The 113186-nt window shown below is 71.0% G+C and carries 102 protein-coding genes, 1 pseudogene and 4 riboswitches (2 of these 107 cut by a window edge); of the genes and pseudogenes, 58 read left to right on the top strand and 45 right to left on the bottom strand.

What is annotated here, in order from left to right; all coding sequences use genetic code 11:
- The 6 genes from OG984_RS28475 to OG984_RS28450 form a co-directional block, all read left to right on the top strand.
- Positions 1-1194: the 3' portion of a WXG100 family type VII secretion target gene (locus OG984_RS28475; protein ID WP_328529446.1), read on the top strand. It extends 1152 nt beyond the left edge of the window; the window shows 1194 of its 2346 coding nt (coding positions 1153-2346); the start codon falls outside the window, past its left edge; its stop codon occupies positions 1192-1194.
- Positions 1195-1261: 67 nt separating this feature from the next.
- Positions 1262-1777: a hypothetical protein gene (locus OG984_RS28470; protein WP_328529445.1), complete on the top strand. Its 516-nt coding sequence runs from the start codon at positions 1262-1264 to the stop codon at positions 1775-1777.
- A 161-nt stretch (positions 1778-1938) separates the two neighbouring features.
- Positions 1939-2268 (top strand): PadR family transcriptional regulator, encoded by a 330-nt coding sequence (locus OG984_RS28465; RefSeq protein WP_328529444.1) that lies wholly within the window; start codon positions 1939-1941, stop codon positions 2266-2268.
- Positions 2269-2271: 3 nt separating this feature from the next.
- Complete coding sequence (locus OG984_RS28460) at positions 2272-2670, top strand: DUF1048 domain-containing protein (RefSeq protein WP_328529443.1); 399 nt, start codon at positions 2272-2274, stop codon at positions 2668-2670.
- Positions 2667-3440 carry an ABC transporter ATP-binding protein gene (locus OG984_RS28455; RefSeq protein WP_328529442.1) on the top strand — a complete coding sequence of 258 codons (774 nt, stop codon included), beginning with the start codon at positions 2667-2669 and terminating at the stop codon, positions 3438-3440. Before OG984_RS28460 ends, OG984_RS28455 begins: the two co-directional genes overlap by 4 nt.
- The gene (locus OG984_RS28450) at positions 3437-4198 is read left to right on the top strand and encodes an ABC transporter permease (protein ID WP_328529441.1); all 762 of its coding nucleotides are present in this window, start codon (positions 3437-3439) and stop codon (positions 4196-4198) included. The genes OG984_RS28455 and OG984_RS28450 overlap by 4 nt, the downstream gene beginning before the upstream one ends.
- A gap of 27 nt (positions 4199-4225) precedes the next feature.
- On the opposite strand, the gene OG984_RS28445 is transcribed toward OG984_RS28450, so the two are convergent.
- Positions 4226-5014: a metallophosphoesterase family protein gene (locus tag OG984_RS28445; protein ID WP_328529440.1), complete on the bottom strand. Its 789-nt coding sequence runs from the start codon at positions 5012-5014 to the stop codon at positions 4226-4228.
- A 36-nt stretch (positions 5015-5050) separates the two neighbouring features.
- Here OG984_RS28445 and cobU point away from each other — a divergent pair, with 36 nt between their 5' ends.
- Positions 5051-5590: a bifunctional adenosylcobinamide kinase/adenosylcobinamide-phosphate guanylyltransferase gene (gene cobU / locus OG984_RS28440; protein ID WP_328529439.1), complete on the top strand. Its 540-nt coding sequence runs from the start codon at positions 5051-5053 to the stop codon at positions 5588-5590.
- Here the strand turns inward: cobU and OG984_RS28435 are convergent.
- The 3 genes from OG984_RS28435 to OG984_RS28425 all read right to left on the bottom strand — a co-directional run bounded on the left by OG984_RS28435 (position 5587) and on the right by OG984_RS28425 (position 8285).
- A complete protein-coding gene (locus tag OG984_RS28435) occupies positions 5587-6360 on the bottom strand; it encodes an adenosylcobinamide-GDP ribazoletransferase (RefSeq protein WP_328529438.1) in 774 nt (257 codons plus the stop codon). The two genes, cobU and OG984_RS28435, sit on opposite strands and share 4 nt — an antisense overlap.
- Complete coding sequence (cobT, locus tag OG984_RS28430) at positions 6360-7409, bottom strand: nicotinate-nucleotide--dimethylbenzimidazole phosphoribosyltransferase (RefSeq protein WP_328529437.1); 1050 nt, start codon at positions 7407-7409, stop codon at positions 6360-6362. The genes OG984_RS28435 and cobT overlap by 1 nt, the downstream gene beginning before the upstream one ends.
- A gap of 132 nt (positions 7410-7541) precedes the next feature.
- Positions 7542-8285: an IclR family transcriptional regulator gene (locus tag OG984_RS28425; protein WP_328529436.1), complete on the bottom strand. Its 744-nt coding sequence runs from the start codon at positions 8283-8285 to the stop codon at positions 7542-7544.
- Positions 8286-8355: 70 nt separating this feature from the next.
- On the opposite strand from OG984_RS28425, the gene pcaH reads away from it, so the two are divergent.
- The 11 genes from pcaH (at position 8356) to OG984_RS28370 (ending at position 21711) form a co-directional block, all read left to right on the top strand.
- Complete coding sequence (pcaH, locus tag OG984_RS28420) at positions 8356-9147, top strand: protocatechuate 3,4-dioxygenase subunit beta (RefSeq protein ID WP_328529435.1); 792 nt, start codon at positions 8356-8358, stop codon at positions 9145-9147.
- A complete protein-coding gene (pcaG, locus tag OG984_RS28415; RefSeq protein ID WP_328529434.1) occupies positions 9144-9689 on the top strand; it encodes a protocatechuate 3,4-dioxygenase subunit alpha in 546 nt (181 codons plus the stop codon). Before pcaH ends, pcaG begins: the two co-directional genes overlap by 4 nt.
- Positions 9690-9697: 8 nt before the next feature.
- Positions 9698-10957 carry a lyase family protein gene (locus OG984_RS28410; RefSeq protein ID WP_328529433.1) on the top strand — a complete coding sequence of 420 codons (1260 nt, stop codon included), beginning with the start codon at positions 9698-9700 and terminating at the stop codon, positions 10955-10957.
- Positions 10958-11087: 130 nt separating this feature from the next.
- Positions 11088-12239 (top strand): bifunctional 3-oxoadipate enol-lactonase/4-carboxymuconolactone decarboxylase PcaDC, encoded by a 1152-nt coding sequence (gene pcaDC / locus OG984_RS28405; RefSeq protein ID WP_328529432.1) that lies wholly within the window; start codon positions 11088-11090, stop codon positions 12237-12239.
- A gap of 10 nt (positions 12240-12249) precedes the next feature.
- A complete protein-coding gene (locus OG984_RS28400) occupies positions 12250-13698 on the top strand; it encodes a phytoene desaturase family protein (protein ID WP_328529431.1) in 1449 nt (482 codons plus the stop codon).
- A 10-nt stretch (positions 13699-13708) separates the two neighbouring features.
- A complete protein-coding gene (locus tag OG984_RS28395; protein ID WP_328529430.1) occupies positions 13709-14272 on the top strand; it encodes a GNAT family N-acetyltransferase in 564 nt (187 codons plus the stop codon).
- Positions 14272-14394, top strand: a riboswitch (cobalamin riboswitch). Its footprint overlaps the gene before it by 1 nt.
- A gap of 34 nt (positions 14395-14428) precedes the next feature.
- A complete protein-coding gene (locus OG984_RS28390; protein ID WP_328529429.1) occupies positions 14429-18034 on the top strand; it encodes a cobaltochelatase subunit CobN in 3606 nt (1201 codons plus the stop codon).
- Complete coding sequence (cobF, locus tag OG984_RS28385) at positions 18034-18825, top strand: precorrin-6A synthase (deacetylating) (RefSeq protein ID WP_328529428.1); 792 nt, start codon at positions 18034-18036, stop codon at positions 18823-18825. The genes OG984_RS28390 and cobF overlap by 1 nt, the downstream gene beginning before the upstream one ends.
- Entirely contained in the window at positions 18822-20321 is a 1500-nt protein-coding gene (locus tag OG984_RS28380; RefSeq protein ID WP_328529427.1) for a cobyric acid synthase, read from the top strand. Before cobF ends, OG984_RS28380 begins: the two co-directional genes overlap by 4 nt.
- A complete protein-coding gene (locus OG984_RS28375; RefSeq protein ID WP_328529426.1) occupies positions 20318-21043 on the top strand; it encodes a cobalt-precorrin-6A reductase in 726 nt (241 codons plus the stop codon). Before OG984_RS28380 ends, OG984_RS28375 begins: the two co-directional genes overlap by 4 nt.
- Positions 21040-21711: a (2Fe-2S) ferredoxin domain-containing protein gene (locus OG984_RS28370; RefSeq protein WP_328529425.1), complete on the top strand. Its 672-nt coding sequence runs from the start codon at positions 21040-21042 to the stop codon at positions 21709-21711. Before OG984_RS28375 ends, OG984_RS28370 begins: the two co-directional genes overlap by 4 nt.
- A gap of 1 nt (position 21712) precedes the next feature.
- Here the strand turns inward: OG984_RS28370 and OG984_RS28365 are convergent, their stop codons facing one another.
- Entirely contained in the window at positions 21713-22489 is a 777-nt protein-coding gene (locus OG984_RS28365) for a CbtA family protein (RefSeq protein ID WP_328529424.1), read from the bottom strand.
- Positions 22489-22704: a CbtB domain-containing protein gene (locus OG984_RS28360; RefSeq protein WP_008362319.1), complete on the bottom strand. Its 216-nt coding sequence runs from the start codon at positions 22702-22704 to the stop codon at positions 22489-22491. The genes OG984_RS28365 and OG984_RS28360 overlap by 1 nt, the downstream gene beginning before the upstream one ends.
- A gap of 233 nt (positions 22705-22937) precedes the next feature.
- A riboswitch (cobalamin riboswitch) is annotated at positions 22938-23155 on the top strand.
- A 121-nt stretch (positions 23156-23276) separates the two neighbouring features.
- Here OG984_RS28360 and OG984_RS28355 point away from each other — a divergent pair.
- From OG984_RS28355 to OG984_RS28345, 3 genes are all read left to right on the top strand, one after another.
- On the top strand, positions 23277-24281 hold the full coding sequence (locus OG984_RS28355; RefSeq protein WP_196873267.1) for a ribonucleotide-diphosphate reductase subunit beta: 1005 nt from the start codon (positions 23277-23279) through the stop codon (positions 24279-24281).
- Positions 24281-25996 (top strand): ribonucleotide reductase N-terminal alpha domain-containing protein, encoded by a 1716-nt coding sequence (locus OG984_RS28350; RefSeq protein ID WP_328529423.1) that lies wholly within the window; start codon positions 24281-24283, stop codon positions 25994-25996. The genes OG984_RS28355 and OG984_RS28350 overlap by 1 nt, the downstream gene beginning before the upstream one ends.
- Before the next feature lie 115 nt (positions 25997-26111).
- Positions 26112-26468: a (2Fe-2S) ferredoxin domain-containing protein gene (locus tag OG984_RS28345; protein WP_328529422.1), complete on the top strand. Its 357-nt coding sequence runs from the start codon at positions 26112-26114 to the stop codon at positions 26466-26468.
- Here the strand turns inward: OG984_RS28345 and OG984_RS28340 are convergent.
- Genes OG984_RS28340 through OG984_RS28325 form a run of 4 tightly spaced genes read right to left on the bottom strand, consistent with a single transcriptional unit; the run spans position 26456 to position 32584 of the window.
- Positions 26456-27382, bottom strand: a complete 927-nt coding sequence (locus OG984_RS28340) for a cobalamin biosynthesis protein (protein WP_328529421.1) — start codon at positions 27380-27382, stop codon at positions 26456-26458. The two genes, OG984_RS28345 and OG984_RS28340, sit on opposite strands and share 13 nt — an antisense overlap.
- The gene (locus OG984_RS28335; RefSeq protein WP_328529420.1) at positions 27379-29862 is read right to left on the bottom strand and encodes a cobyrinate a,c-diamide synthase; all 2484 of its coding nucleotides are present in this window, start codon (positions 29860-29862) and stop codon (positions 27379-27381) included. The genes OG984_RS28340 and OG984_RS28335 overlap by 4 nt, the downstream gene beginning before the upstream one ends.
- Positions 29856-30470, bottom strand: a complete 615-nt coding sequence (cobO, locus tag OG984_RS28330) for a cob(I)yrinic acid a,c-diamide adenosyltransferase (RefSeq protein WP_328529419.1) — start codon at positions 30468-30470, stop codon at positions 29856-29858. Before cobO ends, OG984_RS28335 begins: the two co-directional genes overlap by 7 nt.
- Positions 30470-32584 carry a VWA domain-containing protein gene (locus OG984_RS28325; RefSeq protein WP_328529418.1) on the bottom strand — a complete coding sequence of 705 codons (2115 nt, stop codon included), beginning with the start codon at positions 32582-32584 and terminating at the stop codon, positions 30470-30472. The genes cobO and OG984_RS28325 overlap by 1 nt, the downstream gene beginning before the upstream one ends.
- Before the next feature lie 25 nt (positions 32585-32609).
- Positions 32610-32749, bottom strand: a riboswitch (cobalamin riboswitch).
- A gap of 50 nt (positions 32750-32799) precedes the next feature.
- Between OG984_RS28325 and cbiE the strand changes: the two genes are divergently transcribed.
- Positions 32800-33999, top strand: a complete 1200-nt coding sequence (cbiE, locus tag OG984_RS28320; protein ID WP_328529417.1) for a precorrin-6y C5,15-methyltransferase (decarboxylating) subunit CbiE — start codon at positions 32800-32802, stop codon at positions 33997-33999.
- A gap of 214 nt (positions 34000-34213) precedes the next feature.
- Positions 34214-34954 (top strand): hypothetical protein, encoded by a 741-nt coding sequence (locus OG984_RS28315; RefSeq protein WP_328529416.1) that lies wholly within the window; start codon positions 34214-34216, stop codon positions 34952-34954.
- On the opposite strand, the gene bluB is transcribed toward OG984_RS28315, so the two are convergent.
- From bluB to OG984_RS28290, 5 genes and pseudogenes are all read right to left on the bottom strand, one after another.
- Positions 34916-35530 carry a 5,6-dimethylbenzimidazole synthase gene (gene bluB, locus OG984_RS28310; RefSeq protein ID WP_328529415.1) on the bottom strand — a complete coding sequence of 205 codons (615 nt, stop codon included), beginning with the start codon at positions 35528-35530 and terminating at the stop codon, positions 34916-34918. The two genes, OG984_RS28315 and bluB, sit on opposite strands and share 39 nt — an antisense overlap.
- On the bottom strand, positions 35530-36315 hold the full coding sequence (gene cobM / locus OG984_RS28305) for a precorrin-4 C(11)-methyltransferase (protein ID WP_328529414.1): 786 nt from the start codon (positions 36313-36315) through the stop codon (positions 35530-35532). The genes bluB and cobM overlap by 1 nt, the downstream gene beginning before the upstream one ends.
- On the bottom strand, positions 36312-37853 hold the full coding sequence (gene cobJ / locus OG984_RS28300) for a precorrin-3B C(17)-methyltransferase (protein ID WP_328529413.1): 1542 nt from the start codon (positions 37851-37853) through the stop codon (positions 36312-36314). Before cobJ ends, cobM begins: the two co-directional genes overlap by 4 nt.
- The gene (locus OG984_RS28295) at positions 37850-38458 is read right to left on the bottom strand and encodes a precorrin-8X methylmutase (protein WP_328532396.1); all 609 of its coding nucleotides are present in this window, start codon (positions 38456-38458) and stop codon (positions 37850-37852) included. The genes cobJ and OG984_RS28295 overlap by 4 nt, the downstream gene beginning before the upstream one ends.
- A 687-nt stretch (positions 38459-39145) precedes the next feature.
- Positions 39146-39337, bottom strand: a pseudogene (locus OG984_RS28290) (nitrite reductase); the annotation flags it as partial.
- A gap of 55 nt (positions 39338-39392) precedes the next feature.
- Positions 39393-39596, bottom strand: a riboswitch (cobalamin riboswitch).
- Positions 39597-39700: 104 nt separating this feature from the next.
- On the opposite strand from OG984_RS28290, the gene OG984_RS28285 reads away from it, so the two are divergent.
- Positions 39701-40867: an ABC transporter substrate-binding protein gene (locus OG984_RS28285; protein WP_328529412.1), complete on the top strand. Its 1167-nt coding sequence runs from the start codon at positions 39701-39703 to the stop codon at positions 40865-40867.
- Between the two features lie 13 nt (positions 40868-40880).
- Here OG984_RS28285 and OG984_RS28280 read toward each other — a convergent pair whose 3' ends face one another.
- The 8 genes from OG984_RS28280 to kdgD form a co-directional block, all read right to left on the bottom strand.
- Entirely contained in the window at positions 40881-42407 is a 1527-nt protein-coding gene (locus OG984_RS28280) for a tripartite tricarboxylate transporter permease (RefSeq protein WP_328529411.1), read from the bottom strand.
- Positions 42400-42927, bottom strand: coding sequence for a tripartite tricarboxylate transporter TctB family protein (locus OG984_RS28275; protein ID WP_328529410.1), 528 nt, complete (start codon positions 42925-42927; stop codon positions 42400-42402). Before OG984_RS28275 ends, OG984_RS28280 begins: the two co-directional genes overlap by 8 nt.
- Positions 42924-43931 (bottom strand): Bug family tripartite tricarboxylate transporter substrate binding protein, encoded by a 1008-nt coding sequence (locus OG984_RS28270; protein ID WP_328529409.1) that lies wholly within the window; start codon positions 43929-43931, stop codon positions 42924-42926. Before OG984_RS28270 ends, OG984_RS28275 begins: the two co-directional genes overlap by 4 nt.
- Positions 43932-44071: 140 nt before the next feature.
- Entirely contained in the window at positions 44072-44896 is an 825-nt protein-coding gene (locus OG984_RS28265; RefSeq protein WP_328529408.1) for an ion transporter, read from the bottom strand.
- A 52-nt stretch (positions 44897-44948) separates the two neighbouring features.
- Complete coding sequence (locus OG984_RS28260; protein ID WP_328529407.1) at positions 44949-45737, bottom strand: sulfite exporter TauE/SafE family protein; 789 nt, start codon at positions 45735-45737, stop codon at positions 44949-44951.
- A complete protein-coding gene (locus OG984_RS28255) occupies positions 45727-47061 on the bottom strand; it encodes an enolase C-terminal domain-like protein (protein ID WP_328529406.1) in 1335 nt (444 codons plus the stop codon). The genes OG984_RS28260 and OG984_RS28255 overlap by 11 nt, the downstream gene beginning before the upstream one ends.
- Positions 47058-48551: an aldehyde dehydrogenase (NADP(+)) gene (locus OG984_RS28250; RefSeq protein WP_328529405.1), complete on the bottom strand. Its 1494-nt coding sequence runs from the start codon at positions 48549-48551 to the stop codon at positions 47058-47060. Before OG984_RS28250 ends, OG984_RS28255 begins: the two co-directional genes overlap by 4 nt.
- Positions 48552-48601: 50 nt before the next feature.
- Entirely contained in the window at positions 48602-49516 is a 915-nt protein-coding gene (gene kdgD / locus OG984_RS28245) for a 5-dehydro-4-deoxyglucarate dehydratase (RefSeq protein WP_328529404.1), read from the bottom strand.
- A 713-nt stretch (positions 49517-50229) separates the two neighbouring features.
- Between kdgD and OG984_RS28240 the strand changes: the two genes are divergently transcribed.
- Positions 50230-51492, top strand: coding sequence for an HNH endonuclease signature motif containing protein (locus OG984_RS28240; RefSeq protein WP_328529403.1), 1263 nt, complete (start codon positions 50230-50232; stop codon positions 51490-51492).
- A 334-nt stretch (positions 51493-51826) separates the two neighbouring features.
- Here the strand turns inward: OG984_RS28240 and OG984_RS28235 are convergent, their stop codons facing one another.
- Positions 51827-52738: a LysR family transcriptional regulator gene (locus OG984_RS28235; RefSeq protein ID WP_328529402.1), complete on the bottom strand. Its 912-nt coding sequence runs from the start codon at positions 52736-52738 to the stop codon at positions 51827-51829.
- A 115-nt stretch (positions 52739-52853) separates the two neighbouring features.
- Here OG984_RS28235 and OG984_RS28230 point away from each other — a divergent pair, with 115 nt between their 5' ends.
- From OG984_RS28230 to OG984_RS28185, 10 genes are all read left to right on the top strand, one after another.
- Positions 52854-53849: a tripartite tricarboxylate transporter substrate binding protein gene (locus tag OG984_RS28230; RefSeq protein WP_328529401.1), complete on the top strand. Its 996-nt coding sequence runs from the start codon at positions 52854-52856 to the stop codon at positions 53847-53849.
- Positions 53850-53878: 29 nt separating this feature from the next.
- Complete coding sequence (locus OG984_RS28225; protein ID WP_328529400.1) at positions 53879-54409, top strand: tripartite tricarboxylate transporter TctB family protein; 531 nt, start codon at positions 53879-53881, stop codon at positions 54407-54409.
- Positions 54410-54421: 12 nt separating this feature from the next.
- On the top strand, positions 54422-55957 hold the full coding sequence (locus OG984_RS28220) for a tripartite tricarboxylate transporter permease (RefSeq protein ID WP_328529399.1): 1536 nt from the start codon (positions 54422-54424) through the stop codon (positions 55955-55957).
- A gap of 26 nt (positions 55958-55983) precedes the next feature.
- Positions 55984-56379 carry a universal stress protein gene (locus tag OG984_RS28215; protein ID WP_328529398.1) on the top strand — a complete coding sequence of 132 codons (396 nt, stop codon included), beginning with the start codon at positions 55984-55986 and terminating at the stop codon, positions 56377-56379.
- Positions 56376-57665 carry a glucarate dehydratase family protein gene (locus OG984_RS28210; protein WP_328529397.1) on the top strand — a complete coding sequence of 430 codons (1290 nt, stop codon included), beginning with the start codon at positions 56376-56378 and terminating at the stop codon, positions 57663-57665. The genes OG984_RS28215 and OG984_RS28210 overlap by 4 nt, the downstream gene beginning before the upstream one ends.
- 137 nt (positions 57666-57802) lie before the next feature.
- Positions 57803-59017 (top strand): hypothetical protein, encoded by a 1215-nt coding sequence (locus tag OG984_RS28205; RefSeq protein WP_328529396.1) that lies wholly within the window; start codon positions 57803-57805, stop codon positions 59015-59017.
- On the top strand, positions 59014-59538 hold the full coding sequence (locus OG984_RS28200) for a TRAP transporter small permease (RefSeq protein WP_328529395.1): 525 nt from the start codon (positions 59014-59016) through the stop codon (positions 59536-59538). Before OG984_RS28205 ends, OG984_RS28200 begins: the two co-directional genes overlap by 4 nt.
- Positions 59539-59564: 26 nt before the next feature.
- Positions 59565-60860, top strand: a complete 1296-nt coding sequence (locus tag OG984_RS28195; protein WP_328529394.1) for a TRAP transporter large permease — start codon at positions 59565-59567, stop codon at positions 60858-60860.
- 36 nt (positions 60861-60896) lie between these two features.
- The gene (locus OG984_RS28190) at positions 60897-61946 is read left to right on the top strand and encodes a TRAP transporter substrate-binding protein (protein WP_328529393.1); all 1050 of its coding nucleotides are present in this window, start codon (positions 60897-60899) and stop codon (positions 61944-61946) included.
- Entirely contained in the window at positions 61943-62764 is an 822-nt protein-coding gene (locus OG984_RS28185; protein ID WP_328529392.1) for an NAD-dependent epimerase/dehydratase family protein, read from the top strand. Before OG984_RS28190 ends, OG984_RS28185 begins: the two co-directional genes overlap by 4 nt.
- 105 nt (positions 62765-62869) lie before the next feature.
- Here OG984_RS28185 and OG984_RS28180 read toward each other — a convergent pair whose 3' ends face one another.
- Positions 62870-63556: a FadR/GntR family transcriptional regulator gene (locus OG984_RS28180; RefSeq protein WP_328529391.1), complete on the bottom strand. Its 687-nt coding sequence runs from the start codon at positions 63554-63556 to the stop codon at positions 62870-62872.
- A gap of 76 nt (positions 63557-63632) precedes the next feature.
- Complete coding sequence (locus OG984_RS28175; protein ID WP_328529390.1) at positions 63633-64754, bottom strand: L-talarate/galactarate dehydratase; 1122 nt, start codon at positions 64752-64754, stop codon at positions 63633-63635.
- Between the two features lie 76 nt (positions 64755-64830).
- Here OG984_RS28175 and OG984_RS28170 point away from each other — a divergent pair, with 76 nt between their 5' ends.
- The 3 genes from OG984_RS28170 to OG984_RS28160 are packed head-to-tail and all read left to right on the top strand — an operon-like array spanning position 64831 to position 68179.
- On the top strand, positions 64831-66066 hold the full coding sequence (locus tag OG984_RS28170) for an alpha-hydroxy acid oxidase (protein WP_328529389.1): 1236 nt from the start codon (positions 64831-64833) through the stop codon (positions 66064-66066).
- Positions 66067-66098: 32 nt separating this feature from the next.
- The gene (locus OG984_RS28165; RefSeq protein ID WP_328529388.1) at positions 66099-67499 is read left to right on the top strand and encodes an FAD-binding oxidoreductase; all 1401 of its coding nucleotides are present in this window, start codon (positions 66099-66101) and stop codon (positions 67497-67499) included.
- Positions 67500-67528: 29 nt separating this feature from the next.
- Positions 67529-68179 (top strand): hypothetical protein, encoded by a 651-nt coding sequence (locus OG984_RS28160; RefSeq protein WP_328529387.1) that lies wholly within the window; start codon positions 67529-67531, stop codon positions 68177-68179.
- 115 nt (positions 68180-68294) lie between these two features.
- On the opposite strand, the gene araA is transcribed toward OG984_RS28160, so the two are convergent.
- The 5 genes from araA to OG984_RS28135 all read right to left on the bottom strand — a co-directional run bounded on the left by araA (position 68295) and on the right by OG984_RS28135 (position 74129).
- Positions 68295-69821, bottom strand: a complete 1527-nt coding sequence (araA, locus tag OG984_RS28155) for an L-arabinose isomerase (RefSeq protein WP_328529386.1) — start codon at positions 69819-69821, stop codon at positions 68295-68297.
- Between the two features lie 52 nt (positions 69822-69873).
- Complete coding sequence (locus OG984_RS28150) at positions 69874-70563, bottom strand: L-ribulose-5-phosphate 4-epimerase (protein WP_328529385.1); 690 nt, start codon at positions 70561-70563, stop codon at positions 69874-69876.
- The gene (locus tag OG984_RS28145; RefSeq protein WP_328529384.1) at positions 70563-72194 is read right to left on the bottom strand and encodes a xylulokinase; all 1632 of its coding nucleotides are present in this window, start codon (positions 72192-72194) and stop codon (positions 70563-70565) included. The genes OG984_RS28150 and OG984_RS28145 overlap by 1 nt, the downstream gene beginning before the upstream one ends.
- Positions 72195-72433: 239 nt before the next feature.
- Positions 72434-73450 carry a LacI family DNA-binding transcriptional regulator gene (locus tag OG984_RS28140; RefSeq protein WP_328529383.1) on the bottom strand — a complete coding sequence of 339 codons (1017 nt, stop codon included), beginning with the start codon at positions 73448-73450 and terminating at the stop codon, positions 72434-72436.
- Positions 73451-73493: 43 nt separating this feature from the next.
- Complete coding sequence (locus OG984_RS28135) at positions 73494-74129, bottom strand: endonuclease (RefSeq protein WP_328529382.1); 636 nt, start codon at positions 74127-74129, stop codon at positions 73494-73496.
- A gap of 132 nt (positions 74130-74261) precedes the next feature.
- Here OG984_RS28135 and OG984_RS28130 point away from each other — a divergent pair, with 132 nt between their 5' ends.
- Both OG984_RS28130 and OG984_RS28125 read left to right on the top strand, forming a co-directional pair.
- Positions 74262-75206 (top strand): SDR family oxidoreductase, encoded by a 945-nt coding sequence (locus tag OG984_RS28130; RefSeq protein WP_328529381.1) that lies wholly within the window; start codon positions 74262-74264, stop codon positions 75204-75206.
- Between the two features lie 68 nt (positions 75207-75274).
- On the top strand, positions 75275-76399 hold the full coding sequence (locus tag OG984_RS28125; RefSeq protein WP_328529380.1) for a glycosyltransferase: 1125 nt from the start codon (positions 75275-75277) through the stop codon (positions 76397-76399).
- Between the two features lie 3 nt (positions 76400-76402).
- On the opposite strand, the gene OG984_RS28120 is transcribed toward OG984_RS28125, so the two are convergent.
- The 4 genes from OG984_RS28120 to OG984_RS28105 are packed head-to-tail and all read right to left on the bottom strand — an operon-like array spanning position 76403 to position 80941.
- On the bottom strand, positions 76403-77722 hold the full coding sequence (locus tag OG984_RS28120) for a TIGR01777 family oxidoreductase (protein ID WP_328529379.1): 1320 nt from the start codon (positions 77720-77722) through the stop codon (positions 76403-76405).
- Between the two features lie 44 nt (positions 77723-77766).
- Positions 77767-78543, bottom strand: a complete 777-nt coding sequence (locus OG984_RS28115; RefSeq protein ID WP_328529378.1) for an enoyl-CoA hydratase/isomerase family protein — start codon at positions 78541-78543, stop codon at positions 77767-77769.
- Positions 78540-79688, bottom strand: a complete 1149-nt coding sequence (locus tag OG984_RS28110; protein ID WP_328529377.1) for an acyl-CoA dehydrogenase family protein — start codon at positions 79686-79688, stop codon at positions 78540-78542. Before OG984_RS28110 ends, OG984_RS28115 begins: the two co-directional genes overlap by 4 nt.
- Before the next feature lie 20 nt (positions 79689-79708).
- Positions 79709-80941: a CaiB/BaiF CoA transferase family protein gene (locus OG984_RS28105; RefSeq protein WP_328529376.1), complete on the bottom strand. Its 1233-nt coding sequence runs from the start codon at positions 80939-80941 to the stop codon at positions 79709-79711.
- 84 nt (positions 80942-81025) lie between these two features.
- Between OG984_RS28105 and OG984_RS28100 the strand changes: the two genes are divergently transcribed.
- Positions 81026-81964: a LysR family transcriptional regulator gene (locus OG984_RS28100; protein WP_328529375.1), complete on the top strand. Its 939-nt coding sequence runs from the start codon at positions 81026-81028 to the stop codon at positions 81962-81964.
- On the opposite strand, the gene OG984_RS28095 is transcribed toward OG984_RS28100, so the two are convergent.
- The gene (locus tag OG984_RS28095) at positions 81942-82859 is read right to left on the bottom strand and encodes an acyl-CoA thioesterase (protein WP_328529374.1); all 918 of its coding nucleotides are present in this window, start codon (positions 82857-82859) and stop codon (positions 81942-81944) included. The two genes, OG984_RS28100 and OG984_RS28095, sit on opposite strands and share 23 nt — an antisense overlap.
- 153 nt (positions 82860-83012) lie before the next feature.
- On the opposite strand from OG984_RS28095, the gene OG984_RS28090 reads away from it, so the two are divergent.
- The 14 genes from OG984_RS28090 (at position 83013) to OG984_RS28025 (ending at position 98292) form a co-directional block, all read left to right on the top strand.
- The gene (locus tag OG984_RS28090; RefSeq protein WP_328529373.1) at positions 83013-83957 is read left to right on the top strand and encodes a CoA transferase subunit A; all 945 of its coding nucleotides are present in this window, start codon (positions 83013-83015) and stop codon (positions 83955-83957) included.
- A complete protein-coding gene (locus tag OG984_RS28085) occupies positions 83954-84739 on the top strand; it encodes a CoA-transferase subunit beta (protein ID WP_328529372.1) in 786 nt (261 codons plus the stop codon). The genes OG984_RS28090 and OG984_RS28085 overlap by 4 nt, the downstream gene beginning before the upstream one ends.
- On the top strand, positions 84736-86115 hold the full coding sequence (locus tag OG984_RS28080; RefSeq protein WP_328529371.1) for an MFS transporter: 1380 nt from the start codon (positions 84736-84738) through the stop codon (positions 86113-86115). Before OG984_RS28085 ends, OG984_RS28080 begins: the two co-directional genes overlap by 4 nt.
- Positions 86102-87370: a CoA transferase gene (locus OG984_RS28075; protein ID WP_328529370.1), complete on the top strand. Its 1269-nt coding sequence runs from the start codon at positions 86102-86104 to the stop codon at positions 87368-87370. The genes OG984_RS28080 and OG984_RS28075 overlap by 14 nt, the downstream gene beginning before the upstream one ends.
- Positions 87367-88200, top strand: coding sequence for an HpcH/HpaI aldolase/citrate lyase family protein (locus tag OG984_RS28070; RefSeq protein WP_328529369.1), 834 nt, complete (start codon positions 87367-87369; stop codon positions 88198-88200). The genes OG984_RS28075 and OG984_RS28070 overlap by 4 nt, the downstream gene beginning before the upstream one ends.
- A complete protein-coding gene (locus OG984_RS28065; protein WP_328529368.1) occupies positions 88197-89357 on the top strand; it encodes an acyl-CoA dehydrogenase family protein in 1161 nt (386 codons plus the stop codon). Before OG984_RS28070 ends, OG984_RS28065 begins: the two co-directional genes overlap by 4 nt.
- A gap of 1 nt (position 89358) precedes the next feature.
- Positions 89359-90096, top strand: a complete 738-nt coding sequence (gene fabG / locus OG984_RS28060; RefSeq protein WP_328529367.1) for a 3-oxoacyl-ACP reductase FabG — start codon at positions 89359-89361, stop codon at positions 90094-90096.
- A gap of 17 nt (positions 90097-90113) precedes the next feature.
- Positions 90114-90977, top strand: a complete 864-nt coding sequence (locus OG984_RS28055; protein WP_328529366.1) for an FAS1-like dehydratase domain-containing protein — start codon at positions 90114-90116, stop codon at positions 90975-90977.
- Positions 90974-92197 carry an acetyl-CoA C-acetyltransferase gene (locus OG984_RS28050; RefSeq protein ID WP_328529365.1) on the top strand — a complete coding sequence of 408 codons (1224 nt, stop codon included), beginning with the start codon at positions 90974-90976 and terminating at the stop codon, positions 92195-92197. The genes OG984_RS28055 and OG984_RS28050 overlap by 4 nt, the downstream gene beginning before the upstream one ends.
- Positions 92197-92649 carry a MaoC family dehydratase gene (locus OG984_RS28045; RefSeq protein WP_328529364.1) on the top strand — a complete coding sequence of 151 codons (453 nt, stop codon included), beginning with the start codon at positions 92197-92199 and terminating at the stop codon, positions 92647-92649. The genes OG984_RS28050 and OG984_RS28045 overlap by 1 nt, the downstream gene beginning before the upstream one ends.
- A 197-nt stretch (positions 92650-92846) precedes the next feature.
- Positions 92847-94172, top strand: a complete 1326-nt coding sequence (locus tag OG984_RS28040; RefSeq protein WP_328529363.1) for an MFS transporter — start codon at positions 92847-92849, stop codon at positions 94170-94172.
- Positions 94173-94503: 331 nt separating this feature from the next.
- Positions 94504-96195, top strand: coding sequence for an MSCRAMM family protein (locus tag OG984_RS28035; RefSeq protein ID WP_328529362.1), 1692 nt, complete (start codon positions 94504-94506; stop codon positions 96193-96195).
- A 113-nt stretch (positions 96196-96308) separates the two neighbouring features.
- Positions 96309-97250, top strand: a complete 942-nt coding sequence (locus OG984_RS28030) for an alpha/beta fold hydrolase (protein WP_328529361.1) — start codon at positions 96309-96311, stop codon at positions 97248-97250.
- Positions 97251-97317: 67 nt separating this feature from the next.
- Positions 97318-98292 carry a 2-hydroxyacid dehydrogenase gene (locus tag OG984_RS28025; RefSeq protein ID WP_328529360.1) on the top strand — a complete coding sequence of 325 codons (975 nt, stop codon included), beginning with the start codon at positions 97318-97320 and terminating at the stop codon, positions 98290-98292.
- Here the strand turns inward: OG984_RS28025 and OG984_RS28020 are convergent.
- The 4 genes from OG984_RS28020 to OG984_RS28005 form a co-directional block, all read right to left on the bottom strand.
- Positions 98243-99535: a hemolysin family protein gene (locus OG984_RS28020; RefSeq protein ID WP_328529359.1), complete on the bottom strand. Its 1293-nt coding sequence runs from the start codon at positions 99533-99535 to the stop codon at positions 98243-98245. The two genes, OG984_RS28025 and OG984_RS28020, sit on opposite strands and share 50 nt — an antisense overlap.
- A 90-nt stretch (positions 99536-99625) precedes the next feature.
- Entirely contained in the window at positions 99626-101935 is a 2310-nt protein-coding gene (locus OG984_RS28015) for an FdhF/YdeP family oxidoreductase (RefSeq protein WP_328529358.1), read from the bottom strand.
- Between the two features lie 26 nt (positions 101936-101961).
- The gene (locus OG984_RS28010) at positions 101962-103791 is read right to left on the bottom strand and encodes a BCCT family transporter (protein WP_328529357.1); all 1830 of its coding nucleotides are present in this window, start codon (positions 103789-103791) and stop codon (positions 101962-101964) included.
- A 145-nt stretch (positions 103792-103936) separates the two neighbouring features.
- Entirely contained in the window at positions 103937-104395 is a 459-nt protein-coding gene (locus OG984_RS28005; RefSeq protein WP_328529356.1) for a RidA family protein, read from the bottom strand.
- 121 nt (positions 104396-104516) lie between these two features.
- On the opposite strand from OG984_RS28005, the gene OG984_RS28000 reads away from it, so the two are divergent.
- Both OG984_RS28000 and OG984_RS27995 read left to right on the top strand, forming a co-directional pair.
- Positions 104517-105830 (top strand): anthranilate synthase component I family protein, encoded by a 1314-nt coding sequence (locus OG984_RS28000; protein WP_328529355.1) that lies wholly within the window; start codon positions 104517-104519, stop codon positions 105828-105830.
- Positions 105831-105890: 60 nt separating this feature from the next.
- Positions 105891-106565: a GntR family transcriptional regulator gene (locus OG984_RS27995; RefSeq protein ID WP_328529354.1), complete on the top strand. Its 675-nt coding sequence runs from the start codon at positions 105891-105893 to the stop codon at positions 106563-106565.
- 58 nt (positions 106566-106623) lie between these two features.
- On the opposite strand, the gene OG984_RS27990 is transcribed toward OG984_RS27995, so the two are convergent.
- The 3 genes from OG984_RS27990 to OG984_RS27980 form a co-directional block, all read right to left on the bottom strand.
- Entirely contained in the window at positions 106624-107790 is a 1167-nt protein-coding gene (locus tag OG984_RS27990) for a hybrid-cluster NAD(P)-dependent oxidoreductase (protein ID WP_328529353.1), read from the bottom strand.
- A 19-nt stretch (positions 107791-107809) separates the two neighbouring features.
- Positions 107810-109060, bottom strand: coding sequence for an aromatic ring-hydroxylating oxygenase subunit alpha (locus tag OG984_RS27985; RefSeq protein WP_328529352.1), 1251 nt, complete (start codon positions 109058-109060; stop codon positions 107810-107812).
- 267 nt (positions 109061-109327) lie between these two features.
- A complete protein-coding gene (locus OG984_RS27980) occupies positions 109328-110110 on the bottom strand; it encodes an IclR family transcriptional regulator (RefSeq protein ID WP_328529351.1) in 783 nt (260 codons plus the stop codon).
- Between the two features lie 239 nt (positions 110111-110349).
- On the opposite strand from OG984_RS27980, the gene fdhA reads away from it, so the two are divergent.
- The gene (gene fdhA / locus OG984_RS27975) at positions 110350-111561 is read left to right on the top strand and encodes a formaldehyde dehydrogenase, glutathione-independent (protein WP_328529350.1); all 1212 of its coding nucleotides are present in this window, start codon (positions 110350-110352) and stop codon (positions 111559-111561) included.
- An 89-nt stretch (positions 111562-111650) separates the two neighbouring features.
- Here the strand turns inward: fdhA and OG984_RS27970 are convergent, their stop codons facing one another.
- Together OG984_RS27970 and OG984_RS27965 are read right to left on the bottom strand one after the other, a co-directional pair.
- Positions 111651-112976: a bifunctional folylpolyglutamate synthase/dihydrofolate synthase gene (locus OG984_RS27970; RefSeq protein WP_328529349.1), complete on the bottom strand. Its 1326-nt coding sequence runs from the start codon at positions 112974-112976 to the stop codon at positions 111651-111653.
- Positions 112973-113186: the end of a methylenetetrahydrofolate reductase gene (locus tag OG984_RS27965; protein WP_328529348.1), read on the bottom strand. The gene runs 641 nt beyond the window's last position; the window shows 214 of its 855 coding nt (coding positions 642-855); its start codon lies beyond the right edge, outside the window; the stop codon is at positions 112973-112975. The genes OG984_RS27970 and OG984_RS27965 overlap by 4 nt, the downstream gene beginning before the upstream one ends.

Here is a 113186-nt window from a genome sequence, read left to right as displayed (position 1 = left end):
AACGCTCAGTACTGGTACGGGCACACCGGCCACAGCCCCCTCGACACCGGTAACGACGGTGGCTGGGGCGACGACCCGATGGCCGCCATCATGGGCAATCTCGGCGACCACCCCAAGCAGGGTCTGGAGTTCTTCACAGGCGAGCACGGATCCGAGCGCCAGGACTTCTACTTCGACAAGCGCACCTGGCAGGCCGACGGCTACGCCGGTATCTCGGAGCTGGCTGAGGGCATCGGCACGAACCAGGAGCTCCTCAAGGAGCACCCGAGGGAGACGACCGACCTCGTGTCGAAGTTCTTCCACGACGTCACCGACAATGAGGGCTTCAACGCCGAAGACGCGAAGGCTGCGTCACCTCATGTCGCGGAGCTGATGAAGTTCTACACTCCGGGCATCGATGCGGCGCTGCACAACAAGGACGAGTCCGGAGAACCCGGTTCGGAGCCTTTCTCGCTCGACCACTTCGGCAAGATGGACCCGTACCCGAAGTTCTACGCTGGCGATCTGGAGAACATGATGAAGGTCTCCATGAGCACGCAGGACGGGATGACCAGCATCGCCGAGGGCGTCGGGACCTTCCAACAGACGCAGATCAACAACATCGCCGCCGAGTTGGCACAGAACCCGAACGATCCCGGCCTGCGCACGGAGCTGCGCGACGTCCTCGAGCGTGGCGGCTACCTCCAGGGTTTCGCTGAACGCGCCGTTGGCGAGGTCGAGATCGATGGGGCGAAGGATCGCGATGCTCAGCGCCAGGCGTTCATCGACCTGACGAGCGAGGTGGCTGGGATGGTGCCCCTGCCCGGCGCCGAGCAGGTCGGCGAACTCGGCAGCAAGGTGATCGAGTACGGAGTCGGGCAGGCGATCGACCTCGGGACAGACGCGGCTGGCGAGAAGTTCGCGAACGAGGCTGCCGCGGCGACCGATAACGCTGAAACTCGCGCTTCTGAGGGTGTCAACCGAGTCGAACTCAACGCGCTCTTCGCGTTGGAACGCGCTGGCGTGATTGACATACCGGCGTCGGACGAAACCTTCCTGAAGGACGGGAAGGTGATCAACATGTCCGATGTGCCGCCGGACGACGTGGATCGCTACGCTCACGAGGCGATGAACTACCTGAACGAGTACGTGACGAGCGGCGACTTCGAAGGGACCTACAAGAATGCCTTCTTGGACTACTACCAGAAGGACTAAGGCCCGCACCGCAATGGCCCTCTGCGTAGCGCCACTGTTGTTGACCGCCTGTGGCTCTGATTCGACGTTGCTCGACACTGACGACCTTCCCGCGATCGAGAAGACATTCGCCGATAGCGGGGCACCTGGAGGCGGATGGTGTGATGAGCTCGCCTACCTTGAGTCCAGCAAGTTGTCGAACGCAGCAGAAGGCACGCACGGCGAGCAGTACCAGTTGAAGAACGGCGATCTTGTAGGCGCGGCCGTGTTTGCAACCGGTGGCTCGTACCCTGACGCCGCGTCGATGCTCACGGCAATCGATGAGGCAGTGGCGGAATGCACCGCCGATGCAGCCAACGGCGACTATGGAGAAGCGACGTCTGAGCCGTTGACCGGCCTACCTGACGGAGCAGTGGGTTTTACTTTCACGAGTTCGTCTTCGAATCCGCGGGAGACGGGCAAGACGGCCTACGTGGAGACGGCAGATGGAAATCTTCTCGCAGTTGGCGTGACGCATTACGGCGATGGTGAACCGTCCGTGGACATTACCTCGCTGTTGTCCACGGCGCTCGAGCGAGCCCCCGACGTGGACGCCAAGAGCTAGCACACGGCAGGACACTGACCAGCGGCGCTGGCATGACGGTTGATCCGTCGTGCCAGCGCCGCTGGCATTCCCGCCGGAGATAAGGACTTGACCTTTCGTCACTACTCAGCGCTACTATGTACCAGTAGTCAGCAACACTGAGTAGTTGAAGGGGGTGCCCGATGGGCAAGCAGATGACCGAGATGCTCAAGGGGACGCTGGAGGGGATCGTGCTGGCGTTCCTGACCGGCAACCCGGCGTACGGATACGAGATCACGACCTGGCTGCGGAGCCAGGGGTTCACCGAGATCGCCGAGGGCACGGTCTATGCGCTGCTGGTCCGGATCGAGAAGAACGGGCTGGTGGACGTGGAGAAGCGGCCGTCGGAGAAGGGGCCGCCGCGGAAGGTCTACTCGCTCAACACAGATGGCGAGAAGTACCTCGAAGAGTTCTGGACCACCTGGGGGTTCCTGGCCGAGCGGCTGGAGAGCCTCCGTACCGAAGGGAAGTAGGACATGTCTATCCGATCGATGTTCGAGACCGTCGTCGGCGAGCTCGAGCTGAAGAAGCGCTGGCGGCAGCTCAAGGCCCGCAAGCAGCAGCTCCCCGAGAACCACCGCAAGGCGCACGACGCGATCGAGCGCTACCTGATGTACTCCGCCGGCATCGCCGACGGCGCGATCCTGACGGCGATGGCCGAGGACCTGCTCGAGCTCTTCGAGCAGAGCGCCGCCGACGGCACCCCGGTCAGCGCGATCGTCGGCGACAACCCGGTCGAGTTCGCCGAGGAGTTCGGCAGGAACTACGCCGAGGGCGCCTGGATCAAGAAGGAGCGCGCCCGGCTCACCGAGGCCATCGAGGCCATCACGGACGGTGATCTCGACAAGCTCGATCACCGGAAGGAGGAGTCATGAGCGCGACAGCCGCCATCTCCGTACGGGGACTGGAGAAGTCCTACAAGGACAACCAGGTGCTGCGGGGCGTGGACTTCGAGGTGGCGCGAGGCTCGATCTTCGCGCTGCTCGGGTCCAACGGAGCCGGAAAGACCACGGCCGTACGCATCCTCTCGACGCTCCTGAAACCCGATGCCGGCGCGGCGCTGGTCGAGGGTGCCTCGGTTGTGGAGGAGGCACAGCGGGTGCGCGAGGCGATCTCGCTGACCGGGCAGTTCGCGGCGGTCGACGAGATCCTGACCGGCCGGGAGAACCTGGTCCTGGTCGCGAAGCTGCGCCACCTCCCCTCCCCCGGCGACATCGCCGACGGCCTCCTCGAGCGCTTCGACCTGGTCGAGGCGGGCGCACGGAAGGTCGCGACGTACTCCGGCGGTATGCGCAGGCGGCTCGACATCGCGATGTCGCTGATCGGATCGCCGTCGGTGATCTTCCTCGACGAGCCGACCACCGGGCTGGACCCGGAGGCGCGGCTGGAGGTGTGGAAGGTCGTCAAGGAGCTGACCGAGCAGGGCACCACCGTCCTGCTCACCACGCAGTACCTCGAGGAGGCCGAGCAGCTGGCCGACCGGATCGCCATCCTCCACGGCGGGACGATCATCGCCAACGGCACCCTCGCCGAGCTCAAGGCGATGTTGCCGCCCGCGAAGGTCGAGTACGTCGAGAAGCAGCCGTCGTTGGAAGAGATCTTTCTTTCGCTCACCGGCTCCACCAAGCAAGGAGACCCCTCATGACCAAGCACGCACTCGCCGACGCCGGCACTCTGCTGGCGCGCTCGCTGCGGCACATCACCCGCAGCCCGGACACGATCATCACCACCGCGCTCACCCCGATCGCGATGATGCTGCTCTTCGTCTACGTCCTGGGCGGCGCGATCCGCACCGGCACCGACAACTACGTCAACTACGTCCTCCCCGGGATCATGGTGATGGCGATCGCCTCGGGCATCGCCTACACCGCGCTCCGGCTCTTCACCGACATGAAGAGCGGGATCTTCGAGCGGTTCCAGTCCATGCCGATCGCCCGGTCGGCGGTGCTGTGGGCGCATGTCGGCACCTCGATGGTGGCCAACATGCTCACCCTGGTGATCATCCTCGGCGTCGCGTTCGTGATGGGGTTCCGCACCTCGGCGGGGCTGGGCGCCTGGCTCGCGGTGGCCGGCATCCTGGCGCTGCTCACCCTGGCGCTGACCTGGCTCGCCGTCATCCCCGGGCTGGCCGCACAGACCATGGAGGGAGCCACCGGGTTCTCCTACCCGCTGATCTTCCTGCCGTTCATCAGCTCGGCGTTCGCGCCGACGGAGACGATGCCCGGTCCGGTGCGCGCCTTCGCCGAGAACCAGCCGGTGACCTCGATCGTCAACACCATCCAGGCGCTCTTCGCCGGGCAGCCGGTCGGTGACGACATCTGGGTGGCGCTGGCCTGGTGCGTGGGCATCCTGGTGGTCTCGTACGCCTTCGCCATGGCTGCCTACCGGCGCAAGATCAGTTGATCGCCTCGGGAGCGACGAAGAGCCGATCTACCGCCTCCGGTGGTAGGTCGGCTGCTCGCCGTCCCTGAGGTTGCCCCGGTAGAAGCCCGTCCGCAGCTCGTAGGTGTACGCCTCCAGCTCGGGCATGCCGACCTCGGCCGCGTACGCGATCTCGGCCTCGGCGTCGTAGGGGACCCGGACCCACTGGATGCCGAACGGCGCCTCCTGGTCGCTGTCCATGACGCCCTCGAGGATGACGTAGACCGGGGTCGGGTCGCTCATGCAGTTGCCGACGCTGCCGGTGTTGAAGACGGTGCGCCGGTTGCGGTCGGTCTCGTAGTAGGGGTCGTGGGTGTCGGCGTAGCCGACGATGTCGGGCTCCGGGCCGTCGAAGCCGGTCGCCTCGGTGTTCTGGAACAGGCCCAGGAACTCCTGCTCGTCGTGGTCGAACCTGACCCGGCGGTGGACGGTCTCCTCGGAGGCGTGGAAGAGCCTGACCCTTCGTCCGCTGATCCAGAAGTCGTGGCTGAACGGGAGCGTACGCAGCCACTCGGCCTGCTCCCAGGCCTGCAGCCGCCACCACATCAGCCCGACCGACTCGCGGCCGAAGTCGGGCTCGGGGGTGAGCAGGAAGTCCTCCCAGTTGCCAAGGATGTTGACCTCGCACCGCTCCCGGCAGAGCTCGGCGACCTCGCGTCCTCGCGGTCCCTTGCCGACGTAGTCGCCGAGGTTGAAGATCCTGGTGATTCCGCGCGCCTCGATGTCCGCGAGCACGGCTTCGAGGGCGGTGAGGTTGCCGTGCACGTCCGAGATCAGCGCGATGCGCTCTGGGGTCATGGGCGCAGGCTATGCGATGGCTGGGAGACTGGCCTGGTGAGGATTCTGGTGACGGGCGGGGTGCGGTCGGGGAAGTCGCGGCACGCCGAGTCGCTGCTCGCTGCCGCTCCGTCGGTGGCGTACGTCGCGCCGGGGCCGACGCTCGAGGAGGAACCGGATCCCGACTGGGCCGCGCGGCTGGCTTCGCATCGAGCCCGGCGGCCGGAGCGGTGGCGCACGGTCGAGTCGCGGGATCTCGCCGGGGCACTGACCGAGGGGCTGGCCGCGGGTGACGCGGTGATGGTCGACTGCCTGGGCACCTGGCTCACCGCCGTCATGGACTCGCGAGGTCTGTGGGAGGCCACCTCGGAGGAGGCGACGGCGGCCGTCTCGGCGCTCGTCGATGACGCGGCAGCGGTGCTGGAACAGCAGAACGGCGACGTGGTCCTGGTGACCAACGAGGTCGGCCTCGGGGTCGTCCCGGCCCACCGCTCGGGCCGCCTCTTCCGCGACCTGCTCGGGCTGGTCAACCAGCGCCTGGCCGCGGCCTGCGACGAGGTGCACCTGGTCATCGCCGGACGGGTGCTGAAGATCTAGCCGGCGCTCAGGGTGACGAGCAACGCAGCGAGCGCGGCCTCGACGGCAGCACCGAAGACGTCACCGGTCACTCCCCCGAACCGCTTGACCGCTCGCAGGAGGATCGCACCGACGACGACCGCGGCGACGGCGACCGCGAGGGCTCCTCGCCACCACGGCAGGCCGGCCCACGCACCGACGCCGGCGAGCGCGGCGGCGAGGACGGTCCAGACGAGGACGGTGACGACGGGCGGCAGGGTCTGGGTGAACGTACGCCCCAGCCCGTCCTCCCGGGCCGACCTGATGCCACGGGTGCAGCACAGGGCGAGGGCTGCGCGCGAGGCGCAGACGGCGACCGCGGCCAGGACCGCCGGCCGCCAACCATCACCGTCCAACAGCGAGCCGAGCGCCGCCACCTGGAGGCCGAGGACGAGGACGATCGCGGTGACCCCGGCCGGGCCTGAGGTACCGGTCTTCATCACCGCCAGCGACCGCTCGCGGTCGTAGGAGGCGGCCATGCCGTCGACCGTGTCGGCGAGACCGTCGAGGTGGAGCGCCCGGTTGCCGGCGACCACGGCGCCGATCGCGAGCAGGGCGGTGACCAGGTGCGGTAGCCCGGCGAGCTGTCCCAGCAGTGCGATAGCGCCGGCACCCAGTGCCAGCGGCATAGCGGCCAGCGGCGCAACCGCCATCGCCACCGCGGCGCGTCGGCGGTCGACGAGCTCGGGAGGAGGCACGGGCATCGCGGTCAGGGTGCCGACCGCGAGACGCCAGGCGTCCCGCACGAGCATCAGGCAGGCTCTCCCGGAGCGAGCTCGGAGAGCAGGGCCACGTCGCGGAGCAGGGCGACGGCGCTGCGTACGACCGGCACCGCGGCGACGGCGCCGGAGCCCTCGCCGAGCCGCAGGTCGAGGTCGAGCAGCGGCACCAGGCCGAGCTTCTCCAGGGCCATCGACTGGGCGGGCTCGGTGGAGCGGTGGCCGGCGGCGAACCAGGCGGCGGCGCCGGGCTCGATCCGGTCGGCGGTGAGGGCGCAGGCGACGCTCATCAGGCCGTCGAGGAGGACCGGGACGCCCTGACGGGCGGCCTCGAGGAGGTAACCGGTGGTCGCGGCGAGGTCGGCGCTGCCGAGGGCGGCGAGGGTCTGGATGGGATCCGCGGCGCGCTCGCCGGCACGCGTGAGGGCCGCGGTGATGACGTCGGTCTTGGTGCGCAGCGCCTCGTCGTCGATGCCGGTGCCGCGACCGGTGACCTCGCTCGCGGGCAGGCCGAGCCCGGCCGCGACCATCGCCGCGGCGGGGGTGGTGTTGCCGATGCCCATGTCACCGCTGATCAGCAGCTGCGCACCGGCCGCGATCTCCTCGCGGGCGACGGCGGCGCCGGCCTCCAGCGCGGCGCTGGTCTCCTCGGCGGTCAGCGCGTCCTCGAGATGGATCGCGCCGCTCCCCCGCCGGATCTTGTGCGCGGTCAGCGTCTCCCGGGTCGCGACGTCGAGGTCCTCGAACCCCTCGTCGACACCGAGGTCGAGCACCCGGACCTGGACACCGTGCGCCTTGGCGAGCGCGCTGACCCCGGCCCGGCCGCCCAGGAACGTACGCACCATCGCGCCGGTGATCGCCGGTGGGAACGCGGAGACGCCGTGCTGGGCGACGCCGTGGTCGCCGGCGAAGATCACCAGGCGTACGTTGTCGACCGGTCGCGGCGGCACCTCTCCCTGGCACGCGGCCACCCAGACCGCCAGCTCGCCCAGGCGGCCAAGGGCACCGGGAGGTGTGGCCAGGGCGCCCAGCCGCTCGGCGGCGGCGCGGCGTACGTCTTCGTTCGGCGTCTGGATCGTCACCAGCGCAAGGTACCCCACCCGCCGAGAAGGTGGTTATGGCGGCCGAGAAGTGAGTTGTGGGCGACGAGTGTCTACTTTCGTCGCCCAAAACTGCAGTCTCGGCCCGCCACAAGTGCAGATTCGGCGAGGCGGCTACGGGAGGGCGCGGGAGACGCCCTGGGCGGCGACCTTGAGGGCGGAGACGAGGCGGAGGCGGTTGCGGCGGAGGTCGGAGACGACGATGCCGAGGGAGCCGACGACTCCGGACGAGGTGGTGATCGGGACCGCGACCGAGCAGGCACCGAGAGTCATCTCCTCGGCGGTGGTGGCATAGCCCTCGGTGAGCACCCGGTCGAGCTGGCGGCGCAGCAGGCCGGGCGTGGTGATGGTGTGCCGGGTGAACGGCTTGAGCGGGGCGGACAGCACCCGGTTGCGTACGTCCTCGGGCGCGTGGGCCAGGAGCACCTTGCCGACGCCGGTGGAGTACATCGGCAGGCGCGAGCCGACGGAGGAGACGATGGGTACGTTACGGGTGCCGCGCAGCGTCTCGAGATAGAGGACGTGGTCGTCCTCGCGCACGGCCAGGTGGACCGTCTCCAGCGTCGCCCCGTAGAGGTCGTGGAGGAACGGCGCCGCGACCGAGCGCAGGTCGGTGGCGACGGGGGCGAGCAGGCCGGCGTCCCACAGCCGCCGGCCGACCGCGTAGGTCCCGTCCTCGTCCCGCACCAGGGCACCCCACTCGACCAGCTCGGCGACGAGGCGGTGGGCGGTCGGGAGCGAGACCTCCGCGCGGGCCGCGAGCTCGCTCAGCGTGAGCCGGCGGTGGGACGCGTCGAAGGCGCCGATGAGGCCGAGGACGCGCGAGGCGACCGTGCGGCCTCCGCTGCCACCTGCCATTCGATGCCTTCTTTCGCTCAGCGGAAGTTCACGCTTTCATCGTACGCCTCTCGCACCTAGCGTTCGGAAGGTGACAGCGCCCACCAAGAAACCACCCGTCGAGACCCAGGCGGACCTCTCGGCCGAGATCGCCAAGATCGAGGCGGACTCCGAGGGCCGCGCCCGAGAAGGTGAGCCCAGCCGTCAGCCGCTGCTGGACTACCCGCCCTACCGGTCCAGCATCCTGCGCCACCCCACCAAGGACCCGCGCCACGCCGACCCCGAGACCATCGAGCTGTGGGCCCCGTGCTTCGGGCACACCGACGTGGACCCGCTCGAGGCCGATCTGACCATCGCCGGAAGCAACGAGCCGATCGGCGAGCGGATCACGGTCAGCGGCCGCGTCCTGGACGGCGAGGGCCGCCCCGTACGGAACCAGCTGGTCGAGATCTGGCAGGCCAACTCCGCCGGCCGCTACATCCACAAGCACGAGCAGCACCCGGCGCCGCTCGACCCCAACTTCACCGGCGTCGGCCGCTGCATCACCGACTCCGAGGGGCGCTACCGGTTCCAGACGATCAAGCCCGGCCCATACCCGTGGGGCAACCACATCAACGCCTGGCGTCCGGCGCACATCCACTTCTCGCTCTTCGGCCGCGCCTTCACGCAGCGGCTGATCACGCAGATGTACTTCCCCAGCGACCCGCTCTTCGCGCTCGACCCGATCTACCAGTCGATCACCTCGCAGAAGGACCGGGACGCGCTCGTGGCGAGGTACGACCACGACCTCTCCACCCCCGAGTACTCGATGGGCTACAGCTGGGACATCGTCCTGACCGGCCCGAGCCGCACCTGGACCGAGCCCGAGGAGGGCGACCTGTGAGCACCATCCCCACGCCCGGCCAGACGATCGGCCCGTTCTTCGGCTACGCCCTCCCCTACGAGGGCGACGCCGACCTGGTCCCGCCGAGCAGCCCGGGCTCGATCCGGCTGCACGGCTGGGTCTACGACGGCGCCGGCAACCCGATCCCCGACGCGCTCCTCGAGATCTGGCAGACCGACGCCGAGGGCAACGTCCCGCAGGCCGAGGGGTCGCTGCACCGCGACGGCTGGACCTTCACCGGCTGGGGCCGCGCCGACACGGACCTGAACGGCCACTACACCTTCTCGACGGTGCTTCCGGGTGCCGCCGCGGAGGGCAGGGCACCGTTCTTCGCGCTCACCGTCTTCGCCCGTGGTCTGCTCGACAAGCTGCAGACCCGGGTCTACCTGCCCGAGCACCCCGCCAACGCCGGCGACCCCCTGCTGGTGTCGCTGTCCGAGGACGAGCGTGCGACGCTGGTGGCCACTGCGGACGCAACCGGGTTGCGATTCGACATCCACCTGCAGGGCGACCGCGAGACCACCTTTCTCAACTACGGCTGAGGAGTCGAATGTCGCTGCTGTGGCCAGGCGAGGAGCGCGCCGGGGACCTCTTCTCCGAGGCGGCCTATCTCGCCGCGATGGTGCGGGTCGAGGAGGCCTGGCTGGCCGCGACCGCTTCCTCGGGGATAGCCCCCGAGGAAGCGCGTACGCCACTGGCCGTCCTGGTCTCCGAGGCCGACGTCCCGGGGCTGGCTGAGGGTGCCGAGGCTGGGGGCAACCCGGTCATCGGCCTGGTGAAGCTCCTACGCGGCCGGCTCGAGGGCGAGGCCGCCCGGTGGCTCCACAAGGGCCTGACCAGCCAGGACGTGGTCGACACCGCGCTCGTGCTCTGCCTGCGCGATGTGCTCGACCGGGTCGAGGACGAGCTCGCCGCCCAGGCCGCCTCCCTGGTGGGTCTCGCGCGGGGGCACCGGGCCACGGTGATGTCGGGCCGCACGCTGACCCAGCACGCGGTGCCGGTCACCTTCGGCCTCAAGGCCGCGACCTGGCTCTCCGGGCTGACCGATGCCGCCGAGGCGCTCCGGCGCGCGCGGACGTCGCTACCCGCCCAGATCGGCGGCGCGGCCGGCACCCTGGCCGCGGTCGTGGGACTGGCCCGGCTCCGTGGCCTCGCCGACCCGGTCGGCGCGGCGCGCACGGCGGCCGAGACCACGGCGACCGCCCTCGGCCTCACCCCCCGAAGGCCCTGGCACACCACCCGCACCCCGCTGACCGCAGCCGGCGACGCGCTGGTGACCGCGGCCGACGCCTGGGGCCGGATCGCCACGGACATCACGCTGCTCACGCGCCCCGAGATCGGCGAGCTCGCCGAGCCGGCGGGCGAGGGGCGCGGCGGCTCCTCGACGATGCCGCACAAGTCCAACCCGGTGCTCTCGGTCCTCATCCGCCGCCACGCCCTCGCCGCTCCCCCGCTGGCCGCGACGCTCCACACCGCCGCGGCGAGCTACGTCGACGAACGCCCCGACGGCGCCTGGCACGTCGAGTGGGAGACCCTGCAGACCCTGGCCCGCCGCAGCGTCGTCGCCGGCTCGCAGACCACCGAGCTGCTCGCCGGGCTCCGCGTCGACGCGGCCCGGATGCGCGCCACCGCCGAGGCCGCGGGTGCGGACCTGCTGGCCGAGCAGCGGTCGCTGACCGGGTTCGTGGGTGGCGAGATCCTGGCCGGTTCCGAGGCCGCCGCAGGGCTGGACGACTACCTCGGCGCAACCGGGGCGCTCATCGACTCCGCGATCGCCCGCGCCATCGAGACATGGAAGCATCTCGCCTGATGGGCATACCGGACGTACTGGACGGGCAGTTCGTGGGGTTGACGGGTGTTTCAGTGCCCGTCAACCCCAGGGGTACCCGGTCGACCGGGTATCCCGCACCCACCCCCGCCGGAATCTGGAAGGACCTGTCATGACGCCGAGGATCACCCCTGTCGAGCTGGCCGGAGACCCGAGCAAGCCGGTCCTGGTCGTCGGCCCGTCCCTGGGCACCTCGGTCACCGCGCTCTGGGCCGCCACGGCCGAGCTGCTCGCGGACAGCTTCCACGTCATCGGCTGGGAGCTCCCGGGCCACGGCCACGGCGCGCCGACCACCGACGCGTTCTCGATGGCCGATCTCGCCGCGGGCGTGCTCGCCTGCGTCGACCGGGTCCTCACCGACCGCGGTGAGCGCCACGGCGCGTTCGCCTATGCCGGCGACTCGGTCGGCGGCGCGGTCGGCCTCCAGCTGCTGCTCGACGCACCAACCCGGGTGAGCGCCGCGGTGCTCACCAACACCGGGGCCAAGATCGGCGAGCCCGACGGCTGGAACGACCGTGCCACGACCGTACGCGGCGCCGGCACCGCCTCCCAGATCGCCGGCTCCACCCAGCGCTGGTTCTCCCCCGGCTTCCTCGAGCGCGAGCCCGCGCGGGGCGGTGCCCTGCTCCACTCGCTGCGCGACGCCGACGCGGAGAGCTACGCGCTGGTGTGCGAGGCGCTGGCGGCGTACGACGTACGCGGGCGGCTCGCCGAGATCGCCGCGCCGGTCCTGGCGATCGGGGGTGTCGACGACGCCCCGACCCCACCCGCCTCGCTGGAGGAGATCGCCGTCGGTGTGCGCAACGGGCGGCTCGTCACCCTCGACGCCGTCGGCCACCTCGCCCCCGCCGAGGCGCCGCACGCCGTCTCCAGCCTGATCACCGCCCACGTGACCGCGGCCGACCCGGCCTATGCGGCCGGGATGAACGTACGCCGCCAGGTGCTCGGCGATGCCCACGTCGACCGGGCCACCGCCGCGATCACCGACGTCAACCGCGACTACCAGGACCTGATCACCCGCTATGCCTGGGGCACGATCTGGACCCGCCCCGGGCTCGCCCGCCGGGACCGCTCGATCGGCGTCCTCACCGCCCTGGTCGCGGGGCGCCACTTCGAGGAGCTCGAGTTCCACCTCCGCGCCGCGCTCACCAACGGGCTGACCCGCGAGGAGATCGTCGAGGTGCTCCTGCAGACCTCGATCTACGTCGGCGTACCCGCCGCCAACACCGCGTTTGCCGTCGCCAACCGGGTGCTGAACGAATAGCTTGGCGGGCATGACCATCACCGCGACCGTCGTCGGCGCCGGACCCAACGGCCTCGCGGCCGCGATCGTGCTCGCGCAGCACGGCGTGAGGGTCACCGTCCTCGAGGCCGCGGAGACCGTCGGTGGGGGCACCCGCACCGCCGAGCTGACCGTCCCCGGGCTGCGGCACGACATCTGCTCGGCGATCCACCCGCTCGGGGTGGCCTCACCGCTCCTGCGCGAGCTGGAGCTGGACAGATACGGGCTGCGCTGGCGCTACCCCGAGGTCGAGCTCGCCCATCCGCTCGACGGGGGCGAGGCCGCGCTGCTGCATCGCTCCGTCGAGGAGACCGCCGCGGGGCTGGGTGCTGACGAGCAGCGTTGGCAGCAGGTGTTCGGCCCGGTCGTACGCGGCTTCGACGCCATCACCGACCACATCCTCGGCCCGATCCTGCGCCCGCCGCGGCACCCGTTCCGGATGGCAGGCTTCGGCCTGCGGGCCGCTCCGCCGGCGACCGTGCTCGCCCGGGCGTTCCACGAGGAGCGGGCGAAGGCGCTCTTCGCCGGGTGCGCCGGACATGCGTTCCGTCCCCTGGGCAGCCCCGGCACGGCCGCCGTGGGCACCATGCTCATCGTCAGTGGCCACCGGCACGGATGGCCGGTCGCCGAAGGCGGCTCGCAGGCGATCACCCTCGCGATGGCGGGGCTGCTGGAGGATCTGGGCGGCAACATCGTCACCGGCACCACCGTCCGCAGCCTCGCCGACCTGCCCGACGCCGACGCCACCCTGTTCGACACCAGCCCGGGAGGCTTCGCCGACATCGTCGGCGAGGCCCTTCCCCGACGGCAGCGCCGGGCGATGCGGCGATGGCAGCACGGGCCCTCGGCGTACAAGGTCGATCTCGCCGTCCGTGGCCCGATCCCCTGGCGTGACCCGGAGATCGGCCGCGCCGGGACCGTCCACCTGGGCGGCACGATCGAGGAGGTGACGGCGAGCGAGCGGGAGATCGCGGCCGGCCGGATGCCGGAGCGCCCGTTCGTGCTGCTCGGCCAGCAGTACGTCGCCGACCCGTCCCGCTCGGCAGCAGACCTCAACCCGGTCTGGGCCTACGCCCAGGTCCCGCACGCCTACGAGGGCGACGCCACCGCCGCGGTGCTGGCCCAGATCGAGCGCTTCGCCCCGGGCTTCGGCGAGCAGGTCGTGGCCACGCACGTGACCACGCCGGCCGACTACGCGACGTACAACCTCAACTACGTCGGTGGCGACATCTCCACCGGCGCCAACACCCTGCGTCAGCTCGTCGTCCGCCCCACCCTCGCGGCCTATGACACCGGCATCTCGGGGATGTTCCTCTGCTCCGCGGCCACCCCGCCGGGGGCCGGCGTCCACGGCATGTGCGGCTACCACGCCGCCCGCCGGGCGCTGCACCACCTCGGCGCGGCCGAGAAACCAGGTGCCAGCGGCGTACGTCCTGGCTAACGTCTCGCCCATGCCGCAAGCCCGCCTGCGCACCGAGCGCCTCGAACTGGTCCCGCTGAGCGAGGAGCACCTGCCCTTCCTGGTCGACCTCAACTCGGATCCGGAGGTGCTGCGCTTCCTGTTCACCCGTGCGCTGACGCCGGCGGAGACCGAGGAGCGGATGCACAAGTGGCTCCGCTCGGCGCGGGAGACGGATGCGCTGGGCAAGTGGGTCGGGTATTCGGCGGCGGGTGAGGCCGTCGGGCTCTACATGTTCGAGCTGCCCGACAACCCGCCGCGCACCGATGCGGCCGAGCTCGGCTACCGGCTCCCCCAGCGGAACTGGCGGCAGGGCTACGCGAAGGAGGGCTCGCTCGAGCTGCTCCGGCACGGGTTCGAGGACCTCGGCATCGACCGGGTGATCGCGCAGACGATGGCCGTCAACGAGGCTTCCCGCGCGACGATGGTCTCGGTCGGGATGAGCTTCGTGCGTGGCTTCCAGCAGGACTGGGAGGAGCCGCTCCTCGGACATGCCGACGGCGAGGTCGAGTACGAGATCACCCGCGAGGCCTGGCTGGCGCGTCAGGCGGGGTAGGCTGCGAGCACGCTCGTGGCGCAGGAACCCGGTGAGAGTCCGGGGCGGTTCCGCCACTGTGACGTCCGTACAGCTTCTGGGCACGGACACAGCCAGACACTGGCCACGGGCTATCCGACCGATCGACGGGGCGAGAACCCCTAGGAGGACCCCGGCATGGCCGACCCTGCACGCGTACGCATCGCCCTTCTGTCCACCTCGGACACCGACCTGCTCTCGGCCCGTGCCAGCGGAGCCGACTACGCCTGGGCGAACCCGTCGCGGGCGACGGACCTCGAGGCCGTGGTCGCCGAGGCCGACCTGGTGGTCTTCCGGCTGCTCGGCTCCCCCACCGACCTGTGGGACGGCCTGAGCGCCGTCAAGGAGCGCGGCACCCCGGTGGTGGTCCTCGGCGGCGAGCAGCAGCCGAGCGCCGAGCTGATGGAGCACTCCACGGTGCCGATGGGCGTAGCCGCGGAGGCCCACCGCTACCTCGCCGAGGGTGGGCCGGCCAACCTCGCTCAGCTGCACGCGTTCCTCTCCGACACGGTCCTGCTGACCGGGTTCGGGTTCGAGCCGCCGGCGGAGGTGCCGGCCTGGGGGTTCGCGGAGCGCCCTGCGCCCGCCAACGACACCCTCCCCCGGATCGGCATCCTCTACTACCGCGCCCACGAGACCAGCGGCAACACCGCGTTCGCGCACGCGCTGGCCGACGCCATCGACGCGACCGGGGCCGCCACCGGCGTACCCGTCTTCGCGGGGTCGCTGCGCTCGGCGCCCGACGACCTCTACGAGGCGCTCGGCACCCTCGACGCGCTCATCGTGACCGTGCTCGCGGCGGGCGGGTCCGTGCCCGCGTCCGCCTCCGCCGGTGGCGAGGACGAGGCCTGGGACGTGGAGCGGATGGCGGCGCTGGACATCCCGGTGCTCCAAGGCCTCTGCCTGACCAGCTCGCGCGCGGAGTGGGAGGCCTCCGACGACGGCGTGACGCCGCTCGACTCGGCCAACCAGATCGCGATCCCCGAGTTCGACGGCCGGATCATCACCGCCCCGTTCTCGTTCAAGGAGCTCGACGAGCAGGGTCTCCCCCACTACGTCGCCGACCCCGAGCGGGCCGCGCGGGTGGCCCGGATCGCGGTCAACCACGCCCGGCTCCGCCACACACCCAACCCCGAGAAGCGTCTCGCGCTCGTCCTCTCCGCCTACCCCACCAAGCACGCCCGCATCGGCAACGCGGTCGGCCTGGACACCCCGGTCTCCGCGATCCGGATGCTGCGCCGGCTCCGCGAGGAGGGCTACGACCTGGGGACCGACAACGAGGTCGTACGCATCCTCGACTCCGTCGCCGCGGAGGAGGGCGACACCGCAGCCGGTGACGCGCTGATCCACGCGCTGATCGCCGCCGGCGGCCAGGACGAGGAGTGGCTGACCAACGCCCAGCTCACCGACGCCCACGTCCGGATCTCCAAGGCCGACTACGACGAGTGGACCGCGGATCTCCCCGCTGAGCTGCGCGAGCAGATGGTCGAGACCTGGGGGCCGACGCCGGGCGAGCTCTTCGTCAACGACAACAACGAGCTGGTGCTGGCCACGCTTCAGGCCGGCAACATCGTCATCCTGATCCAGCCGCCGCGCGGGTTCGGCGAGAACCCGGTCGCGATCTACCACGACCCCGACCTGCCGCCCTCGCACCACTACCTGGGCGCCTACCGCTGGCTCGAGCACGGCTTCGGTGCCGACGCCGTCGTCCACCTCGGCAAGCACGGCTCGATGGAGTGGCTGCCGGGCAAGAACGCAGCGCTGTCGGCGTCATGCGGCCCGGATGCGGCCATCGGCAACATGCCGCTGATCTACCCGTTCCTGGTCAACGACCCCGGCGAGGGCGCCCAGGCCAAGCGTCGCGCGCACGCCACGATCGTCGACCACCTGGTGCCGCCGATGGCCCGCGCGGAGTCCTACGGCGACATCGCGCGGCTGGAGTCGCTGATGGAGGAGTACGACCGGATCTCCTCCATGGACCCCGCCAAGCTGCCCGCCATCCGCGGCGAGATCTGGCAGCTGATGAAGGCCGCCGAGCTCCACCGCGACCTCGGCATGGAGGAGCGTCCCGAGGACGACGACTTCGACGACTTCATGCTCCACATCGACGGCTGGCTCTGCGAGATCAAGGACGCCCAGATCCGCGACGGCCTGCACGTGCTCGGCGGCGCCCCCGAGGGTGAGGCACGGATCAACCTGGTCCTCTCGATCCTGCGCGCCGCGCAGGTGTGGGGCGGCGTCGGCGGCGCCGTGCCCGGTCTGCGGGCGGCGCTCGGCCTCAAGGAGGGCGCCGACACCCGGGCCGTCGACGAGATCGAGACCCAGGCGCGCGACCTGGTGGAGCGGATGGACGCGGCCGGCTGGGACCCGGCCGCCGCCGAGACGCTCCACGACGACCCGGCGGTTCAGCAGGTTCTCGCCTTCGCCGCGACCGAGGTCGTGCCCCGGCTGGCGAGGACCACCGACGAGCTGGGAGCCGTGCTGCACGCGCTGGACGGTGGCTTCGTCCCCGCGGGGCCGTCGGGCTCGCCGCTGCGGGGGCTCGTCAACGTACTTCCGACGGGGCGCAACTTCTACACCGTCGACCCGCGCGCGGTGCCCTCCCGACTGGCGTGGCAGACCGGGCAGGCGATGGCCGACTCGCTGCTGCAGCGCTACCTCGACGAGACCGGCGACTACCCGACCTCGGTCGGGCTCTCCGTGTGGGGCACGAGCGCGATGCGTACGTCGGGCGACGACGTCGCCGAGGTGCTCGCGCTGCTCGGCGTGGCACCTGCGTGGGACGAGGCCTCGCGCCGCATCACCCACCTCGACGTCATCTCGCTGGAGGAGCTGGGCAGGCCGCGCATCGACGTGACCGTACGCATCTCCGGGTTCTTCCGCGACGCCTTCCCGCACGTCGTCTCGATGCTCGACGACGCGGTCCGGATGGTCGCCGACCTGGACGAGCCCGCCGAGAAGAACTTCGTCCGCGCGCACACGCTGGAGGACCTGGAGGCACACGGTGACCAGCGCCGCGCGACGTCCCGGATCTTCGGCTCCAAGCCCGGGTCGTACGGCGCCGGGATCCTGCAGGTGATCGAGGCCGGCAACTGGCGCTCCGACCAGGACCTCGCCGACGTGTACGCAGCCTGGGGCGGCTTCGCCTACGGCCGCGACCTCGACGGCGCCCCGGCGGCGGACGACATGCGCGCCAACTACCGCCGGATCAAGGTCGCCGCCAAGAACGTCGACTCCGCCGAGCACGACATCGCCGACTCCGACGACTACTTCCAGTACCACGGCGGCATGGTCGCCACCGTCCGCGCGCTGACCGGGTCGGATCCGAAGGCGTACGTCGGCGACTCCACCTCCCCCGACGCCGTGAAGACCCGCACGTTGCAGGAGGAGACCAACCGCGTCTTCCGGGCCCGCGTGGTCAACCCGCGCTGGATCTCGGCGATGCAGCGCCACGGCTACAAGGGCGCCTTCGAGCTGGCCGCGACCGTCGACTACCTCTTCGGCTTCGACGCGACCGCCGGCGTGGTGCAGGACTGGATGTACGAGAAGCTCGCCCGCGAGTACGTTCTGGACGAGACCAACCAGGAGTTCATGCGATCCTCGAACCCGTGGGCGCTGCGCGGCATCGTCGAGCGGCTGCACGAGGCGGCCGAGCGGGGGCTGTGGGAGGAACCCGACCCCGAGCTCGTCGCGCAGATGCAGGAGATCTACCTCGACATCGAAGGTGACCTGGAGGAGGAGTGATGACTTCTTCTGGCAAGCGTCGGATCAAGATCATCGGCGTCGGTCCCGGCGACCCCGACCAGGTCACGCTCGAGGCCGTGGCCGCGATGCGGTCGGTCGACTACTTCCTGGTCACCGACAAGTCGGGCACGGTCAAGAAGGGCATGCCCGACCCGCTGGTGCGGGCCCGCGAGGAACTGCTCGACCGGCATCTGTCCGCGCCCGCGCGGGTGGTGAAGGTCGCCGACGCACCCCGCGAGCGACGCGAGGAGTTCACCGGGACCGACGCGGAGTACCGGACGGCGGTCGCCGACTGGCACCGCGCCCGGGTCGAGCGCTACCTCGCCGTGCTCGCCGAGCACCCCGGTGACGTCGGCTTCCTGGTCTGGGGCGACCCGGCCTTCTACGACTCCACGATCCGCGTCGTCGACCAGATCGCCGAACAGCTCGACGTCGAGGTCGACGTCATCCCCGGGATCTCCTCGGTGCAGCTGCTCGCCGCCCGTCACCGGCTGGTGCTCCACGACGTCGGGCGACCGCTCTACGTCACCACCGGCCGCGCGGTGCTCGAGGCCGTCGAGGCCGGGCACGACAACCTCGTGGTGATGCTCAACCGCGTCGTCGAGCTTCCTGGGCTCGAGGACTGGCGGATCTGGTGGGGCGGCAACCTCGGCACGCGCGAGGAGGAACTCGTCGCCGGCACCGTCGGCGAGGTCCTTCCGGCGATCGAGGAGGCGCGCGCCCGGCTGCGGGACACGTCCGGCTGGGTGATGGACATCTACCTCCTGCGGGCTCCGCGGACGACCCGATGAGCGGGCTGCTGGTCGCCGGGACCACCTCGGACGCCGGCAAGTCGGTCGTGACGACCGGGCTGTGCCGGGCGTTCGCCCGCCGCGGTGTGAAGGTGGCGCCCTACAAGGCGCAGAACATGTCCAACAACTCGATGGTGGTCTCGACAAGCTCGACCACCGGTGAAGGCTCGACCACCGGAACCGGCGGGACGACCGCCGAGATCGGCCGGGCGCAGTGGGTCCAGGCGCTGGCGGCACGGGTCACCCCGGAACCGGCGATGAACCCGGTGCTGCTCAAGCCCGGCTCGGACCGCCGCAGCCACGTGGTGCTGATGGGGCATCCCGCCGGTGAGGTGTCCTCACACGACTGGGAGGCGGGGCGCCGGCATCTGGCGACCGCGGCCCATGCTGCGTACGACGATCTCGCCTCTCGTTTCGACGTGATCGTCGCCGAGGGTGCCGGCAGCCCGGCGGAGATCAACCTGCGGGCCGGCGACTACGTCAACATGGGGTTGGCCCGGCATGCCGGGCTGCCGACCGTGGTCGTGGGCGACATCGACCGGGGTGGGGTCTTCGCGGCGATGTACGGCACCCTGGCCCTCCTCGAGCCCGAGGACCAGGCCCTGATCAGCGGTTTTGTCATCAACAAGTTCCGCGGCGACGCCGGGCTGCTGAAGCCCGGGCTCGACTCGCTGGAGTCGCTCACCGAGCGCCGGGTCTTCGGGGTGCTGCCCTGGGAGCCGTCGCTGTGGCTCGACTCCGAGGACGCGCTCGACCTGGAGGGGCGGCGCGCGGAAGCCGGTGCCACCCGCAAGGTCGCAGTCGTACGCCTCCCCCGCATCTCGAACTTCACCGACGTCGACGCGCTCGGCCTGGAGCCGGACCTCGACGTCGTCTTCGCCTCCTCCCCTGCCGACGTCGCCGACGCCGACCTGGTCGTGCTGCCCGGCACCCGGTCCACGATCAGCGATCTGGCCTGGCTGCGCTCGCGCGGTCTCGACGTGGCCCTGATCGAGCACGTACGCCGCGGCCGCCCGCTCCTCGGGATCTGCGGCGGCTTCCAGATGCTCGGCGGTGTGATCGCCGACCCTGACGGGGTCGAGGGGTCGGTCGCCGAGGTCGAGGGGCTGGGGCTCCTCGATGTGCGCACCGACTTCGCCCCCGCCAAGAACCTCCGCCTGCCCACCGGGTCGGCGCTCGGGGTCGAGGCGAGCGGCTACGAGATCCACCACGGCCGGATCACCCGCGGCGACGGGGTCACCGAGTTCCTCGGTGGCGCGCAGGCCGGCAACGTCTTCGGGACGATGTGGCACGGCTCCTTGGAGGGCGACGCTCTCCGCGGCGCGTTCCTCGGGGCCACGCTGGGCCGCGAGCCGTCCTCGGTCTCCTTCCCTGCCGCCCGTGAGCGCCGCCTGGACCTGATCGGCGACCTCGTCGAGGAGCACCTCGACGTCGACGCGCTGCTCGACCTCGCGACCGCCGGTCGCGCCGCGAGCGCCGGTGAGGGGATCCGATGAGACTGCTGATCCTCGGCGGGACCGGGGAGGCCCGGGACCTGGCGGCGCGCCTGCTCGAGGAGGGCGTGGACGTCACCTCGTCGCTGGCAGGCCGGGTGGCTCGGCCCCGGCTGCCGGTGGGCGCGGTGCGGATCGGCGGGTTCGGAGGGGTCGAGGGCTTGAGGGGGGCTCTCGACCACTTCGACGCCGTCGTCGATGCGACGCATCCGTTCGCGCGTGGCATCTCGGCCAACGCGGCGGCGGCCTGCGCGCAGACCGGCCATCCGCTGCTCCGCCTGGAGCGGCCGGGCTGGCCGGCGGACCCGTCCTGGGCCTACGTCGACACCCACGACCAAGCCGCAGCGGTCGCCGCCGATCTCGGGCAGCGTCCGTTCATCACGGTCGGGCGCCAGGAGCTCGCCCGGTTCGTCCCGGCGCTGGCCGGCCACGCGGCTCTCGCCCGCGTGGTCGACCGCCCCGACCTCGACCTGCCCGAACCCTGGACACTGCTGACCAGCCGTGGCCCCTACGAGATCGAGGGCGAGCTCGCGCTGATGAGCGAGCACCGGACCGACGTGCTCGTCACCAAGGACTCCGGCGGCACCTTCACCTGGCCGAAGATGGCCGCGGCGGCCGAGCTCGGCGTGCCGGTGGTGGTCGTGCGCCGCCCGGCTGGCGCCGACGGCGTCCGCATCGTCGATGACGTCGCCGACGCGGTCGCCTGGGTCCGGAGCCTCGGATGAGGGTGGTCGTCGGGATGTCGGTGACCGACGTCGACCGGCGCCAGGACCTGCTCGACTGGGCCGGCGAGCTCGACGCGAGCGTGGCCTTCCTGCAGATGGGCGGGCCTTCGCTCTCCGCCGAGCTGACCCGGCTCGCCGACGCCGGCGTGGAGACCATCACCCTGGCCGGGGTCAGCCTCGGTCCGCTCGCCCCGGGCCACTCCTGGCTGCGCCGGATCGCGGCCCACTGGTGGCGCGAACGCAGCGGACGACGCCCGGAGATCCGGGTGGCGACCATGCTGGCGACCACGCGTGACGAGCTCGCCGAGGTGCTGGCCGAGACCAGGCCGATCACCGGCACCGAGCCCGGGCTCACCTCGCCCGCGTGGGAGCGGGTCCCCGGCCACGTACGTCAGGTGCTGATCTGCCGCGGCCCGCGCTGCACCGCGAAGGGCTCGGAGGAGACCGCCAGGGCGGTCATCCTGGGCGCGATGGAGGCCGGTCTCGGCGACGACGACCTGCTGATCACCCACACCGGCTGCCAGTTCCCGTGCAACCAGGCGCCGGTGCTCAGCGTGCAGCCCGACGACGTCTGGTACGGCAACGTGGAAGCGGCCGCCGCCCGGGTGATCGTGCGTGATCACCTGGACGGCGGCCGTCCTGTGGAGGCCTACCGCCTCCCCCGCTAGCTCACAGGCTGGCGGCGAGGGCCTTACGCTCCGCGACAGCGCGCTCTGCCGCGTACAGACGAATGACCAGCCCGGTCAGCGCCACTCCGAGCACGCCCCACATCGTGGCGAGCGTGATCAGCGAGGCCCTGCGGAAGAACCACAGCGTGTCGGCCGGGAAGTCCCCGACCTCGTTGACCGTCGTGAACAGCTCTCCGGCGACAACCATCACGGCCAGGTAGGCCGCGATCGCGCCGACGACGGAGAGGTAGGTGCCGAACCGGCCGCGCAGCCGCACCGCGGCGTACGTCACGACCACCGCCGCCACGACCGAGAGGGCCTGGAAGGCGAAGTAGACCGCGGTGCGTACGCCGATGGTGTCGCCGCTGCCGACCGCCGGCGGGGTCGCCGGGTACTTGAGGAACGGCACCAGGGCGACCGCGACGAACCCGATCAGGGTGACGAGCGCCGTCGACTGGCCCGGGGTGAGCCGTCCCAGACGACCCAGCGTGGCCGCGGCGACGAGCCCGACGATGCCGCCGAGCGCGACGCCGACCGCGAGGGTGCCGGTCAGCAGCCCCCACGTGCTCTGGTTGGTGCGGGAGACCTCGGCGGCCTCCTCCTCACCCTCAGCACCTTCGGTGGCATGCGAGTGCGAGTGTCCGTCGGCGCCGGCCTCCTCCAGTGCGATGGCAGCACCGACCTGCGGCTCACCGACGGCGTACGCCACCAGGAAGGTGGCGACCCCGGCGAGGAGGCCGGCTAGCAGGCCGCGTACGAGAAAGGCACGCGGGCTCATCAGTGGCAGGGGTAGCCGAGCAGGTGACGACCGTCGTGGACCCACTCGTGGATCAGGGTGCCCGACGGGATCGAGACGGCGCCCTGGTCGGCGCTGATGAAGAAGAGCGCCAGGAGCCCGAGCAGACCGAAGAAGAGCGCCCAGGGGGCGAGCTCACGGAGCGGGATGGTGGGCAGATCTGCGCCGGCGACCGGCGCCACAGCGTGCTGCGACATATGTCCTCCTCAGGGATACCTGCGTCCCTGTTCGTTGGGGTTGGACGGACACTCGGGTCTGACTCCACCGCCGCGAGGCGGTGTCACAGTAGCGCGACTGTGCCGGAGTTCCACCGGCTTCCTCATGTCCGTTGGCGGCATCATGCCACGTCGGGGCTCCGGCCGCACCCACAGCGTTCCATGGAGTCGACGAAACACAAGATCTAGGAAGTTGCATTGGTGTAATTCCCGCATATAGTGGTGCCCGCAGCTGGTTCTTCCACCTCGGTGACGAGGCGGAAGAGGCAAGAGGGAACCCGGTGTGAGTCCGGGACTGCCCCGCAGCGGTGAGTGGGAACGACCGCCGTCACGAAGCACTGGGAGCAAGCCGGCTCCTGGGAAGCGACGGCCACTAGGACCGAGCACGATCACGCCCACGAGTCCGAAGACCTGCCAGTGCCCACCTCATGGTGGGGTCCGCGACCTCGAGGGAAGGTCAGGGGATCGAGCGCGTACGACGCCGTCCTCTCCTGCCCCGGCACGGATGCACGAGACATCCAGCGGGCCGCGGGGCCTGCGTGAACAAGGGGGGCATGGGCTTGATCGACACCGAGGGTCTACCGATCCGCACCGAGAAGTCGGCGTACGTCTTCGACTATCCGATGGCCGAGGACCTGGCCAAGAAGCAGCGGAGCATCTTCTGGACCGCCGAGGAGATCCCGGTCGAGAACGACAAGCAGGACTTCCTGGTCAACATGACCGACGCCGAGCAGGCCGCGGTCAAGACGACGCTGAAGCTGTTCACCATCTACGAGCTGATCCTCGGCGGCGAGGTGTGGGGCGACCGGCTCTTCCACGCGTTCCCGCGGCCCGAGATCCAGATGATGACCAACGCCTTCTCGTTCGCCGAGCTGAACATGCACGCGCCGTTCTACGCGAAGCTCAACAAGACCCTGATGATCGACACCGAGGAGTTCTACGACTCCTACAAGAACGACCCGGTGCTGGCCGAGCGGATCGCCTTCGTGTGGGACGCCATCGCCGACGAGGACCTGCTCTACGCGCTGAGCGTCTTCACACTGATGGAGAACTGCGTCCTCTACTCCAACTTCGCCTTCCTCAAGCACTTCCAGTCCGGCGGGAAGAACCTGCTGCAGAACGTGATCAGCGGCATCAACTTCTCCGCCCGCGACGAGAACCTGCACGCCACCGGCGGTGCCTGGCTGTTCAACACGACGCTGGACGAGTACGCCGCGACCGTCCCGGCCGACAAGTTCGAGGCCGAGCGCGACGACCTCTTCGCCCGCGTCCGCGGCGTCGCCGAGCACCTCTACGCCCACGAGGCCCGGATCGTGGAGATGCTCTTCGCCCACGGGCCGATCACCGGCATCGAGCAGGCCGATCTGGAGGCCTTCGTGCGCTCCCGCATCGACATGACCCTGGAGAACATGCGGATGGAGCCGCTGTTCGGGGTCGAGACCAACCCGGTCGCCGAGTGGTTCTACGCCGGCATCAACGGCACCCAGTTCCACGACTTCTTCCAGGTCACCGGCAACGAATACAACCGCAACATCGGCGAGACGGAGTTTGAGTTCTGATGGGCAGCACCAGCTGGGAGGCGCTCTCCGCCGAGCGCAAGGCACTGCAGGACGAGGGCACCGTGCCGGCCTTCATGACCACCGCGGGCTACGCGATGTTCAAGGCCAAGTACACCGTCGCGGACCAGAGCGTCCGCGAGCGCTACGAGACCATCGCGGCCACCGCCGGCGAGCTGGCCGACGAGATGTACGCCCGCGAGGACGGCGTCTCCTGGACGGAGCCGTTCTTCGAGGCGATCTGGAACGGCTGGCTCTCCCCCTCGACGCCGGTGCTGTCCAACCTCGGCACCGACCGCGGCCTGCCGGTCTCGTGCGAGGGCTCCTACGTCGAGGACTCGGTCTGGGGCTTCTACGAGACCCTCAAGGAGGCCGCGATCCTGTCCCAGAACGGGTTCGGCACCTCGGCGTACCTCGGTGACGTCCGGCCGCGCGGCGCGAAGTTCAGCGACAACGGCAAGGCCAACGGCGTGGTCCCGGTCTTCTGCAACTTCGTGGAGATGACCAACCAGATCAGCCAGGGCGCCACCCGCCGCGGCTCCTGGGCGGGCTACCTGCCCGTGGACCACCCGGACTTCTACGAGCTCGCCGACCTGATCTTCCGCGAGCCGGCCAACAAGAACGTCGGCTGGATCTTCAGCCAGGCCTTCATCGACCGGATGCTGGCCGGGGATCGCGATGCGCTCGAGCGCTACCAGCGGGTGCTGAAGATCCGGGTGGTGCTCGGCAAGGGCTACATCTGGAAGGTCGACACCGTCAACGCCGCCCAGACCGAGTCCTACCAGGCCAACGGGCTGGCCAACAAGGCCTCCAACCTGTGCTCGGAGATCACCCTCTTCAGCGACGAGGACCACTCCTACACCTGTGTGCTCTCCTCGCTGAACCTGTCGACCTACGACGAGTGGAAGGACCAGGACACCGCGTACGTCGCCACCGTCTTCCTCGACGCGGTCGCCGAGGCGTTCCTGCGCAAGGCTCGCACCATCCGCGGTCTGGAGCGGGCGGTGCGCTACACCGAGAAGGCCCGCAGCCTGGGCCTCGGCGTGATGGGCTACCACGACTACCTGCAGAAGCAGCGGGTGCCGTTCGAGTCGGACAAGGCGGCAGCGCTGAACAAGGACATCTTCGAGCGGATCTCGTCGCGTGCCGACGCCGCGTCGCGGTGGATGGGCTCGGTCGCGGGCATCCCGGAGTGGTGCGTCGGCCGTCGTAACTCCCACCTGATGGCGATCGCGCCGACGATGAGCACCGCGGTGATCGTCGGCGGCACCAGCCAGGGCATCGAGCCGTACGTCGCCAACGTCTGGAACCAGACCACCTCGGCCGGCGAGATGCCGCGGGCCAACCAGAACCTCGTCGAGGTGATGAAGGAGCGTGGCGTCTACGACCAGGCGCACATCTCCGACATCATCGACCACGGCGGCTCCGTGCAGCACGTCTCGTGGCTCGATGACCACGAGAAGGAGGTCTTCCGGACCGGCTACGAGATCGACCAGGAGATCCTGCTCGCCCGGGCCTCCGACCGGCAGGTCTACATCGACCAGGCCCAGTCGCTCAACCTGTTCTTCCAGGCCGACGCGACGCCGCAGTACATCAGCAAGATCCACAAGCTCGCGCTGCTCGACCCGAACATCAAGAGCCTGTACTACCTGCGCTCGCGTGCCGGCATCCAGGCCAGCAAGCAGTCCTCTTCGACCACTTCGACCACAGGAGCATGACCATGAACGAGAACCCGACCACCACCGACGCCATCGACGACCTGAGCTGGGACGACTGGAGCGACGCCGCGGTCTGTGCCATCGAGAACGGCCCGGACTGCGAGGCCTGCGAAGGATGAGCGCCCCCGCCGGGCGGCCGACGCTGACGGTCTGCCGCGGCTGCTGCTGCGGCACCGAGCGGAAGTCGCCCGGGGTGGACCACGCGGCCGTGCTCACGACACTGAACGCGGCGGCCGGGGAGTCGGCGACCGTACGTGTCGCCGACTGCCTCGGCCCGTGCGAACGTGCCGACGTCGTGGTCGTCGGCCCCTCACCCGAGGGGCGGCAGCGTGGGGCCCGGCCGGTCTGGGTCGCCCGGGCCGGCTCGGAGCGGGTCGCCGGCGCGTTGGCCGAGTGGACCCGCGCCGGCGGGCCGGGCATCGCCGACGCGCCGCCCGCGGTCATGGCCCGGGCGTTTCGTCACGGCCGCTGAGCGACCGCCGCGTACGCCGCCGCAGCCACGGCCGCGCCGGTGCCGACCCTGCGGGCCAGGGTGGTGGCGCTGACGACGTCGGCGGGGGTCGCGGCACGGCCGTCACCCATCACCGCGCGATGCTCGACCCGGTTGCCGTAATAGCGGTTGGTGCCGCCGAGGCGGACGTCGAGGGCGCCGGCGAAGGAGGCCTCGACGACACCGGCGTTCGGGCTCGGGTGCTGCGCGGCGTCGCGGCGCCAGGCCTGCCAGGCCTGTTTCGCCCGGGACGGAGCCGCGGCCAGGGTGAGCAGGCCGGACAGGCGCGAGCCGGGGAGGTTGAGCAGGTCGTCGAGGCGGGCGCTGGCCCAGCCGAAGTGCTCGTAGCGCTCGTTGTGGTGGCCGACCATCGCGTCCAGGGTGTTGGCGGCGCGGTAGCCGAGGAGTCCGGGTACGCCGGCGACGGCTCCCCACACCAGCGGCGCGACCACCGCGTCGGAGGTGTTCTCCGCGACGCTCTCGACCACGGCCCGGGAGACCTCGGAGGCGTCGAGCTCGGCGGTGTCGCGGCCGACGAGGTGGGTGAGCCGCTGCCGCGCGGCGGGAAGGTCGTCGCGGTCGAGATGCTCGTGGACCGCCAACGCCTCCCGCTCCAGCGAGCGGCCGCCGAGGACCGCCCAGGTCGCGGCCGCGGTGATCAGGGTCCTCCCGCCCCGGCCGGGTGCGGCGCGCTCAGCAGCTGCTCCTAGGACCACCGCTCCCCCGACGAGAGCGGCCGTGTGAAGCACGCCTCGGGCGCGGTCGTCCGCGTACCAGGCCCGTTCGGCCCGCATCGCCACGGTGCCGAAGCCTGCGACCGGGTGGTAGCGCCGCGGGTCGCCGAGGAGACGGTCGAGCGCGAAGCCGGCCAGCAGCCCGATCGCCCGCGGGCTCACCGGTCTGCCCTGGTCCGGCGCAGGGCGGCCAGGAGCCGGTCTGTCGGCTCCTCGGGGCGCACCGCGATCCGCACCCAGTCCGGGCCGAGCCCGGGGAAGGTGTCGGCGCGGCGTACGGCGATCCCCTGGTCGCGCAGGGTCTCCCGGACTCCGACGCCGGGGCGGGCCAGGACGAAGGAGGCGGCCGAGGGGACGTACTCGATCTCCAGCTCGCGCAGGCCCGCCTCGAGATGGTCGCGCCAGGTGGCGATCCGCTCGGCGCGCTCGCGGGCCTCGGCGCTCGCGCGCTCGGTGGCGCAGGCGAGCATCGCGGCGGCGGCGGTGGCCGAGACCGACCACGGGGTACGTACGGCCTCGAGGTCGCCGATCGCGGCGGGGTCGCCGACGACGTAGCCCGCGCGTACGCCCGGGATGGACCAGTGCTTCGTCAGGCTCCGGATCACCAGCAGGCCCTCGGTCCGCTCACCGGTGAGCGTCTCGGGTTCGCCGGGAACCGCGTCCATGAACGCCTCGTCGACCACGACCAGGCGCCCGGGGCGAAGGAGCTCGCGGAGGGTGTCGGTGGGATGGAGTACGCCGGTGGGGTTGGTCGGGTTGCCGACGACGACCAGGTCCGCGTCGCCGGGCACCGTCGCCGGGTCCAGCGCGAACCCGTCCTCGGCGCGGAGGCGGACCTCGGTGACCGTGCGGCCGGCCTGCTCCAGCGCCGCGTGGGGCTCTGTGAACTGCGGATGGACCACGACGGGCTTCCGCCACTTCCTCGCTCTCGCGACCAGCGTGAATGCTTCTGCCGCCCCTGCCGTCGGGAGCACCTCGGCACGCTCACGGCCATGATGCTTGGCCAGCGCCGCCCGCGCCGGCTCCTCGTCGGGGTAGGCGGCCGGTGCGAGCGAGTCGTGGAGTGCCTGGTCCAGCCACTCCGGTCGCGGGTCCGGGTAGACGTTCACCGCGAAGTCGAGCAGCCCGTCGCCCACCTCGACGTCGCCGTGGTGCCGCAGCGGGTCCGCAACCTTGCCGTCCCAGCCGCTGGTCGCGCCTGTGTTGGTCTCGACACGACGTCGTTCGTCCCTCACGACGTCGGCTCGACCAGCGGGGTCGGCTCGGCCAGTCACCGAACGAGCGGCGAAGGCACGCGATGCTTCGGCGAAGCGGCGGGCGAGGTGCGGATGGCCGGCCCAGTGCACGTGGAGGTAGGACGCGTGGACGGTGTCGCTGCTGAAGCCGGTCGGCGCGCCGTCGACGGTCCACGCCGCCTGGGTCCCGGCCGGGGGCGAGGTGGTGGTGCGGTGGAACTCGTGGCCGGTGACCTGCTCGCCGGCCCGGGTGAGCAGGGAGTCGGAGGCGGCGACCGCGACCGGGTAGCGCAGGGTGAGCCGTTCGCTCATCGCGGCGTGGGCGGGGATGGCGCCGGCCATCGGGACCTCGTCGAGCGACTCGGCCAGGTAGAGGAGTCCGGCGCACTCGGCGACGGTCGGGATCCCGGCCTGGACGGCGGCCTTCAGGTCTCGGAGCAGGCTCGTGTTCGCGGCCAGCTCGGCGGCGTACACCTCCGGGAACCCGCCGCCGAGGTAGATCCCCCTGGTGTCCTCGGGGAGCGCGGGATCGGTGAGCGGGTCGAAGGGGCGTACGTCGCAGCCTGCCGCCTCCAGGAGCTCCTCGGTCTCGGGGTAGCGGAACGTGAACGCCCTGCCGCCCGCGACGGCCACCACCGGGCGATCACTCTGGTCCTCGACTGTGTCGTCTCCGCGCAGCTCCTCCAGCGGATCCCAGGGATCATCGTCGAGGTCCGGCGCTGAGCGAGCGACGTCCAGGAGCGCCGAGAGGTCGAGGTGAGCGGCCACCTGCTCCCCCAGCCGCTCGATCAGCGCGACCGACTCGTCCCGCTCGGCGACGGGGACGAGACCCAGGTGACGCGACGGGGAGGCGAGCGACTCGTCCCGCGGGAGCATGCCGAGCACCGGCAGGCCGACCTGGTCCAGCGCTCGCCGGATCTCATCGGCGTTGCGCCCGGGAGAGCATCGGTTGAGGACGACTCCCCCGATGCGTACGGACGGGTCGAAGGCCGCCATGCCCGCCGCGATCGCGGCAGCGGACCGGGACATCCGGGCGACGTCGAGGACCAGGACGACGGGCGAGGAGGTCAGGCCGGCGACGTGCGCGGTGGAGGCGAAGCCGTCGGTGCCGAGGCGGCCGTCGTAGAGGCCCATGACGCCCTCGATGACCGCGACGTCCGCCCCGGCGGCGCCGTGGAGCAGCAGCGGTACGACCCGCTCGACGCCGACGAGGTGTGGGTCGAGGTTGCGGCCTGGGCGTCCGGTGGCGAGCGCGTGGTAGCCCGGGTCGATGTAGTCAGGGCCGACCTTGTGACCGCTCACGGCGGTCCCGGAGGCACGCAGCGCCGCCATCAGCCCGGTTGCGATCGTCGTCTTCCCCGAGCCCGTCGAGGGAGCCGCGACCACCAGCCTGGGCAGGGTCACCATTCGATGCCCTTCTGGCCCTTCTGGCCGGCGTCCATGGGGTGCTTGATCTTGGTCATCTCGGTAACCAGGTCGGCGACCTCGAGCACGGCGGGATCGGCGTCACGGCCGGTGATCACGACGTGCTGGCGCCCGGGGCGCTCGGAGAGCACCGACGCCACCTCCTCGGCGGAGACCCAACCCCACTTGATCGGGTAGGTGAACTCGTCGAGGACGAGGAGGTCGTAGCGCTCCTCGGCCAGGCACCGCTTGATCTCGGCCCAGCCCTCGGCGGCGGCCGCAGCGTGGTCCTCGGCCTCACCCTGCTTGCGCGACCAGGACCAGCCGGAGCCCATCTTGTGCCAGTCGACCGGTCCACCCTCGCCGGTCTCCTCGTGCAGCTTGCCGAGGCGCTCGAGCACGGTCTGCTCGCCGATGCGCCACTTGGCCGACTTCACGAACTGGAAGACCCCGATCCGCCAGCCCTGGTTCCAGCCGCGCAGTGCGAGTCCGAAGGCGGCGGTCGACTTGCCCTTGCCGGGACCGGTGTGGACCATCACCAGCGGCCGGTTGCGGCGCTGGCGGGTGGTGAGCCCGTCGTCGGGTACGTTCAGCGGCTGTCCCTTCGGCATCAGGCAGCGCCCCTTCCCATGGTGGATCCGGTGAACCCGTGGACGGCCGACGTCAGCGCCTCGGCGCTCACCTCGGCGACCGGGACGTGCTCGGCACCGAGGTGCTCGGCCAGCCGGCGAGCCAGCCCGAGCCGCATCGGCCCGCTCTCGGAGTCAATGACGACGGTGGTGACGCCCAGACCGGCGACGTACGCGGCGGCCTGCTGCGAGCGCCGCACGGCGTCCTTGCCGTGGGTCTGCGCAGCTTTTCGGGACGAGTTGGCGCGACCGTCGGTGACGACCACGAGCAGCGGCCGCAGATCGGGGTCACGCAGATGCTCGCGCTGCAGCACCCGGGCGGCCTCGAGGAGGCCTTCGGCCAGCGGCGTACGTCCTCCGGCGGGCACCTCGTCCAGACGTGCCGCCGCGAGGTCGACCGACCCGGTCGGCGGGAGCACGAGCTCGGCACCCTCGCCGCGGAAGGTGATCATCCCGACCTTGTCGCGGCGCCGGTAGGCGTCGAGGAGCAGGGAGAGGACCGCCGCCTTCACCTGCGCCATCCGCTTGCGCGCGGCCATCGACCCGGACGCGTCCACGCAGAAGAGCACCAGGTTGGCCTCGCGGCCCTCGCGGACCGCGGTGCGGAGGTCCTCGAGCCGGAGCTCGACCTTGGCCGAGGTGCGCGGCCGGGCGGCCTGCTTGCCCGCGGCGGCCTTGAGCGTCTCGACGAGGTGGAGCGAGCCGCGGGTGCTGGTGTTCGCGCCGATCCGGCGGCCGCTGCTGCCGATCGCCTTGCTCCGGCCGCCGGTGCGGCCGGTGCCCAGGCCGGTGACGGTCAGCAGGCGGGGGCGGTAGGCCGGGGCGGCCGCGGTGACCGACTCGGGTGCGGGAGCGGAGGGCGTGGGCGGCGCCTCGGGGTGGTCGTCCGCGGAATCGGCTGTGTTGGTCTCGGCACCGTCTCGCTGGCGCTCGTCGGGTTCGACCGACGGGGGTTCCGCGTCGGTCGAACCGTCGCCGCTGGGCGGAGCCGGATCGTGCCCGTCCTCCGGCCCGTTCTGAGGCCCGTCCTCGGGCCCGCCCTCCGGAGGCTCCGGCGGCAGCTCCTCGTCGCCGAGGATGCGGTCGAGGAGGTCCTCGTCGAGGCCGGGAGCGTCGAAGGGGTTGCGACGGCGGCGATGCGGGAGAGCCAGGAGCGCGGCCCGGCGGATGTCTTCGCGGGTGACCTCGGAGCGCCCGGCCCAGGCCGCGTGCGCGACGGCGGTGCGGGCGGTGACGATGTCGGCGCGCAGCCCGTCGACCTCGAAGGCCGCGCAGACCTCGGCGATCTTGAGCAGCCCCGGCGCGGTGAGCCGGACCTTCCCGACCAGCGCGCGGGCGGCCGAGATCCGGGCGGTCAGGTCGCGCTCGGCGGCGACATAGCGCTCGACGAACGCGGGAGAGTCCATGTCGAAGGCCATCCGGCGGCGTACGACCTCGGCGCGGAGCGCGGGGTCCCGGGGCGCGGCGACCTCGACGGTGAGCCCGAAGCGGTCCAGCAGCTGCGGACGCAGCTCGCCCTCCTCGGGGTTCATCGTGCCGATCAGCACGAACCGCGCGGCGTGCTCGACCGAGACCCCGTCACGCTCGACCGAGACCCGGCCCATCGCGGCCGCGTCCAGCAGCAGGTCGACCAGGTGGTCGTGGAGCAGGTTGACCTCGTCGACGTACAGCAGGCCGCGGTGGGCCCGGGCGAGCAGCCCGGGCTCGAACTCGACCGCACCGCGCGACAGCGCGCTCTCCAGGTGGAGCGAGCCGACGACCCGGTCCTCGGTGGCGCCCACCGGAAGCTCGACCAGCCGCACCGGCCGGCTCTCCACGACGGCAGCGGACCCGAACGGCCCGTCCGGCGACTCCGCGGACGGGTCGGCGGGGTCGATCGAGAACCGGTCCCCGGCGTAGACCGAGATCGAGGGCAGCACGGCCGCCAGGCCGCGTACGGCCGTCGACTTCGCGGTCCCCTTCTCGCCACGGACCAGCACCCCGCCGATCTCCGGGGAGATCGTGGTGAGCACGAGCGCGAGGCCCATGTCGTCGAGCCCTGTGGCTGAGTCGGCCTGACAGCCGAGAACGGCAGAAAATGGGTAGTGCACCGGCATGAGAGGCTCCCGCTCCCTATCGCGTTGGATGGATGGACGCGGGGCCGGTCTTCGGACTTGCCGAGTCCCCCGTGTGGGGCTCGGTTCACCGCAGCGGGCCTGTGCCGGAATCTCACCGGCTTCCCAGATTCTCCCGTCCCACCGTCCCCACCGTCTCCGGTGGCTGGGCAGTCGGGGCACCTCGCGCCTGTGCGGTCACTGTAGCGTCTGGCCTCATGATCGTCGTGGTGGGCATCGGTGCCGGAGGTTGGGACGAGATCCCCGTACGTCACCAGCAGCTGATCCGGGAGGCCGCGACCCTCCTCGGCGGCAAGCGTCATCTCGACCTCGTCCCTGACGTCCCCGGCCAACGGCGCGAGCCCTGGCCCTCGCCGCTTCGCGATGGCCTTCCGGCGCTGCTCGAGTCGCTCCCGGCGGACGCGCCCGTCGTCGCGCTGGCCTCCGGCGATCCGCTGGTCTCCGGCATCGGGACGACCCTGATCGACCTGCTCGGCACAGCGAACGTACGGATCGAGCCGGCCGTCTCCTCCGTCGCCCTCGCCCGCGCCCGGATGGGCTGGCCGGCGGAGTCGTGCGTGGCGGTGAGCCTGGTCGGCCGCGACGTGTCGCTGCTCGCCCGCGAGCTCGCTCCCGGCCGCCGGATCCTGGCGCTGTCCTCCGACGAATCGACCCCTGCCTCGATCGCGAACCTCCTGGTCAAGAGCGGCTTCGGAGGGTCTGCGCTGACCGTGCTGGGCGAGCTCGGGGCGGAGACCGAGAGCGCGCGGGCCGGGACGGCCTCGACCTGGACGGGCGAGTCGCCACGGCTCAACATCGTGGCGATCGAGTGCGTCGGGGCGCCGCTGTTCGGCTGGGCGGCCGGTCTACCCGACGACGCCTTCGAGAACGACGGCCAGCTGACCAAGCGCGACCTGCGCGCCTCCGCCCTGGCTCGCCTGGCACCGACCCCCGGCGAGCACCTGTGGGACGTCGGCGCCGGTGCCGGATCGGTCGGGATCGAGTGGATGCGGGCACACCCTTCCTGCGCCACGACGGCCGTCGAGGCCAGCCCCGAGCGGGCCGCCCGGATCGCCCGCAACGCGGCCCGTCTCGGCGTGCCGGGCCTCGCCGTCATCGAGGGCCGCGCCCCCGACGCCCTGGCCGGCCTCCGCTCCCCCGACGCGATCTTCATCGGCGGCGGCGCGACCCGCCCCGGCGTCCTCGACACCTGCCTCGCCGCCCTCCGCCCCGGCGGGCGCATCGTGGTCCACGGGGTCACCCTGGAGACCGAGCAGCTCCTCGCAGGGCTCTACAAAGATCGCGGCGGCGAACTCACCCGCATCGCCGTCGAGACCACCGCCCCGATCGGGTCCTTCACCGGCTGGGCGCCTGCGCGCACCGTCACGCAATGGGCCTACACGGCCAACACATCCTGATCCCTCGCCCGGCCCCCGCTCGGCCCCTCGCCGGTCCTGGTGAACAGGTGCTGCCACCGTGCTTTTGATAGAGGAAACTGGCTTGTGAATCGTTCACAAGCCAGTTTCCTCTATCAAAAGCACGAGCCGACCACTGTCGCTGCCGCTGCCCGACCGGTATGCACCTGACTGGTATGCGATGGACGCCCCCGTGGTCCCGACCTAGCGTCGTCGCATGCTGATCACCACGCAGCAAGCTTGTGAGCGCCTCGCGAAAGTCCATCTCCTCGGCCGCAACCAGGCGCTGCGCATCCTGCAGTCAGGACTCGCCGGCCCACGCACGCGAGTCGGCTCGGCATACCGATACGACAGCGACGCGATCGAGCGGCTCCTCGCCCGGCCGCGCAGCACCGACGAGGCTCTCGACCGGCATCGGCCGTTCATCGCGCGCATCGGCCGCGCCAGACACTTCGATCCCGACGCCACGTGGGAGGAACAGCGCGCGGATGTCGCGACGGGGTGGTACCTGCCCTCGCTCGCCTACCAACAGATGCGCCCACGACTCCCGGTACCGTTCCTGGCGACGCTCGGCGCCTGGGTGGTCTTCGGCGCGGAGATCACCGGCTATGAGAGGTCGCTTCACCCCGCCGTCGAACCACGCGAGCAGCCACCTGATCAGCCGCAATCCAAGCGCCCACAGAACCGGCGCCTCCCACCGGCCAGCCTTGTCCTCGGCCGTCCGGGCGACTGGTTCTCGGAGTTCGAGGACACCTGGCTGCCGATCGAGAACGGCGCTACCTGGACTCTGTGGGGTGCCCTCAACTCGACCCCGCCACGCGCCGACCCCCGCAGCATGTACTACCAGGACCAACTGGAGGAGGAGCGCTTCCTCAAGCGCCTCTACTCGACCGGTCGACACCGGGCCCTCGCCCGCACCCTAGAAGGTCTCGTCGTGGACGACCGTGGAGAGCGGTGAGCGGTGGCGCCAGCCGAAGCGCTCCAGGTCGGGGACGTCGGGGAGGTCGGCGACGGTGCCGACGCAGAGCCAGGCGACCGGACGTACGCCCGCGGGCATCCCGACCAGGTCGCGCAGGAACTCCTCGCGGTAGAAGCTGACCCAGCCGACGCCGAGGCCCTCGGCGGTGGCGGCGAGCCAGAGGTTCTGGATGGCGCAGACGACCGAGTAGAGGCCGGCGTCGGCGATGGCGTGGCGGCCGAGGACGTTGGGGCCGCCGCGGCTCGGGTCGTAGCCGACCACGATGCCCAGACCGGACTCGCGGATGCCCTCGATCTTGATCCGGGAGAAGGTCTCGGCCCGCTCGCCGGACAGGGTGGCGGCGAAGGTATCCCGCTCGGTCGCGACGTGGGAGTGGAAGCGCTCGAGGCGGTCGGCGTCGCGTACGAGCACGAAGTCCCACGGCTGCGACATCCCGACGCTCGGGGCGGCGTGGGCGGCGGACAGGACGCGCTCGAGGACATCCGGAGACACCGGCTCGCCGGTGAACTCCGCACGGGTGTCCCGACGACGGTTGATGGCGTCGTAGAGGTCCATCAGGCACCCCCCGACCCGGTGGTCGAGCTTGTCGAGACCCGCGGGCGAGCCGCGTCGTAGAGGAACGACTCTCCGCCGTCGCGGGCCAGCGCGGGTCCGGCGAGGATGACGGCGGCCTGGCGCAGGCCCGCGTCCTCGACCGCGTCGGCGATCGTCGACACGGTCCCCCGCAGCACCTTCTCCTCGGGCTGGCTGGCGCGGTAGACCACCACGACCGGACACTCGGGGCCGTAGTACGGCAGCAGCTCGGCCATCAGCTCGCGGGTACGCCGGATCGCCAGGTGGAGCACCAGGGTGGCGCCGGTGGCGGCGTACGCAGCCAGCGACTCCCCCTCCGGCATCGCGGTCGATCGGGCCCGGGTGCGGGTGAGGACCACCGACTGGGCCACCAGCGGCACGGTGAGCTCGCGGCCGACCAGCGCCGCCGCCGCGGCGTAGGCCGGTACGCCGGGCGTCACGTCCCACGGCACTGCGGCCTCGTCGAGCCGCCGGGTCTGCTCAGCGACCGCCGAGTAGACCGACGGGTCGCCGGAGACGAGGCGTACGACCTGCTTGCCGTCACGATGAGCGGTGACGATCGCCTCGACGATCTGGTCCAGATCGAGCTTCTGGGTGTCGACCAGCTCGGCCTCGGGACTGCAGTGGGCCAACACCTCGGGATCCAGATAGGTGCCGGGATAGAGCACCACCTCGGCGGCCTCGAGCAGCCTCGTCGCGCGCACGGTCAGCAGGTCGGCCGCACCGGGGCCGGCACCGACGAAGTGGACGGTCATCGGATCGGTCATCGGACATACCTCGGCGTCCAGACCTGTCCGGACGCGGTCACCTGTGTCGAGCTCGCCCCCACGATGACCAGGCACTTCATGTCGATCGATGCGGGATCCAGGTCACCGAGGGTGGTCACCGTCAGCGACTCCTCGGCCCGCCCGACGTCGCGGCCGACGATGACGACGGTGTCGGGCTTGCGCTGCTCGAGGAGTACGTCGCGCGCCAGCCCGATCTGCTCGGTGCGCGAGCGCGAGGCGGGGTTGTAGATCGCCAGCACCAGGTCGGCCGCGGCGACCGCGCGCAGCCGCTCCTCGATGACCGGCCACGGCTTGAGGCGGTCCGAGAGCGACATCACCGCGAAGTCCGCACCGACCGGAGCGCCTGCCCGGGCGGCCACGGCCTGGACCGCGCTGACACCGGGCAGCACCCGGACACGTACGCCGGCATAGGCCGGATCCGAAGCCGCCTCGAACACGGCGGACGCCATCCCGAAGACACCGGCGTCACCGCCGGAGACGACGGCGACCCGCTCCCCCGCGAGCGCCAGGTCCAGCGCGTGCCGGGCACGGTCGACCTCGACCGTGTTGCCCGAGGCGTGCCGCTGCAGCCCAGCACGTTGCGGCACCCGGTTGACGTAGGGCGCGTAGCCGACGACGTGACCCACCTCGGCCAACGCGGCCGACACCTCGGGCGTCAGCCACCCGTCCGGCCCTGGCCCCAACCCGACCACGAGCACCTCCCCGCGCTCCGCACCCTCGACCGGCTCGGCCACGGAAGCCTCCGCCGAGCTCGTCTGCCGCATGCGGCCTGCCGAGGCGGAGGCGGGAGCGGTGTCCCCGGGAACCACGATGAGCGAGAAGTACGGCACCGACTCCGGATCCACGTCCGCCACCGGCAGCCAGCGCTCCTCGGGCTGCGAGGCACGCTCGACGTACCAGGCACCCTCGAGCCGCCCGGCCGCAGCCAGCGCGGCGCGAACCGCCGGGAAGGTCCGGCCGAGCTTCATGATGATGGCGGCCTCGGTGTCGGCCAGGCGCCGGGCGAGCTCGGCCTCGGGCAGGGTTCCGGGCAGCACGGTGAGGACGTCGGTCTGGCGCACCAGCGGCGTCGAGACGGCAGCGGTGGCGGCCGCGAAGGCCGGGACGCCCGGCACGACGGAGGTCTCGTAGACCTCCTTGAACCGGTCGTGGAGATACATCGAGGAGCCGTAGAAGAGCGGGTCGCCCTCGGCGAGCAGGACCACGTCGCGCCCGGCGTCGAGATGGGCCGAGAGCCGGACCGCGCAGGACTCGTAGAACTCGGCCATCGCCCCGACGTAGCCACCCGGGTGCGAGGTGGTGCCGGTGGTGACCGGGTAGCGCAGCTCCTCCTCCACCGCACCGGCCGGGATCAGCGATGAGGCGATCCGGCGGGCGTGGGACTGCTTGCGCACCCCGGCGTGGTAGGCGATCACCGGCGCCGCACCGATCAGCCGGGCGGCCTTGAGAGTGATCAGCTCGGGATCGCCCGGACCGATGCCGACGACGGTGAACCGGCCTGGGGTCACGCTGCTCATTCCTGCTCCTGGGCGAGTGCGTTGAGTGCGGACGAGGTCATCGCGGAGCCGCCACGACGGCCTCGCACGGTGACGTAGGGGATGTCGATCCCGTGGTCGTCGGCGAAGGCGGCGAGCGCCTCCTTGGACTCGGCGGCGCCGATGAAGCCGACCGGGCAGCCGACGATCGCGGCCGGCCGCGGACCACCGTCGAGGATCATCTCGAGCAGGTGGAAGAGCGCCGTGGGGGCGTTGCCGATGGCGACGACGGAGCCCTCCAGGTAGGGCTCCCACAGCGACAGCGCGGCCGCGGTGCGGGTCGTGCCCCAGGCCCGGGCCAGCGCCGGGACGCGGTCGTCACCGAGCATGCAGAGCACCTCGTTGTCGCGCGGCAGCCGGCTGCGGGTGACCCCGGTCGCGACCATCGTCGCGTCGCACAGGATCGGTGCCCCGGCCTCGAGCGCGCCGCGCGCGGCCTTCACCAGGCCGGGGTGGATGACCAGGTCGGCGGCGAGATCGACCTGTCCGCTGCCGTGGATCATCCGGACGGCGAGCCGCTCGGCGTCGGCGGGCACCGCGGAGAGGTCGGCCTCGCGCCGGATGGTCGCGAAGGAGTCGACGTAGATCGCGGGTCCCTGGTCGATGTAGTCGTAGCGCCGGGTCGGGCGCGCCTGCGGCGCAGGCACGAGTACGCCGCGCCACGGTGTCACCACGACCGCCGGCGCCCGCTCGACCAGCGCCTCGACGGCGGCGCGGTCCAGAGCCCCGTCGGCGGCGGCGACGTGCTCGCCGCCGGGCACCTCGCCGAACCCGAGCTCCTCGGCCGCGGCCGGCACCCGAGCATCGGCCGGGACCGGCTCGACCAGCGGGCCATCGAGCTCCGAGACGTGCCAGGCCGCAGACGGCCCCTCGCCGCGTACGTCCAGGAAGCGTGCGGCGAGCGCGACCAGGCGGGACGCGGCCTCGGCGAGCGGCACGACCGGCCCCCATGAGTCGCCGACGCGCAGCTGACCCTCAGCACCCGAGAGCGCCACCAGACCGAGATCGCACTCCCGCGAGACCAGGTCGCCGCGACCGTCGTCGAGCACGAAGAGAAACCGTCCCGGGAGCGCCGCCAGCCGGGGCGAGGCGCACAGCAGGCGGTCCAGCGACGCGGCGACGCCACGCAGGTCGGCCCGTCCGCCGGCGAGCCCGGTCTGCGGGGAGACCATCACGTTGCGTACGAGCTCATGGGTCTGCGCCGGCACCAGACCGGTCGCCTTCAGCGCGGTGAGCACCTCGCCGGGCAGCGCGCCGTCGACAGCGGGCAGGCCGCGCACCTGCAGGTTGGCGCGCCCGGTGAGATAGACGCGGCCGTCGCCGTAGGTCTCGGCGACGGAGATCAGCGACAGCAGCGAGGCGGAGGAGACGGACCCGCCGATCAGGCGCAGCCGCACCAGCAGGCCGTCCTCGGCCGGCCACGGACGGCCGACTCCTGGGCACCGGTCGGTTCGGACTCGGGACATCGCCACACCTGCTCTGGTCAGGTGCCCTTCCGCGGGGCACGTGGTGACCTGGCGGCGGGCGCCGCCAGAGCCAGCAGGTCTTCGGACTCGGAATCGATCGGTGCGGGACGCCTTCCCGGAGCCAGGCTCCAGTGGCTGCCCCTCCCGGAGGAGGTGCGTGCCCCGCCCGTCATCCTCACCGCTGCGCGTCAGTCCCGGACTCTCACCGGGTTCCCTGACCCCATCAGGCATGGAGTACGACTGGCAGGGCGAGACTACCCACTTGCGGACACGGCGCCGAATTGCTCGCGGCCCGGCCGCTGTTTGTGCCAGTGTTCGGCTACTCGGAAACTTCCACACGTCTTCGCACAGATGGAGTCCCCCGTGACCGGATCGGCTCGTCGGAAGCTGTTCGTTCTCGCGCCCGTCTCGGCGCTCGCGCTCGGTCTCACCGGATGCGCCACCACCTCGGAGTCGAAGGTCGCGATCGGTCTCGTGGTCCCGACCTCCGGCGCCCACAAGTCGATCGGCACCGACATGTCCCGCGGCTTCGACCTCTACCTCGACCAGCACGGCGGCAAGCTCGGTGGCCGGCTGGTCGACGTCATCGAGGCCGACGAGGGCGACCGGGTGAGCACCGGCGTGGCCGCGGTGTCCAGGCTGATCGAGGACGAGGAGGTCCAGGCGGTCGTCGGGCTGGTGGGCTCGGAGACGGCGCTCGCGGCCAAGGACGTCGCGGACAGCAGGGAGACCCCGCTGATCGTCACCGGCGCCGGGGCCGACCAGTTCGCCGACGGCTCTGACTACCTGTGGCGCACGTCCACGACCAACGCAGATCTGGGCGGCTCGCTCGGGAATGCGGTCGCCCAGGAGACCGACCGCGGCTCGGCCTACGTCGTCGCCTCCGACGACGCCGCCGGTCACGAGTTCTCCGACAGCTTCATGATCGCCTTCGAGGCGTCCGGCGGCGGCGTCGCGGGGCAGAGCTACACGCCGGCCGCCGTGACCGAGGACTGGTCGGGGCTCTTCGAGAAGGTGAAGAAGTCACGTGCGGACGCGATCTACGCCGCGTACACCGGGAAGGAGGCGGAGGCGTTCGTCCAGCAGTATCGCGACTCCGGCCTGGCCCGGAGCACCCCGCTCTACGGCCCCGGCTTCCTGACCGAGGGCGACGTGCTGTCCACCCTGGGCGGCGACGCGACCGGGGTACGGACGGTGCTGCACTACAGCGACGCCATGGACTCGCTGATGAACGACGCCTTCGTGAAGGACTACCGCAAGGCCTACGACGCGACCCCGACGGCCTACTCGGTGCAGGCCTACGACGCCGCGGCCGCGCTCGACAAGGCGCTCGGCCTCTCCGACGACGTCGACCGCAACGAGATCGCGGACTCCCTGGGGTCCGTCGGCACGATCGTCAGTCCCCGCGGGAACTGGACCTTCGACCCCAACCACAACCCCGACCAGTCCTACTTCCTGCGGGTGGTCAGGGGCACTGCCGACGGCCCCCGCAACGTCGTGCTGGAGGAGATCGCCTCAACGGGCAGCTGAGGCGATCTCCAGCTCAGCGATCCGCCTCGACCAGCTCGTGCTCCAGGTCCTCCTCCTTGCGGCGGAGCACGATCGACCCGGCGAGCGCGAGCAGCAGCGCGACGTACACGACGATCGCGAACGGCGACTGCACCAGCGTCAGCCAGTCTCCCTGGGCGATCTGCAGGGCCGAGCGCAGCTGCCGCTCGAAGATCGGCCCGAGGATCAGCCCGACCACCATCGGCGCCACGGGATAGCCGTAGCGGCGCATGAAGAAGCCCAGGATGCCGAGCACCAGGAGGACCATGACGTCCTGCGGGCTGAAGTGCACCGCGAAGGCGCCCAGGGCTGCGAACAGCAGGATGCCGGCGTAGAGATAGTGCCGCGGGATCTGGAGCACCTTCACCCACAGCCCGACCAGCGGGAGGTTGAGCACCAGCAGCAGCACGTTGCCGATGTAGAGGCTCGCCACCAGCGGCCAGACCAGGTCGCCGTGGTCCTTGAACAGCAGCGGCCCCGGCTGGATGTTGTAGTGCTGCAGCGCCACCAGGATCACCGCGGCCGTGGCCGAGGTCGGGATGCCGAGGGTCAGCAGCGGCACCAACACACCGGCCGCCGAGGCGTTGTTGGCCGCCTCGGGCCCGGCGACGCCCTCGATGGCACCGTGGCCGAACTCCTCCTTCGCCTTCCCGCGAGCGAGCTTGCGCTCGGCGGAGTACGACAGGAACGTGCCGACCTCGGCCCCACCGGCCGGCAGGGTGCCGATCGGGAAGCCGATCGCGGTGCCGCGCAGCCACGGCTTCCAGGAACGCCGCCAGTCCTCACGCGTCATCCAGGTGCGCCAGCCCCGGGTGACCGGGACGAGCTGCTGGGGTCCGCGGCGCAGCTGCGCACCCACGTACAGCGCCTCGCCGACCGCGAAGAGCGCGACCGCGACGACCACGACGTCGATGCCGTCGTTGAGCACGGGTACGCCGAAGGTGAACCGCATCTGCCCCGACATGCCGTCGACACCCATGAGCCCGATGAACATCCCGACGCCGAGAGCCGCCAGCCCGCGGGACACCGAACGGCCCAGCAGCGCCCCGACGGTGGTGAAGGCGAGCACCATCAGGGCCACCTTCTCGACGGGACCGAGCTTGACCGCGAGGTCCGCGGCCAGAGGCGCCAGGAAGGTGAGCGCGACCGTGGCGAGCGTGCCCGCCACGAACGACCCGATGGCGGCGGTGGCGAGCGCCGCGGCGCCCTTGCCGCGCTTGGCCATCTTGTTGCCCTCGAGCGCGGTGATCATCGAGGACGCCTCGCCGGGCGTGTTGAGCAGGATCGAGGTCGTCGACCCGCCGTACATGCCGCCGTAGTAGATGCCGGCGAAGGTGATCAGCGCGGCCGTCGGGTCCAGCGCGTACGTCAGCGGCAGCAGCAGCGCGACGGTCATCGAGGGCCCGATGCCGGGCAGGACGCCGACCGCGGTGCCGAGGATGACGCCGATGAAGGCGAAGGCGAGGTATTCGGGGTGCGCGGCGGTGGCGAACCCCTCCAGGAGCAGGGTCAGGTTATCCATGGAGGAACGCCACCCCTTCCAGGAACGGGCCCGGCGGCAGCGAGACGCCGAGGCCGCCGGCGAAGACGATCTGGATCGCGAACGCCATCACCAGCCCGATCAGCAGGGAGCGCCACCAGGGGCGGGCCCCCAGGATGACCGCGCCGGCGGTGAACAGCGCGGTGCCGGCCAGCGGCCAGCCGACCAGGCCGATCAGGAGGGCGTGGCCCAGGACGGCCGCGGCCAGCAGGCCGGCGGTGAGCCAGTCGGTGCCGCCGGAGAGGTCGACGTCCTCGCCGCCCTCGGCCTCGCCGCGCTCACCGCGCAGGACACGCACCAGGGTGATGCCACCGGTCACGACCAGCAGGCCGCCGACCAGGTAGGGCATCGTCCGCGGCCCGATCGCGCCGGCGGCGGTGACCGGTTCGGCGATGCTTCCCGCACGGACCAGCGCGAACACACCGAGGGCGAGGATGCCCCCGGCCATGGCCGGCTCCCCGAAGGAGAGCCGGCCAGGCTGGGTGGGGGTCTGCGTGGTCACTGGACGAGACCGATTTCCTCGAGCGTGGTCTGTGCGGAGGCGACCTCCTCGTCGACGTACGTCTCGAACTCCTCGCCCGCCATGAACGCGTCGTCCCAGTCGTTGGTCTCGAGGACCTTGCCCCAGGCGTCGGACTCGGCCGCCTCGGTGACCAGGTCGGTCAGGGCCTCGCGCTCGGAGTCGTCGAGGTCGCCGGGGGCGACGATTCCGCGCCAGTTGGTGAGCACCAGGTCGATGCCCTCGTCGGTCAGGGTCGGCACGTCCGGGAGCAGGCCGGAGGGCTCCTCGCCGGAGACGGCCAGCGCCCGGAGCTTGCCGGCCTTGATCTGCTCGGCGTACTCACCGACGCCGGAGATCCCGGCGTCGACCTTGCCGCCGAGCAGCGCGGTCACCGACTCGGCGCCACCGTCGAAGGGCACGTAGTTGAGGCTCTTCGCGATGTCACCCGAGGCCACGCCGCTGGCCTTGAGCAGCTGGCCGGCGAGGATCTGGTCGGTGCCGCCCGCGGAGCCGCCGGCGATCGCGACGTCCTGCCCGTTGGCCTTGATGTCGTCGACCAGGTCGTTGATGGTCTGGTACTTCGAGTCGGCCGGTACGACGACGACCTCCTGCTCCTCGGTCAGCTTCGCGATCGGGGTGGTGTCGGCGAGCTTGGTGGCCGACTTGTTCGTCTCGATCGCGCCGACCATGACCAGGCCCATCACCATGAGGGTGTTGGGGTCGGTCTCGTTGGCGAGCTGGGCCAGACCGACGGTGCCGCCGGCCCCGGGAACGTTGGACACCGAGGCGGTCTCGAGGATTTTCTCGCCGGTCAGCACCTCGGAGAAGGCGCGGCCGGTCTGGTCCCAGCCGCCGCCCGGGTCGGCGGGGACGACGATGTTCACGCTCGTCGGCGCCTCCTCGGCGGACGAGCCCGAGCTGTTGACCGAGCTGCACGCGGTGAGGGAGGTGCCGGCCAGGGCGGTGGCGACGGCGATCGCGGCGGTACGGATGAGGGGGTTCATGGGATCTCCTTCGAAAGTGACGCTCGTCACTTCATGGCCGCGAAGTTATGGGCGGCGAGGAGATGCCAGGAAGCATCTGGACGTATTGGATCTTTTGGTCGTTGTGGTCACGGTGCGACGGGCCTGTGCCCGACCCGCGCTCAGACCTCCGTGCGGCTGCTCTGCAGCTCGGCCCGGGTGGTGGCCAGCTCCTCGCGTACGGCGGTGAGGTCCTCGCGCAGCGAGGTCAGCACGGCCATCATCTCGGCGTCGGACTCCTCCTCGTGCCGAGCCAGGCTCTCGACGCTCTCCATGCCGGAGACGACGACGGCGAGGAAGAGGTTGAGGACGGCGAAGGTCATCACCAGGATGAAGACGACGAAGAAGATCCACGCCGAGGGATCCTCGGCCATCACCTCGCGGGCGATGTCGGGCCAGGCCTCGCCGGTCATGGTCTGGAAGAGCGTGAACGCGCTGGTGCCGAGATCGCCGAAGTACTCCGGCGCGATCTCCCCGTAGAGGTTGGTCGAGATGACCACCGCGACGTACATCATCAGCCCCAGCAGCCCCGCGACCGCGCCCATCCCCGGCACCGCGTTGATCAGGCCGTCGACGACGCGGCGCATCGACGGGACCGAGTTGACCAGGCGCAGCACCCGCAGGATCCGCAGCGCCCGCAGCACCGACATCGGACCGGTGGCGGGCACCAGCGCGATCGCCACGATCGCGGTGTCGAAGATGTTCCACGGGTCGAGGAAGAACCTCGGGCCGTACGCCACCAGCCGCAGCACCAGCTCGACGACGAAGACACCGAGCAGCACGCTGTCGAGCATCGCCAGCTCGTGGGCGAGGTGCTCGGGCACCATCGTCTCGACACCGAGGACCACCGCATTGAGGATGATCACGCCGATGATGATCTTCTGGAACGTGTCGTTGTCGACCAGCGCACGCGCCCGGCCGCGTGCCGCGGTGATGCTCGAACCCATGTTCGCTTCGTCCTTCTGTTGACCCGTGACAACGGCCGGAGCCTACCGGGGGTCAGGTGGTGGCGAGATGCACGGCCAGCCCGAGCCCGGCGAGACCCACGAGCCAGCGCAGCGGCCGCTCGGGCGCGACCCGGACGATCGCTGGCCCGAGGAAGCCGCCGAGCACGGCCCCGACCCCGAGGGCGACCGCGGCAGGCCAGTCGACAGGAGCGAAGAAGACGTACGCGATCGCGGCGGTGCCGTTGGCGACGCCGGTCGCGACGTTCTTGACCGCGTTGGTGACCGCGAGCGCCTCGGTCCGCTCGAGCACGAGGACCGCGAGCGCGATGATGCCGACGCCCGCGCCGAAGTAGCCGCCGTAGATGCCGAGCACGAACACGGCCACGCCCCAGGCGAACCCGCGGGCGACCGTACGCCGCTCCCCGTGGTCGAGCGGATCCTGCCGTGGCGTTCTCGTGGTGGCGAGCGCCGCCCAGATGCGGATCCGGTCGCGGAGCAGCAGCAGGATCGCGCCGGCCCCGACGAGCCAGGGCACGACCGCCTCGAACGCCTCGGCCGGCGTGGTGAGCAGCAGGGCCGCGCCGACCGCGCCGCCCAGGAAGGAGGCCAGCGCCAGCCAGGCGATCCTCCTGCCCTGACCTCGGAGCTCGCGCCGTGAGCCGGCGACGGTGCCGCCGGTGACGCCGAACATGGCCACCGTGTTGGTGACGTTGGCGACGACCGGCGGCAGCCCCGCGGCCAGCAGGGAGGGGTAGCTGACCAGCGAGGCCAGGCCGGCCACCGAGCCGGTCAGTCCCGCGCCGATGCCGGCGAGCAGGAGCCAGACGAGCTCAGCGGACAAGGCACGGGCGCTTGGGGTCGAAGGCCCACCCCGGCACCAGGTACTGCATGGCGACGCCGTCGTCGCGTAGGCCGAGGCCGTGCTCGAGGTAGAGCTCGTGCGCGGCCGCGACCCGGTCGCGGTCGAGCCGGATCCCGAGTCCCGGGGCGGTCGGCACTGCGACCGCGCCGTCGCGGATCTCCAGCGGCGACTCGGTCAGCCCCTGGCCGTCCTGCCAGATCCAGTGGGTGTCCAGCGCGGTGATCTCCCCCGGTGCGGCGGCGCCGACGTGGGTGAACATGGCCAGCGAGATGTCGAAGTGGTTGTTGGAGTGGGAGCCCCAGGTCAGCCCGAACTCGTGGCACAGCTGGGCGACGCGGACCGAGCCGGACATGGTCCAGAAGTGCGGGTCGGCCAGCGGGATGTCGACGGCGTTGGTGCGGATCGCGTGGGACATCTGGCGCCAGTCGGTGGCGATCATGTTGGTCGCCGTACGCAGCCCGGTCGCGCGCTTGAACTCGGCCATGATCTCGCGCCCGGAGTAGCCGCCCTCGGCGCCGCAGGGGTCCTCGGCGTACGCGAGCACGTCGTCCTTGCCCTTCAGCAGCCGGACCGCGTCGGCGAGCAGCCAGCCGCCGTTGGGGTCGAGGGTGATCCGGGCGTCCGGGAACCGCTCGTGGAGCGCGGTCACCGCGGCGACCTCCTCCTCGCCGGCGAGGACGCCGCCCTTGAGCTTGAAGTCGGCGAAGCCGTAGCGGGCCTGGGCGGCCTCGGCGAGACGTACGACCGCCTCGGGGGTCAGCGCGACCTCCCTGCGGAGGCGGCTCCACTCGTCGCCGGCGTCCGGCTCTCGCAGGTAGGGCAGGTCGGTCTCGTCGGGGTCACCGACGTAGAAGAGGTAGCCGAGCATCGGCACCGAGTCGCGCTGCTGGCCGTCGCCGAGAAGCTCGGCGACCGGCACACCCTGGGCCTGACCTGCGAGGTCGAGGAGCGCGGACTCCAGCGCGGTGACGGCGTGGACGGTCGTACGCAGGTCGAAGGTCTGGGCGCCGCGGCCGCCGGCGTCGCGGTCGGCGAACGTGTTCGAGACCTGGCGCAGGAGGCTGCGGTAGCGGGTGACGGGCTGCCCCACGAGCAGGTCGGCGGCCTCCCCGATGGTGCGGCGGATCGGCTCGCCGCCGGGGACCTCGCCGACCCCCTCGCGACCCTCGGAGTCGGTGAGGATCGCGATGTTGCGGGTGAAGAACGGCGCGTGCGCGCCGCTGAGGTTGAGCAGCATCGAGTCGTGGCCGGCGACCGGGACGACCTCGAGCTTGGCGATGGTGGGCACAGAGGTGGTGCTCATGGCAGCTGCAGCTCCCCGTCGATGCGGCGGGCGAGGTGCCACGGGTTGTCGTCGCGTACGGCTTCAGGGAGGAGCGCCGCGGGGACGTCCTGGTAGGCGACCGGACGCTGGAAACGCTCAATCGCGAGGCTGCCGACCGAGGTGGTGCGGGAGTCGGAGGTGGCCGGGAACGGACCGCCGTGGACCATCGCGTGGCCGACCTCGACGCCCGTGGGCCAGCCGTTGAAGAGGATCCGGCCCGCCTTGAGCTCGAGCCCGGAGACGACCTGGGCGGCGGCCTCGTGGTCGGCGTCGGTGGCGTGGACGGTCGCGGTGAGCTGGCCCTCGAGGGAGTCCAGGCTGGGGAGCAGGTCCTCGACCGTGTCGAAGCGGACCACGACGCCGGAGGCGCCGAAGACCTCGTCGGTCACGCCGGCGAGACGGGCGGCCTCGACGATCTGCGGCGCGGGGGCGTCGGTGTCGCCCGCGGTGCCCTCACCGATCACGGTGACGCCGTCGGTGGCACGGAGCTTCTCGATGCCTGCCTCGTAGGCCTGGGCGATCCCGGGGGTCAGCATGGTGCCGCCGACGGCCTCGGCTGTGGCGCGGCCGGCGGCGGCGAGGAAGGCGTCGCCCGCCTCGCCCCGCGGGAGGAAGAGCAGACCGGGGTTGGTGCAGAACTGGCCGGAGCCGAGGGTCAGGGAGCCGACGTAGGCCGTGGCGAGCGCGTTCGTGTCGCCGGTCAGCGCCCCCGGCAGGATGACGACCGGGTTGATCGAGGACATCTCGGCGTAGACCGGGATCGGCTCGGGCCGGGCGGCCGCCGCCGCGGCGATCGCGAGCCCGCCACCGCGGGAGCCGGTGAACCCGACGGCCTTGATCCGCGGGTCGACGACCAGGGCCTGGCCGAGCTCGATGCCGCCCTTGAAGTCGGTGTCGAGGAGGAAGGAGAAGGTGCCGGCGGGCAGGCCGGCCTTCTCGACCGCGCGGGTGATCGCCTGGGCGACCAGGTAGCCGGTGAGCGGGTGCGCCGGGTGGCCCTTGACGATCACCGGGCAGCCGGCGGCGAGCGCGGAGGCGGTGTCGCCGCCCGCGGTGGAGAACGCCAGCGGGAAGTTGCTGGCGCCGAAGACGGCCACCGGGCCCAGCGGGATCTGGCGCTGACGGATGTCGGCCCGTGGGAGCGGGGTCCGGTCCGGGAGGGCCGGGTCGATGCGTACGCCGAGATGGTCACCGCGGCGCACCACGCCGGCGAACATCCGGAGCTGGCCGGTGGTGCGGCCGACCTCGCCGCTGATCCGGCCCTCGGGCAGGTGCGACTCCGCGACGGCGGCCTCGACGATCTCGGCGCGCGACGCCTCGATCTCGGCGGCGACGGCGTCGAGGAAGTCCGCCCGGGCCGCGGGGGAGGTGGCCCGGTAGTCGGCGAACGCCTCGGCGGCGGCGCTGGTGGCGGCGGTGACGTCGGGCTGCTCGGAGTCGGCTCCGGCGATGATCGAGCGGTAGCTCATGGTCCCTTTCCTATCGGGTCGGTCTCGGTGCAGTCTCTGGGCGGGCGGCGTCAGGAGATGCGGGCGATGAGGTCACGCAGCTCGGCGATCTCGTCCTCGCGCAGGTCGGTCAGCGGCGGCCGGACCGGGCCCGCGGGCCGGCCGATCGCGGCCAGACCGCCCTTGACGATCGACACGGCGTAGCCGGCCGTACGGTCCCGGATGTCGAGGTAGGGGATCACGAACTCGTTGAGTCGACGGTAGACCTCGTCGCGGTCCTGGGCACGTACGGCATCGTAGAACTCGATCGCCCACCGCGGCGCGAAGTTGAACAGCGCCGAGGAGTAGGTGCTCACGCCGAGCTGGAGCAGGGGCAGCGCGAAGGTCTCCGCCGTCGGCAGGCCACCGATGTACGTCAGCCGGTCGCCGACGCGGGCGTAGGTGCGGGTCATCTGCTCGATGTTGCCCACGCCGTCCTTGAAGCCGATCAGCGTGGGGTTGCGCTCGGCGAGCTGCGCGACCGCCTCGTCGCGCAGCACCGCGTTGGCGCGGCTGTAGACGATCACGCCGAGACCGGTGGCCTCGCACACGCGGCTGGCGTGCTCGACGAGACCGGCCTGCCCGGCCTCGGTGAGGTAGGGCGGCATCAGCAGGACCCCGTCGGCTCCCGCGGCCTCCGCCGCCTTCGCCTGCGCCACCGCGTTGGCCGTGCTCCCCGTCGCCGGCGCCAGCACCGGCACGGCCCCCGCGACCTCGTCGACGGCCGCACGTACGACCTGGTCGGTCTCCTCCGGGTTCAGCGAGAAGCCCTCCCCCGTGCCGCCGGCCGCGAAGAGCCCTGCCACCGGGTGCTCGGCCAGCCAGCTCAGGTGCTTGCGGTAGCCCTCCTCGTCGAACTGCAGGTCGTCGGTGAAATGGGTGACCGGGAACGAGAGGAGCCCGCTCTTGAGCTGGGCGGCCAGGTCGGTCGGGCTGTACTCGGTCACGAGTCACGTCCTTCAAATGTCGGGAGTTGCTGGGGGAAGGTGGTGACCATCACGTTATGAACGTTCAGTGATGCCTGTCCAAGCCCGAATTTGAATCTCGTGATGCTGTGTGGGCATTGCAGGGTGATGCCGGAGCACCGCGATGCTCCGGTGGTCGAGCTTGTGATGCCCCGGCGGTCGAGCTTGTGATGCCCCGGCGGTCGAGCTTGTGATGCCCCGGTGGTCGAGCTTGTGATGCCCCGGTGGTCGAGCTTGTGATGCCCCGGTGGTCGAGCTTGTGATGCCCCGGTGGTCGAGCTTGTGATGCCCCGGTGGTCGAGCTTGTCGAGACCACCCTGTGCGTAACCGTTCCACGTGGCGGATCTGGGCCGCCGACCCTTTCCTGAGGGTCTTCTCGATCTGGCCCGGCGTCAAGGACGCCCTTCGGGCGCCGGCTTCGCCGGCCGCTTCGCGGTCCTGGACTCCGGACCAGATCGAGAAAAGATTTGGCTGGCTATCGGGGCGGCGGCCCGGGTGTGGCGCAGCGAAAATCTTGTCTGTTCAGGTGGGAGTCGAGGGGTGGGATGGTGGCCCTTCGGGCCACTTACCATCCACAGAAGCGATGTCGTTCGCTGACCGCGAAATAGCCTTTGACCTGGGAGAATAGGTGGATCGATCGGCCTGTAGAAGGTAGAATCAGACCCATCACAGCACACCTCTGAAGGAGGATCGTGATGAGTCTCGGCCGCGAGATCGACCACTGGGGCACCAACCCCGGCGACGCGATCGACGCTGCCTTGAGCGCCATCGAATCCTCCCTCCACGACCTCCTCGCGAGTGACCCCGTCTACTGGCGGACCGATCAGAAGAAGGACTTCCTGGAATGGCTGGAGAAGATCCAGGCCCAACAGGCCGCGTTGAAGTTGCGGGTGCTCGCTGCCGCCGGCGACATCGCCGAGGAGACCGGTGCCAAGGACGCCTCGGGGTGGATGCGGACCGAGTTGCTCGTCGACAAGGCGGTCGCTCGCTCGCAGATCAAGCTCGCCGCCGCCGTGGCCAAGTACGAGCGTGTCTCCGCCGGTCTCGCGGCAGGTGTGGTGTCCCAGGACAAGGCCCGCGTCATCACCCAGGCCCTCGACGCCATCGAGGCAGACCCCGCAGCCAGCACCGAGGACCTGAGCCTGGCCGAGAAGCTCCTGGTCGACCACGCCACCCGGTTGACGGCGAATGAGTTGAGGATCGTCGGGAAGCGGATCCTCTCGGAGATCGACCCGGACCGGTTCGAGGCCGTCGAAGCCAAAGCCCTCCAGCGCGAAGAAGAGCTGGCCGCACGACGCACCTTCTTCGCCTCCCGCGACAACGGCGACGGGACGGTGGATATCCAGGCACGGGTCTCCCGCGCGGTCGGGGTCCGACTGCGCACGATCCTGGACTCCCTGGCCCAGCCCCGAAAGATCTCAGCCGAGGACAAGGGCATCAAAGCGCCCTACGACCGCCTGCTCGGCCAGGCCTTCGCCCACGTGATCGAGACCTACGACGTCGACCAGCTCCCACGCCACGGTGGGCATGCGACCACGGTGTTCATCACCATGAGCGTGGAGGACCTCCGCAACGACCTCGGCACCGCCGCCCTCGGGTTCGACGGCGACCAGATCACCGCCGCCGAAGCCCGCCGGTTGGCCTGCAACGCCGATCTCATCCCCGTCGTGCTGGGCACCGACTCCGAGATCCTCGACCTGGGCCGGACCGCCAGGTTGGCGCACCCGATCCAACACCGAGCACTCCGGCTACGAGATCAAGGATGCCAAGCCGAAGACTGCGACGCCCCAGCCGCGTGGACCGAAGCGCATCACCTGAAACCGTGGTCCGAAGGCGGCCGCACCGACCTCGAAAACATGGTGCTGCTCTGTGGCAGTGACCATCGCCGGATCCATGACCCCAATTACGGGTACGAGCGGCTCCCGGACGGGCGGATCCGGTTCACCCGGCGTACCTGAGGGCACACTGGCTCGTCCCTTGTGAAGCATTCACAAGGTGTCATCGTCTAGTAAAAGCACGAGAACGCTTGTGCCTGCCAGGAGCCACTGGCCACGGATCCCAAGCCCGTGCCCAACCGAAATGCGCTGCGCCAAACTGCCGCCGCCGACCCGATAGCCAGCCAAAAATTCTCGGCGGAGCCCGGTGTCAAGGATCGCCGAAGGCGACCGGCGAAGCCGGCGGCCGAAGGCCGTCCTTGACTCCGGGGTTCGTCGAGAACACCCTCCGTAACGGGTCGGCGGCCACCAGCCTCAGAGAATGAGCAGCCCGAGCAACTCACCCCGGACTGACCACCTACCGACTCACCTCGATGATCACATCGAGCACGCGGCGTACGACCGGACTGACAGACCCCCTTGCCCAGATCGCGTGCAGCTCGACCGGCCGCTCGGGGTCCTTGTCCAGACGGGTGTCTCCCCCGCCGTGCTCGAGGGGCCGGAAGACGACGCCCTCGACATGCAGCGAGCTCGCCGAGACCGGGACGAAACCGACGCCACGTTCGGCCGAGACGAGGAGCATGGCGGTGAGGACCTGGTGGACGCGCTGCTCGATGCGGGGATGGGCGTTGGCGAGGAAGCGTACGGAGAGCTCGTGGAAGTAGCGCGACTGCTGCGGGTGGTAGCCGATGACGGGTTGGCCCTCGAAGTCCTGGGGCGTCAGCGGGCGGTCGATGTCGGCCAGCGGGTGGCCCTGCGGGAGCACCGCCATCAGCGGCTCGCGGGAGATCACCCGGGAAGAGAGCAGCTCGGTGTCGAAGGGTGGGCGGGCCAGGCCGATGTCGATCTCGCCGTGGCGGATGCCGTCGACCTGGGCGAGGGTGACCCGCTCGGAGAGCCGCACCTCGACGTCGGGGAGCTCGACGGTGAGCCGGCGCAGCAGCGGCCCCAGGATCGAGATGGCCGAGACGGCGGTGAAGCCTAGCCGGACCACGCCGGCGGCACCGGCGTCGACGCGACGGGCCAGGTCACCGGCGCTCTCGACAAGGTTGAGCATCCGGTAGGCCTCGTCGAGGAAGGCGGCTCCGGCGCCGGTGAGCGCGACCCGGCGGTTGTCCCGCTCGAGCAGCTGCGCGCCGACGGCCTTCTCCAACTTCTGGATCTGTCGCGACAGCGGCGGCTGGGTCATTCGCAGGCGTTCCGCCGCCCGGCCGAAGTGAAGCTCCTCGGCGACCGCCACGAACGAACGCACCTGGTCGAGCGTGATCATCTGGCCAGAGTAGACCACGATGCACCAGGTGGAACACTCCATGCTGAAACGGGCTTGGACCGGTATCGCCAAGACTCTTAGTGTCGGTGGTCACACGACGGAACTAGGAGCAACGATGCGTACGACCACCCACCTTCTCGCCGCGACCGCCGGCGTCGCGGCACTGGCCCTCTCCGCCTGCGGTGTCTCCAACACCACCGGCGGCGGCAGCGGCGGCGAGGAGTACCCCTCCGGCAACGTCGAGATGTACGTCGGTGCCTCGGCCGGTGGCTCCAGCGACCTGATCAGCCGGGCGGTCTCCAAGGGCCTCTCCGACGAGCTCGGCGCCTCCTTCCCGGTGATCAACCAGGAGGGCGCCAACGGTGCGCTCGCCGCGAACAAGGTCGCCAAGGCCAAGGCCGACGGTCAGACCATCGCCATCCAGAACGCCTCCCTGTTCGCGATCACCCCGCTGGCGGTCAGCGAGGACGAGGTCACGAATCTCGACGACTTCGACGTCGTCCAGGGCGTCTCCCGCGACGACTACGTCATGGTCACCGGCCCGAAGAGCGGCTTCAAGACCCTCGACGACATCAAGGCCGCGAAGAAGAAGGTCACCTACGGCACCACCGGCGTCGGCACCGGTGCCCAGCTCTCCTGCGGCCTGACGTACGCCTCCGCGGGCGTCGACGCCGAGGCCGTCCCCTTCGACGGCGGCGCGCCGGCCCTGACCGCGGTGCTCGGCAACCAGGTCGACACCGCGTGCATCCAGGTCGGCGAGGCGATCGAGAACATCGAGTCCGGCAAGCTGACCCCGCTGAGCGTCTTCGGCCCCGAGCGCGTCGACTACCTGCCGGACGTCCCGACCGCCAAGGAGCAGGGTCTCGACGTCGAGGTCGCGCAGTACCGCTTCATGACGGTCCCGAAGGGCACCCCGGACGACGTCAAGGACGCCATCGCCGAGGCGATGCAGGCGACGTTCAAGACCGAGGAGTACCAGGCCTTCAACAAGCAGAACAGCCTCACCCCGATGGAGATCTCCGGCGACGAGGTGGTGACCCAGCTCGAGGAGGACAAGAAGCGGTTCGCCGACATGGTCGAGCAGTACGGTCTCAACCTCGGCGCGAGCTGACCCCCGCCCCACACGACGAAAGCATGACGATGAGCGACGAACGTACCCCATCTCCTGACCAGGACATCCTGGCCGAGATCCAGGCCGAGGTGGCCCACGACCTGGAGGAGGAACGGCCTCCGGCGGGTGGACCGGCCTACCAGGTGGTGGGGGCGCTCGTCGCGCTCGTCGTCGGCGTCGGCGGCACCGTCCTGTCCTACGGCTACGGCCTGGGGTCCCTGCGCCAGCCCGGCCCCGGGCTGTGGCCGTTCGTGGTCAGCATCGCGATCGCGCTGATGGCCGCGGCGCTGCTCGTGGTCGGCCGCCGGCTGACCGACAGCGAGAGGTTCACCCGCTCCAGCGTGCTGCCGGCGATCGGCCTGGTCACCTTCATCGGCCTGGCCCTGCTGATGCCCGTGATCGGCTTCGAGATCCCCTCGCTGCTGCTGTGCGTCGTCTGGCTGCGGTTCCTCGGTGGCGAGTCGTGGCGCAGCACGATCATCACCTCGGTGCTCACGGTCGCCGCCTTCTACTTCCTGTTCCTCTACGGGCTGCGGATCCCGCTGCCCCACCTGTTCTGAGCGGAGCCTCCAGTGGACGTCAACGCATTCCTCGACGGCTTCTCGCTCGTCACCGAGCCGCAGAACCTGCTCTACTGCCTGATCGGCGTGCTCATCGGCATGCTGATCGGCGTGCTGCCCGGCCTCGGGCCGGCGGCCACGATCGCCATCCTGCTGCCGATCACCTACAGCATCGACCCGGTCTCGGCGATCATCATGCTCGCGGGCATCTACTACGGCGCCCAGTACGGCGGCACGATCACCTCGGTGCTGCTCCGGCTGCCGGGCGAGGCCTCATCGGTCGTCACCGTCTTCGACGGCTTCGCCCTCGCCAAGCAGGGCAGGGCCGGCACCGCCCTCGGCATCGCCGCGATCGGCTCCTTCGTCGGAGCGACCGTCTCCATCCTCGGCCTGACCCTGGTGGCCCCGCTGATCGCCGGCTGGGCGCTCAGCTTCGGCGACCCGGAGTACGCCGCCCTCGCCCTGCTGGGCGTCCTGCTGGTCGCCACCATCGGCAACGGCAACAAGCTCAAGGCCATGGTCGCGGCGGCGTTCGGCCTGCTGCTGGCCACCATCGGCCGCGACAGCTTCAGCGGCGCCGAGCGCTTCACCTTCGGCAGCCTGCAGCTGACCGAGGGCATCGACTTCGTGGTCGTCGCGATGGGTCTGTTCGGCGTCGGTGAGATCCTCTACAACCTCGAGGAGCGCCACGGGAAGCCCCACGTCCCGGCCGCCGTCGCCAACATCTGGCCCTCGCGCAAGGACCTCAAGCAGTCCTCCGGCGCGATCGGCCGCGGCTCGCTGATCGGCTTCGTCCTGGGCGTGCTGCCCGGTGGTGGTGCGGTGATGTCCTCCCTGGCCGCGTACGCCACCGAGAAGCGGATCTCGAAGAACCCCGAGCGCTTCGGGCGCGGTGCCATCGAGGGCGTCGCGGCCCCCGAGACCGCCAACAACGCCGCCGCGACCTCCTCGTTCATCCCCCTCCTGACCCTCGGCATCCCGGCCAACGCGTCGATGGCGATGCTCTTCGGTGCCCTGCTCATCCTCGGCATCTCGCCCGGACCTCAGCTGGTCGAGGAGCGCCCCGACCTGTTCTGGGGCGTCATCAACTCGATGTACATCGGCAACCTGATCCTGCTCGTCCTGAGCATCCCGCTGGTCGGCATCTTCGTGCGCATCCTGCGGGTACGCCCGGCGATCCTGGCCCCGATCACGGCGCTGATCACGATCCTGGGCGTCTACACGATCAACAACTCCACCTTCGACATCTTCGTGATGATCGTCTTCGGCCTGATCGGCTACCTGATGAAGAAGGTCGGCTTCGAGCCCGGCCCGATGGTGCTCGCCTTCGTCCTCGGCTCGATCGTCGAGGACGGCGTACGCCGCTCGATGCTGATCTTCGACGGCGACCCGACCGGATTCTTCACCCGGCCGATCTCCGGGACCATCCTGGCCGCCTTCGTCCTGGTCGCCCTCTGGCCCGCGGCCAAGGCGATCCTGGCCCGGCGCAAGGCCGCCGCCGTCGCCGCCCCGGCCGACCGCGACCACGTCGACACCCCGACCCGCTGAGCCCGACCCGCTGAGAGAGGCACACCATGACCATCCTGATCGGCTACGTACCCACACCGGTAGGTGAGGCGGCCCTCGAGGCCGGCCTGGCCGAGGCGGCGGCGCGCGGCGACGACGTCGTCATCGTCAACAGCCCGCGCCGTGGGGCGACCGTGGACGCCGACCTGGTCGACGAGGCGGCGGCCGCGAAGCTCGTCGCCCGCGCCGCCGAGGCCGGGGTGAGCGCCCGGGTCGACCACACCACGCACGGAGCCGACGTGGTGGAGACCTTCGACACGCTGGCTGCCGAGACGGGAGCCCGGCTGATCGTGATCGGCCTGCGCCGCCGCTCGCCGGTCGGCAAGGCGTTGCTGGGCAGCGACGCCCAGCGCATCCTGCTCGACGCCGGCGTGCCCGTCCTCGCCGTGAAGCCGACCGCATGAGCCGCGGACCCAACGCCAGCCCCAACGGCAGCCGGATCTCGAGGGTCGTCGTCACGCCGGTCGCGTTCGCCGACCCGCCGCTGCTCAACGTGGTCGGCGTCCACCAGCCCTGGGCGCTGCGCGCGATCGTCGAGCTCCACACCGACACCGGCCTGGTCGGGCTCGGGGAGACGTACGCCGACGAGACCCACCTCGCCCGCCTCGACGCCGTCGCCGCCGCGCTGCCAGGACGAGACCCCTACGACACCCACGGCCTGCGACGGCTCGTCGTCGACGTGCTCGGCAAGGAGACCGGCGGGGCGGGTGCCTCCTTCGGTGGCATGCTCGACGTCTCCTCGGCGGTCGACACCGTCTACTCCCCCTTCGAGGTCGCCTGCCTCGACCTGGTCGCCCGCGAGGCGGGCCGACCGGTCAGCGACCTGCTCGGTGGCGCGGTACGCGACCGGGTGCCGTTCAGCGGCTACCTGTTCTACAAGTGGGCCGGCCACCCGGGCCGGCCCGACGACGCGTGGGGCGAGGCGCTGAACCCCGATCAGATCGTCGCGCAGGCGAAGCGGATGGTCGATGGCTGGGGCTTCGGCTCGCTCAAGCTGAAGGGCGGGGTGTTCCATCCCGACGAGGAGTGCGCCGCGATCGAGGCGCTCCGCGATGCCTTCCCGGACCTGCCGCTGCGGCTGGACCCCAACGGCGCCTGGACCCCGGAGACGTCGGTGAAGGTCGCCGAGCGGCTCGCCGGCGTCGTCGAGTACCTCGAGGACCCCACCCCCGGGATCGAGGGGATGGCGCAGGTCGCGGCCCGCACCGACGTACCCCTGGCCACCAACATGTGCGTCATCGCCTTCGAGCACCTCGAGCCCGCGATCGCGGCCGACGCGGTGCAGATCGTGCTCTCCGACCACCACCTGTGGGGCGGGCTGCGCCGGTCGGCGCTGCTGGGCGGCATCGCCGACACCTTCGGGATGGGTCTGTCGATGCACAGCAACTCCCATCTCGGCGTCTCGCTGGCCGCGATGGTCCACCTCGCCGCCGCGACCCCCAACCTGACCTACGCCTGCGACACCCACTACCCGTGGAAGACCCAGGACGTCGTACGCCCCGGGGTGCTCGACTTCGAGCAGGGCGCGATCGCGGTGCCGACAGGTCCGGGCCTGGGGGTCGAGCTCGACCGCGACCTCCTCGGCGAGCTCCACGAGCAGTACCTCGGCTGCGGCGTGCGCCGCCGGGAGGACACCGTCTACATGCGTACGATCGAGCCGGACTTCACGCCGAACACGTCGCGCTGGTGACCGCCACTGGCGATACCCTCAGGGCATCGCCTAATGCGATATTCGGCTTGGACACGAATCGCCAATCCTGACAGTCTCCTGTGACCGGGGCCACACGTGGCCCCGGTCACAGAACGACGAGCCAGGAGCTGCCACCGGTGACACAGATCGATGCGGGCGAGACCACGGCGACACCGCCGGTTCCGGTCGTCGGCTACGCCTACCCCTGGGACGTGATCGGCGACCCGACGTTCGCCGATCGCGCCCGGGGCCTCGGAGTCTCGAAGGTCGCCCTCGCGGCGGCCTATCACACCACGCGCGCCGCGACCCCGCTCCACCCCGAGCACCGGATCGTCGAGGCCCGCAGCGCGGCCCTCTACAGGCCGGTGCGCCCCGAGGCCTGGGGCGGCGCCCGACTGGTGCCGCCGAGCGCGACCTGGGTCGCCGCCGCGGACCCCTACGGCGAGGCCGCCGCGATCCTCGCCGAGGAGGGGTTCGAGGTCGCCGCCTGGATCGTGCTGACCCACTCGACACGGCTCGGTGAGGCCAACCCGGACCTCGCCGTCGTCAACTGCTGGGACGAGCCGTACCCCTACGCGCTGTGCGCCCGCCACGAGGAGGTCCGCCACTACGCGGAGACCCTCGCCGCCGAGGCCGTCCGCGACACCCCAACCTCCACGGCCATCCTGGAGGCCTGCGGCCAGCTCGGGTTCGGCCACGGCGGCCACCACGAGAAGACCGACGGGGCCTACGACGCCGCCACCCAGCAGCTGCTCTCGATCTGCTGCTGCGCGGCCTGCCGCGAGGACTGGAACGGCCGCGGGCTCGACGCCGATGCCACCGTCGCGGCCCTGCGCGCCGCCACCGGCGCAGCCGCCTCCGACGACGCCGTCGACGCCGTCGACGCGAAGGCCCTGGACGTCATCCTCGAGTCCCGCCACGCCGCGGCAGACGAGCTCCGCCACCGGGTGATCGCGGCCGTCCGCGAGGCCGCCCCCGACCTCGTCGAGATCGCGCTGCACGCCCAGCCCGACCCCTGGGCGACCGGGGCCAGCCCCGGGCTCACCCCGACCACCGCCGACGACGTCGACCTGGTCGTCTCCTTCTGCTGGCCAACCACCGAGGCATCGGTGGAGACCGGGCGCCGGCTCGTCCAGGCGGTCGACGGCAGGGCAGCGGCCGCTGCGTACGTCACCGTCCTCCCGCCCACCACCGAGGACGCCTTCGGTGGCCATGTGCGGGCCCTGGTCGACGCCGGGATCGACCAGATCCACCTCTACCACCTCGGTCTGGCGGGCGCGGACAGGCAGCACCTGCTCGCCGAGGCGACCGAGATCCCCCACCGCCGCGACGAGGACGGAGTGCAGGCATGAACACGCTCGGCGAGAACCGCACCCTCAGGCGCACCTGGCGCGCGGTCGACCTGGTCTTCGAGGTCTTCTGCATCGTGTGTCTGGTCGCCACGCTGCTGATCGTGCTGTGGCAGGTGTTCAGCCGCGAGGTGCTGAGCAACTCCCCCAGCTGGAGCGAGGAGAGCGCCCGGATCCTGCTGGTCTGGGTCGGCTTCCTCGGCGCCACGATCGGCTTCCGCGAGGGCGCCCACATCGCGGTGACCTTCCTGGTGGACAGGTTCCCCGCGGTGCTCCGGTCGGTGATCGACCGCGTCGTCCAGGTGCTGCTGCTCGGCTTCGGGCTCTTCCTGATCGTCCAGGGCAGCCAGTTCGTCGCCGACGCCCAAGCCGCCACTCTGCCCGGCACCGGGCTCCCTCGCAGCGTCCTCTACCTGATGATGCCGGTCGCCGGCGCCATGCTCATCCTCTACACCGTCCTCCAGGCCTTCGGCATCAGCACCCCGCGCTACGCCGAGCCTGACGATGCCGCCGAGCTCGGCTGAGCCGCCGAAAGCCGAAGGACTCCCCCATGCCTATCGACCCCCTTGCCATCACCATCCTGCTGGGCAGCTTCGTCGTCCTGATCCTGCTGCGCATCCCCGTCGCCCTGGCCCTCGCCCTGGCCGCCCTCTTCGAGGCGCTCTACATCGGCCTCCCGCTGACCGTCGTCGGCCAGCGGATGGTCGCCGGTCTCGACACCTTCGCCCTGCTGGCCATCCCGTTCTTCATCCTCGGCGGCGAGATCATGGGCGCCGGGGGCATCTCCCGCCGGCTCATCGCCCTCGCCGGCCTGCTCGTCGGCTGGGTCCGCGGCGGCCTGGGGATGGTCAACATCGGCGCCAGCACCTTCTTCGGCGCCCTGTCCGGCTCCTCGGTCGCCGACGTCTCCGCGATCGGCTCGGTGACCATCCCGATGATGAAGAAGCGCGGCTACGACACCGACTACGCCGTCGCGGTCACCGTCTCCGGCGCCACCCAGGCGGTCATGATCCCGCCGAGCCACAACCTGATCATCTACTCGATGGCCGCGGGCGGCGTCTCCATCGGCGCCCTGTTCACCGCCGGCATCCTGCCCGGGATCCTGCTCGGCGCGGCGCTGATGGTGATGGCGTACATCCTGGCGGTCAAGCGCGGCTACCCGAAGGAGGAGCTGGTCCCGCTCGAGGACGTACCGAAGATCATCGGCGAGGGGCTGCTCAGTCTGCTCATGCCGGTGATCATCCTGGGCGGCATCCTGAGCGGCGTCTTCACCGCGACCGAGTCGGCGGCGATCGCCTGCCTGTACGCCTTCGTCCTGACCTTCTTCGTCTATCGCGACCTGCCGCTCAAGGCGATGGTGCCGATCCTGCAGAGCAGCCTGCGCACCCTCGGCGTGGTGCTGTTCATCATCGCCGCGGCCGGAGCCTTCGGCTACTTCCTGGCCTTCCTGCAGGTGCCGGCGCTGGCCACCGACGCGCTGCTCGGCATCTCCGACAACATCGTCGTCGTCCTGCTGCTGGTCAACCTGCTGCTCCTCGCCCTCGGCGCGATCATGGACATGGCGCCGCTGATCGTGATCATGACGCCGATCCTGCTGCCGGTCGCCACCGGACTCGGCATGGACCCGGTCCAGTTCGGGATCATGCTCGTCTTCAACCTGGCCATCGGCCTGATCACTCCGCCGGTCGGCAACGTCCTCTTCGTCGGCTGCGCCATCGGACGTACGTCCATCGAGAAGGTCATCAAGACCGTCGGCCTCTTCCTCATCCCGATGCTCGTCGTCCTGCTGCTGATCACGTACGTCCCGTTCTTCTCGCTCGCGCTCCCCGATGCGCTGGGCCAATGAACCGCGACAAGTAGTCACCATCGAAAGGAACCATCCGTGAACACCACATCCCCCCAGCCGGTCGCCCGGCGCTCCCTGTTCAAGGCCGGCGCCTTCGGTGCCGCGGCGGTCGCCGGCGGCCTCGCGCTCAGCGCGTGCGGCGGCGGGTCGCTGCGCGGCAGCGGCGGAGGCGACGGCTCGAAGACCTTCAAGCTGGCCGAGACCCACCCCGACGACTACCCGACCACCCTGGGCGACAAGAAGTTCGCCGAGCTGGCCGAGAAGTACACCGACGGCCGCATCAAGATCCAGGTCTACCCCAACGCCCAGCTCGGCGAGGAGTCCGACGCGATCGAGCAGGTGCAGATGGGCTCGATCGAGATGACCCGGATCAGCTCGGCCCCGATGGGCGAGTTCGTCCCCGCGATGGGGCTGTTCAGCCTGCCCTACCTCTTCGACGACGCCGACCACCTGTGGCGCTTCCTGGACAGCGAGAACGGCAAGAAGCTGCTCGGCGAGGCCGAGGGCGCCGGCTTCAAGGGGCTGGGCTACTTCGACCCGGGCGCCCGCAGCTTCTACACCTCCAAGAAGCCCATCAAGGCGCCGGCCGACGTCAAGGGGCTCAAGATCCGGGTGCAGGAGTCGCAGGTGCAGATCGACTTCGTCAAGGCTCTCGGCGGCTCCCCCACCCCGATGGACTACGGCGAGGTCTACAGCTCGCTGCAGAGCGGGCTGCTCGACGGCGCCGAGAACAACGAGCCGTCCTACTACTCCGCCTCCCACTACGAGGTCGCGAAGAACTACACCCTCGACCGGCACATGCGCGTCGCCGAGGTGCTGCTCATCAACAAGGACACCTGGGACGGGCTCGACTCCGCGGACCAGGAGGCCCTCCAGAAGGCGGCCGACGAGGCCGCGCCGTTCCAGCGCGAGAAGTGGGACGCCCAGGTCGAGGCCGACCTGGAGAAGCTGCGGGGCGAGGGCGTCACGATCAACGAGATCACCGACCTCACCCCGTGGCGCGAGGCGACCAGGTCCGTCATCGACAAGCACGGCGCCGACCTCGGCACCTACATCGATGCCGTCGAGGAGCTGCGCAGCGCATGAGCCAGGTCGTTCTGATCACCGGGGCCAGCGGCGGCGTGGGTCGGATGATGCGCAGCCGGCTCGCCCGTGAGGGCCGGGTGCTGCGCCTCCTCGACGTCGTACGTCCCGAGCCCCCCGCCGAGGGCGAGGCGGTCGAGGTCGTCGAGGCGTCGGTGACCGACGAGGCCGCGATGCGCGCCGCCTGCGAGGGCGTCGAAGCGATCATCCATCTGGGCGGCATCAGCGTCGAGGCCCCCTGGGACGACATCCTCTCGGCCAACATCGACGGCACCCGCGTGGTCTTGGAGGCCGCCCGGGACGCCGGGGTGGCGCGGGTCGTGCTCGCCTCCAGCAACCACGCGGCCGGCTTCTACGAGATCGCCGATGCCCCCGATGGCGGCCTTCCGGCGGATGCCGTCCCGCGCCCGGACACCTACTACGGGGTCAGCAAGGTCGCGATGGAGGCCCTCGGGAGCCTCTTCCACGACCGATACGGCATCGACGTGACCGCGCTGCGGATCGGCTCGTGCTTCGAGAAGCCGTGGGACCGCCGGTCGCTGTGGACGTGGATGTCGCCCGACGACGGCGCCCGGCTCCTCGAGGCCTGCCTGGCCACCCCGGAGCCCGGCTTCCGGGTGGTGTGGGGCACCTCCCGCAACACCCGGCGCTGGTGGTCGCTGGCCGAGGGCGAAGCGATCGGCTACCACCCGCAGGACGACTCCGAGGTCTACGCCGCGGAGTTGCTCGGCGACGCGGTCGACGACGGCCCGCAGGGGCCCGAGGAGCGGCTGGCGGGCGGGAAGTTCTGCTTCACCCCGCTCGGGGAGCACATGAAGTAGCGCCGGCGGTGCGGTCTGTTCGTCTAGGTATGCAGCCGAACCGTCGCATCCCGTGCGGAGCTCCGCCGGGGAAGCGACGGTTGGTCTGCATACCTAGACCAACCGTCAACGCTGCTGCAGACGCCGGCGGGTGCTGCCGAGGTGCACCCGCATCGCCGCCCGGGCGGTGTCGGCGTCACCGGAGAGGATGGCGGCGGCGATGTTGTCGTGCTCGCGCTGCACCCGCTCGACGTGGAGCGCGTCGCTGGGTGAGTAGGCGTCGCCGAGCCGGGTGCGCGGCAGCATGATCATCATCGGACCCAGCGAGTCCATCAGGTCGAGGTAGAAGCGGTTGCCGGTTGCGGCCGCGACGGCGCGGTGGAAGGCGAAGTCCGCCTCCACCGCGCCGTCGGGATGCGCGGTGGCCAGCGCGGCGAGCGCCTCCTCGATCGCACGCGATCCCTGCTCGTCGAGGTGGGCGGCGGCCAGGGCCGCCGCCTCACACTCCACGCCGAGCCGGAAGTCGACCATGTCGAGCACGTCGTGCTGCGTACGGATCGCGGAGGACTCCAGTGCGAACGGCGAGGGCGCCGGGACCGCCAGGACGAACGAGCCGCGCCCCTGGAAGGTCTCGACCAGACCTTCGGCGCGCAGGCGGGTGACCGCCTCGCGCGCCACCGTCCGGGACACCCCGTAGGTGGCGACCAGGTCGGACTCCGAGGGCAGCTTCGCCCCCGGAGCGAGGTCTCCGGCGAGGATCTGGTCCTTGATCCCGGAGACGACGCGGTCGGCGAGCCCGGTGCTGACTGTCATGCCGTCGCCTCCGTCGAGGAGAGGCAAGGATACGTACTCGACGGCATGACGCTCATTGTCGCTCGCTGGCGCTCGCTCATGCCGTGAACTTAGCCGTCTCCACGGTCAGCTTGCGCATCTGGTCGCTGAGCGTGAAGCCGAGACCCGGGCGGTCCGGCACCCACATCCGGCCGTCGTGGATGTCGATGCGCTCCTCGAACAGCGGGTTGAGCCACTCGAAGTGCTCGACCCACGGCTCGGTCGGGTAGGCCGCGGCGAGGTGCAGGTGGATCTCCATCGCGTAGTGCGGCGCGAGCGCGAGCCCGGCGTGGGCGGCGAGGGTGGCGAACTTCAGGAACGGGGTGATCCCGCCGATGCGCGGCGCGTCCGGCTGCACGATGCCGCGGTAGCCGGCGTCGATCAGCGCCATGTGCTCGGGCACCGAGGTCAGCATCTCGCCGGTCGCGATCGGCGTGTCGAACGTACGCGACAGGTCGGCGTGGCCGACCGCGTCCCAGGCGTCGAGGGGCTCCTCGATCCAGATCAGGTCGAACTGCTCGAGCTCGCGACACATCCGGCGGGCGCGGGCGCGGTCCCACTGCTGGTTGGCGTCGACCATGAACGGGGTGTCACCGAGGTGCTCGCGCAGCGCGGCGACGCGGCGCAGGTCCTCGGCCCAGTCGGGCTGGCCGACCTTGATCTTGATGCCGCCGATGCCGGCCTCGAGCGAGGCGGTGGCCTTCTCCTTGATCTCCTCGACGCTCGCCTGGAGGAAGCCGCCGGAGGTGTTGTAGACGCGGCAGGAGTCGCGGTGGGCGCCGAGCAGCTTGGCCAGCGGCAGGCCCGCGCGCCGGGCCTTGAGGTCGTAGAGCGCCACGTCGAGAGCGGCCACGGCCTGGGTCGCCACACCGCTGCGGCCGACCGAGGCGCCGGCCCACATCAGCGACTCGTAGATCTTGGCGATGTCGGAGGGGTCCTGGCCGGTGGCAACCTCGGCGATCTCCTTGAGGTGGGCGTACTGCGCCGGGCCACCGGCCCGCTTGGAGTAGCTGAAGCCCATGCCCTCGAAGCCCTGCTCCGTCGTCACCTCGACGAAGAGCAGCACGGTCTCGGTGAGCGGCTTCTGCCGTCCGGTGAGCACCTTGGCGTCACTGACCGGGTTCTCGAGCGGGAGGACGACGTGGGAGAGGGTCAGTGACGTGATGCGGTCGGCGGCCATGGCGTGATGCTCCTCGATGGGCTAAGTTGTATGACAAGTTCAAAACTTATCCGATGAGTGATGAGGAGTCCAGAGCGTGACCGCCAGTTCCCAGGTCGTCCGGCAGGTCCCCCGATGGCGCGATCTCGCGCCGTTCCTGCGGCCGCGCCCGTTCCACTGGCGTGCGGCCGACCGGCGGCTGGCCCGCTGTCTCAGCCTCGACGACCTGGAGCGGGCCGCCCGCCGGCGGGTGCCGAGGGCGGTCTGGGACTACGTCGACGGCGGCTCGGACGGCGAGCACGCGATGCGCCGCAACCGCGAGGCCTTCGACCGCGTGGAGCTGCGGCCCACGGCCTTCGGCCAGGTGGCCGAGCCGGAGGTGCGTACGACGATCCTCGGGCGGCCCGCGGCCGCACCCATCGTGCTGGCGCCGACCGGCTACACCCGGCTCAGCCACCACACCGGCGAGCGGGCGGTCGCCGCGGCCGCGGCCGCCGCCGGGCTGCCCTACACGCTCTCGACGTACGCGACGACCTCGATCACCGACGTCGCCGCCGCGGCGCCGCAGGGACGCAACTGGTTCCAGGTCTACCTGATGAAGGACCGTTCTGTGACGCTCGAGCACCTTGCCGAGGCGGCCGCGCAGGGCTACGAGGCACTGATGCTGACCATCGACACGACCGTGACGGGGATGAAGCGCAAGGACAAGCTCAACGGGTTCGCGATCCCGCCGCAGCTGAGCCTGCGTACGTTCGCGGGCATGGCCCGCCACCCGGGCTGGGTCGCGAACATCGTGACCACCGAGCCGCTGCGGTTCGCGACCTTCCCCGAGGGATCCCACTACAGGCGCTGGGGCATGTCCAACGAGCTGCGCGAGCAGGCGATCCGGCCCTCCGACATCGGCTGGCTCAAGGAGCACTGGGACGGCCCGGTGGTGGTCAAGGGCGTGCTCTCGGTCGCCGACGCGGTCGCCTGCGTCGAGGCCGGGGCCGACGCGCTGGTGCTCTCCAACCACGGCGGCCGCCAGCTCGACCGTGCGCCGGTGCCTCTGGAGCTGCTGCCGACGGTGGTCGACGCGGTCGGCGACCGGACCGAGGTGTACGTCGACTCCGGCGTCCGCTCCGGCGGCGACATCGCGGCGGCACTCGGCCTCGGCGCCCGCGGCGTGCTGATCGGCCGCCCCTATCTCTACGGCCTGATGGTCGGTGGCCGACAGGGGGTCGACGCCACTCTGACGCTGCTGGTCGAGGAGCTGCGGCGGGCGATGTGCCTGCTCGGCGCCCCCGACATCGCCGCGATCGGCCCCGAGCACGTACGCCTGCGGTCGGCATGACCGCCTCCCCCACCCGACCCGAGGAGCACCTGATGACCGACCTCGTCAACGACCTGCGCACCGCCCTGGGCGAGAGCGCCGTGCTGACCGAGCCGGCCGACATGGCGGCGTACGTCACCGACTGGACCGGGGTCTTCACCGGCACCGCCCTCGCGGTGGTGCGACCGGCCTCGACCGCGGAGGTGGCGACGGTCGTCAGGCTGTGCGGCGCGGCTGGGGTCGGGGTCGTCCCGCAGGGCGGCAACACCGGCCTCGTCGGCGGCGGCGTACCCGACTCCGGCGGTGACCAGATCGTCCTCTCGCTCGGCCGGATGCGGCGCGTCCGGGAGGTCGATCCGGTCGCCGACACCCTCGTGGTCGAGGCCGGCGCCCCGCTGGCAATCGTCCAGGAGGCCGCCGCGGCCGCGGGGCGGCTCTTCCCGCTCTCGCTCGGCTCGGAGGGCTCGTGCACCATCGGCGGCACGATCGCGACCAACGCCGGCGGCACCGCGGTGCTGCGCTACGGGATGATGCGCGAGCTGGTGCTCGGCCTGGAGGTCGTGCTTCCTGACGGCCGGGTGTGGGACGGGCTGCGCCCGCTGCGTAAGGACAACACCGGCTACGACCTCAAGCAGCTGTTCATCGGCTCGGAGGGCACGCTCGGGGTGGTCACCGCGGCGGTGCTGCGACTGCTGCCCGCCACGCCGCGCCGCGCGAGCGCGTTCGTGGCCCTCGAGTCGGTCGAGGCCGCCACCACGCTGCTTCCGCTGCTCCGCGAGCACGGTGGCGGCCAGCTGACCACCTGGGAGCTGCTCGGGCGCCAGGCGCTCGACCTGGTCCTCGCCCACCTGCCCGGCGTCCGTGACCCGTTCGCGGACCGGCACGAGTGGTACGGCCTCGTCGAGCTCGCCGGCACCTCCGCCGACGTCGACGAGCGGCTCGAGTCGGCGCTCGAGGCCGCGGCTTCGCACGGGCTTCTTCTCGATGCCGTGGTCGCCGGAAGCCCGGCGCAGCGCGAGTCGCTGTGGGCGCTGCGCGAGGGAGTCTCGGAGGCCCAGAGGAGCGAGGGCGTGACCCTCAAGCACGACGTCACCCTGCCGATCACCGCGCTGTCCCGCTTCGTCGCCGAGGTCGGCCCGAGGCTGCTCGACGCGCTGCCGGGGCTGCGGCTGGTGACGTACGGCCACATCGGCGACGGCAACCTGCACTACAACATCTCCGCCCCCGTCGGCGACGACGCGGCGCTGAGGCGAGAGGCTCCCGGGCTGACCCGGATCGTCTACGACGCCGTCACCGCGCTCGGCGGCAGCATCTCCGCCGAGCACGGGATCGGGACGCTCAAGCGGGATGCTGCGGCTGCGTACAAGACGGGTGTCGAGGTCGACCTCCTGCGCGCCGTCAAGCAGGCGATCGACCCCGACGGGGTGATGAACCCTCGGAAATTGCTGGCCTGAGTCGATTTAAAGCGCGCTATAATCTGGGTGTGGATTTCACGGCAGTCGCGACGACCGCTCAACACGAACCTGCAGATGTCGTCATCGAAGTCCGGCCGAGCAGCGACCTACCCGGAGCCGGTTCGCCGACAAGCCCGGTCGCGACGATCACGTCTGCGATGCACCAGGGCGGGCCTGACCCAGACCCATTCATCTCTCCCGAACATCGCATCACCTATCTCCTCCGGGAGATCGGATGGGCGCCGGTCGAGACAGTCGTCATCGGCTCGCCGTTCGCTGTCGTCCGCGAAACACGGTTCAGAGCGGCCGTCGTCAACCACGAAGGAAGCTCGACCGACTCGGTGCAGGTGAGGAACGACGATGGCGAAGTTCTGGCCGAACTGGCCGTCTCGGGCACAGCCGCGGACACTCTCGGCCTATCCGGCTGGACGGTCCTGGGCACTGGCGGTGGCGGGTGGCCCGAGGACACGATCGCCATCGCGCCGCGCGACTGGAAGGTCGTGATCGAACAAGCGAAGGCTGATCGTGAGGTCGCGCAACGCGAAGCGGCCCGACGCGACAGCTTCTGGGCAACCTGCGTACGCGAAGCCATTCTCGACGGCCACACCGCGAAGGATCTCGCCGAGGTCGCCGGCGTGTCCGTCCAGCGCATCTACCAGATTCGCGACCGGCGGCGATGATCCAATCCCAGCCGATCGTGCACGATCCGTGCACCCAGGCCCCCTGTTCGGGTGCACAGATCGCGCAGGTGCACGATCGGTGCACTCACCAAGCTTCGGTGAGTGCACCGATCATTCACAGGCCCTGGGCGACCCGGTAGAACACCTGGTTCCAGCGCACCTGGTCGGCGAAGCCGCGGCGGGTGGTGGACTCGTCGATGACGAGCAGCTCGGTGCGGGCGATGTTGGCGAAGACCTCGAATGCCTCGATCCCGGCGGCGGTCGACATCACCGTGTGGTGCGCGCCGCCGGCGGTCAGCCAGGCCTCGGCGGAGGTGGCGAAGTCGGGGCGCGGGGACCAGACGGCGCGCGCGACCGGCAGGTTGGGCAGGGCCTCGGTCGGCGGAACCACATCGACGACGTTGGCCGTCAGCCGGAAGCGGTCGCGCATGTCCGCCAGGGAGACGACCACTGCACCCTCGACCGAGTCGGCGTCGAAGACCATCCGGACCGGGTCCTCACGGTCGCCGATCCCGAGCGGGTGGATCTCCACCTTGGGACGAGAGGTGGTCAGCGAGGGGCAGATCTCGAGCATGTGGGCGCCGAGGATGACCTCCGCGCCGGGGGTGAGGTCGTAGGTGTAGTCCTCCATCAGGGAGGCGCCACCGGGCAGCCCCTCCCCCATCACCTTCGCGGCCCGCACCAGCACTGCGGTCTTCCAGTCGCCCTCGGCGCCGAAGCCGTAGCCCTTGCCCATCAGCCGCTGCACGGCGATGCCGGGGAGCTGACGCAGCCCGCCGAGGTCCTCGAAGTTCGTGGTGAACGCCTTCGCGTCGCGCTCGACCAGGAACGCCTCCATGGCGATCTCCTGGCGGGCGGCGTAGCGCAGCGACTCGTGACGCTCGCCGCCGCGACGGAGCTCGGGGACGACGTCGTAGAGATCCTCGTACTCGGCCACCAGCGCGTCCACGGCGTCCTCGGCCACCGCCTCGACGGCGGCGACCAGGTCGTTGACGCCCCAGGTGTTGACCGAGACCCCGAAGCGCAGCTCGGCCTCGGTCTTGTCACCCTCGGTGACGGCGACGTTGCGCATGTTGTCGCCGAAGCGGACCAGGTTGAGCCCGTGGGTCGCTGCCCAGCCGGCGGCGCCGCGGACCCAGGTGCCGACGCGGCGGGTGACCGCCGGGTTGGAGACGTGGCCGACGACGGTGGTGCGGGCGACGCCGAGCCGGGTGGCGATGTAGGCGTACTCCCGGTCGCCGTGGGCGGCCTGGTTGAGGTTCATGAAGTCCATGTCGATCTCCGACCAGGGGAGCTCGACGTTGGCCTGGGTGTGCAGGTGCAGCAGCGGCTTCTGCAGGGTGTCGAGGCCGGTGATCCACATCTTGGCCGGGCTGAAGGTGTGCATCCAGGTGATCACGCCGAGGACGTTGTCGTCGGAGTTGGCCTCGAGCATCGCGCGGCGGATCGACGCTGCGTCCTTCAGGACGGGCTTCCACACGACCTTCGCCGGTACGTCGTCCGACGCGTCGAGGGCGCGGGCGACCTCCTGGGACTGCTCGGCCACCTGACGAAGAGTCTCCTCGCCGTAGAGGTCCTGGCTGCCGGTGAAGAACCAGACCTCGCGGTCGCCATAGGGTTTCGGCGCGGTGGGCTTGCTCATGTGGGGGTCCTTCCAGTGCTCACGTGGTGTGCTGATGCTTCGAGGGCGCAGCTCAGTGCTGGCCGTAGACGTTCTGGTAGCGGTCGTAGAGGGAGTCGACGTGGCGCTGGTCGATGGGCAGAGGCTGGCCGAGCTGGCGCGCGATGTGCACGGTGCGGGCGACCTCCTCGCACATCACCGCGGCCTTGACCGCGGAGCGGCCGTCCTTGCCGATGGTGAACGGGCCGTGGTTGCGCATCAGCACCGCCGGGCTGCGCGACTCCCGCAGCGTCTCCACGATGCCGCGGCCGATCGAGTCGTCGCCGATGATCGCGAACGGACCGACCGGGATCGGCCCGCCGAACTCGTCGGCCATCATCGTGAGCACGCAGGGGATCTCCTCTCCGCGGGCGGCCCAGGCCGTGGCGTAGGTGGAGTGGGTGTGGACCACTCCACCGACCTCGGGCATGTTGGCATAGACGTACGCATGGGCGGCGGTGTCCGAGGATGGCGAGCGCTCCCCCTCGACGAGGTTGCCGGCCAGGTCGCACACGACCATCGCCTCGGCGGTGATGTCCTCGTAGGCGACGCCGGACGGCTTGATGACCAGCAGGTCCTCGCCGTCGGGGTTCGGCACCCGCTCGGAGACGTTCCCGGCGGTCCACACGACCAGCTCCCAGCGGGGCAGCTCGGCGTGCAGCGCGGCGACGCGTTCCTTGGCTTCGTCGACGGCGGCGCGAAGAGCGGTGGGGACGCCCGTCATCACTGGTCTCCTTCTGTGTTCTCTGGCTTGGCGGCGAGCGCGGCCACGGCGGCACGCTCGATGTCCAGGCCGGCCTGGTAGCGCTCCAGGTAGGTCCGGAACCCGGCGAGGTCGGCGGCGTCCGGCTCGACGACCTCGAGGTCGATGTCACCGAAGACGCGCTCGGCGAGATAGGCGCTCAGGGCGATGTCGCTGCCGGCCGTGGTCGTCCGGGCGTACGCAGCCAGGACCGCGATCCCCCAGGCACCGCCCTCGCCGGCGGTGTGACCGACCGCGACCGGGGCACCGGTGGCCGCAGCGAGCAGCCGCTGGGCGACGCCCGCGGTGCGGAACAGGCCGCCGTGGGCGAACATCGCGTCGATCTCGACGCCCTGGTCCGCGAGCACGCGCATGCCGAGGGCGAGGGTGCCGAAGACGCCGTAGACCTGGGCGCGGGCGAAGCCGGCGAGGTCGAGGCGGCTGCCAGGGGTGCGTACGAACAGCGGGCGGCCCTCGTCGAGGCCGGTGATCGGCTCGCCGGCCAGATAGTTGTAGGCCAGCAGCCCGCCGCCGTCGGGCGAGCCCTTCAGCGCCGCGGTGAGCAGGGCCCCGAAGACGGCGTCGGGCTCGCAGGGGTGACCGAGCGCGGCGGCGAACTCGCCGAAGACGCCGGCCCAGGCATCGAGCTCGCTGGCGCCGTTGTTGCAGTGCACCATCGCGACCGGGTCGCCGACCGGGGTGGTGACGACGTCGATGGCGTGGTGGACGGTGGCGAGTGGTTCCTCGAGGACGACCATCGCGAAGATCGAGGTGCCGGCGCTGACGTTGCCGGTGCGCTGGGCCACCGAGTTGGTGGCGACCATCCCGGTGCCGGCATCGCCCTCGGGCGGACACAGCACGATGCCCGGCCGCAGCGTGCCGGTGGGATCGAGCAGCGCCGCACCCTCGGGGGTGAGTCGGCCGGCGTCGGCTCCCGCCGGGAGGACCTGCGGGAGCAGCCCCTCGATCCGCAGGCCGGGATGCTTGGCGGCGGCCAGGTGACCGGCCTGCTCGAGCATCCGCTGGTCGTAGGTCCCGGTCGCCGGGTCGATGGGGAACATCCCGGAGGCGTCGCCGACGCCGAGCACGTGCTCGCCGGTCAGCGCCCGGTGGACGTAGCCCGCGAGAGTGGTCAGCGAGGCGATCCGGGGCAGGTGGGGCTCGTCGTCGAGGATCGCCTGGTAGAGGTGGGCGATCGACCAACGCAGCGGGATGTTGGTTCCGAAGGTCTGCGACAGCTCGGCGGCGGCGACCGCGGTGTTGGTGTTGCGCCAGGTGCGGAAGGGCACCAGCAGCTCGCCGGCCTCGTCGAAGGCGAGATAGCCGTGCATCATCGCCGAGACACCGATCGCCCCGAAGGTCGTCGGCCGGGTGCCGTAGCGGCGCTCGACCTCGTCCCCGAGGGCGGCGACGGCACCCTGGACGCCCGCCCAGACCGCCTCGAGCGAGTAGGTCCACAGCCCGTCGGCGAGCTCGTTCTCCCACAGGTGGGAGCCGGTGGCGATGGGCGCGTGGTCGGGCCCGATCAGGCACGCCTTGATGTTGGTGGAGCCCAGCTCGATACCGAGCGCGGTCTCCTCGAGGTCAGGCAGGTGGCCTGCTCGCTGCGTCATCACGGCTCCGTTTCTGCCCGGCGGCTCGGGGTGGGGTTCGAGGCGATGTGAACGCTAACATATTACGCGCGAGTTACCTCCTGTTCCAGAAGAGATGCCGAGGCGTCGGCCCCGTCGGGCGAGGCGTCGGCCCCGTCGGGCGAGGCGTCAGCCCCGTCGGGCGAGTTGGCATGGCGATGCCAACTCGACCGACGTAGGTGACGTCTCGGCCGACGTACGTGACGCCTCGGCGGTATCGGTCAGCTCGGCCTGTGGGCAGCCGAGGACCGCACGACCAGCTCGGGCTGCAGCAGCGGGGGCACCTCGACGGTGCCGTCGGCGATGGCCTTGGTGGCCACCTCCACGGCGAGCTCGCCCAGCGACGCGAAGTCCTGCCGGACGGTGGTCAGCGGCGGCCACAGGTAGGCCGCGTCCGGGACGTCGTCGAAGCCGACCACGCTCACGTCCTGCGGGACCCGGCGGCCGGCCTCGTGGAGCGCCCGGATCACGCCGAGCGCCATCGAGTCGTTGGCCGCGAAGACGGCGGTGACCGACGGGTCCCGGGCGATCGCGGCACCGGCCTCGTAGCCGCTGCGGCTCGACCAGTCGCCGAAGATCTCCGGGCCCGGTCGGGCGTCGGCGTCGCGGAGCGCGGCCAGCCAGCCCTCCCGGCGCTGTCCGGCGTCGATCCAGCCGACCGGACCGGCCACGTGGGCGATGGTGCGGTGGCCGAGGTCCAGCAGGTACTGCGTGGCCAGCACGGCTCCGGCGCGCTGGTCGATCCCCACCGAGCGTACCCCCTCCGGCGGGTCGCTGTGGATCATCACGACCTCGACGGTGGACGCGATCTGGGCGACCAGGTCCTCCAACGACTGGTGCGAGACGCCGAGGAGCACAGCCTCGACCGCGTCGTCGAGCAGCGCCTCGATCGCCCCCTCCGCCGAGGTCGCGTCCAGGTGCGGCACCGGGCTCAGGATGATGTCGTAGCCGGCCCGCTGGCCGGCCTGGTGCACCGAGGCGGCCAGGGTGCCGGGCCCGTACAGGTGCGGCTGGGAGTAGAGCAGGCCCAGACGTCCGGACCGCCGGGTCACCAGTGCCCGCGCCGACTTGTTGCGCCGGTAGCCCAGCTCCTCGATAGCCGCCAGCACCCGGTCGCGGGTGTCGCCGCGTACGGCATCGGAGCCGTTGACCACCCGGGACACGGTCTGGTGCGAGACCCCTGCCCGGGCCGCCACATCCGCCATGCTCGGCGCGTTCTTCGACTCCCCGTGAACCATGCGGTGATCCTAAGCGGGATCACCCAGGACGGGTGGGAGGCCCTCAGCTCACCTCGAGATCGGGAAGCCCGTGACGCGCTCGGGTGAGCGCGGCCGCGAGCGGGGCGCAGCGCCCGTCAGGGACCAGCGCGGCGAGTTCGTCCGGGTCCTCGGGCAGGCCGAGCTCCCCGGCCTGGTCCAGGAGCGGGCCGTCGAGGAAGGGGGACAGCGCCGGCCACACGTCCTGGACCTCGCGGCAGAAGATCCGGGCTCCGACCGGGCCGATGCGCGGCGACTCGGTGAGCGCGTCGATCAACGCGTCGGCGTCGTCGCGGGAGGAGGGGCGGAGCCGGCGGAGGTCTCCGCGGTAGGTGTCCAGCAGCCACCGGGCCTGCTCCTCGAGCTTGGTCGCGGTGCTCTCGTCGTAGCGGCGGTAGTGCGCCCGCCCGAGCGCGTCCACGCGCTGCTGCCAGGTCGAGTCGAGCAGCCGTTGCGGCGTACGCCATCCGGCGGCCGACACCTCGCGCGCCGCCGCGACCGCGATGTCGGTCGAGATCCGGGTCGAGGAGAGCATCGCCAGGACGAGCAGCCGGTAGAGCGGCGACGGCTTGTCCCGGAGCCGGATGCCGGCCTCCTCGGCGTACGTCATGCCGCCGGCGTCGAGCAGACGCCGCACCACGTCGCGCTCCCGTTCACTCACCCCATCGACGTACCCGACGCGCGGCGGCCACATGCGTGGACCGCCGAGGCTGGGATCGGCAGACCCTGGATAGACCCGGGTGAGCGACCGAGGATGGATCCGACCCCAGAGCCCTTCTCGAGGAGCAGACCGATGCCACGCCGACCCATCGACATCACGATCCCGGACCTGTCCGGCAGACGAGCCCTGGTCACCGGAGCCAGCGACGGGATGGGGCTGGTGATGGCCACCCGGCTCGCGGCCGCCGGAGCCGAGGTCGTCATACCGGTACGCAACGCCGCCAAGGGCGAGAAGGCGCTGGCCACGATCCGCGGAAAGGTCCCGGAGGCGAGGGTCTCGCTGCGCGACCTCGACCTGTCCTCGCTGGCGTCGGTGGCGGCGCTCTCCGAGACGCTGCTGGGCGAGGACCAGCCGTTCCACCTGATGATCAACAACGCCGGGGTGATGACGCCGCCGGAGCGGCAGACGACCGCCGACGGGTTCGAGCTCCAGCTCGGCACCAACCACCTCGGCCACTTCGCCCTCGTCGCCAAGATCCTGCCGCTGCTGCGGGCCGGGCAGGCTCGGGTGACGTCCCAGGTCAGCGTCGCCGCGAGGCGGGGCGCGATCAACTGGGAGGACCCCAACTGGGAGCAGAGCTACCATGTCATGAAGGCCTACAGCCAGTCCAAGGTCGCCGTCGGCCTCTTCGGCCTGGAGCTGGATCGGCGCAGCCGGGCCGGCGGCTGGGGCATCACCAGCAACCTCTCCCACCCCGGCGTCGCCCCGACCAACCTGCTGGCCGCGCGACCCGAGATCGGACGTACGACCGACACGCTCTCCGTACGCATGATCCGCTGGCTCTCGGCCCGCGGGATCCTCCTCGGCACCCCCGAGACCGCCGCCCTCCCCGCGCTGCTGGCCGCGACGTCGCCCGAGGCCGTCGGCGGCCGGATGTACGGCCCCAGGGGGCCGGGAAACCTCGGCGGCGCGCCCGCCGAGCAGGCGCTCTACCGGCCGCTGGTCAACGCCGAGGACGCCGCACGCCTGTGGGAGATCTCCGAGCGCCTCACCCGGATCGCGCTGCCGACCTCCTGAGCGCGGCCCCGAAGCCGTATGCTGCCGTCCTCCCGGGCGCGGCCCGGGCCCACGGAACGGAGCCATGGATGCGGGTGCTGTTGTCGACGTACGGGTCGCGCGGCGATGTCGAGCCGTTGGTGGCGCTGGCGGTGCAGCTGCAGCGGAGGGGCGCCGAGGTGCGGATGTGTGCGCCGCCGGACGCGGAGTTCGCCGACCTGCTGTCACGGGAGGGTGTACCGCACGTGCCGTTCCTCAAGCCGTGGCGGTCGTGGGAGCGGCCACCGACGCCCGAGGAGCGTCACCAGCGGGTGACGGACTTCATCACGGCGCAGTACGACACGGTGGCCGAGGCCGCTGAGGGCTGTGACGTGGTGGTCGCCACCGCGATGTCGCAGTTCGTCGCGCCCTCGGTGGCCGAGAAGCTCGGTATCCCCTACCACTACGTCCTGTTCTGCCCCGATGTCGTCGACGGCCTGGGCGGGCGCAGCTTCACCGAGCTGTTCAAGGAGCCTCTCGACGCCCACCGGACCTCGATCGGGCTCTCGCCGGTCACCGATGTCGCCGAGTTCATGTTCACCACTCACCCGCTCCTGGCGGCCGATCCGACCCTCGGCCCGTGGAACGGGACGCCAGGTCTCGACGTCGTGCAGACCGGCGCCTGGGTGCTCGACGACGACCGCCCGCTCCCGGCCGATCTGCTCGGCTTCCTGGACGCCGGCGAGGAGCCGGTCTATGTCGGGTTCGGCAGCATGCGCACCGTCGGCGAGGAGAGTGTGCGGGTCGCGGTCGAGGCCATCCGCGCGCAGGGACGGCGAGTGGTCATCGGGCGCGGCTGGGCGGGACTGGACGTCGTCGACGGCCGAGACGACTGCTTCGTCGTCGGTGAGGTCAACCACCGCAGGCTCTTCGGCCGGGTCGCCGCCGTCGTCCACCACGGTGGCGCGGGCACGATGACCACGGCCTACCGGGCCGGCGCACCGCAGGTGGTCGTCCCCCAGGCCGGCGACCAGGTGTACTGGGCCGGCCGCGTCGCCGATGTCGGTGTCGGGGTCGCCCACGACGGCGCCGCACCGACGGTCGAGTCGCTCACCGCTGCTCTCCGCGCCGCGCTCGCACCCGAGGTCCGCGCCCGCGCGACCGCGATGGCCGCCGAGGCCCGGGTCGACGGAGCGGCGGTCGCGGCGAATCTTCTGCTCGGCGGCGAGGCCTGAGCCTCAGCGCCCGAGCACGTGGCGCAGCGTCTCCTCCAGCGTCGGATGGCGGAACTCGTGGTCGCTCCCGAGCGTGACCGGCTCGACCCGCTGGCTCGCCAGCGCCATCTCGTCCGCCCCCTCCTTGCCGAGCAGGAGCCGCGGGCCGAGGGCCGGGGTGGGCAGCAGCGCGGGGCGGCGTAGCACGTGGGCGAGGGTCTGCGCGTAGACCCGGCCGGTGACCGGCTCGGGAGCGACCGCGTTGACCGGACCGTCCAGCGTCTCGTCGAGGAGCGCGCGGTGGTAGATGTCGACGAGGTCGTCGATGCCGATCCAGCTCAGCCACTGCTCGCCGCTGCCGAGCCGCCCGCCCAGGCCGGCCGCGAAGAGCGGTCGCTGCAGCCGCAGCGCTCCCCCGGCGGGCGTCTGGACGATCCCGGTCCTCACGTTCACCACTCGCGGTCCGTCGACCCGGCTCGCAGCCTCCCAGTCGGCGACGACGTCGGCGAGGAATCCCGTGCCCGGCACCGAGGTCTCGGTGAGGACCTCGTCACCTCGGTCGGCGCCGTAGATCCCGATCGCGGACGCGCTCACGAAGGTGGGTACGCCGCTGCGGGCCGCCGCCTCGACGAGCCGCCGGGTCGGCTCGATCCGGGAGTCGCGGATCGCCGCCTTGTGCGCCTGGGTGAAGCGGCCCGCGATGGACGCTCCGGCCAGGTGGACGACCGCGTCGACCCCGTCGAGGAGGTCAGGCGCGGGGGCGGACGGGTCCCAGCGGCGCTCGTCCTCCCCCGCCGGGGCGTGCCGCACCAGCCGGATCACCCGGTGGCCGCCCGTGGTGAGGAACGGGACCAGGGCGCGCCCGACGGTCCCGCTCGAACCGGTGACCGCGACGGTGAGGGCTTTGCCGCCTGCGTACGTCCGGTGGTGGGCGGCCAGATCGGCGCTCAGCTGGGCGTGGCGGTAGCCGAGCATCCGGTCCACCATCTTCCCGAGCACGTTGGTCTCGATCCGGTCGGTGACCAGCGTGGCCTCACCGGATGCGGCGAACTCGTGCCGGTGGGTCCACGACAGCGGCCGCAGCGACGCGAGCCGGTCGGTGAACAGGTGTGGCGGGTCGTAGGCCTCGGGGTCGTGGCGGGCGACCCAGTCCACGCCGCGGCCGAGCGAGAGCACCGCGGTGCCGTCGGCCAGGTCGGTCGCCTCCACCCGCACCTCCCCCGGCGTCCACGGTGGCATCAGCCGGTGGATCGCTCCCGGCCTCCGATGCCACTCGAAGACCTCTTCGATCGGTGCCTCGACACGTGTCGTCAGCGAATGGACCCGGACCAGCGGCGACGTCATGCCCGAAGCCTTGCGCGGATCGGCCGGACGTACAACCTCCCTGCTCAGGCGTCGATGAAGTCGGGCCGCCGGCGCTCGAGGAAGGCGGCCCGGCCCTCGGCGAACTGCTCGCCGGCGAGGAGCTCGACCTGGAGGTCGGCCTCGGCCGCGAGTACGCCGTCGAGACTCTGGTCGGCCTGGGTGAGGATGCGCCGCGTTCCGGTCACCATCGGCGCCGAGAGCTCGGCCACGCGGGCGGCCAGCTCGACCGCGTGGTCGAGGGCGGTGCCGTCGTCGACGACGGTCTCGACCGCGCCGATCCGCTCGGCCTCGGCGGCGTCGAAGGTGCGTACGGTCAGCAGCAGCTCGCGTGCGCGTCCCTGGCCGACGCGGCGCGGGAGGGTGTAGGCGAGGCCGGTGTCGGGGCCGAGGCCGATCTTCCCGAAGGAGGTCGAGAAGGTCGCCGAGCGGCCGGCGACCACGAGGTCGCAGGCGGCGGCCAGGGCGAGGCCGAGGCCGTAGGCGCCGCCCTCGACCGCGGCCACGATCGACCGCTCGCCGTTGACGAGCTGGCGTACGACGGCGTTGACGACGTCGAGACGCTGCCGGGCGACATCGCGGTCCTGCGACATCGACCGGATGTCGCCGCCCGCGGAGAACACCGAGCCGGAGCCGGTCAGGACGACGGCGCGGGCCTCCACCTCGGCTGCCCGGAGCGCGTCGAGCAGGTCCAGCCGGTCGGCGAGGTCGAGCGCGTTGCGGCGCTCGGGGCGGTCGAGGGTGAGGATCCGGACGTGGCCCCGGTCCTCGACGCGGACCGCCCTGGCACGCGCCGAGGTCATCCCTGGAACTCCTTGACCATCTGCTTGGCGATGATCAGCTTCTGGATCTCGCTGGTGCCCTCGTAGAGGCGGAAGAGCCGCGCGTCGCGGTAGAACCGCTCGACCGGCACCTCGCGCATGTAGCCGAGACCGCCGTGGATCTGGACCGCGCGGTCGGCGATCCGGTCGACGGCCTCGGTGCAGAACAGCTTGCACAGCGACGGTGCCGTACGCCGGTCGCTGCCGTCGTCCCAGCTGCGGGCGGCCTCGAGCACCATCGCCCGACCGGCGTACGCCTCGGTCCGGCTCTCGGCGAGCATCGCCTGGATCAGCTGGAACTCGGCCAGCTTCTGGCCGCCCTGGCCGTTGGTCGTGGCGTGGCGCAGGCTCTCCTCGATCAGCCGGTCGGCCAGGCCGACGGTCAGCGCCGCGATGTGCAGCCGGCCCTTGGCCAGCGACCGCATCGCCGCCGAGAAGCCCTCGCCCTCGACCTCGCCGACCAGGTTCTCGGCGGGCACCCGCACGTTGTCGAGGAAGATCTCCGAGGTCACCGCACCGCGCTGACCCATCTTGTGGTCGCGCGGCCCGATGGTGACGCCGGGGGCGTCGGTCGGCACCACGAACACCGAGATGTTCTTCGCGCCCTCGGCGAGGTCGCCGGTCCGGGCGAAGACCATGAGCAGATCGGCCCAGATCGCGTTGGTGATGAAGCGCTTCTGCCCGTTGATGACGTACGCATCGCCCTCACGCACCGCGCGCGTGCGCAGGCCGCTCGGGTCGGAGCCGGCCTCCGGCTCGGTCAGCGCGAAGGACGCCACCAGGTCGCCGCCGGCCAGCCCCGGCAGGTACTGCTGCTTCTGCCGCTCGGTGCCGCAGTTGACCAGCACCTGACCGGCGATCCCGTTGTTGGTGCCGAACATCGAGCGGAACGACGGCGTCGTCCAGCCGAGCTCCATCGCCAGCCGGACCTCCTCCGACATGGTGAAACCGAGACCGCCGTACTCCTCGGGGATCGCATAGCCGAACAGCCCCATGGCCGCGGCCTGCTGGCGGAGCCGGTCGGGAATCTGGTCGGTCTCCTCGATCTCGTCCTCGGCCGTGACGACCTCCTTGCGGACGAACGCGCGGACGGCGTCGAGGATCGAGGTGAACTCGTCGGGCTCCATGGGTGCTCCTTCGTGCGGGATCAGGGCGTGGGAACGGGTACGTCGCCGGGCCGGCCGACCACACCATCTGCGGCCAGCCGGTCGATGGTGCCGGTGTCGAGGCCGAGCTCTGCGAGGACGGCATCGGTGTGGGCGCCGAGCTCGGGGATCGCTCCCATCGGCAGCTCGACGTCGCGGAACGTCATCGGCGGCAGTACGCCGCGGACCGGCCCTGCGGGGGTGTCGACATCGCGCCACCGGTCGCGCCCGACGAGCTGCGGGTGGTCGACGAGGCCGGACATGTCGTTGATCTGGGCAGCGGGCACGCCGGCCGCGGCGAGCCGGGCATCGAGGTCGGCGGTGGCGAAGCCACGGGTGTGCTCGGCGACGACCGCGTCGCACTCCTCGCGGTTGGCGACGCGCAGCGGGTTGGTGGCCAGCCGCGGGTGGTCGGCGAGGTCGGGCCGGAGGAAGACGTCGGTCACCAGCGCCCGCCAGCCGCGGTCGTTCTGGACGCCGATGAGGATCTCCCCGTCGGCGGTCGGGTAGGCGTCGTAGGGGGCGATCGAGGCGTGACTGAGTCCCATGCGCGGGATCTGGCGGCCGCCGTACATCTGCATGTACATCGGGTGGCCGAGCCACTCCACGGTCGCGTCGAACATCGACACGTCGACGATGCCGCCCCTGCCGGTGCGCTCGCGGCGGAACAGAGCGGCGACGATCGCCTGGCTGGTATAGAGCCCGGCGGCGATGTCGGAGCTCGGGACGCCGGTCTTGGTCGGCGTCTCGGGGGTCCCGGTGACCGAGATCAGGCCGGACTCCGCCTGGATCAGCATGTCGTAGGCCTTGCGGTCGCGCAGCGGACCGCCGGTGCCGTAGCCGGAGATGCCGGCGACGACGAGCCGCGGGTGGCGTTCGGCGAGCTCCTCGGCTCCGAGGCCGAGCCGCTCGGCGGCACCCGGCGCGGCGTTCTGCAGGAACACGTCGGCTCCGGCGACCAGCCGGCGCGCGAGCTCGGCGCCGTCGGGCGACTTGAGGTCGAGCGCCACCGACTCCTTGCCGCGGTTGAGCCACACGAAGTGGGAGGCGAGGCCGTGCACCGCGTGGTCGTAGTTGCGCGCGAAGTCGCCCTCGCCCACCCGCTCGAGCTTGATCACGCGGGCACCGAGGTCCGCGAGGTGACGGGTGGCGAGCGGGGCCGCGACGGCCTGCTCGAGGGCCACCACGGTGATCCCCTCCAGCGGCAGCAGGTCGGTGGCCGTGTCGGTGGTCATGCGGAAAAGCATGGCGCGACTTCTTATGCCCGTCCAATACCTAATCCTTGGATGATTGTTCCAACTGATGCAAGAGTTGTCCCCATGGACCTGCACCATCTCGAAGCGTTCCTGGCGGTCGCCGAGGAGCTGCACTTCGGCCGGGCCGCCGAGCGGCTGCACATCGCCCAGCCGCCGCTGAGCCGCACCATCAAGCAGCTCGAGCGGGACCTCGGCGCCCAGCTCTTCGACCGGACCACCCGGAGCGTACGGCTGACGTCGGCCGGCGAGGCGCTGGTGCGGCCGGCGCAGGAGGTGCTCGAGGGCATGCGCACCGCGCGCCGGGCGGTCCGCTCGGCGGGCCGGGGCGAGACCGGACGGGTCCGGATCGGTTTCGCCGGCCCCTCCTCCCACGTGCTGGTCGGCCAGCTCGGCCGGATCGTGCGCGAGCAGCATCCCGGGATCGAGCTGATGCTGCAGAGCACCACCTACAACTACGAGGCGCTGCGCTCGCTGCAGGACGGCGAGCTCGACCTGGCCATCGCGCGCTGGCGGATCGAGCCGCAGGGACTGGCGCACCGGGTGATCGCGATCGAGCACTACGTGCTCGCCGTTCCCGCCGGCCACCGGCTGGCCGGCCGAGGGCAGGTCAGCATGGCGGAGTGCCGGGACGAGCCCTTCGTGGCGCTGCCGGCGGATCCCGGCTCGAGCGTGCGCGACGCCTTCGTCGAGACGGCGTCCCAGGCCGGGTTCGTGCCCAACATCGTGCAGACCGCGCCGGACAGCTGGACCGCCGTCGCGCTGGTCGCGGCCGGCGTCGGCATCACGTTCACGCTCGACACCGCGATCGCCAACGTCGTGCAGACCGGCATCGACGTGGTCCGGATCAGCGAGTGCGAGCGGCCCACGTTCCAGCAGCTCGCCTGGCGTCAGGAGGACCGGAGCCCGGCGCTGCACGCCGTGCTGCGCGCCTCGGAGGAGGCCCTGCCGACCCCAGACCTGCCGACCCCGGACCTGCCGGTCAGCGGACCGTCGGCGCCTTGACCAGGCCGGCCTGCGACGCGGTCGCGACGTGGCGCCCGGCGGAGTCGAACACGTCCCCGACGCCGTGGGCACGCCCGTGCGCGACCGACTCCACCCGGCAGTCGAACTGGTGCCAGTCGCTCAGGTCGGAGGCGGCGTGGAAGGTGAGCGCGTGGGTGAGGCTGAGGATCCTCGCACCCGGTACGTGCCGCGCCGATCCGAGCGCCAGGAAGGCCGGCTCGAGCACGCTCATGTCCGTCACATAGGCGACCAGCGCCGCGCGCACGACCGGGTCGTCCGGCAGCGGGCCGGTGGCCCGGAGGAAGGTGGTCTGCCGGTCGCCGGGCTCGGCGGCGGCGACGTACGGCGGGGCGACGGCGTGCCGGAAGTGCACCGGGCGCTGCAGCCGCCACCACGGCGGGATCCGTTCGTCGGAGCCGAACCGGTCAGCCAGGTCCGGCAGCGTCTCCGGGTCGGGCGCCGGCCACGGGCGGACCGCGCTGTAGGACGGCAGGTCGTCACGGACCGTCGCCCAGCGGGTGACCGCACCGAAGAGCTCCTCCCCCGCCGCGTCGAGCAGCCGGCTGCGGCGGGTGGCCAGTGACGGCGCGTCCGAGACGACCGTGACCTCCCAGTGCAGGGGCCGGTCCGTCGGCACCCCGCCGACGAAGTCGGCCTGCAGGCTGACGATCCGCTGCTCGTCACCGACGCCGCGACCGGCCGCCACCAGCGCCTGCGCGAGCAGCAGACCGCCGAAGATCCGGTCGGCAGGATGCCGTTGCGGATGACCGACCCAGTGACTGACCCGGCCGGCCGGGTCGTCGGCGCAGCTCAGGTCGAGCAGGTCGAGCAGTTCCTCGAGGGTCACGGCAGCGCGGGCGTCGGCGGCAGGAGAGGCGGTGTCCACCCGGCTCATTGTGCCGACCTTTGTCATCACTTTCGATATCTGTCTCTAACTATTGATACCTGTTCATCAACAGTTGGCGGCGGAAGAAGTATTGGAGTTCAGCCCGCGGCGGGCGGCAGGCTGGGGCTATCGACCCACCCCCGCCTGCCCCGAGGAGCCCGCATGGCCGCGCCCGACAAGGTCACCGATCTCGCCTCGGCGGTGGCCACCCACGTACGGGACGGCATGACGGTCGCGCTGGAGGGCTTCGGCCACCTGATCCCGTTCGCCGCCGGCCACGAGATCATCCGCCAGGGCCGTCGCGACCTGACCTTCTGCCGGATGACCCCCGACCTGCTGGCCGACCAGATGATCGCCGCCGGCTGCGTCTCGAAGCTGGTCGCCTCGTTCTTCGCCAGCGGCTCGGCGGGCTCCCTGCACGAGGTCCGGCGCCGCGTGGAGAGCGCCGACCCGGCGCCGCTCGAGGTGGAGGAGTACAGCCACTACGGCATGGTCTGCCGCTACCAGGCCGGCGCCGCCGGCCTGCCGTTCTTCCCGCTCCGCTCCTACGCCGGCAGCGACCTCCCCAGGCTCAACCCCCTGATCCGCAAGGTCGCCGATCCGTACGGCGGCCCGGACATCTACGTGGTCCCGCCGCTGCGCCCGGACGTGACGATCGTCCACGCCCAGCGCGCCGACCGCTCCGGCAACGTCCAGATGTGGGGCATCGTCGGGGCACAGCAGGAGGCGGCGTACGCGGCCGAGACCGTGATCGCGACCGTCGAGGAGATCGTCGAGGAGGACGTGGTCCGCTCCGACCCGAACCGCACGGTGCTGCCCGCGCACGCGGTCACCGCCGTGGTGGAGTGCCCCGGCGGCGCGCACCCGTCCTATACGCAGGGCCACTACGACCGCGACAACGCCTTCTACCGCGAGTGGACGCCCATCAGCCGCGACCGCGAGGCGGTGCTCGGCTGGCTCGAGGAGTGGGTGTACGGCGTCCCCGACCGAGCCACCTACCTCGCCAAGCTCGGCGCGCAGCGCTGGGCCGGGCTCGGCGTCGCTCCCCGGCCCTCGCAGCCCGTCGACTTCGGCCGCCGCCGAGTGGCCGCCCAGGAGGCGTCATGACCGTCCCCCTCTCGGACGTGGCCCCGTCCAGCACCGAGTTCCTCGCGGCGGTCGCCGCCCGGCAGCTGGTGGGCAAGCGTCGCGTCTTCGCCGGTGTCGGGCTGCCGACGCTCGCGGTCGACCTGGCGCGGCGCACCGTGAACCCCGACGTCGAGCTGGTCTACGAGTCCGGCATCTGTGGCGCGCAGCCCGAGGGCCTGGCGGAGGGCATCGCCGACTCGGTGCTGGTCTCCGGCGCCGCCGCGGTGCTCAGCATGCCCGCCCTGTTCGGCTACGTGCTCCAGCGCGGCCACGTCGACGTCGGCTTCCTCGGCGCCGCCCAGGTCGACCGCTGGGGCAGCCTCAACACCAGCTTCATCGGCGACTGGGACAGGCCGACGGTGCGGCTGCCGGGCGCCGGCGGCGCGGCGGAGATCATGCCGAACGCCGGCGAGTGCGTCGTGGTGCTGCGCCGCCACGACCCCGGCGCCCTGCCGGCCGAGCTCGACTTCTGCACCTCCCCCAGCCCGGTACGTGCCCACGAGGAGGACCCGCGGATGGTGCCGCCCGGCCACGGGGTCGCCACCGTGATCACCCCGATGGCAGTGCTCCGCCGCCCGGACAAGCTCGGCGAGCTCGAGATCAGCGAGGTCCACCCCGGCCTCACCGTCGACGACGTCCGCGCCGCGACCGGGTGGGAGATCCGGGTCGCCGACGACGTACGCGAGACCGCTCGGCCCACCGTGGAGGAGGTCCGGCTGCTCCGCGACGAGATCGACACGGTGCGGCTCTACCTGCGATGAGCCCGTCCACCCTCACGTACGAGCCGCGCCGGGCGGCGTACGTCGCCCTGCTGGCGTGCTCGACGCTCGGCACCCTGTCGAGCACGATCATCAGCGCGCCGATCAACGTGATCGCGCACGCGATCGGGGCCTCGCCGCGCGGGATCGTGTTCGCTGTCAGCGCCTTCACCCTGGCGATGGTCGTGTGCGCCCCGGTCTCGGGCTGGATGTGCCAGCGGTTCGGCCCCCGGCGGGTGCTCGCCGGGTCGCTGGTGCTGATGGTGGCGGCGCAGGCGGGGGCGGCCTTCAGTCAGGACCTCGCGTTCCTGGTCGTGATGCGTGCCCTGCAGGGGGTCGCGTGCTCGGCGGTGCCGCCCGCGATCCAGCAGGTGCTCGGTCGCCACTGGGCCGGCAACCGGGCCCGGGTGATGGCCGCGTGGGCGGCCGCGATCGGGGTCGGCCAGGCGCTCGGTCCGCCCCTCGGCGGCCTGGTCGCCGACACCCTCGGCTGGCGGTGGGTCTTCATCACCCACGCCTCGCTCAGCGCCGTGCTGCTGGTGCTGTGCCTGACCGTAGTGCCGGACGTCCCGCCGTCGTACGCCCCGCTCCATGTCAGCGGCATGGCAACCCTCCTGATCGGGATCGGGGCCCTCGTCGGCGCGATCAGCTGGCTCGGCCAGCACGGCGGCATCCCGGTGGCAGCGGGGATGGCGGCCGTCGGTGTGCTCGCCCTGGTCGCGCACTCCCAGCTCGGCCGCACCGGTGCCGGACCGTTCGTGCCGCCCGGCCTGCTCAACGAGCGCAGGTTCATCGCGAGCACGATGGCCGCCGGCACGGTGATGGGGTGCCTGGGCGTGGCGATCGTCGCCACTCCCCTGCACCTGGGCCGCGACCTCGGGCTGGGGCCGGGACACATCGGCATCATGATGCTCGCGCTCGCCCTGGCGATGACCCTCGCGGCACCGCTCTCCTCGCGGGTCACCGAGCGGTTCACCGCCCGGCGCACGCTGCGGGGCGGGCTGGCACTGCTCGCGCTCGGCCTGCTCGCGCTGCCGCTGGCCGCGACCGCCTCCGGGTCCGGCGCGGTCGTCGCGCTCACCGTGATCGCACTCGTGGTGACCGGCTCCGCGATCGGCGTCGTGCAGGCGACCTCCGCGCTGGGCCTGATGACCTCCCCCGCGGCCGCCGACGGCGTCGCGCTCGGGCTCCACAACATGCTCCGCTTCACCGGCCTCGCCGTCGGCTACTCCTGGGTCGCGATCGCCTACCCGACCGGGAACCTCGCGCTCGTCTACGGCGTCCCGGTCGCCGCGGTCGCCGTCACCTGGGTGCTGGCCGGCCCTGGCCCGACCACGTCCGAGCCCTCGACAGAAAGGGTGTTCCATGACCATCGCTGACCTCGCTTCCGACGTGCCCGTCGAAGAGCTCGCCGGCCCGCTCGCCGGCCTGCGGGTGGTCGAGGTGTCAAGCTTCGTCGCCACCCCGCTGTGCGGCACCACGCTGGCGCAGCTCGGCGCGGAGGTGATCCGGGTCGAGCCGCTCGAGGGGGCACCCGACCGCACCCGCTGGCCGCTCAGCGACAGCGGCGCCAGCCTCTACTGGAACGGGCTCAACCCCGGGAAGAAGGCCATCGCCGTCGACTGCACCCGCCCGGAAGGTCGCCGTCTGGTCGCGGACCTGGTCGTCTCCGGCGGCCCGTCCGGCGGCATCGTGGTCACCAACACCGAGCGCTGGACGGAGCTCGGGTACGCCGCGCTGCGCGCCCGACGCGACGACGTCATCCACGTGCTCCTGACCGGGCGCCACGACGGCGGGACCGCCGTCGACTACACCGTGCAGGCCGGCACCGGCTTCCCGCTCGTGACCGGGCCGGAGGAGCACGCCGCACCGGTCAACGGCGTGGTGCCGGCGTGGGACCTCGCCGCCGGGCTCCAGCTCGCGACCGGCGTGCTCGCCGCCGAGCGCCGCCGTGCCGTCACCGGCGAGGGTGCCGAGGTGCGGGTCGCCCTGGAGGACGTCGCCCTCGCGGTCGCGGGCAACCTCGGCTACCTCGCCGAGGCGCAGCTGCGGCCGGCGAGCGAACGCGGCTCGACCGGCAACCACGTCTACGGCACCTTCGGCCGCGACTTCACCACCGCGGACGGCGACCGGTTCATGCTGGTGGCGCTCACCCCGCGGCAGTGGTCGGACCTGCTGGGCGTCACCGGCCTCGCCGAGGCGGTGGCCGCGCTCGCCCGCGCGCTCGACGCCGACTTCTCCGAGGAGGGCTCGCGGTTCCGGCACCGGACGGTGCTCGGCGGCCTGATCGCGGCCTGGTTCGAGCAGCACGACACGGCGTACGTCACGGGGGCGCTGGCGCAGACCCGGATCCTGTGGTCGCCCTATCGCAGCTTCCGCGACCTGGCCGCCGACGACGCCCGGCTGCTGCGCGAGCACCCACTGTTCTCGACGGTCACCCAGCCCGGTGTCGGCGACCTGCTCGCCCCCGGCGCGCCGATCACCGTCGACGGCCACCGGAGCGCGCCCCGGCCCGCACCCGCCGTCGGGCAGGACACCGGCGAGGTGCTCGCCGGCGCCCTCGGGCTGGCCACCGAGCAGCTGGACGACCTGCTCGGCCGCGGCGTCATCGGCATCTCGGCGGTCGCCCGATGAGCGCCGCCGAGACCGCCCGCACCTGGCTGTTCGTCCCCGGCGACCGACCGGAGCGGTACGCCAAGGCGGCCGCGGCCGGCGCCGACCTGGTCGTCCTCGACCTCGAGGACGCCGTCGCCCCCGCGGCCAAGGACGCGGCCCGCGCCCAGGTCATCGACTGGCTCCTCCGGGCCGAGGCCGCCGTCGCGGTGCGGGTCAACGCCGCCGGCTCCATCTGGCACGACGCCGACATCGCCGCGCTCGCGGCCCTCGGCAGTCCGACGACCGTGGTGCTGCCGAAGGCCGACAACCCCGTGACGGTCGAGGCCGTGATGTCCGCCCTTCCCGCCGGCTCCGCCGTCGTGGCGCTGGTCGAGTCCGCGCTCGGCGTGGCCCGGGCGGGCGACCTGGCCCGCTCCCCCGGCGTCGTACGCCTCGCCTTCGGCAGCTTCGACCTCGCCGCCGAGCTCGGGGTCGATCCCGACCACGCGCCGGCCCTCGCGCCCGCACGCGGGAGCCTGGTGCTCGCCTCCGCCGTCGGCGGGCTGGCCGGTCCCGTCGACGGGGTCACCGGGGACGTACGCGACCACGAACGGCTGACCGCCGACGTCGCCGCGGCCGCGGCCCTCGGGTTCGCCGGCAAGCTCTGCATCCACCCCGGCCAGGTAGTACCGGCAGCCGCGGCGCTGGCACCCACCGCCGACGAGGTCGCCTGGGCCGAACGGGTCCTGGCCGCCGCGACCGAGGACGGCGTCGCGCTCGTCGACGGCCGCCTGGTCGACGCGCCCGTCGTCGCCCGTGCCCGCCGCATCGTCTCCCTCACCCGACCCACCCCAGGAGCAGCCAGATGAGCAGCCTGACCCCCGACGAGCAGGACATGGTCCGCCTGGTCGCCGACTTCGTCGACGAGCGCGTGCGTCCCCGCGTGCGCGAGTTCGAGGCGGACGACGTTTACCCCGAGGAACTCATCGAGGAGATGAAGAAGCTCGGCTTCTTCGGCCTCCTGGTTCCGGCCGAGCACGGCGGCGTCGACGTGAGCACCGCCTGCTTCGCGCGGGTCACCGAGGAGCTCGCCCGCGGCTGGATGAGCCTGGCCGGCGCCATCGGCGGCCACTCGGTGATCAGCTATCTGGTACGCCACTTCGGCACCCCGCAGCAGCAGGAGACCTACCTGCCGAGGATGGCCGACGGGAGCCTGCGCGCCACGATGGCGCTGACCGAACCGTCCGGCGGCAGCGACCTGCAGGGGATGCGTACGTTCGCCGACACCGACGGCGACGACCTGATCATCACCGGCTCGAAGACCTGGATCTCCAACGCCCAGCACGCCGGCCTGATCGGGCTGCTCTGCATCACCGACCGCTCCGCCTCCCCGGCCCACCAGGGCATGAGCGTGGTGCTGGTCGAGCCGGGCGACGGGCTCACCGTCTCGGGCAAGATCCCCAAGCTCGGCTACCGCGGCGTCGAGGCCTGCGAGCTCACCTTCGACAGGATGCGGGTGCCCGCGACCGCCGTCCTCGGTGGTACGCCCCACCTCGGCTGGGGCCAGATGATGCGCGGCCTCGAGGTCGGCCGGATCCAGGTCGCCGCCCGCGCCGTCGGCGTCGGTCAGGCGGCGCTCGACGACGCCCTGGCCTACGCCCAGACCCGGGAGAGCTTCGGGAAGCCCATCTGGAAGCACCAGTCGGTCGGCAACCTGCTCGCCGAGATGGGCACCAAGATGCGCGCCGCTCGGCTGATGACCCTCGACGCCGCCGACCGGCTCGACGCCGGCGACCGCGCCGACATGGAAGCCGGGATGGCCAAGCTCTTCGCCTCGGAGGCGGCCATGCAGGTCGCCCTCGACGCGGTGCGGGTGCACGGCGGCTACGGCTACTCCAAGGAGTACGACGTGGAGCGCTACTTCCGCGACGCCCCGCTGATGATCGTCGGCGAGGGCACCAACGAGATCCAACGCAACGTGATCGCCGCCCAGCTGGTGGCGCGCGACCAGAAGGGAAAGAACTGACATGGCACTTCTCGACAACAAGACCGCGGTGATCACCGGCGGGGCACAGGGCATCGGGCGCGCCGTGGCGGAGAGGTTCGTGGCGGAGGGTGCCCGCGTGGTCATCGCCGATCTCGACGGCGCCGCCGCCGAGGCCACGGCCAAGGAGCTGGGCCCCGACGTCGCCACCGGTGTGGCCTGCGACGTGGTCAGCGGTGAGGACGTCGAGCGTGCGCTGGAGACCGCGGTCGCGACGTACGGCTCGCTCGACGTCGTCGTCAACAACGCCGGCATCACCCGCGACGCGACGATGCGGAAGATGACCGAGGACCAGTTCGACCAGGTCATCGCGGTGCATCTCAAGGGCTGCTGGCACGGCACCCGGCTCGCCGCCGCCCGGATGCGGGAGCAGAAGTCCGGCGCGATCGTGAACATCTCCTCGATCTCCGGCAAGGTCGGCATGGTCGGGCAGACCAACTACTCGGCGGCGAAGGCCGGCATCGTCGGCCTGACCAAGGCCGCGGCCAAGGAGATGGCCCACCACGGGGTGCGGGTCAACGCGATCCAGCCTGGGCTGATCCGCTCCGCGATGACCGAGGCGATGCCGCAGCGGATCTGGGACGAGAAGATGGCCGAGATCCCGATGGGCCGCGCCGGCGAGCCGGACGAGATCGCGAACGTCGCCCTCTTCTACGCCTCCCCGCTCTCCTCCTACATGACCGGCACGGTCGCCGAGGTGACCGGCGGAAGGTACATGTGACCTGGCGACCGCGGCGGATGACGTCGATCGAGACTCTCGAGACGGGTCCGGTCGCCGCCCTCGGCGCGCTCGTCGACAGCGGCGCCCCGGTGCCCGCCGCCGGGGACGTACTCCCGCCCTTGTGGCACTGGGTCGCGCTCCCGCGGTGGCCGGTGTCGTCGGTCATCGGCATCGACGGCCACCCGCGGCGCGGCGACTTCCTGCCTCCGATCGACCTGCCGCGGCGGATGTTCGCCGGCGGCGAGGTGATCTTCCACGGCGACCTCCGGGCGGGCGCCCGGGTCGTCCGCCAGTCCGACGTCGTCTTGGTCGAGGAGAAGTCGGGCCGGAGCGGCCGGTTGGCCATCGTCGAGGTACGCACCCGGCTCCTCGACGCGGACCGGGACGACCTGCTCGTGGAGGAGCGCCAGGACCTGATCTATCGCGACGCCGCACCGACGCCGACGTCGTTCCCCGACCCGGAGCCCGCCTCGGCGGTCCCACCGGCCGGTCCGCCGCTGGTCGCCGAGGTCGGCGGATGGCGCTTCGTCACCGACCCGACGCTGCTGATGCGGTTCAGCGCGGCGACCGCCAACCCGCACCGGATCCACTACGACTGGCCCTACGCCACCCGGGTCGAGGGTTATCCGGGTCTCGTCGTGCACGGCCCGCTCTCGGCCCTCGTGCTCGCCGAGGCGCTCCGACTGGCCCATCCCGACCGGGCCGTACGCCGGCTGAGGCATCGCAACACCGCTCCCCTGTTCTGTGGGGACCCCGCCCACGTCGGGATCGACGCGCCGACACCCGACATCGCCGAGGTCGCGCTGCGGCGTCCCGACGGCACCGCGCTGGCCGGCCTCACGGCCGAGCTGACCACCACCCCTGAAAGGCACCCTTCATGAATCACCCCTCCCGCGACGTGGTCATCTGCGAACCCGTCCGCACCCCGATCGGTCGCTACGGCGGCGTCTTCAAGGACCTGACCCCGGTCGACCTCGGCGTCACCGCGCTGCAGGGCCTGCTCACCCGCACCGGCATCGACCCGGAGCGGATCGACGACGTCATCCTCGGCCACTGCTACCCCAACGCCGAGGCGCCCGCGATCGGTCGCGTCGTCGGCCTCGATGCCGGGCTCCCGGTCACCGTCGGCGGCCAGCAGGTCGACCGCCGCTGCGGCTCCGGCCTCCAGGCCGTCGCCAACGCGGTCATGCAGGTGGCCTCCGGCGCCAGCGAGATCGTGGTGGCCGGTGGTGCGGAATCGATGAGCAACGTCGCCTTCTACTCGCTCGACATGCGCTGGGGTGGCGCCCGCACCGGCGTGCAGATCCACGACGGCCTCACCCGCGGCCGGCAGACGCCGGGCGGCCGGTTCCACCCGGTCCCCGGCGGCATGCTGGAGACCGCGGAGAACCTGCGCCGTGAGTACGCCATTCCCCGCGAGGAGCAGGACCGGCTCGCCGTCGGCTCCCACCAGCGCGCGGTCGCCGCCCAGCAGAGCGGCGTCTTCGCCGAGGAGATCGTGCCGGTCACGGTGCCGTCCCGGAAGGGCGACGTGGTCGTCGACACCGACGAGCACCCTCGTGCCGACACCACGCTGGAGTCGCTCGCGAAGCTGCGGCCGATCCTCGGCTCCTCCGACCCCGAGGCGACCGTCACCGCCGGCAACGCCAGCGGCCAGAACGACGCCGCCGCGATGTGCCTGGTCACCACCGCCGAGGTCGCCGAGCAGCTCGGCCTGCGGCCGCTGGTCCGGCTGGTGTCCTGGGCCGCCGCCGGCGTACGTCCTGATGTGATGGGCATCGGCCCGGTCCCCGCCACCGAGGCAGCCCTGGCGAAGGCCGGCCTGACCTTGGCCGACATGGACGTCATCGAGCTCAACGAGGCCTTCGCCGCCCAGGCGCTCGCGGTGATGCGCGAGTGGAAGTTCACCGACGAGGACCTCCAGCGCACCAACGTCCACGGGTCCGGTATCTCGCTGGGTCACCCCGTCGGCGCCACCGGCGTACGCATGCTCGGCACGCTCGCCCGCGAGCTGCACCGCCGCGAGGCCCGCTACGGCCTCGAGACAATGTGCATCGGCGGTGGCCAGGGCATGGCCGCGGTCTTCGAGCGGGTGGTCTGATGCGTACGTTCGAATCCGTCGAGGCGATCGAGGCCGCCGTCGGCGAGGATCTCGGCACCACCGACTGGGTGCAGATCGCGCAGGAGCGGGTGGACCGCTTCGCGGAGCTCACCGGCGACCGCCAGTGGATCCACGTCGACGTCGAGCGCGCCACGGCGTCGTCGTTCGGCAGCACCATCGCGCACGGCTACCTCACCCTGTCGATGCTGCCCGGCTTCGCAGGCGAGCTCTACACGATCGAGGCCGGCTCCGCCCGGCTCAACTACGGCCTCGAGAAGGTGCGGTTCCCCGCTCCGGTCGAGGTCGGCTCGAAGATCCGGGCCACGCCGCGGATCAAGGAGGTCCGCCCGGTCTCGGCCGGGACCCAGGTGGTCGTCTCCTGGACCGTCGAGGCCGAGGGGGCCGAGCGACCGGTCTGTGTCGCGGAGAGCATCACGCTGGTCCTTCCCTGACGTCCCCCGAGTGCCGCCGACCCGCCCTCCGGCCGGTCGGCGGCTTCGTCATGCCCGGTCCACCATTAAGCGCAGGACGGGTATCAATGCCATCCATATTTGGTGTTGGACGTGCAATGGCGCGGGTTCTTAGTGTGAACGCGGTCACACAGCATTCCGGTGCGTGACGACACACAACCCCCGGAGGAGCAGTCCCCATGACCCAGTCAACGCGCGTCCCCGACGAACGGATGGCCCGCAAGGCGGGCATCGCCGCCTTCGTCGGCACCACGATCGAGTGGTACGACTTCTACATCTACGGCACCGCGTCCGCGCTGGTCTTCGGGCCGCTGTTCTTCAGCAACGCCGAGCCCGCCGTCGCGACCCTGCTCTCCTTCGCGACCTTCGCCGTCGGGTTCCTCACCCGGCCGCTCGGCGGGGTGGTCTTCGGCCACCTCGGCGACCGGATCGGCCGCAAGCGCTCGCTGATCCTGACCCTGCTGCTGATGGGTGTCACCACCGTCGGCGTGGGCCTGCTGCCGACGCACGCGGCCATCGGCGCCGCCGCACCGGTGCTGCTGATCATCCTCCGGCTGCTGCAGGGCCTGGCCGTCGGTGGCGAGTGGGGCGGCGCGGTGCTGATCGCGACCGAGCACACCCGCGCCGACCGCGGCTTCCTCTTCGGCGCCTTCGCCCAGCAGGGCTCCCCCGCCGGCCGGATCCTGGCCACCCTCAGCTTCCTCGCCGTGACCGGCCTGCTCCCCGACGACGCCCTGCTCGAGTGGGCCTGGCGGCTGCCGTTCCTGGCCTCCGCCGCGCTGGTCGTGGTCGGGCTCGTGATCAGGCTCAGCCTGGAGGAGTCCCCGGCGATGAAGGAGCTCCACGAGCGCAACGAGGTCGTACGCGTCCCGGTGGTCGAGCTGTTCCGCACCAACTCCCGCGAGCTGACCCTCGGCGTCTTCGGCATCCTGTGCGTCTTCGTGGTCGTCTACGCCCGCGACACCTTCGCGCTCGCCTGGGCGACCACCCACCTCGGCTTCGAGAAGGACTCCTTCCTCACCATCATCCTGATCGCCAGCGTCGTGCAGTTCTTCGTGCAGCCGTTCGGCGCGATCCTCGCCACCCGCTGGAACCCGCGCACCCTGGTCACCGTCCTGCTCGCCCTAGAGATCCCCGCTCTCGCGCTCATGTTCGTGCTGATGGGCACCGGCAACTGGACCCTCGCGATGCTCGGTGCGGTGATGGCCACGATCCCCGACGTGATGTTCTACGCCGTCATGGCCGGCATGCTCGCCCAGGCCTTCCCGGCCCGGGTCCGCTACACCGGCATCTCGGTGACGTACGGCCTCTCCGGGGCCCTGTGCGGGACCACGCCGATGATCCTGCAGTGGCTCCTGGACACCTCCGGCAGCATCGTGGTGCCGGTTGCCTTCGGTGTGGTGACCACGGTGATCTCCCTGGTCTGCTCCCGGGCGCTGCTCGGCCGTGGTGCCGCAGAGTCGGAGGGCGCCGAGGACGCGGCGAGCGTTCCCGCCACCCGCTGAGCGCGGCGTTCTCAGCGGAGATCGACCGGGCCCTCGCCGACCGCGAGGGCCCGGTCGATGTCATCGGGCCACCCCCGGCGCGACCGTTCGGCAGTTACCCGATCTTCGGCATGCGCAGGTACCCCAGGCGGGATAACGATCGGATAACGAGGAACGAGCGTCGAGCCCCCAGACGACGCCCTCCCACCTCTGGAGCAACCATCCGTCCAGGCCGCAGCCGCACGCGCCGACGGGAGCCCGCATCTGAGAAGCGGGCCCACCATCCCACGTAGACAGCGACCGCGAGGTCTCTGAAAGGGGACACGCCATGCGCTCGATACCGAGCCCGCTCATGCCTCGCGCCCGTAAGCCGAGGTTCTTCAAGAAGTTGGCGGCGCTGTGCGCCACCGCCCTCGTCGTCACGACACTGGTCTCCTCCGGCGCCTCGGCTTCCCATCCCGAGGCCAGCCTCGCCGGCAGCAACTTCGAGATCGACGTCGACGCCAACCTCAAGGTCGACGACCCATCGCCTTCCACCGACTGGGCGGGCGTCAACGAGATCCGCGCGACCGACAAGGTCAACGGCACCGGAGACAACTCCTACGCCGGCGGCGTCAAGGAGGACACCTCGTGTCCGAGCGAGGTGACCGACTCGATCCCGCCGAACAAGAGCGACCTGCTGAGCTTCCACGTCTACCGGGAGGCCGGCACCGGGTCACACCCCGGATTCCTGAACCTCGCCTGGAGCCGCGTCAGCGACCCGAGCGGCACCACGTTGATGGACTTCGAGTTCAACCAGTCCAGCACCAAGTGCGCCTCCGGCCCCAACGTCGTCCGCACCGCCGGTGACCTGCTCATCGAGTACGCCATCGACCAAGGTGGCTCCCGGGCCGACATCACCGCTCGCCGGTGGACCGGCTCCGCCTGGGGTCCCACGACCGACCTGGACGTGCCCTCCGCCACGTGCGGCGGTGCTCCCTGCGCGGCCGGCACGATCAACTCCTCGACCATCCCGGCCGCCGACTCCGACGGGCTGATCACCTCCGGGTCGAAGCAGGCACGGACCTTCGGTGAGGCGCAGATCGACCTGCGGCTCATGTTCCAGCCCGACAAGTGCGCCTCGTTCGGCAGCGCCATGCTGAAGAGCCGCTCCTCGGACTCCTTCACCTCACAGCTGAAGGACTTCGTGGCACCGGTCGGGATCAACCTGCAGAACTGCGGCCAGGTCATCATCCGCAAGCAGACGCAGCCGCACGAGGACCCGAACTCGACCGACTTCGGCTACACGAAGTCGTTCAGCACCGATCCCAGCTCGGCGAACACGTTCACGCTCAGGGACGACGGGGTCAAGGACTACGGCAAGACCGTTCTCTTCGGCAGCGGCTACACGGTCGTCGAGGACGTGATCCCGACGAACTGGGCCTTCGTCAGTGTGAACTGCGACGCCAGTACCGGGGTCACGCCGAGCATCGACGGCGCGACCGTGACCTTCGCGATCGACAGCGACGCCGACGTACTCGACTGCACCTACACCAACCGGCTCCAGCTCGGAGCGCTGAAGATCCTGAAGAACAGCACCAAGGACGGAGCGGTCGCCAACGCCGGCGCGGTCTTCACCTACGACGGCACCAGCGTGACCGACAACGGCACCGGTGACGAGGATCCCGACATCGGCGAGGTCTGCGTCTCCGGCCTCGCGCTCGGCGACTACGACGTCACCGAGACGTCGCCGCCGCCCGGCTACGCCGACGCCCCCGGCGGTGCGCAGACCGTCACCGTGGTCACCGGCACCAACTGCACCGACAACCAGCCGGCCGGTGCGGCGGTCGCGACGTTCACCAACGCGCCGCTCGCCGACATCCAGGTCAACTTCCGTGACGGCGGCTCCGGCGAGACCAGCCTGACGTCGCTGACCTGCGAGAACACCGGCACCACGCCGGACACCGGCACAGCAAGCGGCTGGGACGACACGGTCACCCACGAAGGCATCGCGATCGACCCGTCGCCGCGGACGATCACCTGCACCATCGTGATCGATCCCTGATCCCTCACATCACCCCAGCCGCGGGGGCCGCCCGGTTCACCGGGCGGTCCCCGTCGGCATGGTTGCGGCGCGGCCGCAACATGCTCGAAACCGAGGGCGGCTAGCGTGCAGGCATGACGCGGGCGATCGTGGAGCAGTCGCGGGTGATCCACGGCTACAGGCGGGCCTACCGCATCGGCGGAGAGGGCTCCGCGATCTTGTTCATCCACGGGATCGGCGACAGCTCACGGACGTGGGACGAGGTGCTGCCCCTGTTCGCCCAGAACCACCTCGTCATCGCCCCCGACCTCCTCGGGCACGGTGACTCCGACAAGCCGCGCGCCGACTACTCGATCGGCGGGTTCGCCAACGGCATGCGCGACCTCCTGGCCGTGCTGGACGTGGAGCGGGTCACCCTGGTCGGCCACTCGCTGGGCGGAGGCGTCGCGATGCAGCTCGCCTACCAGTACCCCCATCTGGTCGAGCGGATCGTGCTGGTCTCCAACGGCGGCTCCGGGCGGGGTGTCTCGGCCTGGCTGCGCCTCGCGAGCCTGCCGCTTGCGCCGGAGCTGCTCACGCTGTTGCGGCTGCCGTTCTCACGGACCGGGTTCTCCGCCTCCCTCGCTCTGCTCCGCCGCCTGGATCACGACCTCGGCGTCGACGCCACCGACCTGGCCCGGATCTTCGACGCACTGCCCGACGCCCGCTCCCGCCAGGCCTTCGCCCGGACGCTGCGCGCGGTCGTCGACTGGCACGGCCAGGTCGTCACGATGCTCGACCGCAGCTACCTGGTCGAGGACATCCCCACGCTGATGGTCTGGGGCGACCGCGACGGAGTCGTCCCCTTCCGACATGCCGGGCAGGCGCGGCTGGCGATGCCGTACGCATCCCTCGACGTGTTCCACGGCGCCGGCCACTTCCCGTTCCGGTCCGACCCCGGGCGCTTCGTGATGACCGTGGAGCAGTTCATACGCAGCACCGCACCCGCCACATGGGACCACGATGCGTGGCAGAAGCGCCTGCGCACGGGACCGGAGCCGGAACCCGATGCGTCACGGCATCGAACGATGCCGTGACGATCTTGGACGTGTGTCGCGATCGCTACCTAGCCTCGTGAGGGTCATCCGAACGACAGGAGAACCCGTGAACCGCCGCATCCTCCAGGTAGGACCGCTCAAGCCGTCGCTGGCCGCCACGCTCACCGACCGCTACGACGCCCTGGTGCTGCCCGAGGACGACACCCGGGCCGCGTTCCTCGACGAGCACGGCCCCTCGATCGGTGCCGCGGTGACCACCGGGCGCACCGGCGTACCGGCCGACCTGATGGCGCAGCTGCCCGCGCTCGGCGCCGTCATCAACTTCGGGGTCGGCTACGACACCACCGACGTCGAGGCCGCGGCCGCGCGCGGCGTGCTGGTCGCCAACACCCCGGACGTGCTGACCGACTGCGTGGCCGACACCGCGATCGGTCTCGCCATCGACACCCTGCGCCGGCTCAGCGCCGCCGACCGGTTCGTACGCCGCGGCGACTGGCCGCAGGTCGTCACCTATCCGCTGGCTCGAAAGGTCTCGGGCAAGCGGGTCGGCATCCTCGGCCTGGGCCGGATCGGCCGGGCGATCGCGACCCGTTTCGAGGCGTTCGGCTGCCCGGTCTCCTACCACTCCCGCCACGAGGTGCCCGGCTCTCCCTACCCCTACGCCGCCTCCCCCGCCGAGCTCGCCGCCGACGTCGACATCCTGGTGCTCGCCACCTCCGGCGGCAGCGGTACGCAGCACCTCGTCGACCGTTCGGTGCTCGAGGCGCTCGGGCCCGAGGGCTACCTCGTCAACATCGCGCGCGGCTCGGTGGTGGACCAGGACGCGCTGGTCGAGCTGCTGCTCGAGGGCGGCATCGCCGGTGCCGGGCTGGATGTCTTCGCCGACGAGCCCACGGTGCCCGCGGAGCTGATGAGCCTGGACAACGTGGTGCTCCTCCCCCACCTGGCCAGCGGCACCGTCGAGACGCGTGCCGCCATGGAGCAGCTGACCCTGGACAACCTCGACCGCTGGCTCGCCGAGGGGACCGTCCTCACTCCGGTGCCGGAGGTGTCGCCTCGGGGTGCAGCGCGATCTCGGTGACCCGGTTGCCGTTCCGGGCGGCCACCTCCAGGGTGACGCCCGGAAGAGCCAGCACCTCGCCGACCTGCGGGATGTGGCCCAGCCGCGAGATGAGGTAGCCCGCGACCGTCTCGTAGCCGCCGTCTTCGAGCTCGATGCCGGTGGTGTCCGCGAAGTCCTCGATGGTCATCGCTCCGTCGACCCGGGACAGGTCGCCGTAGTCACGGATGCGCGCCTCGCCGTGGTCGTACTCGTCCTGGATGTCGCCGATCATCTCCTCGACGAGGTCCTCCAGGGTCACGATGCCGTCGGTGCCGCCGTACTCGTCGACGACCATCGCCAGGTGGGTGCCACCCTCGCGCATGGTCGCGATCGACGGGATCACCCGCTTGCTCCCGGGCAGGGCGAGCACCGGACGGCAGACGTCGCGGATCGTGCGCTGGTCGGTCGCGTCGACACCGAGCAGGTCGCGTACGTGCAGGAACCCGAGGATGTCGTCGAAGCCCTCACCGGTGACCGGGTAGCGGGAGTAGGGCAGGTCGCGGACCGCCTCGGCTGCCTCGGGAAGCGGCATCGAGGACGGCATGAAGGTGACGTCGCCGCGTGGGCGCATCACCTCCTTCAACGTCGTCTCGGTGGTGGCGAAGACGTCACGGAGGATCCGGCGCTCGTCCTCCTCGAGGTCCCGGTTGGTCGAGACCATCTCGCGCAGCTCCTCCTCCGAGACCTCCTCGGCCGAGGCCTTGGGGTCACCCCCGAGCAGGCGTACGACGGCGTCGGTGGAGACCGACAGCAGCCAGATCACCGGTCGCATCACGCTGGCGAACCGGTCCAGCACGGGCGCGACGGCCAGCGAGATGCCGGCGGCCTTCTGCAGCGCCAGCCGCTTGGGCACCAGCTCGCCCAGCACCAGGGAGAGGTAGGCGATGAACAGGGTCAGCACGATCAGCGCCGTGGTCTCGGCGAGCGCCTCCCCCATGCCGAGGCGCTCGAGGTAGGGCGCGACGTCCGGAGCGATCGTCGAGCCGCCGTAGGCCGCGGAGAGGAAGCCCGCGACGGTGACACCGATCTGCACCGCGGCCAGGAAGCGGTTGGGGTTGCGCGCGACCTCTGCCACCCTCGCTCCACGAGACCCCTGCCTCTCCATCGCCGCCAGCTGGCTCTCCCGCAGGGACACGAGCGCCAGCTCGGTCGCGGCGAAGACGCCGCCGACCAGCACGAAGACCAGCACCAGCCCGAGCGCGAGGAATGTCTGGCTGTCCATCAGGCCCGCTCACCCCTCGTGTCGAACGCGGGTGAGCGGTAGGAACTTCGAGGCCTCTTCACGAGTACGAATCTACAGCCTCGTGGCGCGTCAGCCCGACTCCGCTCCGGCGCCCTCGAGGCGAACCACGACCCCCTTCGACGTCGGGGTGTTGCTGCCCTCCGCGACGCTGTCGAGCGGCACCAGGACGTTCGTCTCCGGATAGTACGAAGCCGCCGACCCCCGGCTCGCCGGATAGGCGACCAGGGTGAACCCTGGTGCCCGCCGCTCCACCCCGTCCTCCCACACGCTGACGATGTCGACACGGTCACCGTCGGCGAGACCCAGCTCGGCGATGTCGGCCGGGTTGACCATGACGATGCGACGCGCGTGATGGATGCCGCGGTAGCGGTCGTCCATCGCGTACGGGATCGTGTTCCACTGGTCGTGGGAGCGCAGCGTCTGCAGGATCAGATGACCCGGCGGGGCCTCCAGCCAGGTCAGGTCGTTGCGCGTGAAGACGGCCTTGCCGCTGGGGGTGCGGTAGACCCCGGAGTTGACCGGGTTCGGTAGCACGAAGCCCTTCGGGTCCTTGATCCGCTCGTTGAAGTCCTCGAAGCCCGGCACCACCCGGGCGATCCGGTCGCGGACCCGGGCGTAGTCGGCCTCGAAGTCCGCCCAGCGGATGCCGTGACGGTCACCGATCGTGGCCTTCGCCAGACGCGAGACGATCGCGACCTCGCTCAGCAGGCTCTCCGAGGCCGGCGGGAGCTTGCCCCGCGTCGCGTGCACGGCGCTCATCGAGTCCTCGACGGTGACGAACTGCTCGCCGCTGGCCTGGACGTCGATGTCGCTGCGGCCCAGCGTGGGCAGGATCAGGGCGGTCTCGCCGACCACCGTGTGGGAGCGGTTGAGCTTGGTGGAGACCTGGACCGTCAGCCGGCACTTCCTCAGCGCGGCCTCGGCGACGTCGCTGTCGGAGATCGCCCGCACGAAGTTGCCGGCGACGCCCATGAAGACCTTCGCCCTCCCGTCCCGCATCGCGCGGACACCGTCGACCGAGTCGTACCCGTGCCTGCGCGGCGGGTTGAACCCGAACTCGGCGCCCAGCGCGTCGAGGAAGGAGTCGGGCATCTTCTCCCAGATGCCCATCGTCCGGTCGCCCTGCACGTTCGAGTGACCGCGGACCGGGCAGACCCCCGCCCCGGGCTTGCCGATGTTGCCGCGCAGCATGAGGAAGTTGACCACCTCACGGATCGTCGGCACCCCGTGCTTGTGCTGGGTCAGCCCCATCGCCCAGCAGACGATGACCGAGCGGCTGGCCAGCACCTGCTCGTGGACCGCCTCGATCTCCTCCCGGGTCAGACCGGTGGCCTCGAGCGCCTCCTTCCAGGTGATGGTGCGGGCGTGCTCGGCGAAGGCGTAGAACCCGGTCGTGTACTCCGCGATGTACTCCCAGTCGAGCACGCCGCCGCCGGCCTCCTGGTCGGTCTCGAGCAGACGACGGTTGAGCATCTGGAACAGCGCGAGGTCACCGCCCGGGCGGATCTGCAGGAACTGGTCCGCGATCTCGGTGCCGCGGCCGACCACGCCGCGAGCCTTCTGCGGGTTCTTGAACCGCATCAGGCCCGCCTCGGGCAGCGTGTTCACCGCGATCACCCTGCCACCGCGCTGCTTGGTCTCCTCCAGCGCCGACAACATCCGCGGATGGTTCGTGCCCGGGTTCTGCCCGACCACGAACACCAGGTCCGCGTTGTAGATGTCCTCGAGCTGGACGCTGCCCTTGCCGATCCCGAGCGTCTCGTTCAGCGCCGAACCGCTCGACTCGTGGCACATGTTCGAGCAGTCCGGCAGGTTGTTGGTGCCGTACACCCGGGCGAAGAGCTGCAGCAGGAAGGCGGCCTCGTTGTTGAGCCTGCCCGAGACGTAGAACATCGCCTCGTCGGGAGAGTCCAGGCCGTTGAGCTCCGCACCGATGGTGCGGAACGCGTCCTCCCAGCTGATCGGCTCGTAGTGGGTCGCCCCGGGCCGCTTGACCATCGGCTCGGTCAGCCGGCCCTGCTGGTTGAGCCAGTAGTCCGACCTCCCGTCGAGCTCCTCGACCGAGTGCCGCGCGAAGAACTCGCGCGTCACCCGGCGCGAGGTCGCCTCGTCCGCGATGTGCTTGGCACCGTTCTCGCAGTACTCGTTCTTGTGCCGGTGCCCGGGCTCCGGCCAGGCGCAGCCCGGGCAGTCCATCCCGCCGGCCTGGTTGAGGTTCAGCAACGTCAACGCCGTACGCCGCACCGACGTCTGCGTCAGCGAGTACTCGATCGCCTTCCGCACCGCCGGCACTCCGGCGGCCCACGTCTTCGGCTCGGTGACGCTGAGCGCGTCCACCGCATCTTCCACGGAGTACGCGCCGTCCGCGTCTCGCTTCACCACAACCGCTCCTTCGGGGACTCGTGCTAACCGGCCGACCTGGGCAGCTCGGCCTCCTCGCCGGCCTCGTCGACCAGCTCGTCGAGCTCGTCGTCGAGCTCGTCGTTCAGCTCGTCGTTCAGCTCGTCGGCGGGCGCATCGGGATCGCGGGAGACCCTGATGACGAAGTCGTCACCGTGCTCCGAGACCCCGTAGACGACCGCCTGCTCGACGGCCCGGGAGGCGTACTGGGCCCGCACGACCAGCGGGTCCTCACGGAGGTCCTTCACCAGCGAGACGCACAGCGCGATCATGACCAGCACGAACGGCACGGCCGCGACGATCGTGATGGTCTGCAGCCCGCTCAGCGCGTCGGAGCCGCCGACCAGGAGCATCACCGCGGCGACCGCACCGGTGGCGACGCCCCAGAAGATCACCGTCGGCTTCCCCGGCTCGATGGAGCCGCGCTCGGAGAGCGTGGCCATGACGATCGATGCGGCGTCCGCGCCGGAGACGAAGAAGAGCGCGACCAGGATCATGACCACCACGCTCGCGACCGTGGCGAGCGGGAAGGACTCGAGGGTGGTGAACAGCTGGGTCTCCACGCCACCCGCACCGGCGATGTCGACACCGTCCAGCTGCAGGTCGATCGCCGCACCACCGAAGACGGCGAACCAGGCGAGGCTCACCAGCGAGGGGACGAGGAGCACCCCGGTCACGAACTGGCGGATGGTCCGGCCACGCGAGATCCGCGCGATGAACATGCCCACGAAGGGAGTCCAGGAGAGCCACCAGGCCCAGTAGAAGACCGTCCAGCTCGACAGCCACGAGGCCGTCTCGGAGCCCTCGGCCGACGTACGCGCCGACATCATCGCGACCTCCTGGAAGTAGCTGCCGACGGTCGTCGGGACCAGGCTGAGGATGAAGACGGTCGGGCCGGCCACGAAGACGAACAGGGCGAGCCCGACGGCGAGCACCATGTTGATGTTGGAGAGCCACTGGATTCCCTTGGCCACACCCGAGACCGCCGAGAAGACGAAACCGATTGTCAGCACGGCGATGATCGCGACCAGGATGCCGTTGCCGGTCCGGCCGAGACCGCCGACGATCTCGAGCCCGCTGCGGATCTGGAGCGCGCCCAGGCCCAGCGACGCGGCCGACCCGAAGAGCGTCGCGAAGATCGCGAGCATGTCGATGACCTTGCCACCGGCACCGTGCGCATGACGGCCGAGGATGGGCTCGAAGACCGAGCTGATGAGCAGGCCGCGACCCTTGCGGAAGACGCTGTAGGCGATCGCGAGCCCCACCAGGGCGTAGATCGCCCAGGGGTGGATCCCCCAGTGGAAGAGGGTCGTGGCCATGGCCGTCTGGATCTTCTCCGACTGGCCGTCGCCGACCGAGCCCGGAGGAGGTGAGATGTAGTGGCTGATCGGCTCGCTGACGCCGTAGAAGATCAGGCCGATACCCATGCCGGCGCTGAACATCATCGTGACCCACGAGACCGTACGGAACTCGGGCTCCTCACCGTCCCGGCCGAGCGGGATGTTGCCGAACTTGCCGAACGCCAGCCACAGCACGAACCCGACGAACGTCGAGGCCGCGGTGACGAACAGCCACCCGAGGTTGGCCATCACCCAGGACAGCGACTTCCCCGACACCGTCGCCAGGGAGTCGGTGCTGACGAAGCCCCAGGCCAGGAAGCCGATCGCGATGACCGCGGTCACGCCGAAGACGACGCGGTCGAGTCCCCCGGCGTTCTTGGCGGGTTCCTCGGGTGGACAGTCGAGGGCCGGGTGGGTGGCCCCGTTCTGGCCGAGGGACTTGTGGCGCGGGGATACAACCGGCGAAAGGTCTCCGCCGTCTGCAGATGATCTCATGACGCACTCCGATCGAGAGCTCTTGGGATGAGCAGCATCTGGTGGTGCCAACGAGGCTCCGGGTGGCGGCACTTCAGTGGGGCGCTACGCGGTCAGACGCTGATATACTAGTCACCTTATATGTGATGCATCACACAGGCAAGGATCAGATCTCGACGACGAGCTCGAGCTCGACCGGCGAGTCCATAGGCAGCACCGAGACGCCGACCGCGGAGCGCGCATGCCGCCCCGCGTCGCCGAAAACGCTGCCGAGAAGCTCCGAGGCACCATGGGCCACCAGAGCCTGGTCGGTGAAGAGCGGGCCGGAGGCGACGTACGCCACGACCTTGACGACGCGCTTCACCTGCCCGAGATCGCCGACCTCGGACTTGATCGCGGCCAGCGCGTTGAGCGCGCACCATTGCGCACACGCCTGGCCATCGGCGAGACCGAGAGTGTCCCCCACCCTCCCGCGGGCGATCAGCTCTCCATCGCGGATCGGCAGCTGCCCCGAGGTGAAGACGAGCCTCCCCGCGCGGACCGCCGGCACATGGGTCACGACGGGCGGCGCGGTCTCGGCGACCGTCAGACCGAGGTCGAGCAGCGCGGCGTCCGGACCGAGCACGGCAGCACTCGACCTCCGGGGGCTCAACAGCCGCAGAACCCTGCTCCCTCGATCCGACATGGCCGGGATACTAACACTGATATACTAGTTGTCGATAGGTTGACTTTCAGGAAGCGAACGCATGACCCAGGCGATGGCATCGACCGCCGCGGACCTGTTCGCCGAGATGGCGAGCACCCGTCCGCGCTGCTTCTGGCTGGACGCCGGCCCCGGGGACGGGGCCGTCCACCGGCCGATCATGGGCGCTCTGCGCGACGACGACGTCTCGCTCACCTACGACGCCGCTCGGCGCGAGGTGCACCGGCACGCCGACGGAGAGACCCGTCTGGTCGGCACTGACGTCTTCACCGTCCTCGAGGACGAGCTCGCCCGCACGCCACCGGACGAGATCTGGGTGGGCTACCTCGGCTACGCATGTCGCCCGGACCTCCCGGCTCGGGCACCCCGGGCAGGACAGCCTGCGATGCCCGACGCGATCTGGATGCGTACGCGGCACACCACCACGGTCGGCCCGCCGGCGTCGCAGGCCGCCGGCCCGGCGCGACACCGGGCGGCGCGACACCGGGCGGCGCGACACCAGGCGGCGCGACACCAGGCGGTGCGGCCCGCCGGCGAGACCCCGGACCCCTACACGCGAGCCTTCGACGCGGTGCAGCGAGAGCTGCGGGCCGGCAACACGTACGAGGTGAACCTGACCCACCGGATCCAGGTGCAGGACGATCTCGACCCCGCCGTCGGGTACCTGCGCCTGCGTGAGCTCAACCCCGCCCCCTACGCCGGCTTCATCCAGCACCACGGTTTCCGGCTGCTCAGCTCCTCACCCGAGCGTTACGCCACGATCGACCGCGACCGGACGATCGAGACGCGGCCGATCAAGGGCACCACGCCACGCGGGAAGAGCGCCGCCGAGGACGACGAGCTGCGCCGCGACCTCGCCTCGAACCCCAGGTTCCGCGCCGAGAACCTGATGATCGTCGACCTCCTGCGCAACGACCTGGCGATGGTGTGCGAACCCGGCTCGGTGACGGTCCCCTCGCTGATGGCGGTCGAGTCGTACTCATCGGTCCACCAGCTCGTCACGACCGTGCGCGGCCGGCTGCGTGACGACGTCACCGGCATCGGGGCGCTGCGCGCCCTCTTCCCCGCCGGTTCGATGACCGGCGCACCGAAGCTCCGCACCATGGAGATCATCGGACGCGTCGAGACCACCGCCCGCGGCGTGTACTCCGGCGCCTTCGGATGGATCGCGCCCGACGGCCGGGCCGATCTCGGCGTCGTCATCCGGAGCCTCACCACCACCGGCGACGGCGCCTGGGAGCTCGGCACCGGAGGCGGGATCACCGTCCACTCGACCCCCGCGGAGGAGTACGCCGAAACCGGCTGGAAGGCCGAGCGGCTGCTCCAGGTGTTCGCCCCGCCGCTACCAGAAGACTGATGTATCAGACTAGGATGGTAAAAACGCACAGGCCGGAACGGACAAGTGGGGCACGACTCAATGACGGTTGACGAGATCCTGGCATCAACGGCGAACCCGCCCGCCACCTCACTAGCCGAGCAGGCCTATCTCTACATCCGCGATCGCCTGGTGATGCTCGACATCCGTCCGGGGGCACCGATCAACGACGGCCAGATCGCGGCGGCCATCGGCATGGGCCGCACCCCGGTCCGCGAGGCGATCAAACGCCTCGAGGCCGACCACCTGGTCCACTCCTTCCCCCGCCGGGGCACCTTCGCGACGACCATCGACGCGACCGAGCTCAGCGCGATCGCCGAGATCCGGCGCCAGCTCGCGCCCTTCGCGTCCCGCGCCGCCGCCGAGCGCGCCACGCCCCAGCAACGGGAGCAGATGCGCGACCTCGCGGCCCAGATCGGCAAGGGCAAGCTGGGCGACGGCGACCGCACCGCACTGATGCAGGTCGACAAGGCCGCCCACAGCCTGATCTACCGGTCCAGCGGCAACCCGCACCTCGAGGACATCCTGATCAGGTACGACAACCTCGCCATCAGGATCTGGTGGATGGTGATCGACCGGCTTCCCGATCTGGCCCACCACGTCGTCGAGCAGGCTCAGCTCCTCACCGTCGTGGCCGACGGCGACGCCGACCGGGCCGAGAAGCTCACCCTCGAGCACATCGGCAGCTTCGAGCGCGAGATCCGCCAGGTCCTCTGACGGCCCGGTGGCTGCCGGATCGGGTCGCCGACCCGACAGCCACCGGCGCTGCTCCGCTTCAGCAGTCCAGCTGGATGTCGCCCAGCGGCTTGGAGCAGCAGATCAGCACCTTCTGGTTGGCGACCTCCTTAGGCCGGATGCCGCCGTTGTGCTTCATGTCGACCTCACCGGAGAGCATCGACACCTTGCAGGTGCCGCACATGCCCTGGCCGCAGGCGGACATCGGACGCATGCCGGCGGCGATCGCCGCCTCCAGGATGGTCTCGTCCGGTCCACAGGTGATCATCTTGCCGCTGCGCGCGAACTCGATCGAGAACCCGGCAGCAGCCTCCTCCTCGGAGCCCTGCTCGATCGGCGGCGCGGCCGTCGGAGCAGGCACCTGCGGAGCGCCGAAGTCGAAGCTCTCCTCGTGGTACTTGTCCATGTCGTAGTCGAGCTCTTCGAGCAGCGACTTCGCCGAGGCCATGTAGCCCGCCGGACCGCAGATGAACGTCTCGCGCTCGTTGAGGTCAGGGGCCAGGATCTCGAGAACCGGCTTGGAGATGCGTCCCTGCAGCCCCATCCAGCGCTCCGTGGGGGCGTCACCCTCACAGATCTCCACCACCCGCAGGTTCGGCATCAGCCGCGCCATCGCCTCGAGCTCACCTCGGTAGATGATGTCGGCCGGCGTACGAGCGCTGTGGACGAAGAGGATGTCCGCCTCGGACCCGAGGTCGTAGAGCGTCCTCGTCATCGACAGCACCGGGGTGATGCCGCTCCCGGCCGAGAGGAAGAGGTACTTCGGCGCGTCCTCCTCCGGCAGGACGAACGCACCCGCCGGGGCGTGCATCGAGATCCAGTTGCCGGGCTCGAGGTTGTCGTGGAGCCAGTTCGACACCACACCGTCGGGGACCCGCTTGACCGTGATGGCCAGCCGGTCGGGCCGGGTCGGCGGCGAGGCGATCGTGTAGCAGCGCGTCATCAGCTCGCCGTCGATCTCGACCCGGATGGTGATGAACTGGCCCGCCTCGAAGTCGAAGGGACGGCGCTCGGGGGTCGTGAAGACGAAGGTCTTCACGTCATGGGTGACCGCCAGGACCTGGCTGCACACCAGGTCCATCACGTCGCTCTCGGCCCAACAGGGCTCCAGCATCCGCCGGCTGCGTACGGGCGCCGGGCGACCGTTCTGCAGGCCGAACGAGTTGGGCTCCGACACCTCGGGGATGTCGGTCTCCATGATGGTCATGTCTCCTCCCGGACTCCGGCTAGGCGTTGGCTTGGATGCGTTGGACGTACCAGGTGACGAATGCATCGACCTCACCCTCGACCTCTGAGTACGGACCAGGTACGTAGCCCGGGTCCGTCACTCCTCGCTGGGTGCCCTCGACCAGGACCCGGTCCTGGTCGTTGGTCGCACGCCAGACGGAGGTGAGCGACTCGACCGAGTAGTCGACGCCCTCGACAGCCTCCGGGTTGACCAGCCAGGTCGTCCGGACCAGGGTCCGGTCGACGGCGAGCGGGATCACCGAGAAGACGACGGCGTGGTCACCGAGGAAGTGGAACCACGAGTTGGGCTGCATGTGCAGCGACAGGTCGCCGAACCGCGGGTCCTCGATGGACCCCATCAGCTTCGCGCAGAGCTGCTGACCGTCGGGGCCGAACGAGGCGCCGGCGCCGTCGAGCGGGAGATGGGAGATCTGGAACCCCGTCGCCTTGCCCTCCAGCTGGCAGACGTCCCCGTTCGGGAAGTCGATGACCTCGCGGGCCTTCTCCAGCTCGGCCTGCGCCTCCTGGTAGCGCTCGAAGACCTGCTGCAGGCGGGGCGGCACGTCCTCGGCCTCGTAGCGGCTGATCGGGAAGTACGCCGTGAGCAGCTCCGGGTGCGAGGCGTCGCAGTGGTGACACTCGCGGTTGTTCTCCATCACCAGCTTCCAGTTGCCCTCCTCGACGATGTCGGTCTGGTGGGCGATCTTCGCCGAGGCGAGGCCGTAGGGCTTCAGGTAGGGCTCGATGAGCTCACTGACCTCGTCGAAGTCGGCCGGCGGCTCGTCGGCCAGGCAGAGGAAGACCAGCCCGCCGACCGCGCGGACGTTGACCGGCTTCAGCCCGAACTTGCCGTACTCGAACGTGTCGGCCTGCGACTCGGCGAAGATCAGACTGCCGTCGACCCGGTAGGTCCACTGGTGGTAGGGGCACACGATGTTGCCGATCGAGCCGCAACCCGAGTCGAGCAGTCGAGACCCGCGGTGGCGGCAGACGTTCCGGAAGGCGCGGACGTTCTCGTCGTCGTCGCGGACGACGATCACGGAGTGGGGTCCCAGGTCGACGGTGACGTAGTCGCCGGGGTCCGGGATCTCCGCCTCGGCGACCGCGAAGATCCAGTGCTGACCGAAGATGAGATCGAGGTCCTGCTCGTAGATCTCCGGGCTCGTGTAGAAGGGCGCCTCGAGGCCGAAGCCGGCTGCTCGCTTGTCCGCCAGGGACGCCAGCTCCCCAGGCGTCGTTTCGATGCTCATTCGCGTCACGTTGATGTCTCCCACGCTCAAACCGGGCAGATTTCCGGGTTCAGATACGGCGGTTCACCAGGCAGTAGTTGTTTCACTCTGCACAACTACTGCGTAGCGTGAAACGATTCTGCCGCGCTGAAGAAGACGCTGTCAACGGGTCGATCTGGATTCGTCCGCAGGATTTACACGCGCTTCACGACGCACGCGAAGTGGCCCGCATGCACGAGGCATGCGGGCCACTTCGAGGTGCCGATTCGTCGCCTCGGCAGGCGCAGATCACTCGGCCTTGGGGAAGCCGTTCCGCTCCGAGATCGCAGCAGCGGCGGCGAGCACGTGCTCGGCCAGCTCGGGCACCTTCTCGGACGTGATGCGGAACGACGGGCCCGAGGCCACCACAGCAGCGATCACCCCGCCACCGAGCGAACGGATCGGCGCGGCCACTCCGGTGAGACCGATCTCGTGCTCGTCGGCCGAGTAGGCGTAGCCCAGCTTCCTGAACTCGGCGAGCTGCTCCTCGAGGAGCACCGGGTCGACCACGGTCTCCTCGGTGTAGCGCTCGAGCCCACCCTCCAGGATCCGCCGGCGATCCTCCGGCGACATGGTCGCCAGGAAGACCTTGCCGGAGGCGGTGGTGTGCAGGGGGCTGCGCTGACCCACCCAGTTGACCGAGGTGATCTCGGCGCTCCCGATCACCTGGTCGATCGTGATGGCCTCCTCACCGTCGTTGATGACGATGTTGACGGTCTCGCCGACCGCGTCGGCCAGCGCCATGCAGATGGGCCGGCTGGTGACCGAGATGTCGTGCTTGCGGGTCGCGCCGGCGGCCAGCTGGATGACGCCGTAACCGAGCTGATAGTGCCCGCGAGTCGCGTTCTGCTCCACCAGTCCGCGCGCCTCGAGCGTCGCCAGCAATCGGAAGACGGTGGACTTGTGCACCCCCAGTTCCTCCGAGATCGGGGTGACACCGACAGCCCCCCGACGGGCGAGCACCTGGAGGATGGAGATGGCGCGGTCCACTGAGTGAACGGTCGTGCTCCGTGTTTCGCTCGTGTTGCTCATGCTGAAACAGTATGCCTCCCTTGGACATTTTGCTTTCGGCCACCCACCGCCGGGCAGCCGACGCGCGCGCCCCGGGTACCGCCTCTCGAGCCTCCGAAATCGAACGGATCAGGGTCTTGATGCCGACGCCTTCGACGGTCTAGTTTGTTTCATATAGCGCTGCTGTTTCGCTATGAGAAACATCCGTGCAACCTGAGTACGCCGGACGCCCCCATCCGGGGGCAGGAAGAAGAGACGCCATGGCAGACAACAGAGTCGTCGTCTACAAGGGGCCGGGAGAGGTGGCCGTCGAGACCATCGACTACCCGAAGCTGGAGCTCCCCCAGGATGTCGTCAGCGGTCTCGGCATCAAGCGTGCGGCACCGCACGCGGTGATCCTCAAGCTCGTGACCAGCAACATCTGCGGCAGCGACCAGCACATGGTGCGCGGCCGGACGACCGCCCCGGTCGGCCAGACCCTCGGCCACGAGATCACCGGCGAGATCGTCGAGATCGGCGACGACGTCCTCTTCCACGAGGTCGGCGACATCTGCTCGGTCCCGTTCAACATCGCGTGCGGTCGTTGTCGCATGTGCAACGAGGGCAAGACCGGGATCTGTCTCAACGTGAACCCGGCGCGGGCCGGCGCGGCGTACGGCTATGTGGACATGGGCGGCTGGCTCGGTGGCCAGGCGGAGTACGTCATGGTCCCCTTCGCCGACTTCAACCTGCTGAAGTTCCCCGACCGCGACCAGGCCCTGGAGAAGATCCTCGACCTGACGATGCTCTCCGACATCTTCCCGACCGGCTACCACGGCGCCTACACCGCCGGTGTCACGACCGGGTCGACGGTGTACGTGGCGGGCGCGGGCCCGGTCGGGCTCGCCGCGGCGTACTCGGCCCAGCTGCTCGGCGCCTCGACCGTCATCGTCGGCGACATGAACGCGGACCGGCTCAAGCAGGCCGCCAGCTTCGGCTGCGAGACCGCGGACCTGTCCTCCGGTGACGCCCTGGCGGACATCATCGCGGACATCCTCGGCGAGCCGGTCGTGGACGCCGCCGTCGACGCGGTCGGCTTCGAGGCACGCGGCCACGGCCGCGACGCCGCCGAGCAGCCCGCCACCGTCCTCAACGACATCATGGACGTCGCCCGTGCCGGCGCCTCGCTCGGCATCCCCGGCCTGTACGTCACCGGCGACCCGGGCGCCGTCGACGACGCCGCCAAGCAGGGCCAGATCGGCGTCCGGCTCGGCCTGGGCTGGGCCAAGTCGCACACGTTCGTGACCGGCCAGTGCCCGGTCAAGCAGTACAACCGCCAGCTGATGAACCTGATCCTCGCGGACAAGGCCCACATCGCCGACGCCGTCAACGCGAAGACGATCAGCCTCGACGAGGCCCCGGCCGGCTACGCCGCCTTCGACCAGGGCGCGGCGACGAAGTACGTCATCGACCCGCACGGCATGGTGAGCTGACGCCACCGGAGAGCATGACGGTTCTGCCCCTGGCCACGACGGCCAGGGGCAGAACCGATTTCACAGGCCCGATTTCCAGGTCCCGCCTTTCACAGGCCCAACAGGCCGCGTGCCTCACCCACGGTGACCACGGAGCCGGTGACCAGCACCTGAGCTCCACCTTCCTCGGACAGCGCCGAGGCCGTCCGGACGGCCTCGAGGAGGGCATGGCCGAGATGCCCGATCTCCACGACCCGATCCGAACCCAGAACGGCTCGTGCGGCGGCACCGGTGTCCTGGGCCGACAGCGACCGCGGGCTGCTGTTCCGGGTGCAGATCATCGTGGTCACCACGGGCTCGAGCTCGGCGAGCATGCCGGCCAGGTCCTTGTCGCCCATCGCGGCGACCACGGCGACGGTCGGTCGGTGGCCCAGGTCGGCGAGGCCTGCTGCCAGCGCCCGGGCGCCGTCGGGGTTGTGGGCAGCGTCGAGGACCACGGCCGGTGTTCCGGGCAGCACCTCCAGCCGGCCGGGCGATCTGGCCGACCCCAGCGCCCGTCGCAGTACGTCCAGCGGGATCGCGTCCTCCAGGAGGGCCTCGACGCTCGCGATGGCGACCACCGCGTTGTACGCCTGGTGGCGCCCGTGCAGGGACAGCGGGATCTCGGGATAGTGACCCGCGAGGCCGTCGACCGAGATGACCTGGCCGCCGCCGGAGGCCCGGCGTCCGCGCAGTCCGAAGTCACGCCCCTCGACCATGAGTCTCGCCAGATGCGCGTCGGCGTGGGCCCGGAGGAGCTGCTCGACCTCGGGGGTCTGACGTGCCGTCACGGCGAAGGCACCGGGTTTGATGATCCCCGCCTTCTCGGCGGCGATGTCGAGCCTGGTCGGGCCCAGGTGGTCGACGTGGTCGAGGCCGATCGGGAGGATCGCGGCGACCTCGGCGTCGATGACGTTGGTCGCGTCCCACATGCCACCCATGCCGACCTCGACGGCAGCGACGTCGATGCCAGCGGTCGAGAACGCCTGGTAGGCCATGGCGACCGTCATCTCGAAGAACGACAGCGGTGTGGCACTCCCCCGATCCACCGCGTCGGCCGCGGGCAGGACGTCGAGGTAGGCCCGGACGAACGCGTCGGGCGGGATCAGCCCGCCGCCGATGCTGATCCGCTCCCGGATGTCGGTGAGATGGGGGCTGGTGAACCTGCCGACCGTCGAGCCCAGCTCGAGCAGGATCGCCTCCACCATCCGCGCGGTGCTCGTCTTGCCGTTGGTGCCGGTGATGTGGATCGAACGGTAGCTGCGCTGCGGCCGGCCGAGCGCGTCCGTCACCGCGCGGATGCGCTCCAGGGAGGGAGCGATCCGGGTCTCGGGCCAGCGGGCGAGGAGTCGGCGCTCCACCTCGGCGACATCGAGGTCGATCGTTGTGTCCGTCATCGGGGATCACCACCCAGGCGGGCCAGCAGGTCCCGGCGCCAGGCCTCGGTCTCGGCGACCTGGTTGAACGTGAACAGGTGCAGTCCGGAGACCGCGGCCTCGGCACCGGCCAGCTCCGGGGCGGCGCGCATGAGGAACCGCTCCGGCGAGTAGCCGCCGGGCGCGGCGATGCGCGCGAAGATCCGCTTGTTCTTGGCGAGGAACCTCGTC

Source organism: Nocardioides sp. NBC_00368, assembly GCF_036090055.1.
GTDB lineage: Bacteria > Actinomycetota > Actinomycetes > Propionibacteriales > Nocardioidaceae > Nocardioides.
This window is presented reverse-complemented; position numbering and strand designations above follow the sequence as displayed.

What these genes read in the sequence shown, in the direction of transcription:
- OG984_RS28315 (WP_328529416.1), top strand. Translation starts at nt 34,214, where the DNA reads ATGCTGATCACCACGCAGCAAGCTTGTGAGCGCCTCGCGAAAGTCCAT.
- OG984_RS28010 (WP_328529357.1), bottom strand. Translation starts at nt 103,791, where the DNA reads ATGAGATCATCTGCAGACGGCGGAGACCTTTCGCCGGTTGTATCCCCG.
- cobO (WP_328529419.1), bottom strand. Translation starts at nt 30,470, where the DNA reads ATGCCGAAGGGACAGCCGCTGAACGTACCCGACGACGGGCTCACCACC.
- OG984_RS28090 (WP_328529373.1), top strand. Translation starts at nt 83,013, where the DNA reads ATGGCCGCGCCCGACAAGGTCACCGATCTCGCCTCGGCGGTGGCCACC.
- OG984_RS28200 (WP_328529395.1), top strand. Translation starts at nt 59,014, where the DNA reads ATGAACACGCTCGGCGAGAACCGCACCCTCAGGCGCACCTGGCGCGCG.
- OG984_RS28030 (WP_328529361.1), top strand. Translation starts at nt 96,309, where the DNA reads ATGACGCGGGCGATCGTGGAGCAGTCGCGGGTGATCCACGGCTACAGG.
- OG984_RS28150 (WP_328529385.1), bottom strand. Translation starts at nt 70,563, where the DNA reads ATGACGGGCGTCCCCACCGCTCTTCGCGCCGCCGTCGACGAAGCCAAG.
- OG984_RS28270 (WP_328529409.1), bottom strand. Translation starts at nt 43,931, where the DNA reads ATGAACCCCCTCATCCGTACCGCCGCGATCGCCGTCGCCACCGCCCTG.
- bluB (WP_328529415.1), bottom strand. Translation starts at nt 35,530, where the DNA reads ATGGACCTCTACGACGCCATCAACCGTCGTCGGGACACCCGTGCGGAG.
- OG984_RS28240 (WP_328529403.1), top strand. Translation starts at nt 50,230, where the DNA reads ATGAGTCTCGGCCGCGAGATCGACCACTGGGGCACCAACCCCGGCGAC.
- OG984_RS28075 (WP_328529370.1), top strand. Translation starts at nt 86,102, where the DNA reads ATGACCATCGCTGACCTCGCTTCCGACGTGCCCGTCGAAGAGCTCGCC.
- OG984_RS28145 (WP_328529384.1), bottom strand. Translation starts at nt 72,194, where the DNA reads ATGACGCAGCGAGCAGGCCACCTGCCTGACCTCGAGGAGACCGCGCTC.
- OG984_RS28355 (WP_196873267.1), top strand. Translation starts at nt 23,277, where the DNA reads ATGGGCTTGATCGACACCGAGGGTCTACCGATCCGCACCGAGAAGTCG.
- OG984_RS28130 (WP_328529381.1), top strand. Translation starts at nt 74,262, where the DNA reads ATGCCACGCCGACCCATCGACATCACGATCCCGGACCTGTCCGGCAGA.
- araA (WP_328529386.1), bottom strand. Translation starts at nt 69,821, where the DNA reads ATGAGCAAGCCCACCGCGCCGAAACCCTATGGCGACCGCGAGGTCTGG.
- OG984_RS28175 (WP_328529390.1), bottom strand. Translation starts at nt 64,754, where the DNA reads ATGGCCGCCGACCGCATCACGTCACTGACCCTCTCCCACGTCGTCCTC.
- OG984_RS28445 (WP_328529440.1), bottom strand. Translation starts at nt 5,014, where the DNA reads ATGACCCCAGAGCGCATCGCGCTGATCTCGGACGTGCACGGCAACCTC.
- OG984_RS28195 (WP_328529394.1), top strand. Translation starts at nt 59,565, where the DNA reads ATGCCTATCGACCCCCTTGCCATCACCATCCTGCTGGGCAGCTTCGTC.
- OG984_RS28040 (WP_328529363.1), top strand. Translation starts at nt 92,847, where the DNA reads ATGACCCAGTCAACGCGCGTCCCCGACGAACGGATGGCCCGCAAGGCG.
- OG984_RS28280 (WP_328529411.1), bottom strand. Translation starts at nt 42,407, where the DNA reads ATGGATAACCTGACCCTGCTCCTGGAGGGGTTCGCCACCGCCGCGCAC.
- OG984_RS28185 (WP_328529392.1), top strand. Translation starts at nt 61,943, where the DNA reads ATGAGCCAGGTCGTTCTGATCACCGGGGCCAGCGGCGGCGTGGGTCGG.
- OG984_RS28055 (WP_328529366.1), top strand. Translation starts at nt 90,114, where the DNA reads ATGACGTCGATCGAGACTCTCGAGACGGGTCCGGTCGCCGCCCTCGGC.
- cobJ (WP_328529413.1), bottom strand. Translation starts at nt 37,853, where the DNA reads ATGAGCAGCGTGACCCCAGGCCGGTTCACCGTCGTCGGCATCGGTCCG.
- OG984_RS28120 (WP_328529379.1), bottom strand. Translation starts at nt 77,722, where the DNA reads ATGACGTCGCCGCTGGTCCGGGTCCATTCGCTGACGACACGTGTCGAG.
- OG984_RS28435 (WP_328529438.1), bottom strand. Translation starts at nt 6,360, where the DNA reads ATGCTCGTGCGGGACGCCTGGCGTCTCGCGGTCGGCACCCTGACCGCG.
- OG984_RS28110 (WP_328529377.1), bottom strand. Translation starts at nt 79,688, where the DNA reads ATGGAGCCCGACGAGTTCACCTCGATCCTCGACGCCGTCCGCGCGTTC.
- OG984_RS27995 (WP_328529354.1), top strand. Translation starts at nt 105,891, where the DNA reads ATGACGGTTGACGAGATCCTGGCATCAACGGCGAACCCGCCCGCCACC.
- cobF (WP_328529428.1), top strand. Translation starts at nt 18,034, where the DNA reads ATGACTTCTTCTGGCAAGCGTCGGATCAAGATCATCGGCGTCGGTCCC.
- OG984_RS28080 (WP_328529371.1), top strand. Translation starts at nt 84,736, where the DNA reads ATGAGCCCGTCCACCCTCACGTACGAGCCGCGCCGGGCGGCGTACGTC.
- OG984_RS28400 (WP_328529431.1), top strand. Translation starts at nt 12,250, where the DNA reads ATGACCATCACCGCGACCGTCGTCGGCGCCGGACCCAACGGCCTCGCG.
- OG984_RS28460 (WP_328529443.1), top strand. Translation starts at nt 2,272, where the DNA reads ATGTCTATCCGATCGATGTTCGAGACCGTCGTCGGCGAGCTCGAGCTG.
- OG984_RS28325 (WP_328529418.1), bottom strand. Translation starts at nt 32,584, where the DNA reads ATGCCGGTGCACTACCCATTTTCTGCCGTTCTCGGCTGTCAGGCCGAC.
- OG984_RS28370 (WP_328529425.1), top strand. Translation starts at nt 21,040, where the DNA reads ATGAGGGTGGTCGTCGGGATGTCGGTGACCGACGTCGACCGGCGCCAG.
- OG984_RS27970 (WP_328529349.1), bottom strand. Translation starts at nt 112,976, where the DNA reads ATGACGGACACAACGATCGACCTCGATGTCGCCGAGGTGGAGCGCCGA.
- OG984_RS27980 (WP_328529351.1), bottom strand. Translation starts at nt 110,110, where the DNA reads ATGAGCAACACGAGCGAAACACGGAGCACGACCGTTCACTCAGTGGAC.
- OG984_RS28125 (WP_328529380.1), top strand. Translation starts at nt 75,275, where the DNA reads ATGCGGGTGCTGTTGTCGACGTACGGGTCGCGCGGCGATGTCGAGCCG.
- OG984_RS28410 (WP_328529433.1), top strand. Translation starts at nt 9,698, where the DNA reads ATGTCGCTGCTGTGGCCAGGCGAGGAGCGCGCCGGGGACCTCTTCTCC.
- OG984_RS28180 (WP_328529391.1), bottom strand. Translation starts at nt 63,556, where the DNA reads ATGACAGTCAGCACCGGGCTCGCCGACCGCGTCGTCTCCGGGATCAAG.
- fabG (WP_328529367.1), top strand. Translation starts at nt 89,359, where the DNA reads ATGGCACTTCTCGACAACAAGACCGCGGTGATCACCGGCGGGGCACAG.
- OG984_RS28395 (WP_328529430.1), top strand. Translation starts at nt 13,709, where the DNA reads ATGCCGCAAGCCCGCCTGCGCACCGAGCGCCTCGAACTGGTCCCGCTG.
- OG984_RS28235 (WP_328529402.1), bottom strand. Translation starts at nt 52,738, where the DNA reads ATGATCACGCTCGACCAGGTGCGTTCGTTCGTGGCGGTCGCCGAGGAG.
- OG984_RS28215 (WP_328529398.1), top strand. Translation starts at nt 55,984, where the DNA reads ATGACCATCCTGATCGGCTACGTACCCACACCGGTAGGTGAGGCGGCC.
- OG984_RS28000 (WP_328529355.1), top strand. Translation starts at nt 104,517, where the DNA reads ATGACCCAGGCGATGGCATCGACCGCCGCGGACCTGTTCGCCGAGATG.
- cobM (WP_328529414.1), bottom strand. Translation starts at nt 36,315, where the DNA reads ATGACCGATCCGATGACCGTCCACTTCGTCGGTGCCGGCCCCGGTGCG.
- OG984_RS28265 (WP_328529408.1), bottom strand. Translation starts at nt 44,896, where the DNA reads ATGGGTTCGAGCATCACCGCGGCACGCGGCCGGGCGCGTGCGCTGGTC.
- OG984_RS28225 (WP_328529400.1), top strand. Translation starts at nt 53,879, where the DNA reads ATGAGCGACGAACGTACCCCATCTCCTGACCAGGACATCCTGGCCGAG.
- OG984_RS28360 (WP_008362319.1), bottom strand. Translation starts at nt 22,704, where the DNA reads ATGTCGCAGCACGCTGTGGCGCCGGTCGCCGGCGCAGATCTGCCCACC.
- OG984_RS28250 (WP_328529405.1), bottom strand. Translation starts at nt 48,551, where the DNA reads ATGAGCTACCGCTCGATCATCGCCGGAGCCGACTCCGAGCAGCCCGAC.
- OG984_RS28380 (WP_328529427.1), top strand. Translation starts at nt 18,822, where the DNA reads ATGAGCGGGCTGCTGGTCGCCGGGACCACCTCGGACGCCGGCAAGTCG.
- OG984_RS28140 (WP_328529383.1), bottom strand. Translation starts at nt 73,450, where the DNA reads ATGGTTCACGGGGAGTCGAAGAACGCGCCGAGCATGGCGGATGTGGCG.
- OG984_RS28255 (WP_328529406.1), bottom strand. Translation starts at nt 47,061, where the DNA reads ATGAGCACCACCTCTGTGCCCACCATCGCCAAGCTCGAGGTCGTCCCG.
- OG984_RS28165 (WP_328529388.1), top strand. Translation starts at nt 66,099, where the DNA reads ATGACCGACCTCGTCAACGACCTGCGCACCGCCCTGGGCGAGAGCGCC.
- OG984_RS27985 (WP_328529352.1), bottom strand. Translation starts at nt 109,060, where the DNA reads ATGAGCATCGAAACGACGCCTGGGGAGCTGGCGTCCCTGGCGGACAAG.
- OG984_RS28115 (WP_328529378.1), bottom strand. Translation starts at nt 78,543, where the DNA reads ATGACCTCGGCGCGTGCCAGGGCGGTCCGCGTCGAGGACCGGGGCCAC.
- OG984_RS28100 (WP_328529375.1), top strand. Translation starts at nt 81,026, where the DNA reads ATGGACCTGCACCATCTCGAAGCGTTCCTGGCGGTCGCCGAGGAGCTG.
- OG984_RS28345 (WP_328529422.1), top strand. Translation starts at nt 26,112, where the DNA reads ATGAGCGCCCCCGCCGGGCGGCCGACGCTGACGGTCTGCCGCGGCTGC.
- fdhA (WP_328529350.1), top strand. Translation starts at nt 110,350, where the DNA reads ATGGCAGACAACAGAGTCGTCGTCTACAAGGGGCCGGGAGAGGTGGCC.
- pcaDC (WP_328529432.1), top strand. Translation starts at nt 11,088, where the DNA reads ATGACGCCGAGGATCACCCCTGTCGAGCTGGCCGGAGACCCGAGCAAG.
- OG984_RS28465 (WP_328529444.1), top strand. Translation starts at nt 1,939, where the DNA reads ATGGGCAAGCAGATGACCGAGATGCTCAAGGGGACGCTGGAGGGGATC.
- cbiE (WP_328529417.1), top strand. Translation starts at nt 32,800, where the DNA reads ATGATCGTCGTGGTGGGCATCGGTGCCGGAGGTTGGGACGAGATCCCC.
- OG984_RS28210 (WP_328529397.1), top strand. Translation starts at nt 56,376, where the DNA reads ATGAGCCGCGGACCCAACGCCAGCCCCAACGGCAGCCGGATCTCGAGG.
- OG984_RS28050 (WP_328529365.1), top strand. Translation starts at nt 90,974, where the DNA reads ATGAATCACCCCTCCCGCGACGTGGTCATCTGCGAACCCGTCCGCACC.
- OG984_RS28020 (WP_328529359.1), bottom strand. Translation starts at nt 99,535, where the DNA reads ATGGACAGCCAGACATTCCTCGCGCTCGGGCTGGTGCTGGTCTTCGTG.
- OG984_RS27990 (WP_328529353.1), bottom strand. Translation starts at nt 107,790, where the DNA reads ATGACCATCATGGAGACCGACATCCCCGAGGTGTCGGAGCCCAACTCG.
- OG984_RS28070 (WP_328529369.1), top strand. Translation starts at nt 87,367, where the DNA reads ATGAGCGCCGCCGAGACCGCCCGCACCTGGCTGTTCGTCCCCGGCGAC.
- OG984_RS28455 (WP_328529442.1), top strand. Translation starts at nt 2,667, where the DNA reads ATGAGCGCGACAGCCGCCATCTCCGTACGGGGACTGGAGAAGTCCTAC.
- OG984_RS28390 (WP_328529429.1), top strand. Translation starts at nt 14,429, where the DNA reads ATGGCCGACCCTGCACGCGTACGCATCGCCCTTCTGTCCACCTCGGAC.
- OG984_RS28035 (WP_328529362.1), top strand. Translation starts at nt 94,504, where the DNA reads ATGCCTCGCGCCCGTAAGCCGAGGTTCTTCAAGAAGTTGGCGGCGCTG.
- OG984_RS28095 (WP_328529374.1), bottom strand. Translation starts at nt 82,859, where the DNA reads ATGAGCCGGGTGGACACCGCCTCTCCTGCCGCCGACGCCCGCGCTGCC.
- OG984_RS28365 (WP_328529424.1), bottom strand. Translation starts at nt 22,489, where the DNA reads ATGAGCCCGCGTGCCTTTCTCGTACGCGGCCTGCTAGCCGGCCTCCTC.
- OG984_RS28375 (WP_328529426.1), top strand. Translation starts at nt 20,318, where the DNA reads ATGAGACTGCTGATCCTCGGCGGGACCGGGGAGGCCCGGGACCTGGCG.
- OG984_RS28335 (WP_328529420.1), bottom strand. Translation starts at nt 29,862, where the DNA reads ATGGTGACCCTGCCCAGGCTGGTGGTCGCGGCTCCCTCGACGGGCTCG.
- OG984_RS28450 (WP_328529441.1), top strand. Translation starts at nt 3,437, where the DNA reads ATGACCAAGCACGCACTCGCCGACGCCGGCACTCTGCTGGCGCGCTCG.
- OG984_RS28045 (WP_328529364.1), top strand. Translation starts at nt 92,197, where the DNA reads ATGCGTACGTTCGAATCCGTCGAGGCGATCGAGGCCGCCGTCGGCGAG.
- OG984_RS28105 (WP_328529376.1), bottom strand. Translation starts at nt 80,941, where the DNA reads ATGACCACCGACACGGCCACCGACCTGCTGCCGCTGGAGGGGATCACC.
- OG984_RS28230 (WP_328529401.1), top strand. Translation starts at nt 52,854, where the DNA reads ATGCGTACGACCACCCACCTTCTCGCCGCGACCGCCGGCGTCGCGGCA.
- OG984_RS28425 (WP_328529436.1), bottom strand. Translation starts at nt 8,285, where the DNA reads ATGGCAGGTGGCAGCGGAGGCCGCACGGTCGCCTCGCGCGTCCTCGGC.
- OG984_RS28350 (WP_328529423.1), top strand. Translation starts at nt 24,281, where the DNA reads ATGGGCAGCACCAGCTGGGAGGCGCTCTCCGCCGAGCGCAAGGCACTG.
- OG984_RS28065 (WP_328529368.1), top strand. Translation starts at nt 88,197, where the DNA reads ATGAGCAGCCTGACCCCCGACGAGCAGGACATGGTCCGCCTGGTCGCC.
- OG984_RS28085 (WP_328529372.1), top strand. Translation starts at nt 83,954, where the DNA reads ATGACCGTCCCCCTCTCGGACGTGGCCCCGTCCAGCACCGAGTTCCTC.